Source organism: Xanthomonas sp. fls2-241-TYG-148 (assembly GCF_030208815.1).
GTDB classification, from domain to species: Bacteria; Pseudomonadota; Gammaproteobacteria; order Xanthomonadales; family Xanthomonadaceae; genus Xanthomonas; species Xanthomonas campestris.
On the sequence record NZ_JARVTE010000016.1, the window covers coordinates 1 to 114,900 of the forward strand.

General features: G+C 65.5%; 92 protein-coding genes, 2 other RNA genes and 1 pseudogene. 57 read left to right on the forward strand and 38 right to left on the reverse strand.

Going from position 1 to position 114,900, the window contains the following annotated elements:
- The first annotated feature begins 88 nt into the window (after window positions 1-88).
- The 4 genes from QRM60_RS15900 to QRM60_RS15915 all read left to right on the forward strand — a co-directional run bounded on the left by QRM60_RS15900 (window position 89) and on the right by QRM60_RS15915 (window position 2,712).
- Complete coding sequence (locus tag QRM60_RS15900) at window positions 89-361, forward strand: hypothetical protein (RefSeq protein ID WP_115556842.1); 273 nt, start codon at window positions 89-91, stop codon at window positions 359-361.
- On the forward strand, window positions 358-756 hold the full coding sequence (locus QRM60_RS15905) for a SymE family type I addiction module toxin (protein ID WP_285446585.1): 399 nt from the start codon (window positions 358-360) through the stop codon (window positions 754-756). The genes QRM60_RS15900 and QRM60_RS15905 overlap by 4 nt, the downstream gene beginning before the upstream one ends.
- Before the next feature lie 357 nt (window positions 757-1,113).
- Window positions 1,114-1,521: a hypothetical protein gene (locus QRM60_RS15910; protein WP_115556841.1), complete on the forward strand. Its 408-nt coding sequence runs from the start codon at window positions 1,114-1,116 to the stop codon at window positions 1,519-1,521.
- A 36-nt stretch (window positions 1,522-1,557) separates the two neighbouring features.
- A complete protein-coding gene (locus QRM60_RS15915) occupies window positions 1,558-2,712 on the forward strand; it encodes an XVIPCD domain-containing protein (protein WP_285446586.1) in 1,155 nt (384 codons plus the stop codon).
- A gap of 659 nt (window positions 2,713-3,371) precedes the next feature.
- On the opposite strand, the gene QRM60_RS15920 is transcribed toward QRM60_RS15915, so the two are convergent.
- On the reverse strand, window positions 3,372-3,500 hold the full coding sequence (locus tag QRM60_RS15920; RefSeq protein WP_257791037.1) for a hypothetical protein: 129 nt from the start codon (window positions 3,498-3,500) through the stop codon (window positions 3,372-3,374).
- Between the two features lie 477 nt (window positions 3,501-3,977).
- Here QRM60_RS15920 and QRM60_RS15925 point away from each other — a divergent pair, with 477 nt between their 5' ends.
- Both QRM60_RS15925 and QRM60_RS15930 read left to right on the forward strand, forming a co-directional pair.
- Window positions 3,978-4,751, forward strand: a complete 774-nt coding sequence (locus QRM60_RS15925; protein ID WP_285446587.1) for a DJ-1/PfpI family protein — start codon at window positions 3,978-3,980, stop codon at window positions 4,749-4,751.
- A gap of 140 nt (window positions 4,752-4,891) precedes the next feature.
- Window positions 4,892-5,386: a hypothetical protein gene (locus QRM60_RS15930; RefSeq protein WP_238595518.1), complete on the forward strand. Its 495-nt coding sequence runs from the start codon at window positions 4,892-4,894 to the stop codon at window positions 5,384-5,386.
- 140 nt (window positions 5,387-5,526) lie between these two features.
- Here the strand turns inward: QRM60_RS15930 and QRM60_RS15935 are convergent, their stop codons facing one another.
- A complete protein-coding gene (locus QRM60_RS15935) occupies window positions 5,527-7,113 on the reverse strand; it encodes an SDR family oxidoreductase (protein ID WP_285446588.1) in 1,587 nt (528 codons plus the stop codon).
- A 372-nt stretch (window positions 7,114-7,485) separates the two neighbouring features.
- Here QRM60_RS15935 and QRM60_RS15940 point away from each other — a divergent pair, with 372 nt between their 5' ends.
- The 5 genes from QRM60_RS15940 to QRM60_RS15960 all read left to right on the forward strand — a co-directional run bounded on the left by QRM60_RS15940 (window position 7,486) and on the right by QRM60_RS15960 (window position 11,706).
- Window positions 7,486-8,130 (forward strand): hypothetical protein, encoded by a 645-nt coding sequence (locus QRM60_RS15940; RefSeq protein ID WP_042597192.1) that lies wholly within the window; start codon window positions 7,486-7,488, stop codon window positions 8,128-8,130.
- A gap of 3 nt (window positions 8,131-8,133) precedes the next feature.
- Window positions 8,134-9,120 (forward strand): XVIPCD domain-containing protein, encoded by a 987-nt coding sequence (locus QRM60_RS15945; RefSeq protein WP_285446589.1) that lies wholly within the window; start codon window positions 8,134-8,136, stop codon window positions 9,118-9,120.
- Between the two features lie 196 nt (window positions 9,121-9,316).
- Window positions 9,317-10,096 carry an SPFH domain-containing protein gene (locus tag QRM60_RS15950; RefSeq protein ID WP_285446621.1) on the forward strand — a complete coding sequence of 260 codons (780 nt, stop codon included), beginning with the start codon at window positions 9,317-9,319 and terminating at the stop codon, window positions 10,094-10,096.
- Window positions 10,097-10,248: 152 nt separating this feature from the next.
- Window positions 10,249-11,220: a glutathione S-transferase family protein gene (locus QRM60_RS15955; RefSeq protein WP_285446590.1), complete on the forward strand. Its 972-nt coding sequence runs from the start codon at window positions 10,249-10,251 to the stop codon at window positions 11,218-11,220.
- A 93-nt stretch (window positions 11,221-11,313) separates the two neighbouring features.
- Window positions 11,314-11,706, forward strand: a complete 393-nt coding sequence (locus QRM60_RS15960; RefSeq protein WP_012437278.1) for a VOC family protein — start codon at window positions 11,314-11,316, stop codon at window positions 11,704-11,706.
- 163 nt (window positions 11,707-11,869) lie between these two features.
- On the opposite strand, the gene QRM60_RS15965 is transcribed toward QRM60_RS15960, so the two are convergent.
- The 10 genes from QRM60_RS15965 to QRM60_RS16010 form a co-directional block, all read right to left on the reverse strand.
- Window positions 11,870-12,331, reverse strand: a complete 462-nt coding sequence (locus tag QRM60_RS15965; protein WP_019237241.1) for a DUF4126 family protein — start codon at window positions 12,329-12,331, stop codon at window positions 11,870-11,872.
- Window positions 12,332-12,611: 280 nt separating this feature from the next.
- A complete protein-coding gene (locus QRM60_RS15970; protein ID WP_237343573.1) occupies window positions 12,612-13,487 on the reverse strand; it encodes a CPBP family intramembrane glutamic endopeptidase in 876 nt (291 codons plus the stop codon).
- Window positions 13,488-13,565: 78 nt separating this feature from the next.
- On the reverse strand, window positions 13,566-14,051 hold the full coding sequence (locus QRM60_RS15975; protein WP_042597187.1) for a helix-turn-helix domain-containing protein: 486 nt from the start codon (window positions 14,049-14,051) through the stop codon (window positions 13,566-13,568).
- Window positions 14,052-14,394: 343 nt separating this feature from the next.
- A complete protein-coding gene (locus QRM60_RS15980; protein ID WP_285446591.1) occupies window positions 14,395-15,705 on the reverse strand; it encodes a M1 family aminopeptidase in 1,311 nt (436 codons plus the stop codon).
- 41 nt (window positions 15,706-15,746) lie between these two features.
- On the reverse strand, window positions 15,747-16,727 hold the full coding sequence (locus QRM60_RS15985; RefSeq protein ID WP_285446592.1) for an alpha/beta hydrolase-fold protein: 981 nt from the start codon (window positions 16,725-16,727) through the stop codon (window positions 15,747-15,749).
- 108 nt (window positions 16,728-16,835) lie between these two features.
- Window positions 16,836-17,762, reverse strand: coding sequence for a fatty acid desaturase family protein (locus QRM60_RS15990; protein ID WP_285446593.1), 927 nt, complete (start codon window positions 17,760-17,762; stop codon window positions 16,836-16,838).
- A complete protein-coding gene (locus QRM60_RS15995) occupies window positions 17,759-18,913 on the reverse strand; it encodes a hypothetical protein (protein WP_103701668.1) in 1,155 nt (384 codons plus the stop codon). The genes QRM60_RS15990 and QRM60_RS15995 overlap by 4 nt, the downstream gene beginning before the upstream one ends.
- Window positions 18,904-19,647, reverse strand: coding sequence for a hypothetical protein (locus QRM60_RS16000; RefSeq protein ID WP_285446594.1), 744 nt, complete (start codon window positions 19,645-19,647; stop codon window positions 18,904-18,906). Before QRM60_RS16000 ends, QRM60_RS15995 begins: the two co-directional genes overlap by 10 nt.
- Window positions 19,648-19,649: 2 nt before the next feature.
- Window positions 19,650-20,663, reverse strand: coding sequence for a glycosyltransferase family 2 protein (locus QRM60_RS16005; RefSeq protein WP_285446595.1), 1,014 nt, complete (start codon window positions 20,661-20,663; stop codon window positions 19,650-19,652).
- A gap of 231 nt (window positions 20,664-20,894) precedes the next feature.
- Window positions 20,895-21,521, reverse strand: a complete 627-nt coding sequence (locus QRM60_RS16010) for a YiiX/YebB-like N1pC/P60 family cysteine hydrolase (RefSeq protein WP_115556828.1) — start codon at window positions 21,519-21,521, stop codon at window positions 20,895-20,897.
- 307 nt (window positions 21,522-21,828) lie between these two features.
- On the opposite strand from QRM60_RS16010, the gene QRM60_RS16015 reads away from it, so the two are divergent.
- Both QRM60_RS16015 and QRM60_RS16020 read left to right on the forward strand, forming a co-directional pair.
- Window positions 21,829-22,155 (forward strand): DUF3817 domain-containing protein, encoded by a 327-nt coding sequence (locus tag QRM60_RS16015; protein WP_161962812.1) that lies wholly within the window; start codon window positions 21,829-21,831, stop codon window positions 22,153-22,155.
- Entirely contained in the window at window positions 22,155-22,292 is a 138-nt protein-coding gene (locus QRM60_RS16020) for a hypothetical protein (RefSeq protein WP_016944768.1), read from the forward strand. Before QRM60_RS16015 ends, QRM60_RS16020 begins: the two co-directional genes overlap by 1 nt.
- Window positions 22,293-22,407: 115 nt before the next feature.
- Here QRM60_RS16020 and QRM60_RS16025 read toward each other — a convergent pair whose 3' ends face one another.
- Window positions 22,408-24,732, reverse strand: coding sequence for a S9 family peptidase (locus QRM60_RS16025; protein ID WP_285446596.1), 2,325 nt, complete (start codon window positions 24,730-24,732; stop codon window positions 22,408-22,410).
- A 159-nt stretch (window positions 24,733-24,891) separates the two neighbouring features.
- Window positions 24,892-25,983 carry a DUF1615 domain-containing protein gene (locus QRM60_RS16030; RefSeq protein WP_285446597.1) on the reverse strand — a complete coding sequence of 364 codons (1,092 nt, stop codon included), beginning with the start codon at window positions 25,981-25,983 and terminating at the stop codon, window positions 24,892-24,894.
- A gap of 490 nt (window positions 25,984-26,473) precedes the next feature.
- On the opposite strand from QRM60_RS16030, the gene QRM60_RS16035 reads away from it, so the two are divergent.
- The 3 genes from QRM60_RS16035 (at window position 26,474) to QRM60_RS16045 (ending at window position 30,520) form a co-directional block, all read left to right on the forward strand.
- Window positions 26,474-28,354 (forward strand): GGDEF domain-containing protein, encoded by a 1,881-nt coding sequence (locus QRM60_RS16035; RefSeq protein WP_285446598.1) that lies wholly within the window; start codon window positions 26,474-26,476, stop codon window positions 28,352-28,354.
- Between the two features lie 128 nt (window positions 28,355-28,482).
- The gene (locus tag QRM60_RS16040) at window positions 28,483-28,929 is read left to right on the forward strand and encodes an Rrf2 family transcriptional regulator (protein WP_285446599.1); all 447 of its coding nucleotides are present in this window, start codon (window positions 28,483-28,485) and stop codon (window positions 28,927-28,929) included.
- A gap of 691 nt (window positions 28,930-29,620) precedes the next feature.
- Window positions 29,621-30,520, forward strand: coding sequence for an NAD(P)/FAD-dependent oxidoreductase (locus QRM60_RS16045; RefSeq protein WP_274347603.1), 900 nt, complete (start codon window positions 29,621-29,623; stop codon window positions 30,518-30,520).
- Between the two features lie 356 nt (window positions 30,521-30,876).
- Here the strand turns inward: QRM60_RS16045 and QRM60_RS16050 are convergent, their stop codons facing one another.
- Window positions 30,877-31,425, reverse strand: a complete 549-nt coding sequence (locus QRM60_RS16050) for a hypothetical protein (protein ID WP_273674260.1) — start codon at window positions 31,423-31,425, stop codon at window positions 30,877-30,879.
- A gap of 426 nt (window positions 31,426-31,851) precedes the next feature.
- Here QRM60_RS16050 and QRM60_RS16055 point away from each other — a divergent pair, with 426 nt between their 5' ends.
- Entirely contained in the window at window positions 31,852-32,079 is a 228-nt protein-coding gene (locus QRM60_RS16055; RefSeq protein ID WP_225042761.1) for a hypothetical protein, read from the forward strand.
- 189 nt (window positions 32,080-32,268) lie between these two features.
- On the opposite strand, the gene QRM60_RS16060 is transcribed toward QRM60_RS16055, so the two are convergent.
- Window positions 32,269-32,763 (reverse strand): hypothetical protein, encoded by a 495-nt coding sequence (locus QRM60_RS16060; RefSeq protein WP_228957098.1) that lies wholly within the window; start codon window positions 32,761-32,763, stop codon window positions 32,269-32,271.
- A gap of 196 nt (window positions 32,764-32,959) precedes the next feature.
- On the opposite strand from QRM60_RS16060, the gene QRM60_RS16065 reads away from it, so the two are divergent.
- Complete coding sequence (locus QRM60_RS16065) at window positions 32,960-33,250, forward strand: hypothetical protein (RefSeq protein WP_115571928.1); 291 nt, start codon at window positions 32,960-32,962, stop codon at window positions 33,248-33,250.
- A gap of 22 nt (window positions 33,251-33,272) precedes the next feature.
- Here QRM60_RS16065 and QRM60_RS16070 read toward each other — a convergent pair whose 3' ends face one another.
- Window positions 33,273-34,187 (reverse strand): MnmC family methyltransferase, encoded by a 915-nt coding sequence (locus tag QRM60_RS16070; RefSeq protein WP_343237656.1) that lies wholly within the window; start codon window positions 34,185-34,187, stop codon window positions 33,273-33,275.
- A gap of 337 nt (window positions 34,188-34,524) precedes the next feature.
- On the opposite strand from QRM60_RS16070, the gene QRM60_RS16075 reads away from it, so the two are divergent.
- A complete protein-coding gene (locus QRM60_RS16075; protein ID WP_012437301.1) occupies window positions 34,525-35,400 on the forward strand; it encodes a DMT family transporter in 876 nt (291 codons plus the stop codon).
- Between the two features lie 132 nt (window positions 35,401-35,532).
- Here the strand turns inward: QRM60_RS16075 and QRM60_RS16080 are convergent, their stop codons facing one another.
- Window positions 35,533-36,303, reverse strand: coding sequence for a transporter substrate-binding domain-containing protein (locus QRM60_RS16080; protein WP_285446601.1), 771 nt, complete (start codon window positions 36,301-36,303; stop codon window positions 35,533-35,535).
- A gap of 172 nt (window positions 36,304-36,475) precedes the next feature.
- Here QRM60_RS16080 and QRM60_RS16085 point away from each other — a divergent pair, with 172 nt between their 5' ends.
- A complete protein-coding gene (locus tag QRM60_RS16085) occupies window positions 36,476-36,700 on the forward strand; it encodes a hypothetical protein (protein WP_103701635.1) in 225 nt (74 codons plus the stop codon).
- 500 nt (window positions 36,701-37,200) lie between these two features.
- Here QRM60_RS16085 and QRM60_RS16090 read toward each other — a convergent pair whose 3' ends face one another.
- Window positions 37,201-38,973 carry an expansin EXLX1 family cellulose-binding protein gene (locus tag QRM60_RS16090; protein WP_285446602.1) on the reverse strand — a complete coding sequence of 591 codons (1,773 nt, stop codon included), beginning with the start codon at window positions 38,971-38,973 and terminating at the stop codon, window positions 37,201-37,203.
- A 733-nt stretch (window positions 38,974-39,706) separates the two neighbouring features.
- Here QRM60_RS16090 and cycA point away from each other — a divergent pair.
- The gene (gene cycA, locus QRM60_RS16095) at window positions 39,707-41,086 is read left to right on the forward strand and encodes a D-serine/D-alanine/glycine transporter (protein ID WP_042597162.1); all 1,380 of its coding nucleotides are present in this window, start codon (window positions 39,707-39,709) and stop codon (window positions 41,084-41,086) included.
- Between the two features lie 140 nt (window positions 41,087-41,226).
- Window positions 41,227-42,144, forward strand: a complete 918-nt coding sequence (locus QRM60_RS16100) for a CorA family divalent cation transporter (protein ID WP_042597432.1) — start codon at window positions 41,227-41,229, stop codon at window positions 42,142-42,144.
- A gap of 79 nt (window positions 42,145-42,223) precedes the next feature.
- Here QRM60_RS16100 and QRM60_RS16105 read toward each other — a convergent pair whose 3' ends face one another.
- The 4 genes from QRM60_RS16105 to QRM60_RS16120 all read right to left on the reverse strand — a co-directional run bounded on the left by QRM60_RS16105 (window position 42,224) and on the right by QRM60_RS16120 (window position 46,806).
- The gene (locus QRM60_RS16105) at window positions 42,224-42,886 is read right to left on the reverse strand and encodes a hypothetical protein (protein WP_042597161.1); all 663 of its coding nucleotides are present in this window, start codon (window positions 42,884-42,886) and stop codon (window positions 42,224-42,226) included.
- 151 nt (window positions 42,887-43,037) lie between these two features.
- Window positions 43,038-43,733, reverse strand: a complete 696-nt coding sequence (locus QRM60_RS16110; RefSeq protein WP_012437307.1) for an AIM24 family protein — start codon at window positions 43,731-43,733, stop codon at window positions 43,038-43,040.
- 355 nt (window positions 43,734-44,088) lie between these two features.
- A complete protein-coding gene (treA, locus tag QRM60_RS16115; RefSeq protein ID WP_285446603.1) occupies window positions 44,089-45,762 on the reverse strand; it encodes an alpha,alpha-trehalase TreA in 1,674 nt (557 codons plus the stop codon).
- A gap of 252 nt (window positions 45,763-46,014) precedes the next feature.
- A complete protein-coding gene (locus QRM60_RS16120; protein ID WP_115529784.1) occupies window positions 46,015-46,806 on the reverse strand; it encodes a DUF72 domain-containing protein in 792 nt (263 codons plus the stop codon).
- 85 nt (window positions 46,807-46,891) lie between these two features.
- Here QRM60_RS16120 and QRM60_RS16125 point away from each other — a divergent pair, with 85 nt between their 5' ends.
- A complete protein-coding gene (locus QRM60_RS16125) occupies window positions 46,892-47,644 on the forward strand; it encodes a DNA-formamidopyrimidine glycosylase family protein (RefSeq protein WP_115529785.1) in 753 nt (250 codons plus the stop codon).
- A gap of 150 nt (window positions 47,645-47,794) precedes the next feature.
- Window positions 47,795-48,808 carry a hypothetical protein gene (locus QRM60_RS16130; RefSeq protein WP_285446604.1) on the forward strand — a complete coding sequence of 338 codons (1,014 nt, stop codon included), beginning with the start codon at window positions 47,795-47,797 and terminating at the stop codon, window positions 48,806-48,808.
- Window positions 48,809-49,647: 839 nt separating this feature from the next.
- Here the strand turns inward: QRM60_RS16130 and QRM60_RS16135 are convergent.
- From QRM60_RS16135 to QRM60_RS16145, 3 genes are all read right to left on the reverse strand, one after another.
- Window positions 49,648-50,595: a GAF domain-containing protein gene (locus QRM60_RS16135; protein ID WP_285446605.1), complete on the reverse strand. Its 948-nt coding sequence runs from the start codon at window positions 50,593-50,595 to the stop codon at window positions 49,648-49,650.
- A gap of 305 nt (window positions 50,596-50,900) precedes the next feature.
- Window positions 50,901-53,780 (reverse strand): pitrilysin family protein, encoded by a 2,880-nt coding sequence (locus QRM60_RS16140; protein WP_285446606.1) that lies wholly within the window; start codon window positions 53,778-53,780, stop codon window positions 50,901-50,903.
- Between the two features lie 192 nt (window positions 53,781-53,972).
- Window positions 53,973-54,047, reverse strand: a non-coding RNA gene (locus QRM60_RS16145) — sX9 sRNA.
- Window positions 54,048-54,080: 33 nt separating this feature from the next.
- Between QRM60_RS16145 and QRM60_RS16150 the strand changes: the two are divergent.
- Window positions 54,081-56,743 (forward strand): annotated as a pseudogene (locus QRM60_RS16150) (PAS domain S-box protein).
- A 757-nt stretch (window positions 56,744-57,500) separates the two neighbouring features.
- On the opposite strand, the gene QRM60_RS16155 reads toward QRM60_RS16150, so the two are convergent.
- Window positions 57,501-59,627 (reverse strand): methyl-accepting chemotaxis protein, encoded by a 2,127-nt coding sequence (locus QRM60_RS16155; RefSeq protein WP_193553086.1) that lies wholly within the window; start codon window positions 59,625-59,627, stop codon window positions 57,501-57,503.
- 675 nt (window positions 59,628-60,302) lie between these two features.
- Window positions 60,303-61,769: a glycoside hydrolase family 5 protein gene (locus QRM60_RS16160; RefSeq protein WP_042597150.1), complete on the reverse strand. Its 1,467-nt coding sequence runs from the start codon at window positions 61,767-61,769 to the stop codon at window positions 60,303-60,305.
- Between the two features lie 212 nt (window positions 61,770-61,981).
- Here QRM60_RS16160 and QRM60_RS16165 point away from each other — a divergent pair, with 212 nt between their 5' ends.
- Window positions 61,982-63,469: a SulP family inorganic anion transporter gene (locus QRM60_RS16165; protein ID WP_285446607.1), complete on the forward strand. Its 1,488-nt coding sequence runs from the start codon at window positions 61,982-61,984 to the stop codon at window positions 63,467-63,469.
- A gap of 238 nt (window positions 63,470-63,707) precedes the next feature.
- Window positions 63,708-64,688 carry a GGDEF domain-containing protein gene (locus QRM60_RS16170; RefSeq protein ID WP_161960752.1) on the forward strand — a complete coding sequence of 327 codons (981 nt, stop codon included), beginning with the start codon at window positions 63,708-63,710 and terminating at the stop codon, window positions 64,686-64,688.
- A 35-nt stretch (window positions 64,689-64,723) separates the two neighbouring features.
- Here QRM60_RS16170 and QRM60_RS16175 read toward each other — a convergent pair whose 3' ends face one another.
- On the reverse strand, window positions 64,724-66,928 hold the full coding sequence (locus QRM60_RS16175) for a TonB-dependent siderophore receptor (RefSeq protein WP_285446608.1): 2,205 nt from the start codon (window positions 66,926-66,928) through the stop codon (window positions 64,724-64,726).
- A gap of 248 nt (window positions 66,929-67,176) precedes the next feature.
- Between QRM60_RS16175 and QRM60_RS16180 the strand changes: the two genes are divergently transcribed.
- From QRM60_RS16180 to hemC, 7 genes are all read left to right on the forward strand, one after another.
- Window positions 67,177-68,826: a M28 family metallopeptidase gene (locus QRM60_RS16180; RefSeq protein WP_115529793.1), complete on the forward strand. Its 1,650-nt coding sequence runs from the start codon at window positions 67,177-67,179 to the stop codon at window positions 68,824-68,826.
- A 692-nt stretch (window positions 68,827-69,518) separates the two neighbouring features.
- Complete coding sequence (locus QRM60_RS16185; protein ID WP_285446609.1) at window positions 69,519-71,357, forward strand: SLC13 family permease; 1,839 nt, start codon at window positions 69,519-69,521, stop codon at window positions 71,355-71,357.
- A gap of 317 nt (window positions 71,358-71,674) precedes the next feature.
- On the forward strand, window positions 71,675-73,612 hold the full coding sequence (mdoH, locus tag QRM60_RS16190) for a glucans biosynthesis glucosyltransferase MdoH (protein WP_012437319.1): 1,938 nt from the start codon (window positions 71,675-71,677) through the stop codon (window positions 73,610-73,612).
- A gap of 133 nt (window positions 73,613-73,745) precedes the next feature.
- A complete protein-coding gene (locus QRM60_RS16195) occupies window positions 73,746-74,414 on the forward strand; it encodes an alpha/beta hydrolase (protein ID WP_014509047.1) in 669 nt (222 codons plus the stop codon).
- A gap of 3 nt (window positions 74,415-74,417) precedes the next feature.
- Window positions 74,418-75,473 (forward strand): sensor histidine kinase, encoded by a 1,056-nt coding sequence (locus QRM60_RS16200; protein ID WP_011038605.1) that lies wholly within the window; start codon window positions 74,418-74,420, stop codon window positions 75,471-75,473.
- A gap of 30 nt (window positions 75,474-75,503) precedes the next feature.
- Entirely contained in the window at window positions 75,504-76,244 is a 741-nt protein-coding gene (locus tag QRM60_RS16205) for a LytTR family DNA-binding domain-containing protein (RefSeq protein WP_161962805.1), read from the forward strand.
- Window positions 76,245-76,274: 30 nt separating this feature from the next.
- Entirely contained in the window at window positions 76,275-77,189 is a 915-nt protein-coding gene (gene hemC / locus QRM60_RS16210; RefSeq protein ID WP_115556801.1) for a hydroxymethylbilane synthase, read from the forward strand.
- A gap of 557 nt (window positions 77,190-77,746) precedes the next feature.
- Here the strand turns inward: hemC and QRM60_RS16215 are convergent.
- The gene (locus tag QRM60_RS16215) at window positions 77,747-78,547 is read right to left on the reverse strand and encodes a DUF481 domain-containing protein (RefSeq protein WP_012437324.1); all 801 of its coding nucleotides are present in this window, start codon (window positions 78,545-78,547) and stop codon (window positions 77,747-77,749) included.
- 214 nt (window positions 78,548-78,761) lie between these two features.
- Between QRM60_RS16215 and QRM60_RS16220 the strand changes: the two genes are divergently transcribed.
- Complete coding sequence (locus QRM60_RS16220) at window positions 78,762-79,727, forward strand: YafY family protein (RefSeq protein WP_011038601.1); 966 nt, start codon at window positions 78,762-78,764, stop codon at window positions 79,725-79,727.
- Between the two features lie 4 nt (window positions 79,728-79,731).
- Here QRM60_RS16220 and QRM60_RS16225 read toward each other — a convergent pair.
- A non-coding RNA gene (locus QRM60_RS16225) (sX9 sRNA) lies at window positions 79,732-79,805 on the reverse strand.
- Window positions 79,806-79,925: 120 nt separating this feature from the next.
- Window positions 79,926-80,495: a lipocalin family protein gene (locus QRM60_RS16230; RefSeq protein ID WP_115556800.1), complete on the reverse strand. Its 570-nt coding sequence runs from the start codon at window positions 80,493-80,495 to the stop codon at window positions 79,926-79,928.
- 679 nt (window positions 80,496-81,174) lie between these two features.
- Between QRM60_RS16230 and QRM60_RS16235 the strand changes: the two genes are divergently transcribed.
- Entirely contained in the window at window positions 81,175-81,486 is a 312-nt protein-coding gene (locus QRM60_RS16235; protein WP_011038599.1) for a membrane protein, read from the forward strand.
- Between the two features lie 68 nt (window positions 81,487-81,554).
- Complete coding sequence (locus tag QRM60_RS16240) at window positions 81,555-83,648, forward strand: prolyl oligopeptidase family serine peptidase (protein WP_285446610.1); 2,094 nt, start codon at window positions 81,555-81,557, stop codon at window positions 83,646-83,648.
- Between the two features lie 590 nt (window positions 83,649-84,238).
- Here QRM60_RS16240 and QRM60_RS16245 read toward each other — a convergent pair.
- Window positions 84,239-85,423, reverse strand: a complete 1,185-nt coding sequence (locus QRM60_RS16245; RefSeq protein ID WP_285446611.1) for a pyridoxal phosphate-dependent aminotransferase — start codon at window positions 85,421-85,423, stop codon at window positions 84,239-84,241.
- Window positions 85,424-85,532: 109 nt separating this feature from the next.
- Here QRM60_RS16245 and QRM60_RS16250 point away from each other — a divergent pair, with 109 nt between their 5' ends.
- The 9 genes from QRM60_RS16250 (at window position 85,533) to hslU (ending at window position 94,715) form a co-directional block, all read left to right on the forward strand.
- Window positions 85,533-87,647, forward strand: coding sequence for a S9 family peptidase (locus QRM60_RS16250; RefSeq protein WP_285446612.1), 2,115 nt, complete (start codon window positions 85,533-85,535; stop codon window positions 87,645-87,647).
- A gap of 776 nt (window positions 87,648-88,423) precedes the next feature.
- Window positions 88,424-88,828, forward strand: coding sequence for a YbaN family protein (locus tag QRM60_RS16255; RefSeq protein WP_115556797.1), 405 nt, complete (start codon window positions 88,424-88,426; stop codon window positions 88,826-88,828).
- Between the two features lie 39 nt (window positions 88,829-88,867).
- Window positions 88,868-89,125, forward strand: coding sequence for a lipoprotein (locus tag QRM60_RS16260; RefSeq protein ID WP_115556796.1), 258 nt, complete (start codon window positions 88,868-88,870; stop codon window positions 89,123-89,125).
- Window positions 89,115-89,969 carry a diaminopimelate epimerase gene (dapF, locus tag QRM60_RS16265; RefSeq protein WP_040940619.1) on the forward strand — a complete coding sequence of 285 codons (855 nt, stop codon included), beginning with the start codon at window positions 89,115-89,117 and terminating at the stop codon, window positions 89,967-89,969. The genes QRM60_RS16260 and dapF overlap by 11 nt, the downstream gene beginning before the upstream one ends.
- Window positions 89,966-90,634 carry a DUF484 family protein gene (locus QRM60_RS16270; RefSeq protein ID WP_285446613.1) on the forward strand — a complete coding sequence of 223 codons (669 nt, stop codon included), beginning with the start codon at window positions 89,966-89,968 and terminating at the stop codon, window positions 90,632-90,634. The genes dapF and QRM60_RS16270 overlap by 4 nt, the downstream gene beginning before the upstream one ends.
- Before the next feature lie 73 nt (window positions 90,635-90,707).
- Complete coding sequence (gene xerC / locus QRM60_RS16275) at window positions 90,708-91,595, forward strand: tyrosine recombinase XerC (RefSeq protein ID WP_161962802.1); 888 nt, start codon at window positions 90,708-90,710, stop codon at window positions 91,593-91,595.
- 260 nt (window positions 91,596-91,855) lie between these two features.
- The gene (locus tag QRM60_RS16280) at window positions 91,856-92,443 is read left to right on the forward strand and encodes a DUF1203 domain-containing protein (RefSeq protein WP_238595509.1); all 588 of its coding nucleotides are present in this window, start codon (window positions 91,856-91,858) and stop codon (window positions 92,441-92,443) included.
- Window positions 92,444-92,699: 256 nt separating this feature from the next.
- The gene (gene hslV, locus QRM60_RS16285) at window positions 92,700-93,251 is read left to right on the forward strand and encodes an ATP-dependent protease subunit HslV (protein ID WP_115556792.1); all 552 of its coding nucleotides are present in this window, start codon (window positions 92,700-92,702) and stop codon (window positions 93,249-93,251) included.
- A gap of 99 nt (window positions 93,252-93,350) precedes the next feature.
- Window positions 93,351-94,715, forward strand: coding sequence for an ATP-dependent protease ATPase subunit HslU (gene hslU, locus QRM60_RS16290; protein WP_115556791.1), 1,365 nt, complete (start codon window positions 93,351-93,353; stop codon window positions 94,713-94,715).
- 258 nt (window positions 94,716-94,973) lie between these two features.
- Here the strand turns inward: hslU and QRM60_RS16295 are convergent, their stop codons facing one another.
- The 5 genes from QRM60_RS16295 to QRM60_RS16315 form a co-directional block, all read right to left on the reverse strand.
- Window positions 94,974-95,273, reverse strand: a complete 300-nt coding sequence (locus QRM60_RS16295) for a hypothetical protein (RefSeq protein ID WP_115556790.1) — start codon at window positions 95,271-95,273, stop codon at window positions 94,974-94,976.
- Between the two features lie 218 nt (window positions 95,274-95,491).
- Window positions 95,492-95,947: a nucleoside deaminase gene (locus QRM60_RS16300; protein WP_011038585.1), complete on the reverse strand. Its 456-nt coding sequence runs from the start codon at window positions 95,945-95,947 to the stop codon at window positions 95,492-95,494.
- The gene (locus QRM60_RS16305) at window positions 95,944-96,444 is read right to left on the reverse strand and encodes a GNAT family N-acetyltransferase (RefSeq protein WP_285446614.1); all 501 of its coding nucleotides are present in this window, start codon (window positions 96,442-96,444) and stop codon (window positions 95,944-95,946) included. The genes QRM60_RS16300 and QRM60_RS16305 overlap by 4 nt, the downstream gene beginning before the upstream one ends.
- 25 nt (window positions 96,445-96,469) lie before the next feature.
- On the reverse strand, window positions 96,470-97,561 hold the full coding sequence (locus tag QRM60_RS16310; RefSeq protein ID WP_103700274.1) for an HlyD family secretion protein: 1,092 nt from the start codon (window positions 97,559-97,561) through the stop codon (window positions 96,470-96,472).
- The gene (locus QRM60_RS16315) at window positions 97,558-99,207 is read right to left on the reverse strand and encodes an MFS transporter (protein ID WP_285446615.1); all 1,650 of its coding nucleotides are present in this window, start codon (window positions 99,205-99,207) and stop codon (window positions 97,558-97,560) included. The genes QRM60_RS16310 and QRM60_RS16315 overlap by 4 nt, the downstream gene beginning before the upstream one ends.
- 87 nt (window positions 99,208-99,294) lie before the next feature.
- On the opposite strand from QRM60_RS16315, the gene ubiE reads away from it, so the two are divergent.
- From ubiE to QRM60_RS16370, 11 genes are all read left to right on the forward strand, one after another.
- The gene (gene ubiE / locus QRM60_RS16320; protein WP_014509029.1) at window positions 99,295-100,056 is read left to right on the forward strand and encodes a bifunctional demethylmenaquinone methyltransferase/2-methoxy-6-polyprenyl-1,4-benzoquinol methylase UbiE; all 762 of its coding nucleotides are present in this window, start codon (window positions 99,295-99,297) and stop codon (window positions 100,054-100,056) included.
- A 190-nt stretch (window positions 100,057-100,246) separates the two neighbouring features.
- A complete protein-coding gene (locus QRM60_RS16325; RefSeq protein WP_042597111.1) occupies window positions 100,247-101,137 on the forward strand; it encodes a GGDEF domain-containing protein in 891 nt (296 codons plus the stop codon).
- Between the two features lie 74 nt (window positions 101,138-101,211).
- Entirely contained in the window at window positions 101,212-103,161 is a 1,950-nt protein-coding gene (locus tag QRM60_RS16330; protein WP_193725544.1) for a M1 family metallopeptidase, read from the forward strand.
- Window positions 103,162-103,577: 416 nt separating this feature from the next.
- A complete protein-coding gene (locus QRM60_RS16335; RefSeq protein ID WP_285446616.1) occupies window positions 103,578-104,297 on the forward strand; it encodes a hypothetical protein in 720 nt (239 codons plus the stop codon).
- Between the two features lie 3 nt (window positions 104,298-104,300).
- Window positions 104,301-104,924, forward strand: coding sequence for an HAD family hydrolase (locus tag QRM60_RS16340; protein ID WP_285446617.1), 624 nt, complete (start codon window positions 104,301-104,303; stop codon window positions 104,922-104,924).
- A gap of 827 nt (window positions 104,925-105,751) precedes the next feature.
- Window positions 105,752-107,770: a methanol/ethanol family PQQ-dependent dehydrogenase gene (locus QRM60_RS16345; protein ID WP_343237657.1), complete on the forward strand. Its 2,019-nt coding sequence runs from the start codon at window positions 105,752-105,754 to the stop codon at window positions 107,768-107,770.
- Window positions 107,767-109,524, forward strand: a complete 1,758-nt coding sequence (locus tag QRM60_RS16350) for a quinoprotein dehydrogenase-associated putative ABC transporter substrate-binding protein (protein WP_343237658.1) — start codon at window positions 107,767-107,769, stop codon at window positions 109,522-109,524. The genes QRM60_RS16345 and QRM60_RS16350 overlap by 4 nt, the downstream gene beginning before the upstream one ends.
- Window positions 109,525-109,549: 25 nt before the next feature.
- Complete coding sequence (locus tag QRM60_RS16355) at window positions 109,550-110,191, forward strand: c-type cytochrome (protein WP_285446618.1); 642 nt, start codon at window positions 109,550-109,552, stop codon at window positions 110,189-110,191.
- Window positions 110,188-111,234 carry a beta-propeller fold lactonase family protein gene (locus QRM60_RS16360; RefSeq protein WP_285446619.1) on the forward strand — a complete coding sequence of 349 codons (1,047 nt, stop codon included), beginning with the start codon at window positions 110,188-110,190 and terminating at the stop codon, window positions 111,232-111,234. The genes QRM60_RS16355 and QRM60_RS16360 overlap by 4 nt, the downstream gene beginning before the upstream one ends.
- Before the next feature lie 34 nt (window positions 111,235-111,268).
- Window positions 111,269-112,375: an S-(hydroxymethyl)glutathione dehydrogenase/class III alcohol dehydrogenase gene (locus QRM60_RS16365; RefSeq protein WP_040940624.1), complete on the forward strand. Its 1,107-nt coding sequence runs from the start codon at window positions 111,269-111,271 to the stop codon at window positions 112,373-112,375.
- A gap of 10 nt (window positions 112,376-112,385) precedes the next feature.
- Window positions 112,386-114,770 carry a TonB-dependent receptor gene (locus tag QRM60_RS16370; RefSeq protein WP_285446620.1) on the forward strand — a complete coding sequence of 795 codons (2,385 nt, stop codon included), beginning with the start codon at window positions 112,386-112,388 and terminating at the stop codon, window positions 114,768-114,770.
- Window positions 114,771-114,900: the final 130 nt, after the last annotated feature.

The window sequence follows — 114,900 nt, forward strand, 5'->3', positions numbered from 1 at the left end:
ACGCCCGCCGGCTCTTAGCGGTTTCGAACCTCCCGACATCCCGTCGCCGTTGGCGCCGGTTCTTGGGTTGTTCCAGGAGGACGTTGCCATGTCTACCGCACCATCCACGCCGGCACCGGTGCCGGGTTATCTGTTGCCAGCCTCCGCTCAAGGCTTGCTGTGGGATGTGGGCGAGGTGCTGCGCCGGCTGGCTGCACGCGCAGCTATTGAGCAGGCCAGCGACGATTCCGCGCAGCAGCTGCTCAGCCAGCCCGGTGTGTTGTCGCAGGCCTTGCGCAGCCTGTCCGCCCGCATCGACGTCGCCTTGCAGCAGTGCGTTGCTGCACCTATCACCAACACTCGCCACCCGGAGGCGCCATGACACGCCGCCGCCCACCCAGCGCGTCCGCCACCGCACGGCCCACCCGCACACGTACGCGCCCCGCGCCACCCAAGCGGGTGCTATGGGTCATTGTCGAACCCGATCGCACCCAGCTGCCACCGATGCTGCCGACCGAGCCGGACACAACGCCGCAAGGCCCCGGCCGTTTGCATGCACCGCGCCGCGCCCGCCGCCCGCGCCAATGCACCGTCAGCTACACCCTCTACCCCGGCGCCCACGACCACGCCGGCGACCAGCACGTGCCCCACGTCCGCCTCAGCGGTCTATGGCTGGAACAACTGGGCTTCGCTATCGGCACAAAGCTACGGATTACTGCCAGCGAGGGGCAGGTGTTGATGGAGGTGTTGCCGCCGTTGGAGGCGCCTGCAAAATGACTTAGGACGCGTCGCTAGCATCGCCGGCCGCATTCAGGTGCATGCCTGTGCGCCACTGGTCGATCTTGCAACCGCAGACCACGTGAGGCGGATTGCTGCCGCGGCCTGATCCGAGGTTATTGACGTGGTAAATTTCAGCGACACTCTTAGCGCAGGATCAGAGAGATGGCCCTTCACCTTGGGAACTCCCATGGCCGGCAAGTTAACCAAGGACGTAATGCCCTCCCTTGGGCAGCGTTGTTACCAGTTGCGCTGCTGACACTATGCAGTTTTCATGCGGGATGTGCCCTCAGCACTCCACGCGATCAGCCAGCCGTAGCGGCTGCAAAGTCCTCCATTGAAACCAGGAGCAAAGACGTGACGGAACGCCTCAAGCAAGATGTGGATCGTTTGATCGCAACTGACTTCCAGGATGTCTCCGCCCTAAGTACTCAGCTTCAAGCTCAATTTGGACCGCGACAATTAGACGGAGAAAGAGAGCTTCGGGTAAGCGAGCAAGGCGTGCTGGCAGGTGAAAAGGTGCGGCGTGTTGAGTTCATTAATGCAACAGATGATCCATCGCGTGGGAAGTTAGTTATCGATTTCTCGCCACCTGGCCCGGATTTTATGGAGTCTCCCTGGGTAGACGCTATTCCTTATCCACCTCGTCCAGATGCGCGAGATTCCAGAGCCTATTGGGAGATGACAGTTAACGGCACCAAGGTTATCTTCGGTCTGACGGAAGACCAGTCGCACCTAAGCTATATCTCCATCAGCAAACTTTGAGATAAAGTTTGATGAATCAAGCAAAGGAAATGCGTGATGGAAAGTAATGAAGAACAAAAATCTCCACAGCCGAAACAGGTAGGTGCACCATCCAATGGCGCGCTACCGGCTTCTCCGCTGAAGGATCCAGCATTAGCGCCTTTAATTGCCTCTTCGCCTACACTCCAAGCAGGCCTTTCTCAGTTCAAGCGCGATGGCATAGGCGTTGATTGGGGCAGCGCGGGTGGAGGCACTTACCTGGATCCAGGTAAGAAAGTAGTGATTGACCAGAACGCAGCTGGCAAAGGCGAACGGATCGCCAGATCACTATCGCATGAGATTGGACACCATGGGTTCGCCGAGCCTAAAGATTATTCTTCCAAGCAAGCTTATGTGAACAACATGCTGCGTGGCGAAGCAGCTGCAACGCTCAGTAACGCACTAGTCCGACGCGAGATTCTGAATCATCAGGGGCCGGATATCGGTATTTCTGGAAGCGGCACGAGGCCACAGCAGTACGAGGCAATTGCAGATCAACAAATGGCAGGTCGCATCACACGCGATGCTGCATCGAGCCAGATTGCCCAGGTCTTCAAGACGGAACAACCTTCGGTTGCTCCAAGTAAGACGTACGAGCAATATTATGGCGATTACTACGACAAACACATCGTCCCCTGGAAGCTTAAACAGGGGCGGCCGGAGCCCGGAGTCGTTGGCGACATCACTACTTCTGATGTGAAGCAGGATGGACTTGGTCCTGAATCACACTCGGCGTCACCGAAGATCGCCTTGTTGCCCTCACAGCCAGGCCATGCGGACCACGCGCTGTACCAGCAGATCAAAAGCGGCGTGATGCAGCTAGACGCCCAACACGGCAAAGAGTGGGACGGGGCCAGCCAGCGCATGACCGCCAGCTTGCTTGCGTTGGCAAAAGAGGAAGGGCTGTCGCGGGTGGACCATGTTGCACTCAACAACCCCACGCTTCAGCTGGCCGGCGGCGAGAAGGTCTTCGTTGTACAAGGCGCGCTCGATGACCCGGCACACCAGCGGGCACATATGCCAACGATAGAAGCCGTGCAGACACCTGAGACCCAGTCGTTCGACCGCCTGCAGGCACTCAACCAGACTCAGGCCCAGGCGCGCGAGCAGCAGCAGGCATTGGAACAGTCGCAGCAAGCCGTCTCACAGGCCGGTCCGTCGATGACGCGCTGATATTTTTCAAGAAATAGGCAGAGCCAGTCGCCGTGCTAAACCTGGCGTGGTGAACACATCGACGGAGTAGAAAGTGAGTATGCGGATGATCACGGGGTTTATTTTAGCCCTGCCGTTGCTGCTTGGCACCGACGCCGTGTCGACTACTAAGGTGCGCCGGTCTGTTGCGTATCCACAAGCGCTTCAGGGCATATGGGACCTAGGCCCTCACGCTTGCAAGCTACCCATGAATCCTGAATCCTGACTCCGATACGCCGATACATATCGAGAAGACCTGGTTGCGTGGCCACGAGCACCAGCAGACGCCCATATCGATCAGGCTTGTTTCTTCTGATCCACATGCTTGGCTGGTTTCCGCTAAGTCGGATATCGCGCCAGACATCAGAACTAATGACCTTTACATTCTGAAAGGCGACCATCTGGTGATCTCTGATGGCAAATCGGTTAGCCAGTATCGTCGCTGTCAGTGAGTTGAATGACAGCACACTCAAGATGACAGACATGAACACGGGTAACGCGATCGCCAAACGATCGCGCAATCCTTGGCCAACTGCAGTCACTAAATGGGATGCAGCGAAGGAACAAACCCAGCAGTAGTGGCCAGATGCTTGTGCTTGAAATTCAGCCATCTGGCTCGCGAGTGAGTGTACTCACGCACCTCAGAACCATAGATCACGCACGCAACGGCCATCGGGCGGCAGGTCGTCAAAGCTGTCCAGACCATCGAAGTGGTCGATGGCCAAGTGCGCGACGGCGGCCGGATCGGCTAGCCTGATATTGACTGCCATGCGCCGGCTTCCGTCGGCTTCGAGGCGCAGGCCGCGCCAGCAGATCACGCAGGCGCAGGCAGGGCAGAAGTGAATCTCTAGCGTGGGGTCTTGTTTCTCGGCACGGACATAGGTTTGCGTTGGCCCGTGTAGCGTTATGCGCCCGTGTTCAACGTCGTACGCCCAGAGCGCGCCGTAGCGCCGGCACAGCGTGCAGTTGCAAGCCGTGACCGCGCCTGGATCACCGGAGAGGTGCCAGCCCGCGCTGCCGCAATGGCAGCTACCGCTGAGTGTGTCTGGTGCCACCTCGAATCCCTGTGTCCGTGCGCAATCGCCGCAATCTAGCAGGTTGGAATCCAGACGCGCGGGCCCGTCACATCGCACTTCGTCCGGGTGAATACAGTGGTTTGCGCCGTGAGACCGCTGGGCTACGCCGCTAATACGAGCTCATCCGGCAGGCGCGCCGGCCCGCACCCACTGAATCATCAAGGAGCAGCCATGTCTATTGAAGCGGATCAGACCCATGCAAGTCGTGCGCGTCGCACGCTACTACGCAATGCCCTGCTGACGGGCGCGGCGATGATGGCGCCGGGCACGGCTGCGATCGCGAAAGACGAGCGCCCGGCCAGCGGGGTGCGCGGTGATGTATCCAAAGGCACCGCCCAGTTGACGTTGGGAATGGTGGTGTTCGACGGCTTCCAGCTACTGGATGTCTTCGGTCCGCTGGATATGTTCGGCAATCTTGAGGGCAAGGTCAGAATCGTCATCCTGGGTGAGCGCGCTGGCATGGTCGCTAGCAGCGCCGGTCCTGCGGTTGCCGTTGACCATGCGTTGGACGCGGCGCCGCACATCGACATCCTGATGGTTCCGGGCGGCATGGGCACACGGCGCGAGGTGGGCAACACCGCATTCATCGCCAGCATCACGCGCCTGGCGCGTTCGGCGCCACACGTCGCCAGCATCTGCACCGGGGCGGCGCTTCTGGCGCGCACCGGTCTGCTGGATGGGCGGCGTGCCACGACCAACAAGCGCGCCTTCAACTGGGTAACGACGCAGGGGCCAAAAGTAGAGTGGGTGAAGCAAGCGCGCTGGGTGGAGGACGGTCATGTGTTCACCTCCTCCGGCGTCTCCGCGGGTACGGACATGGCGCTGGCCCTGATCGCAAAACTGTTCGGCCCCGATGCCGCCAGGCAGGCCGCCGACATCGCGGAGTACAGCTGGAATGCGGATTCCACCAATGATCCGTTTACTGCCGCGATCGACGCTGGGTGAGCGAAGGCGTGTTCGGATGCGCCGCTGGATCGAGGCAACGAACACGCCTGCCAAAGCTCGTCCGAGCTCTCTCGGTAGCGATTCAATCTATCTGCTGAAGCAGCACGCGCCCAAGTTGTGAGATGTGGTGGTCGCCGCGGATGGTTGATCTTCTTCCAGGCACGCATGCGCTGCGCACTTCTGATAAAAGCACCGTTTACCTCAGCAAGGAGCCACGCCGGATGCCATTCGCTATTTTCCGCACCTACGTTTCGATAGTGGCAGCAGTAATGGTTGCTAGCTTTGCAGGATGCGCCGTGACGGAGGCGCCGATCTCGCAGAAGCAGTTCTCCGATCATGTCGCGATGCTGCTGGCCGGCAAGGATTCGGCGGTGGTTGAGGCAGGTAAGCTCACCGACTTCCAATGGACGACGCTGTGCTTCGAGCGCGATGACAGTCTGGTGCTGAGGTTCGATCAGGGTGGGAAGAGATCAGTTCTGCAGTTACCGTACGAAGCGTTCTTCGTGGACGAGGGGCATGTGGAGCATTCTCTTGAGGGCGGCTGTGTCACGCCCTCCGATCACATCTTGATCAAAAAGAAATACCCAGGTGATCACGGGCCGATCGAGTTTCAGAAGGCAGCGCACGGCACCTGAGTCTGGCTGTATCGACTCACCTAATGCACTATTCCGGCGTTCCAGCGCGGCGAACACGTAGTTCGCCTGCTGCATGATTCAACAGCATCCGTTCTGCACCGCTGGCAGCGCCGGCCGATGCGCTCCGCCACCGACCCGCCTCACCAATCCGTCGGCGCATAGTCCTTCAAGAACTGCCCCCACACATGCTCGCCGGTGTTGAAGCCGTGGATGATCGGGTCGACGATGCGGGCGCCGCCGTCCACGATGTCCAGCGGCGGGTGGAAGCGTTCTTGCTGCACCTTGAGCGCGGCGATGTCGGCCGGATCTTCGTCAGTGACCCAGCCGGTGTCGACGCTGTTCATGTGGATGCCGTCGTTTTGATAATCGGCCGCCGAAGTGCGCGTCATCATGTTCAACGCGGCCTTGGCCATGTTGGTGTGCGGGTGACGGGTGGTCTTGAAGTTGCGGTAGAACTGGCCTTCCATCGCCGAGACGTTGACGATGTGCTTGTCGCGCTCGGGCGTGCGCAGCATCAGCGGCTTGAGGCGCGCATTGATGATGAAGGGCGCGATGGCGTTGACCAGTTGCGTCTCCAGCAATTCCACCGAGGGCACCTCGGCCAGCAGCAGGCGCCAGGAGTTGCGGCCGCGCAAGTCGACCTGCTGCAGATCCTGATCGAGACGGCCTTCGGGAAACAGGTGCTCCTGGCCCACCAGCTCGTCGTCCAGCAGCGCGACCTGCGACAGCTCGGCGGCGCGGGTGAGGCCGTCGGCGCCGTCCAGGCCGCGTCCGTGCACGGCCGGCAGCGCGGTGGCCGAGGCGTCTCGCAGCAGTTCGGGTGTACGCAGGCCTTCGTAATGGCCCACCAGCTTGCGCACCGTCTCGGGCAGGTCGTGCAGCGCGGCGGTCTCGCCGGCCATCATGTGCGCGTAGAACTGCGGCGGGCGGCGCACGGTCTGGCAGGCGTTGTTGATGATGAAATCCAGCCGCGTGCAGGTGGCCAGCAACTGGCTGCAGAACGCTTCCACGCTGGGCGTGTGGCGTAGATCCAGGCCGAACACCTGCAGGCGGTGGCCCCACTCGGCAAAGTCGGGTTCTTCCGCATAACGCGTGGCCGAATCGCGCGGGAAGCGCGTGGTGACGATGAGTTCGGCGCCGGCACGCAGCAGCTTCAATCCGGCCTGATACCCAATCTTGACCCGGCCCCCGGTGAGCAGCGCCACGCGCCCGCGCAGGTCGGCGGTTTCGGTGCGCTTGAAGAAATTCAACTCCGCGCAGGCCGGGCACATCTGGTCGTAGAAGTGATGCAGCTGGGTGAACTTCTGCTTGCACACATAGCAGTGCCGCAGTTCCGGCGATTGCTGTGGCGCCTCGGCAGCGGCAGCACCTTCGCCATTGTGTGCATCGTGCAGGCCAGCGGCGTGCGGCGGGAAATAGTTCGGCGTACTGAACACCGGTTTGCGCCGCAACGCGCGGATACCGGTCTGCTCGAGCAGGGCCTCGGCCTTGCGGACCTTTTCCTGATGGCGTTCGCGCTCGCGCTGCTTGAGCAGCTGGCGGCGCGCCTTGGGCTCGGGGTGATAGACCTTGGCCACCACCTGATGCAGCCGCACGCGGTCGGCCTCGGAGAGCGTATCGAGCACGCTGCGGTCCGCGTCGATGGCCTCCAGCACATCCAGCGCGGCGCGCAGGCGGTCGGTGAGCGGCAGGTCGTCGGCGGGCAGGGGTGAGGCGGTGGTATTCAAGGCAGATCCGGGCAGAAGCGGTATGGGGCGGGGCGGCGGGCAGCCGGGAAAGCGAGGGCGGCGGCGTGCTGCCGGCTGGCGACAAGCGATTGGCAGCAACTCGGGTATTTTCGCCGATTGTGGGGCCGTGGCGCCAATCGACGCAGGCGCAGGGGCCGAGTTGCTGCCGCGACGCATGAAACATTGGTGGCTGAGATAGGACCAGACGTTCCTGCGGCATCTGTCGGTGCTGCCGACCAGGTGTACTGGCGCCGCATGCGGGCGCCTATTCTCTCAGCGGTATGCTGATACCCCTAGAATCGGCCGTACACGGGACCGGCAACACGGCTCTTGTGGGATGGCCACACCACGTCCAGTCAGGAAGGACCTACCATGCCAGCAGTTGCGGTTCAGTATTTTGTCGGGCTCGCCCTTGTAGCGGCGATGACAGGATTGGCCGCGTGCGGCGCTGCTCCAGAGCAGTCGAAACCGGCGCCTCCGATCAGCCGCGAGGCGGCTACCAAGCGAAGCGTGGTGCCGCTAACGCGCCCCGTCGCCCTGGACAAGGCCGGCACGATTGTGGATCTGGAGTTCGATGTTCCGCCGCCTCGCCCTGGCGCATCTTCCGATCTGATGCTTGGCTTACGTGTGTGGGCGGCGGATGCAACGTCCATGTATGAGATCAAGGATTCGATCAATGGTGGAGAGTTCCTGGCGAGATTGCATCTGACGCGCGTGGATGGCGCAGCTCCAGTGCAGATTGCCATGACGCGTATCAGCAAAGACTTGAGTCATCAACTTCCCGTCGCCGAAAGTGGTGAGGTGTCTGGTACCACATCGACCAGCGTAGACAGTGCAATGCTCGAGGACGCCGGACTTCTCGATCAGAGCTCGGTGTATGGCGTGCTGAGTCTTGCCCAGGTGGAAAGGGCTGCAACCGGGAGATATCGCCTTGTTGTTGAACTCAAGGATGATCGGCCGGATTTGATTACAAAGAATGTTGAGTTGATTGTTGCTTACTTCAATAAAGGGAAATAAGTCATGGCCAAGGAAGACCCTTACCTGCTCACAATTTATCTTGCGTCCCCCGGCAACCCCCTGACAGAAGGTGGGACATCCTTCACCGGGCACATGTATCTGGGAACTTCCCACGGCAGTATCCATGAAAGCTTCGGCTTTGCACCAAGCGGAAGGCCAAGAGCCCAGGGGAGTGATTCGGACGACATCCCTGGCGAGGTGTCCGGAAAAGATGTGGAAAATTATCGGAACCCTCACTACGCAAGGACGATGGAAATCACCAAGGATCAGTACGATAGAATCCGAGAGTTTGCGGCCGACCCTGCAAAGCATGGCTTCGACATGAATTACGACACGTTCTCCAATTCATGCGTCGATTTCAGCTGGGCTGCCCTGAATCATGCTGGCCTTTATCGCCAGACCGTTCTCGGAGGCATTGAAGGCTATGAAGGCGAGCCGAAGGTGCTGCATAACGAGCCTGAAATACAAAAGCTCAAGCCGCCGTTTCCGGATAGTGAATTGAACAGGGAAGTACGAAACCCGAAGCCCGAGCGAGACCTGTGGCAACTCATCTTGTCCGATAACCAGACACACACCAATACTGGTCGCCTGGTCGCAGATGGGACGCCGATAGACCCGCTTCATCGCCAGGCCGAAGAGGCAGTCCGTCGCCTTGAGCAAGGGCTTGGCAGGGAGTACGACGAAAACAGCGCGCGCCTGGCGGCAAGTTCCGCGTCCTTGGCCAAGGAGTACGGTCTGTCGCGGGTCGATCATGTTGTGTTGAGCGAGAAAACGACGTCCGCGCGGCAGGGCGAGAAGGTGTTTGTTGTTGAGGGCGCTCTGAACGACCCAGCGCACAAGATGGCGCACATGAGAACAGGCGATGCGATTGCGCAGCCCGTCGCGCAGTCCCTGGCGCAACTGCAGTCCTTGAGTGAAACGCAGCAGCAGTCACAGCAACAGGAGCAACAGCGAGAGCAATCGATCGCGGCACAGCACCGGATGACGTGATGCCTGCTCCTGTCAGGCGTGGCGGCCGTTGTGGTTATGGAGCGGCGCGCTGATAAAAAATCTTACCTGGGGCCTGGCATTGAGTAGACCCGAGCCGAGAACCGAGATGCGATCGCCCCGATGATTGGGTAATCTTCCATGCGCACCGGGGCGGATTGGCGCCCGGGCATTCAGGGGGACATCGATGAAAAATTTCATGCTGGCCATTGGGCTGGCCGGCTCGCTCTGTGCCTGTACGGTGGTGTCACCGGATCCAGGGCAGCAGGCGGTGCTGGTGGATAAGCCGTTATTGTTTGGCAAGGGCGGCATCCGCCTGGATGACGTGCGTGATCCAGGCCGGACGTACGCATGGTTGACCACGTCGGCCACCTATGTGGATGTGACGCCACAGACCGTGCAGGTGGCCTTCGACGATTTCTCTTCCAGCGACAACATCCTGCTGGACTTCTCGACCCAGATCCAATATCGCATTACCGCACCGGCGCTGCTGCTATCCGGGTTTGGGCAGGATTGGTTCAAGAACAATGTTGCCAGCCAGTACGCGTCCATCGTGCGTGATCAGGTCAAGCGCTACGACATGACCAAGATGATGAGCGATCCAGACACTGCGCGGAAGATTGATGATTCGGTGACGGAAAACGTGCGCGCCTTGGTCAAGGAGCAGCGGCTACCGATCCAGATTCAGAACATCACGCTGGGTCGTGCACGCCCCAACCCGGATGTGCTGCAGCAGATGAACCTGACTGCCGCACAGCAGCAGCGCGTCAAAACGCTGGTCGAAGCCACCACCGCCGAGCGGCAGCGCGAGCAGGAACAAGTGGCAAAGGCTGACGCAGACAATGCCTACCGCAACCGCATGGGGCTGACACCGGAGCAGTATCTCGCCAGCCAGATTGCCGAGCTCAACGCGGAGGCCTGCCAGAAGGCGCAGGCGTGTTACATGGTGCCGTCTGGAACATCGGTGACCGCCAAGTAGCGGTCAATGTCGCAGTGCGGTCAGCGTACATTGCGCTGGTTCGCGGGCGGTGGTGGCGATGCCGGTGGCATTGCCGGCATCGGCGCCACTCACGTGCTCTCCAGGATGGCTGCGCTAGGGTCTGCGCTCGTGTTGTGTTGCAAGGAGACACCATGGGCCTGCTGGTCGAGGGCAAGTGGCAAGACCGTTGGTATGACACCGACAAGAGCGATGGTCGCTTCGAGCGCTCGCAGTCGCAGTTTCGGCATTGGGTGACAGCCGATGGGCGTGCTGGGCCGCATGGCGAAGGCGGCTTTCAGGCTGCGCCTGGGCGGTACCACCTGTACGTGTCGCTGGCCTGCCCGTGGGCGCATCGCACATTGATCTTCCGGCAGCTGAAGGGCCTGGCATCACTGATCGATGTGTCGGTGGTGCATTGGCTGATGGGCACGCAGGGCTGGACCTTCGAACATGGCCCCGGCGTGGTGGGCGATTCCATCCACCATGCCAAATATCTGTATGAGGTCTATCTCAAGGCCGATCCGCAGTACTCTGGCCGCGTGACGGTGCCGGTGCTGTGGGATCGCGAGCGCAATACGCTGGTGAGCAACGAATCCGCCGACATCATCCGCATGTTCAACAGTGCGTTCGATGCGGTGGGCGCGGCAGACGGCGACTACTATCCGGAAGCGCTGCGTGCGCAGATCGACACCATCAACCAACGCGTCTACGACACCGTTAACAACGGGGTGTACAAGGCGGGCTTTGCGACTACGCAGGCGGCGTACGAAGAAGCCGTGGTGCCGTTGTTCGACACACTGGATTGGCTGGACGCGCGCCTGAGCACGCAGCGCTATCTCTGCGGTGATCACCTTACCGAAGCAGACTGGCGCCTGTTTACCACGCTGATCCGCTTCGATGCGGTGTACGTCGGGCATTTCAAATGCAATCTGCGGCGCATTGCCGACTACCCGCAACTGTCGGGCTTCCTGCGCGAGCTCTATCAGATGCCGGGCATCGCAGAGACGGTGAATTTCCAGCACATCAAGAGCCATTACTACCAGAGCCATGCCATGATCAATCCCACCGGGATTGTGCCGATGGGGCCGGTGCTGGACCTGGATGCGCCGCACGGCCGGGGATGATGGCGGCCATGGTCGCTCGCAGTGGATGGGTGGTTTACCGTTGCGCGCGGGTTGCCCTATGCTGCGCGCCCTGCGAATACACCGGAGTGCTGCATGCTGAGTCACGTCATGGTCGGGTCCAACGACATCGCCCGCTCGAAGACCTTTTACGACACGCTGTTGGGAAGCGTGTTCGGCGCGCCGGCGGCGTTCGTCAACCAGGCTAACTCCGGGCATACGCGGCTGTTCTATCGGCACGCGGGCAGCAGCTTCTGCGTCAGCGAGCCCATCGACGACGCGCCGGCCAGCCCGGGCAACGGCACCACGGTTGGGTTCGTCTGCGACTCGCCCGAGCAGGTACGGGCATTTCATGATGCGGCGGTTGCCGCAGGTGCCACCAGTATCGAAGAGCCGCCTGGCCTGCGTGACAGCACCATGGGGCCGACCTGGCTGGCGTATGTGCGCGACCCGGATGGCAACAAACTCTGCGCCATCCATCGGCCGTAAGCCTCCATTTATTGCGGGCCGCGCGACGCGCTGATGCGGCGCGGCCCTCGAGACAGGCGTTACGCAGGCAAGACGGGGAAACGCATTCGGATCGACCGCGGTCGGCACCGGCCCCGCGCAGTCCCTCGCTAAATGCTGCCTGCCGACGTGGCCTATCGGCCACTCACTCTTCAGCAGCGCTGCGCACGATCAATGTGGCTGCACCCACCGAGATGGCATCCTCAACCGCACCGGTGCTGGTCTGCCCGTAGCGTTCGATCGCGCGCATCCGCGCATTGAAGGTGAGATAGGCCGCCGCGACCGCGGTGCCGGCACCCAGCAGGGCCGCAATGCCGCGCTGATGGCGCGGTGCCAAGGCGGCGCCGGCAATAGCACCGGTGGCGACACGGGCCATCATGCCCGCCAGCACGATGCGGTCTGGTGCGGTCTTCATCTTGTCGCCCGCCAGCTCGCCACCTGCCAGCGCCAGCATGCCCGCCGATGCCAGTGGGTTGGCGAGCAGCCGCGGAGCGCCATTGTCGCGTGGCAGGGTGCCGGTGCGTGCCGCATTGGCGACCGCGGCGAGCGGGGTCATCGAGCGCATGCCAGCGACGGCGCCCATCAAAATCGAATGAATCAGAGCCATGTGTACCTCTGCAGGTACGCATCGACGTGCTCCGCCATGGAGCCCGCAGGCGCGCATCAGGTTATTGGTGCTCAGAGCTTAGGAGGTCAGATGTGTGCGAGATGGCAAGGCAGTGCCAGGGCGATGCGACGTAGGTGACGTCAGACCAACGCGGTGTCCGCCTGGCAGCTGACGTCTATTCCGCGATGGCTGCGCCGTGCAGGCACCGCGCCATTGTCATGCGTGGCAGGCGCCACCACGCTGCATCACCTTGTGGGCGCTGCAGCGTGGCGGATGCGTATCAGGGCTGCTTCGCAAACCGGCCTGCGCGCCACGCCATTGCCAGCACGGCAAGGCCGACCGCCAGGCAGATCAGCACGCCAGGCAGCGACGCTTCCGGGCCGAACGCACCGCCGGTGAGCCATTCGGGAAATCCCGGGCGGGCCGTGCTACGCGCGATGGCCGGGCCCATGTCGGTGCCGGAGACGGCCGCACCAAACAGATAGCCCTGGGTGAAGTTCCAGGCGATATGCACGCCGATCGACATCCACACGCGTCCGGTCAAGGCATAGAACGCGCCCAGCAAAATGCCGGCTTCCAGCGCGATGCAGATCGCTGCGAACGCCGTGGCGTGCGGATTGGCGATATGGCCGAAACCGAACAGCGCGGCGGACGCGGCGAAGGCGATCCACGGGCCAAACGCACGCCAGACCAGGCGCAGGAAAATCGCGCGGAACATCAGCTCTTCGATCACGCCCGCCTGCAATGCCTTGCGCACCGCAGTCCATGCCGGCGCCATGCCCAGGGACTGGATGTCGTACAGCCCGAACACCGCCATGATGCCCATGACCGAGGCGAACATCGCCGCGCCGATCAGCAGGCCGAGAAGCACGTGCGGCACCATCGGCCGCACCGCGAGCTCGCTGGCGCGTCGCCCTTCGGCCAGGCGCACCGCAAGCACGTACACGCCCAGGCCTACCGCGATGCCCACCAGGCTGGCCAGCAACTGCAGCGGGCCGGACTCCTTGGGCAGCAGGCCGCTGACGAACCGGCCGCTCATGGGTGCCAGCGTGGCGACCACCACCAGCAACACCACCGCCCAGGCGATGGCGCGGAGCCAGCGCAGGCGTCCGGGATGCAGGAACTTGCGCTCACCCAGTTCGATCGGGCGGCTCATCTGTCTGGTCGTGGCCAAGGACTGTCCGGCAACCGATTGCGTTGATGCGTGCATGTACGACTCCATGTGGTGTGGTTGCTAGCGGGTGGTGGAGCGGGATAATGCGTTGGATGCGTCTGCAATCCGGGTGGAAAACGCACGCTGGTTCAGCGCGTCGATGGCCTCGCTGAGAATGCGGGACAGTGGGACGGACAACTCTGCATCGAGCTGCGCGGCGGCGGCATTGGTCGCGGCCCATTGCCGCTCCAGCGCGGGAATCATCTTTTTCGCCTTGGGCGTCAGCACGACGATGCGTTCGCGCGCGTCCGTGCCTGGTTTCAAGGCAACGAGACGGTGCGTGGTCATCTGGGCCACCGTCTGGCTGGCGGCCGAATGGCTGATGCCGATCTCCTGCGCGAGCACCTTGATGGGAACCGGGCCCACACGCAGCAGGGCGCGTAACACGGGGGTGTAGCGTGGCCGCCAGGTTAGCCCCGCAGCCGCGTAGACACCTTCCAGATCACCATCGAGCCGCTCGATGAGTTGCCGGACCAGGGTGCCAAGGGTAGGTGCAGGTGGGGTCATGACCGAAATGTATAAGCGCTGTTGTAATTGCGCCTGTGCCAGAAGTATTGGCATCTGCCAGCGCTAGCGGCGGGTAAGGCTTCGGCGCTGCCGCTGCATGACATTGCGGGATCGCGCGAACCGATGTGGGCGTATCGATGGATGCGCTGATCGGTTTTGGACTGCCGGCTGCGGAGAGAGCTGGCGCGTCGCGCAGCGCGCGCATCATACGCTGGCGGCACCGCACCACGTGGGTCAGCAGCGATGCAACGATCAAGACGCACTCTTACGCAGCAGCGCTACGCTGTTCCGCGCATGGCCATGCTGCGGAGCATGTGGTCTTGATGGTTTTGGCTGGCCGGGGTCAGTTAGTCGCTTCGTCGCCATACACCCACTGCGCGAACAGTGCTGAAAGATCGCGCCCGCTGGCGTGCTCCATTGCTCCCTGAAGATCGTGGCTGACGACGGTCCCGCCCACGTTCTTGCGGGTGTAACGGCGCATACCCGCCCAAAACGCCTGCTCGCCCAGCGTCTGCCGCAAGTGCGCCATGAACAGCGCGCCTTTGCTGTATTGCACGGCGCGGCGGATACGTAACGAGGGGTACTCACCTGACCAGGCCAGCGGTTTGTCGAAGCCGGCGTCGCGGGCGATGGCAAGCCGGCGGCGTGCTTCATCCAGCTCCTGCTGGTAGGCCGCCTCGCCGAAGGCGTGTTGCCTCCAGGCGGCGACCATGAATGTGGTGATGCCCTCGTTCAACCAGAAGTCTTGCCACGATGCGCAGGTGACAAGGTTTCCCCACCACTGATGCGCCATTTCGTGCGCGATGATCCATGACGAAGCGGGGTCTTCCTGCTCGTCCTGCAGTGCTTGCATGCCAATGAGCGAGAAGGTGGCCGCCTCCTGCGCCTCCTGTCCGGGCACAAGTAGCTGGGTGTAACGACCATCCGGGAGCGCTACGCCTGCTGCCTGCGCAAGAAATGCCGCAATGGAGGGTGTCTGTTGGAATGCGGCTGCCAGGTCCGCACCTTGACCTGCGCCATCGAGATAGACGAACGTCCCGGCCGTGGTTTTGGATGACTGCTGCGAGAAGGTGCCAACCGCAAAGCCGAACAGATAGGCCGAATACGGCCTGGTAGCGCGCCAGCGGTGCAGCACCAGGCCGTTCGGAAGCACCTTCTGGGGTAAGCCTGCGCCGATGCTCAACGTATCGATGCCGGCAGGCACGAACAGATCCAAGGCGAAAGACGCTTTTTGGCCGGGGCTGTCCTGCAGGCAGACCATCCAGTCGCACGCGAAGTAGCTGGTGTAGAAGCCACTGGCCGCGCGAACAACACCCTGCGCCGGCACACCGACGATCTTGAAGGTGAGCGACGCCCGGGCGCCCTTGGCAAGCGCGCTTGGCAACGCAAACGTGATGCCATCGGTGGTGCTGGTCACTGCGATCGGCTGACCATTTAGTTCTGCCGAGAGGATCTGCAGTGCATTAGGCGAGAACGTCAGCTGGGTGAGGTGTTCGGAGGTGCTGCGTAGACGAATGCGCTGCACGCCGGAAAGCGCGGTGGTGGTGAGATCCGGGCGCAGTTGCAGCTGATAGCCCTCGACCTCGAACCCTGCGCCTGGCAGTGTCGGCGCTGCCGCCATCAGCGAAGACGGTGCAAGTGCCAGCAGTGCCAACAGTGTAAGCAGGACCTTGTATCCAGTGAGTCCCCGATGTGTCACTTCTCGCTCCGATCAGCCGTCTTGATCCCGAGCAAGACCTTCAAGCCGTGGGTGGTGCCGCGTGGCCCGATGGTCAGGTGGTCCTCGTCATTGAGAACGTCCAGCGTGAGATGCAACGACGGATAGTGCCGCGCGCGCAGTGTCTGCGCCATGTTCTGTGTGTCGACGACCATGTCGTGATTCTGGTGGTAGCGCACTTGCTCGTACTCGCCAACGTATAGATAGACGAGCGCTGGCAGGTCTGTATGCGAGGCGGCAAAGGTTTTTTCCTGCGCCACCATCGCGTGCTCGCCATACCAATACGATGGACTGCCCAGGATGTAGCCGGCAAACATGTCCGGTGTGCTCAACAGGATCTGCGTGCCCAGCAGGCCACCGTACGAATGCCCGAGATACAGACGCCGCTGTTCGTCGGTTCGGTAGCGGCTGGCAACGAACGGCAGCACGCGATCGCGCAGGTAGCGGATGTAGTCGGCGCTCTTGCCATGGGTCGCAACCGGCGCCGCGCCTGGGCCATCTTCCGGTGTGGGCGTGTAATCGCGCCGCCGGCTGGGCATGGGCTCGTCGCCGACGGCGTAGGACAGGCCGACCAGGATGAAGTCCTCGATCGCCGGGCCTTCGCCATTCAAGCGCCGCGCGATCTGCTTGACCAGGGGGAACGCATAGTCGCCATCGGTGGCGTACAGCACCGGGTAGCGGCGTTGCGGATTGTCCGCATAGCCACGTGGCAGGGCGACGAAGACCTGATACGTGCGACCCGTTGCCGGGTCGGGCACGTCCCAGACCTCGCTGTCGACCATTTCATAGGGCTTGCCGCCGCCACGTTGCCCGCCCAACGGCGTGGCCTGTGCCGGCGCTGCAAGAGCCTGATTGGTGACTGCAGGTGCTGCTGCGGCGGGTGGCGCCTTGGCGGTGTTGTCGCACGCACTCAGCAACAGCACGACCAACCCGATCAATCCGATTCGATTCAAAGACATTCCCAGCCTAAAGTTGCGTGTGGTCCGTCGTGCGGACAGGGGGTGATGATTGCATGCGTGCAGATCATGAGCGGATCGCCAGCGCATGGCGTTGAGGAGGCTGCAGCGTCAACGCTGATCGTCATCAGGCGCGCCCCGGCTCACCTCCCTGAGTACGGCGCCGTAGCCATGGTAGAGATTCGCGGTGGGCAGCTGGTTTTGCGCGTGCATCCAGCGATGCAAGGCCGGCAGTTGGTAGAACGGCACGCGCACATGCTGGTGGTGTTCGATGTGGTAGTGGATGCCATGCGGGCCGCAGAAAAAGGTTTGCCAGCTGCGTGCGACGATGGTGCGCGCGCTGTGCCGCTGGTCCTCGCAGGCGGCGTAGCCGGCATGCTCGGTGATGGCGCGGATGCGGGCGAACAGCTGCAGCAGCGTCAGCGCCGGCAGCAGCCATAGGCCGAGGTACAGCAGCGGGTGGCCAAGCGCGGCGAGAACCCCGAACAGCAGCCCGTTGCTGAGCAGGATCGTGCCGGCAACCAACCCCGCGCGCTGCGGCACGGTAGGGGTGCGCGTACTGGCTGGTTGTGTGCTGCGCCTGCGCAGTGCATCGCGGATGGTGAGTACGTAGCCGATGCCGGTCACATCGCGGAGCAATCGCAGCGCCAGCTCACGGCGCGAGACAGGGTAGTCGGCAATGCCGAACATGATGGCCACCGGATCATCCGGTGACATCGGTGCCCGGTGATGTTGCAAATGCCCTTGCCGGTAGGCGAACAGCGACAGGAACAGCGGGCCGGCGGCCAGTGCCTGCGCGACCACGTCATTACGTGATTGGTGATGCGCCAGCAGGCGGTGGGCGCCCTCGTGCATCATCACCGCGAGCGCAAGCTGGGTGCGGGCAATCACCACGATCGCCAACGCATACACCGCCGGATGCGGATACAGCATGGCGGCGCCAAAGCACAGCGCGATCACGGCCCAGTCGGCGGCCAGTGCCATGCCGCTGCGCCAGGGCTGCAGACGGGCAAGCGTGATCGGCACCGTGGCGCTCATGCGTGCTGCCCGGTGGCTGTGAGTGCCACCCACGCGTGTGCAGGTGCGCCGCGTGCCAAGGCCAGGATCAGGCTGACCCACAGCTGCAGGCGCTGTGGCGCATCCAGCGTAGATGCGTCGTGCCCGGCGACGGGCGGGGTTGTGCGCAGCGCGTCGCAGGCGTGGTGGATGGCATGCGCAAAGGCGTCTGCATCGCCGGTCCACGCTACGATTTGATGCGCCAGGCCGCAGGTTGCGGCATGCGCGGCATTGCGTTGTTGCTCCGGCTGCCCGGTGACGATCAGCAGGATGGGCCGCCGGTACACCTGCGCAATCGATAGCGCGGCCATGCCGGGCGCCGAGATCAGCAGCGTGCTGGTTGCGGCGTGGTCGATCCACTGTGGGTGGTCGGCCTGCCAGCCGGGGCGCTGCGCATAGCCCTCGCCGACACACAGGCTGCCCAATCCGGCGCGTCTCAGTCCTAGCTCCAGTGCCTGCGCGAGCGCGGGGTCGCGGAAGTGCGGGTTGAGATAGACCGCGGCCATTGGCGCCGTAGTGGTGGTAGATGGGGATGCAATCGCTACCGGCGTTGGCAGCCGCACGCGTCGTCCGCTGGCCTGCGGTTGGGCTTGCGCGAAGTCGTGTTCCAGTTGCGCGGCGGCGCGGTCGATCTGCCAGCCGATGGCGCGTGAGAACAGCGCAGCCAGCACGCGCGGCAGCCGGCCTTGGAAATTGCCCTGCAGGGCGGCGCGCAAGCTGCCGCCATAGATGTGCACGATCTTGTGCCGCCAGACCGGCAGCATGCCCATCACCAGCAGCGCCGGATGGAAGGAATCGTTGAGGACCAGGTCGACCTCACGCAGTCGCCGCTGCAGTTGCAGGACATCGCGCAGCAGCCGCGCCGGATGCAGCAAATAGGCGGCCACGTTGGCATCGGTGGCGGCCGCGCGCATGTTCTGGCGCGCATCGAACTGCACCGCGTAATGCGGCGACAACACGCTCGCCTGGATGCCAAACGTATGGAGGAACTGTGCGCCGGCTGCCGAGGTGGTGATGACCTCGACCGCGGCACCCTGCGCCTGCAACGCATGCGTCAGCAGCTGTGCGCGCATCAGGTGGCCGCGTGCGTCGGCGGTGGCCAGATACAGCAGGCGCGGGCGCTTCAACGCCACAGGTAAGCCCGTACACGCAGCACCACACCGGCGGTATACATGCCGAGCGCACCACTGATGCCGAATGCACGGTCGATCCGCCGCACCTTCGCCAGCAGTGCCTGCAGCGCTGCCTGCTCATCTGCAGACACCAGCCGCTGCAGGATCCTCTGGCACTGTTGCACGTGGCGTTGCTCATCGCCGAGCACGCGCGTGAGCAGCGGCTGCAGCGCGTGGCCGTCAGGCAACACGCCGCAGTGCCGCTGCAAGACGCGCGACGCCATCTGTTCGGCGCACAGCCCGATTGCAAACGCAGGCACCAGCAGGCCCTGCCGGAATCCACCCGCATGATGTGTTGCCAGCCGATGCCACTGCGCAATCTTGCGCCGGCTCAGGGCATCGGGCTGCGCGGAGGGCCGTGCGGCACCGCGTGCGGCCAATGCGGCGGCGAACGCCTGCGCGTGCCATTGTTCTTCCTGCAGATGCTGGTCCATCAGCGGCACCAGCCACGCAGGCCGCTGCACCGGCACCTCGCGCTGCAAGGCCAGCTCGGTGGCTTCTTCGCCAACCAGATACATCCGCAACAGCAGGCACTCGCCGGCGACGCTGGCATGCAGCTGACGTAATGCGGCCGCCTTGATTCGATCGACCAGCCACGCCTGGGTGCGCGCCCAGCCACGCAGGGGCGGGGGCTGCAGCGCCAGGAGCGGCACGCCGCCAGCGGTGCCGGGGTCAGCTGGCAGCGCGCTACTCACCGCTAGGAGTGGTGGTAAGACAGTGCCTGCGCATCGGCGCGGCGGCGGCGCCAGCCCAAGCCGGCGGCCAGGCTGCCGAGCATGTCCACCGCGGAGAACGCGGCGATCAGTGCCAGCGCGGCGCCCCGGCGCAGCCCGCGGACGGGCGGCAGATCCTGCGTGTTCAAGGCGCGCGCGCTGAACCACAGGCGCGATGCCAGCACGCACAGCGGCCCGACCGGCCCGCTGCGCGCCAGCCAGTGCAGCGATGCCGGTAGATACGCCTTGACCAGGTGCGGGGTCAGGCCCAGCGTGTCCTGGCCGCGCCACCAGCGCAACTGCAATGCTTCGCGACGGGTGTCGGGCAGCTTGTGCACCGTGTGCGCACGGGGTGCGTAGTGCACCGCGATGCCGCAGGCCTGCAGATGCAGCCCCAGCACCTGGCAATGCGCGCGGTACACGCCATCCAATGGCTGGTAGGCATGCGCGGCGAAGATCTCGCGCCGGAACACCACGTTGTTCGCATAGAAATTGCGCGTGGCCTGCCGCTGCAAGGGGCTGGGGAAATACATGAAATCCAGCGTGGTCAGTGCGGTGCCCACCAGCGTGGCGGCGTAGCTGGTGCGCCCGGCAACCGCTGCCAGCTGCGGCTGTGTGCTGAAGGGCAGCAACAGTTCGGCCAACCAGTCCGCCGCCGGCAGGCAGTCGGCATCGGCAAAGATCACGTAGTCGCACAGCGCCGGATCGGTGGCGGCAAAGCCACTGTTCTTCGCCTCGTAATAGCCGGTAGTGGGCGCAATGCGGACAAAGGTCACCGGCCGCCCGGCGATGCCGCTGAGCGCGGCGCAGGCGGTCTCGCTCAGGCCGTCGTGGGTCACGATCAGCTGCGCCAGCGCCGTGAGCGGAACCGTTTGCGCGGCCAGTGCTGCCACTGCGCGCTGCAGGCTCTCCAGCACAGCGTTGTGTGCTGCGTCGCCACCGCGCAGGTTGTTGGTCTCCAGGACCAGGGCGCAGCGCGGTGCAATCGGCGTGGACATCGTACGGATCCCTGTGACGTCGTGATCTCCCGGCAGCTGCGCCGTTGGACTGATCGCAGATGCCATCAAGTGCCGAGAGTTGCGCGACTATACCGGGAAAGCACGGGTTGGGACGGCAGGCGGGTCCCGGTACCCGATAACACGGCGTTCAACGTGCAGCCTGGTGTGCAAGTGGCGGCGATGCAGAGCGTGCCGCATCAGTGCGACCGCAACGGTCGCACTGCGGTCAGCTCAATCCAGTGGCCCAAGCGCCTGTAACGCTGATGCGCGCGCCATATCGTTGGGGTTGGTGCCGGGCAGGCCTTGTGGCACGTCCATGCCCTTGCTGCGGTAAAACTCTGTCCAATACGCGGACATCTGCCCGCTCTGCGGATTCTTAAAGTTCATCGGCTGCAGCGCGAAGACCTGATGCGCGCGGAAGGCGCGCTCGATGAAGTCCGAGCAGTAGTAGCTGTTGTCGTCCTGCACGTAGGTCAGGTTATAGGGCTTGCCGAGCATGCGCCGCGCCTGTGCGATGGCATCGGGAATCGCCGCACGCTGCGCGACGTTGAGCCGGTACACGAAGATCTGCCGCTGTTTGGCACGCGCCTGCTGGATGAAGTCGGCAAGCGGTTGCTGGCGCGAGCCTTCCTCGTCGGCATGCAGCACCACGCGCGCGCGGCCGTCATGGGCCACCAGGCCCACATGATCGAAGCTCGGTGCGCCATGGGTGGCGGTGGCATCGTCGATGGCGCCGCTCAGGCCGGTGCGCGCGGCGGTGACGAACAGCAGATCACCATCGTGCAGCCGCACGGCCAGCGCCGATGTCGGCAGCAAGGCCAGCAGGAGCAGGGACAACAACAGCCGGAACGTGTGCATGTGTGGATGCTTGGCGGTGGCAGGACGTGCCGATTATGGACAACAACGCCTGTCTCGGCGCGTATGCCGAGGAAGGCGCAGCCCGGGGGCGAGGGCAGCGGCCGTTGGCCGCGTGGTGCACGCAGCGAGGCGTCTGCTCCGCTGGCGATCGGGAGTTCCAGCCGCAGCGGCTTGCAAGAAGCCTTGGCTTGCCATGGATCGCAACAACAAATCCCAAGCCTGTCCCGTGTTTTGTAGACTATGCAGGCCAGCGGGCGTCGCCGTCGCCATCGTGTCGCGGCATTGCCTTGGTCGCCTGGAGTGTTGCATGCGTTCGTCTGCTGCGTTGTCGCCGATCGGCCGGCTGTTTGCCGTGGCCGCGCTGATCGAAGGAATCACCTGGGCCGGTCTGCTGATCGGCATGTGGCTCAAATATGGCCTGCAGACCACCGAGACGGTGGTCTGGCTGTTTGGCCGCCTGCACGGCGGTGCCTTTCTGTTGTATGTGGTGGTGAGCGTGCTGGCCGCGCTGCGGCTGCGTTGGCCGTGGTGGGCCTGGGCGCTGAGCCTGCTGGCCGCACTGCCGCCACTGGTGACGGTGCCGTTGGAACTTTGGTTCCGGCGCATTGGTTTGTTGGGTGTGCGGATGCGTTGATGCGGTTCGTCAGCGAGAGAGTGCGTTTCCCCAACGAAAGCCACGGCTTCTACACCGAAGCGCATCGGCGTGAGTACTACACGCGCTTGCTGGCGTTCTTGAGCAAGCAGCTGGGTGGCAGCACTGCGGACCAGTAGCTGCGCTGGTCATCGGTGGCGCGGCGCAGACGTGAGTGCAGTACGAGCACCGGCGCCATCGCGCAACGCATGAACCATCTGCGTCGCGCGATGACACCAGCTGCGACTGGTGTGCTCAGTGCTTCGGCACTGGCTGCATCTGGTACTGCGCCGGCGGCGGAGCACCGAGCAGATACTGCACGAAGTAGTCCCAACGGCGGCGGGTGACATACGGGGTCAGGTCGCCATAGCCATGCTTGGCATTGGGCAGCATCAGCATGTCGAAGTTCTTGTTGGCCTTGATCAGCGCGTCGGCCACCAGCAGGGTCAGATACGGCGGCACGTTGTCGTCGAGCGTGCCATGCACCAGCATCAGCCGGCCTTGCAGCTTGCTTGCATGGGTCGCATTGGCCTGGTCGTCGTAATTGGAGGTGCCGTCTTTGTTGACGATGTGCTCGCCGTGGTACTTCTCGGCCCAGTCGTCTTCGTAGCCGCGGTTGTCGTGGTTGCCGCTTTCCGACCAGGCCACCTTGAACAGTTCGGGGTAGCGCAGCATCGCGCCGGTGGACGCATTGCCGCCACCGGAGTGGCCCCAGATGCCGACGCGGGTGGTGTCGAACCACGGGTAGCGCTGGCCGAGTTCCTTCACCGCAGCCACCTGGTCGGGCAGGGTGTTGTCGCCCATGTTGGCGTACCAGGTGTCGTGGAAGGTCTTGGAGCGCCAGGGTGTGCCCATGCCGTCGATGGCAATGACGATGAAGCCCAGTTCCGCCAGCGATTGATTGTCGCCATGGCCGGCGTAGAAGCCGCGCCCGCGCACCGAGCCGGTCTGCGGGCCGGGGTAGATGTAATCGATCACCGGATATTTGCGTGCCGGATCGAAGTGGGTGGGCTTGAACAGTAAGCCGTACAAGGTGGTCTTGCCGTCGCGCGCTTTCACCGTGATCGGTTCCGGCGGGACCCAGCCGGCGGCCTTCAGGCGGGTGATGTCGGCGGTGGCGACGGTGCTGAGCGTGCGCCCATCGGCTGCGTCGCGCAGCACGCTGACCGGTGGGGTGAGCGTGGTGGAATAGGTGTCGACGAAGCTCGCGCCATCGGGTGAGAGTGCAATGCTGTGATCGGCCACTTCCGGCGTCAGCAGCACTGGTGCGCCGCCGTCCAGGCTCACCTTCCACAGTTGCTGGTAGTACGGGTCCACGCCCGGCACCTTGCCCACGCCGACAAACCACGCGGTACGGCTCACCGGGTCCACGCGCAGCAACTCGGTGACATTGCCTTCGCCGCTGGTGATCGCGCGTTTGGGCTTGCCGGTCTGCAGGTCGTACAGATACAGCTGGCCCCAGTCGCTGCGTTCGGAGAACCACACCGCTTCGTTGCTGCCGGGCAGATAGGCCCAGTTCGCCGCGACCTGGCCGCTTTCGTGATAGGTCTTGGCGGTTTCGTCGAAGGCGGTACGCACCGCGCCGGTACTGGCGTCGGCAATGCGCAGCCACACCTGCTTGTGGAAGCGCGAGGTGGAGGCGAACGCCAGGGTCTTGCTGTCCGGCGCCCACTTCACGTCGTCCCACAGGCCCGGCGAGCAGCTCACGTCATCGCACAGGGTGGAGCGGTGCTGGTCCGGTGGCAGCTTCAGGCGCACCACGCTGGCGGTGGGCACGTCGATGATGACGCGCTCGATCATGGTCACGTCCTTGTCGCCGGCCAGCGGGTATTTCCACGACTGCAGTTCCGGATGCCCAAGCTTGGTGCTGACCAGATACATGTCGCCGGTCTTGCGCTGGTCCTGCTGGAAGGTGGCGATCTTGCGCGAGTCCGGCGACCACGCAACGATGGCGTTATCGCTGTGCTGCCAGCCGGCATTGTCGGTGGCGTAGCCGAAGTTTTCCACGCCATCGCGGGTCAGCTGGGTCTCCTTGCCGGTGGCCAGCTCACGCACCCACAGGTTCCAGTTGCGGATGAAGGCCTCGCGGGTCTTGTCGGGCGAAAGCACGCCCGGTTCGGCCTTGTCGCTGGTGTAGACCTTGCTGCAGGCGGCGCGCGCATCGCAGATCACGTCGGTGTCGCGGATCTCGAAACGGTAGCGGCCATCGGCGGTGAGGCGGACCTTGGGCGCGAGCGTGGCGGCCTTGAGCGGTTTGTCGCCGGTCTTGAGCAAGCTGTTGAGCGCGGTGGCCAGCCGGGCAGGCTTGAACAGTGGCGCGGTCTTGCCGGTGGCGGTGTCCAGCTGCAGCAGGCGGTCGCCCTTGGCGTCATGGTCCACATACACCACATGCGTGGGGTCCAGCCAGGTCACCTGCGTGGCGGCGTGGTCCACCAGCGGCTGCGCCAGATAGCTGACCAGGCGTTCGGCGCGCGCGTAATCGGCGGCGGTCACGCTGGGCGCCTGCGCGCTGGCCAGTGCGGGCAGCAGGGCAACGGCCAGGGCGGTGAGCAGGTGGCGCATCGGCAACGGAGTGGGCATGTGGACCTCATCAAAAGGAGCGCGCCGAGCAGAGTGGCGCAACCCGGCAATGCTACGTGCGCGGGCAGGGCCTGCGACCCTGCCATACGTCGTGCTTTGCCACGGCGCGCAGCTGCGGGCGTGGTGCCAGACGCGCCGCGTGCCGCGCAGCGGGTGCTGCTACTTGGCCATGCAGCGCTTCCAACGGTCGTTGACGCGTTGGGCAAACCAGGCGGTGGTGAGGGTGCGGGTGATCTTGGGGCTCTCCAGGGTGATGCCCGGTAGCACCGCGCGTGGCAGCGCCGCGCGGCCGTCGCGCTCGGCCAGCGCGAAGACCTGGCGATACAGCGGGCTGTCGTCGAAATCGGCGCGGTTGCCGTCTTCGAGCGCGGCGCGGATCTGGCGGTCAGTCATGCCCAGCTGGCTGGCCAGCGCCCGCGCGGCGCGTTCGGTGCCGCCGGGTGCGTCCAGGCCGGCGCCCGGGGTGAGCAGGTCGCCATCCAGTGCCAGCGCGATGCCGCTGGCCTTGCTCAGCGCAGCCTGGAACGCGGCATTGCGGCTGGCGTACCAACCGGCATTGAAGTCGGCAAAGCGGTACAGCAGCGCGTCGTAGCTGGCGGGGTAGCCCAGCAAATGCCGGGTGCCGAACCACAGCCCGCCGCGGCGGCTGAATACCTCATGCCGGATGGAGTCGTCAGGCGGGTAGGGGTAGCGGTCGGCATGCTGCTCGGCGAAGGCGATGCTCACCTGCATCGGCCCGCCGGTGCGCACCGGATTGAGCCCGCCAAACAAACGCCCACCCAGCGGCACGCTGCCGGCGAAGTCTTCGAAGATGCCGCTCAGCTCCTGCTCGGTGCGCGCAGCTGCAATGCGGGTGGCATAGCTGCGGCCATCGGGCGAGGTGATGCGCAGCGCGGCATCGACCATGAAGCCGGGCAGGTGGTGGGCGCTGGCGCGGCGGTCGATCTCCGCGCGCGAAATCTTGCCCAGGTTCGGCACTGGCGGATTGGCCTGATAGGTGGACTCCTGCTCGGTGACCGCCAGCACCGCACAGATGTGTTCGAGCGTGGTGGCGATGTCCTGCGAGGCGAGCGCCACGTAGACGTCGCTGGCCCAGCCGGCGCGGTCGCTGAGCGATGCCGGCAGGCGGCGTGCGATATCGGCCTGCACGGCCTGTGGCGAACGTTGCGGCACGCGGGGCGCCTGCGTCGCACAGGCCGACAACAGGGCGAGCACGCCAAGCGCCAACAGGCGCGGGATCGAACGGGTCACGGCGTCTCCGGGAAAGGCGGGTGGTACTGCCGGTTGGCAGTTTACGTGGCGCGGTGTTGGCGGGCTGCGGAGGGCAGATGGCGGTCGTGTGCACGGCTTGCGGATTACATGGCGTGGTTCACCGGGACAGCGCGTTTGCTATGGCCATATGGCCTGTCACACGGGCGCCGATGGCCGCGGCGATGCGCTGCGTGCGGGGACAGGTGCAGGACCGGCGCGCGCCACAGCTCGAGCGGCGCTTCGTAGAACACGCATCGTAGAGCACGCATCGCTGCCACGTTCAGCGGGCGTCATTCAAGACCCTGGCCATACGGCCGATAACGAGCTCGACCATCTGCGCGATTGCCTGGTCGGGCACTGCGCGCGACTGCAGCATCGGTTCCATCAGCTAAGACGGAGGACTGCGCCATGCCACAGCAATCAGTACCTCCTCACCAGGGCCACCTGCGTGCCACGGCCGCGATGCCATGGTGATCGCGATGCGTGTGCGATGAAGCGTCAGCGCACGGCGTGGTGGCTCCCGCATCTGTGCACTGCACTGCTGTGGGTCAGTGGCGCTGCCTGGAGCCAGCCGCAACCCTGGGCCACGACCGAAGCCATGCTGCTCGACGACCCCACCGCCGCCCTGCAGGCCACCGAACGGCAGCTGCGCCAGGCACGTGCAAGCGGGCAAGCCGATGCTACGTTCTGGGCGGCCTTGGCACAGGCGCGGGTGCTGATTTCGCTGGAAGACAGTGCACGCCGCAAACAGGCGCTGACGCAGGCACGCGACGTGCTGGGCCAGCTGCATGGCAGCGGCGCACAGGCGCGGCTGTGGCTGGACACGGTGCAGGCACTGAGCGATGTGCGTGAAAACCCCAATCGCTCCATGGTGGCGCGCCTGGAAGAGTTGCGCCGGCAGGCGCGCGCGCTGGGCCGCCGTGACCTGCTGTGCGAAATCGACGCGGTGGACATGTGGAGCATGCTCGCATCGGGCAGCAGCGATGAGGCCTGGAATGCCGCGCAGGCCAGCTACCAATGTGCGGTGCGCGAAGGATCGCTGTCGCTGGAGCTGGATGCGCTGACACAGCTCGGTTCACTGGCCAGCCGCGTGGGCGGGCGCACCGCCAAGGAAAACGAAGCCGAAGCATATCTGCTGCGCGCATTGGCGCGCCTGGGTGACCTGCCGGCACGCTTCCAGCGCAGCCTGATCGAATACGAATACGGTGCCTCGTTGGCGCTGCAGCAGCCGGACGCGGCGTTGGTGCATTTCCGCCGCGCACTGGCCTTGAGTCGCGCGCTGGGCGATCAGGCCGGCGTGGCAGCGGCACTGACCAGTGCCAGCGAAGCCTTGATCGATACCGGCGATGCCGCCGCGGCGCTGGTCACCGCCAACGAAGCGCTGCCGCTGATGCAGGCGCAGGGCAACATCGGCCGCGTCGCGGCCTGCCACGCGGTGTTGTTGAAGGCGATGACCGCGCTGAAGGACGCGCGCCTGGGCGAGGAGATCGCCGCGGCCAGGCGCGCCGATGGCCCGCGGCTGGCATCGAGCCGCCGTGTGGACCTGGCCGATGCCATTGCCGCGGCGCTGGCCTCGATGGGCCAACACGCGCAGGCCTATGCCGAACTGCAACGTGCCAATGCCTTGCGTGAGCGCAGCCAGGAAGGCCAGCGCGACACCGTGATGCTGCGGCTGCAGGCGCGCTACGAAGATGCACGCCGCAGTGCGGAAACCGCGGAATTGCGCCGCCGCAGCGAAACCGCGCAGTTGGCGCTGCAGGCGCGCGAAGCTGGTCAGCGCACTTTGTGGATCGCGCTGTGTGCGGCCTGCCTGTTGCTGATCGCCGCGCTGGTGGTGGTGGCGGTGGGCTGGCGCCATCGCCGCCAGCTCTCCACCCTGGCCATGCGCGACGAACTGACCGGCCTGCCCAACCGTCGCGCGATCCGCACCGAGGCGCAGCAGCAGATCGAGCATGCGCTGCGTACGCGCACCTCCTGCATGCTGGCCTTGATCGACCTGGACCACTTCAAGCAGATCAACGACGTGCACGGCCATGCCACCGGCGACGCGGTGCTCAAGGCGCTGGCTGCCGCGTCCCGGCGCGCCCTGCGCGAGCGCGACCAGCTCGGCCGGTTGGGCGGCGAGGAATTTCTGCTGGTGTTGCCCGGCTGCACCGCTGACGAAATCGGCAACGTGTTCGCGCGTCTGCGCAGTGCGGTCGCGGCGATTGCCATCGCGGGCCTGCCGGCAGATGCGCCGGTGCGCTTCTGCCTGGGCGCGGTGCGCGTCACCCCGGCGACCGGGCTGGACGTGCTGCTGAGTCAGGCCGACCTGGCGCTGTACGCCGCCAAGACCGCCGGCCGCGACCAATGGGCCGTGTACGGCGCGTAGCGCAAGTGCGCGCGCTGGTGGAGTGCGACAATGGCGCCGCGCTGCGGCACACTTTGCGCGCGGCGCTGCCGCTCCTCCTGCCTGCTCAGCGATGCCATTCCGTGCGAACCGATAGCCGCCTTTCCCGCATGCTGCATGTGCTGTTGCACATGGCCAGAAGTGCGCAGCCGATGACCTCCGAACAGATCGCCCGCATGCTGTCGACCAATGCGGTGGTGGTGCGGCGGACCATGGCCGGCCTGCGCGAGGCCGGTTACGTGCAATCGTCCAAGGGCCACCACGGCGGCTGGCAGTTGGCGCGCGATCTCGCCCAGGTCACATTGCTGGATGTGCACCGCGCTGTCGGTGGCCCGCATCTGTTCGCGATCGGCACCGACCAGGACCACCCGCAATGCGGTGTGGAGCGTGTGGTCAATGCCGCCATCGCCGACGCGCTCACCGCCGCCGAAACCTTGCTGTTGGAGCGCCTGGGAACGGTGACCCTGGCGGACTTGGCCAATGACTTCGATGCCTTGTGCAAGACCGCCACACCCGTGCAAGCCGCGGGAAAAGCCAAGCGCGTACGGCGCGATTGAGCGGTTCGGCAGCGCCGGTGGCCTTGTGGTGGGTGCGCTCGGTTGCTGGGATCCTCGCTTGCCAGCGATGGTTGACTGATCTGTCTGCTTGCGTGCAGCCTGATGCTGCTTCAACGCAATGAGTAGTTCATCGCTGCGCTTCGAATGAGGTGACGGGCGACGCATGCACTTGTGGTCTCTGTAAGCCTTGCTCATCGCAGTGCTACGCATTGCAGGCAATCACGCGGCAGGCTGCACGCTGTACGTGGCGCGGTGTTGGCCATGTGATCAGCGCGGTGCGCGTAATCGCCTCGCAACCTCCGCAATCTCGCAGTGCTTAGCGTTGCAGGGCATGACAGATTGACGCCGTGGATCACCAGCTCGCCGGCACGCGCGTTGAGGTTGGTCACGTGCTGCACCGCCTTGATCATCCACGAATCGCGCCCGTTGCCGGCGTCGCCCAGTACCTTGAAGCCATAGAGCTGCGTCCCCGGCTGGCTTCACTCCAGGCTGTCGCCCTGCAGTGGCCATACGATCAACACGGCACGCACAGTCGCTTCAAGTGCTGACTCCAGTCTCGACAACAGCGCAGCCGCTGAGCTCGCTGATAAGCGCATGCACAATCACATAGCCCTCCGGTAACCGCTTGAACCGCTGCCCCAATCATGTAACATCCAAAAGTACATAAAGAAGCAAAAGGCAAGGCAGCGCAATGCACTACGACGTGATCATCATCGGTGGCAGCTACGCGGGACTCTCGGCCGGCTTGCAGCTCGCGCGTGCACGCCGCCGCATTCTGGTGGTGGACAGTGGTCTGCGCCGCAATCGCTTTGCCGCAACCTCGCATGGTTTTTTGAGCCGCGACGGCGAGTCGCCTGCGCAGATTGCCGCGCACGGGCGCACGCAGGTGCGCGCGTATCCCGATGTGCACTGGGCCGATGCCGAGGTGACGCAGGTGGACGGCACCGCAGAGGCATTCCGCGTGACGCTTGGCAATGGTGGGGCCCACACGGCGCGCCGTCTCATCATTGCCACGGGTGTGGTGGACCGCCTGCCGGATATCCCGGGCCTGGCCGAACGCTGGGGCAAGCAGATCTTCGTTTGCCCGTATTGCCATGGCTACGAACTGGAGCAGGGACAAATTGGCGTGCTGGCCACTTCTGCGTTTGCGGTGCACCAGGCCGCGATGCTGCAGGATTGGGGCGCCACCCGCTTGTTCTTGAACGACGCGCTGGCCTTGGACGCCACGCAGAACGCCCAACTACAGGCACGCGGCGTGACCCTGGTGCCAGGCGCGGTGGCCCGCATCCAGGGCGACGACGCGCAGGTGGAGGTGGTGCTGCGCGATGGGCAAACCACACAATTGGACGGCCTGTTCATCACCACGCAAACCCACATCAGCCCTGTGGTGACGGCAATGGGGTGCGCCCTGGCGGACGGGCCACTGGGCAGCCATGTAGCGGTGGATGCAATGCAGGCGACTTCGGTTCCCGGGGTCTTTGCATGCGGCGACATTGCCAGCCCCGCAGCCTCGGTGACCTTCGCGGTGGCTAGCGGTGCCATGGCCGGCGTGGCTGCGCATCGCTCGCTGATCTTTGGCTTGCCGGCGTGAACTGAGCTGGCGCGGTGACCGCGAAGCGGCGAAGAGAGAACTCGCGCGCGTAATCGGTGTTATCGCCGCCATTTTGCACCGGATCCAGCTAATGAATGTTGGTCGGCGGTAACAGCCATGTACCGCGATCTATGCCGAAGCGTGCGCTCGCCCTCTGCATTTACTGACGAGTGCGCGCAGCATTGCGTCAGCCGCTGCAGTGGTTTGCGAATCGCCCGCAGCAACACCGTTGCGTCTGCGCATCGGCCGCATACAAATACGCCCGGTGCAGGGAGATCGGCAGCAAACCGTAGTGTCTGCCGATCTCCCTGCACCGGGCGCGTGGAGACGACTGCAGTGCGCAGTCGTCTCTGCTGTTACTGCTGCACTTCCTGGAACGGCACGTTATGTTCCTTGGAATACGCGCGCTGCGCCGTGTTCAGGGCCTGAATGTCGGCCACCAGGCCGTTGGCGGTGGTCTGCAGCTGCTTGCCCAGCGGTGCCAGGGTCTCGTTGGTGTAGCCATCCGGCAACGCGGCAATCTGCTCCATCGCGGCCATGGTGGCGTCGGCGCTCTTGAGGGTGGCGACCAGCTTGGCATCCAGCTCCTTGGCGTTATCGGGCACGCCCGAGGCCATCATCGTGTTGGCCTGCGTATTGGCGGCCAGGGCCTTGCGCTGGCCGGCCAGTGCAATCTTGTACTGCTCCAGCGGCTTGTGCGCGATGGCATCGGCCATCAGCGACTGCCCGCGCTCGCCCGACACCCATGGGTCGACGATTTGGACCACGCCGTTCCAGACCGAGATGTTATGCAGGAGATAGTCGCTGGAGGACATCTTGGCGGCGCCGCTGGCGAGATCGCTTCCGCCACAGGCAGACAGCAGCAGGCTGAAAGAAAGCACGACAAACGCGGTGAAAGTCTTCAAAGCAGAGTCCTTGGTACGGGTTTTCCGCGGCAGGGCCGCAGCGAACAGGAGAACACCAAGGAAGCGCCAACGGCCTGCAGCATCGCGACCGATGCGGACGATCTTCCTTGATACGAAGCAGCGCTTGGGTCCATCCCGCGATGCGGGTGCGCTACGGCATGGAGTATAGCGGCCGTCGTCAGATGCATGCGGCATTGCCCGCTCAAGCGCGATCTGCACGCGCTCAATCCTGCATCGCGTGCTGTGCGGCAGGCACCGGTATTGGCAGCGTGGATCTGTGCGTAGCGGTGCGTGCATGCGACATCGGTAAACTGGCGAACTATTCGTTGCAGTGGCACTACGTTGAAACCACCCCGTCGCCGTGCAGTTGTACCAGCACCCAACTCACGCAAGGAGCGCATCGCGGCGGTGCTGCAAGGTGCGGGCATGCTACTGGTGGCCGCAGCCTGCTGCATGCGGCTGGCGCTGCTGGTCGAGGCCGTGGTGAAGGGGCGTTATGTCAGCGTCATCCGTGGGCGGCCGACACGCATCTTCCTGCTGGAGGCGGATCCGCAGCGTTACTGGATCGCCATTGGCTGGGATGCGGCGTTGACAGGTGGCTTGCTGGTGCTGCTGCTGGTGATCGCCCGCATGTGGTGGCTGCAGCGGCGCTGATGCCGCGTTTAGCGCACTGTTGTGCAACGGTGCGTCTTGCGCATGGCAGCGCCCTACCAGCACAGCGCATTAACGCAGTGCTGTTCTGAGACGTTGCGTGCGTTGCGCATTCCTGCGCGGTATGGCGCTGCATCAAGCTCATCGCCGTGAGGGTCAAGCGCCATCACGGCCGCAGTTCGGCCGCCCCGCTCAGCGTGTGGGCTGCCCTGCCGCTGGCTTCTTCGGTTTGAGATTCGGCCAGGTGTCGTAGCCGTAGACGAAGTTCTTCTGGTCGGTGCCCTCGGTGGGGTCGCAGCGTGGCGAACTTCCGCTAGCGGCGATGCCGGGTTCCAGCTTTCCGCCCACATCGCGCACGGCCTGCGCGGCGTAGTCGCAGATCGGGCCGTCGGTTGCCACGTTCCAATCGGTGCGCGTACTTGGCTTGGCATGCTGGATCAACACGATTGGCGTGCCGTTGAATACATGCACTTGTGCAGCGTGATCGCGCCCGGTGCTGAAATAGCAGGGTGCCGGAATGCCCAGCGGCAGTCTCTCGGCATCGCGCTGGATCACGCATTGCCCATCGCGTTCGCCCAACTGCAGGACCCGGCCCGCCAGGGTGGCGGTGGTCACCGGATGGCGCGTGGTCACCGGTGACGATGCGGCGGCGGGAGTCTGTGCGTCTGCCGGCAGGCAGGCAAGCATCAAACCGAGTGCGAGGGTGCTGGCGGCAACTGGCAGGCGCATGCAACGTCCGTGTCGATGGCGCCGCAGTATGGCAGATGCGCTGGCTGCTCCTTCCTTTAGATCATCCAGCCCAGGGATGCAGCAGCCCAAGCGTTGGGCAATGCGCCTGCATTGCTAGACTCCCGGCACTGCAAACGGAGCGCACCGCGTGGAGATGGAAACCCTGAAGGCCGCGCGGCGGCCGCCGGTGTTCGGTGGGCTGTCGTTGCTGGCGGTGCCGGTGGGTGGTGGTGTCGGGATCATCGCCGCCGCCGGCTACGGCGGCTACGGCGCGGCGATTGCCGGGCTGATGGTCGCGGTCTGCGTGGCGGCCGTCATCGGGCTGGCGTGCCTGATGCTGTCGCGGCTCAACAACGAGCGCTATGTGCCGCTCGCATGGGCCGGTGCGGTGCTCAGCGTCATTCCCGGCGTGATGCTGCTGGTCCTCATCGTGCTGCGAGGTTGACGCTGATTGCATCAGGCCTGCATCACCGCCGTGGCGGCAGCACCGCCAGCACGCCATCGAGCGCCAGCTGGGTGCGAAACCCGGCCTTGCTCAGCCGCTTGCTCACTTCGTTGGGCACGTCGCGGCCGCTGGTGAGCTTGTTGGGCGCGCCGGTGTAATGGAACAGGCGCCCCCCCGGACGCAGCACGCGCGCCAGCTGGTCGTAGAACACTTGCGAATACAGCTCCCCGGCAATGCCGAAGCGTGGCGGGTCGTGCAGGATGGCATCGAATGCTGCATCGGCCAGCGTGGTGATGTGCTGCGCCACATCGCCATGGGTCAGGTGCAGGCGGCCGGCCGCTGCTGCCGCGTCCGGATCCGGCGACCAGGGGTTGAGCGTGCGCAGCCACAGCACGTCGGCGTTCTTTTCGAACGACTGCAGCTGCGCCACGCCGGCCTCCAGGCAGCAGGCCGCGAAGTAGCCGAGGCCGCCGCAGGTGTCGAGCACGGTCTTGCCGCGCGGCTCCACCAGCGCCACCTTGCGTTGCGCATCCTCGAACGGCGAGAGCTGCGCGGAGGGCAGCATCTTGATGCCATCGATCTCGAAGGTGGGTGCGCCCCAATCGGTGGGCACCAGCTTGATCAAGCTGCTGCCGAAGCGCGAGATGGGTTCGAAGTCGTCGCCATCCCAGAAATACAGCGTGCGGTCCTTGAGCTTGCCCGGATACGGGTAACCCTTGCCCCGCCACTGCCAGGTCTGCGCATCGAGCTCGGCGGTGGCCGTGGTGCGGCCCAGGTCCAGCGAGCCGGTCCAGCGTGGGTGGCCGTGGTCGCGCGCGGCAAGCAGGGCGAGGGCGTCGGAGCGGGTCAGCAGGGGGCCGGAGTAATGGGACACGATGACGGGTCTGCACCGGGCCGCGCCACACGCACGACCAGGCTGAAGGGGAGGGACCGGCATCGTACCTGAGCCATTGCGCCGTGGCATCGGGACAATGCGTGCGTGCTGGCGGCCGTTGTGCTGGCGTAGCGCTGTCGGCTTGGCCACCCTTGAGTGCGCGCGGCCGACGACCCGGTACGCAAGATGCGCTTGTGCACTGCGTGGCATGCACTTTTTCGCAGCGGCAGCGCTCCGCAAGCGGGCCGCTGGGCCAACAAACCGCCGTGTCGCTGCTATCGCGGTACTGCCGTGCCCGGATTCACCGCGCGCCAATTCCGCTTGAGCGCATCGCACCGCATACTTGGCCATGCCGGCATCGACACCGCGTCGGATGCAGCGCCACTGCGGAGTGCGGTCCATGCTGAAGGGTGTGTTGTTGGGGTTTGCGTGCTACGCGGCCTATTCGATCAGCGATGCGTTTGTGAAGCTGCTGGAAGGTACGCTGCCGGCCTATGAAGTGCTGTGCCTGGGCGCGTTGCTGATGCTGGTAGCGGTGCCGTTCCTGAAGAAGCCCGAAGACCGCTTGCGCGAGCTGGTGATGGCCAAGCAGCCGGCGCTGTGGCTGTTGCGCGCGCTGACCGGCGCCATCGGCAACCTGACCTCGGTGATCGCCTTCACTACCTTGCCGATGGCCGAAGCGTTCGCGCTGATCTTTCTGATGCCGATCTTTGTCACGGTGCTGTCGGTGGTGTTCCTCAAGGAGGAAGTGCGCTGGCGGCGCTGGTCGGCGGTGATCGTCGGCTTTATCGGTGTGCTGATCGTGCTGCGGCCGGGCTTCCGCCACCTCACCCATGGACATGTGGCCGCGATCGTGTGTGGCCTGGTCGGTGCGATTTCGGTGATCACCTTGCGCATGGCCGGGCACAGCGAAAAACGCCTCACCCTGTACGGTGCCGGCGTGATCGGCCCGCTGGTGATGGGCGCGATCTTGATGCTGCCGACCTTCGTGTGGCCCACGCTCTACCAATGGGGACTGCTGGCGGGCTACGGCCTGTTGGCGGGTCTGGCGGCGATCTGCCTGATGTACGCCACGCGCATGGCCCCGGTCAGCGTGGTGGCGCCCACCCAGTACAGCCAGATGCTGTGGGCGATCGCCTTCGGCTACCTGTTGTTCCACGACCACCTGGATTGGCCGATGGCGGTTGGCATCGCACTGATCCTGGGCGCGGGGCTGTTCACCCTGGTGCGCGAGGAGCAGGTGTCGCGTTGGTGGAGACGCACCAAGATTGTGTGAGGTGCGGCGTGTAGCGCTGCGGGAATGGGGAGTCGGGAATCGGGAATGGTAAAAGCGCTGCGCCGGACGGTCAGCGCCAGCAGTTGCCTTTGCGATTCCCCATTCCCCATTCCCGACATCACAGCGTGGTCGTCAGCGCCCCCGCCAGTGCTCGACGATGCGCGCATAGTCGCCACTGGCCTTGCTCAGGTGCAGCCATTGATCCACGTACGCCTTCCATGCCGCGTCGTCGCGCGGGAGCAGGAAGGCTTTCTCGCTGTATTGCAGGGGCTGCTCGGGTGCGACCGCGCACAGGCCGGGCAGGCGCACCTGCTGGAATGTGGCCTCGGAGGCGTCGGTAATCATCACGTCGGCGCGGCCCTGCCGGAGTTCTTCGAAGATGGTGGTGTTGTCTGCAAACAACCGCAGGTTCGCCTGCGGCAGCTGGCGCCGTGCGAACGCCTCATTGGTGCCGCCGGGCGGTTCGATCACACGCACCTCCGGGCGATTGATCTGGGCGACGCTGCGATAGCGCGCCTGATCGGCGCAGCGCACCAGCGGAATCTTGCCGTCGACATCCAGCACGCTGCTGAAACTGGCCTGGCGCTGCCGTTGCAAGGTCACCGAAATGCCGCCCACCGCCAGGTCGCAGCGATCGGCCAGCAGGTCGTGCATCAGCTGTGGCCAACTGGTACGGACGAACTGCACCCGCGCATCCAGGCTGTCTGCCAACGCCTGTGCCAGCGCGATATCGCTGCCCTCGAACTGCCCATCGGCGCGCAACAGCGAATACGGGCGGTAGTCGCCGGTGGTGCAGACGCGCAGCACGCCGGCGCGCACCACCGCATCCAGGCGCGAGGCCGGTGCTGCTGCCGTAGCGGTGCCGCACAGGAGCAGCAGCATGATCAGAAGACGTGGGCGCATGACAGCGGCCTGGAGGGCGGAGCCCCATGATAGCCACTGGCCCGCAGGCAACCACAGCGCAGCGCTGCGCACTCACCGTCAACGGCATGTCAGCGCCCACGCGCTGCGGCTCACGGCCTGCTAGCGCTGCGCACCCTAGCGTCGGGTACAGGTTCCCAGCCGGAGATGTCGCATGATCCTGTATTCGCTAAACATCGATCCGCCCGCGTCGGTTGTCTCGCAGTTTCGCTTGCACGGCACGCCGGGGCCGCAACGCGACGACGAGTTGCCGCCCTCGAACGACCCCTCGCCACGGCGCGGCGGTATCGATGATGAAGTGGGCGATCTCGACAACCCCGAGGACGATGACGATCAGGCATTGCCCGGGCGTGTTGGTGGTGGTCTGGCGGGTGGTTGATGCACGTGGAGTCGCACCGGCGGACACTACGCGAGTAGACGCCGGTGCGACGTTGTATAGAGGCCGCCCGTCACCCGCGGCCAGAGGCGGGATAAGTAACAGCATGAGCTCATTGCTGCTTACAACAGCGCCAGTTGGCGCATGCCGCTTCGCCGGTATTGCCGACGATTTACGGTGTTCCAATCGAGCCGCCAAGTGCCGGCCACACGCGCGCAACTGCGTAAGGCTGGCTCGCTGAAGCTGATAACAATGCGTCTCCGGCATTGCGTGAGTGAAGCGCTTGCATGCACAGCAAATTGCGCTGCGAGCGCCGTTGCGCGCGGGTCTTGTAGTGAAAGCGAACCGCACGCACCGGATTGATCGCAGCGAGATCAACGAGGGGCCTCAATCAAACGGCGCTCGTTGCTCTAAAAAAGCCAACGACTAAAAAAGCCAACGACTAAAAAAGCCAACGACCGTTAACAATCCAACCATCAGTGCAGGCCAACCACCTGTCCGCGCTACGGAAACTGCACATGCCCCGGTTCGAAATACGCCGGCTTGCTGCCGTCCTCCGGTAGGCGTGGCAAGGTATCGGTGAGGACCTTGCCGCGAATGTCGGTGATGCGCAGGGTTAGCGGTTGGTCGCCCAGCTGCTCGCCCAGGAAGTGGTTGTAGTCCATCTTCTGCAGGTTCTTCCAGGAGCTGCCTTGCTTCACTTCCAGCTTCACCACCGGATAGGCGTGGTTGCGCACCTGGATCGCCGCCCACCAGCGTGAGCTGCCTTCCTTGATGCGGTATTGCAGGTTGCCGGTGACCGGCGCGCGCACCACTTTCCAGCTGATCGGGATGCGCCCCTGCACCATGTCGCCGATCGCCGCGAACGCGTTGTGCGATAGATCCAGGCCGCCGGATGCGCCTTCCGGATACAGGTCGGTCACGTAGACCGTGGTGGTGCCCTTGGGGCCGGTCACCTGCAGGTACGCGCCGGCCAGGGCAGCCTTGACGCCACCGAAGTTCAGTTGCACCGGGTTGAGTGCGGTGATGAAGGCGGTGCTGGGGATGGGATCGAGCAGCAATGCGCCGCCCGAATAGCCCGAGCCGGTGTAGGTCGCCGTACCGCTGAAGGTGCTGTCCCAGCCGGTCGCCTTACTCGCATCGGCTGCGCTCGCGCGCTTGGCGGACGCGGTTGCGGGCAGGGCCGTCGACACGCCCCACGCACGGTGCAGCACCTGCAGTTTGTCGGCGCGCGGCGTGCCATCGCGGGCGAGCAGGCCGCCGTTGTTCGCATCGCCGATCTCCCAACTGCCGAGAAACGCGCTGCGCAGGCCGGTGGTATCCAGATAAGTGCTCAGCGCCTGTTGCCAGGCAGGGTCGCGCGGGTCGCCATCGCCCAGCCCGCCGCCCGTGCTGACCGGCAGCACGGCATGCGTGGCAACCAGCGTGCCGAAATCGCGCTGCCATGTGGCGGCTAGTGCATCGGGGAAATCGCGTGCTGCGAACGCCTCGGCCGCATCGCGGTCGGGCCCGGCCAGTTTGGGCATCAACACCAGGTTGGCAGCCGCAATGCGCGGCGGCACGCAAGCCAGCGGTTGCAGGTTGCTGCCAGGCGCCTTGCGCGCGGTGTCACTGCACACCGCGTTGCTGCCAACACCTTCCACGCCGATGACCCAGCGCGGCGCGTGTTGCAGCACCGCTGCCGCCGCGCGTGTGGCAACGCGGTTCCAGTCACTTGCAGGTGGATTGCCTGCCCACGTGGCGTTGCGGTACCCGCTACTACCCAGGTCGACGCCGATCACGCCGGTGTTGGCGCGGTAGCGCTGTGCGAGCATGCTCAGGCCGCGTGTCCAGGTTGCCGTGTCTGCACCCAGCTGCGGTGCCTGGTCATCGCATCCGCCATTGGCGAACGCCAACATCACCTGCATGCCACGCTGCGTGCTTGCACGGACCACCGCGTCCAGCGCCTGCAGCGCGGTGGCACCGCGCAATGTCGGCTCGCCGGCCACATCACGCGCGGCCAGTGGCTGGGCCTGCAGCGATGCGGGGCAGACCGGGATGCGGAGCGCATTGATTTGCGCGGCCTGCATCTGATCAAGTGCCTGCTGCAGCGTGGTGTCCTGCAAGCCACGCGCCACATGCGATGCGCCATCAAAGCCAGGCCAGGTCACGCCGCGTAGCTGCACTGCGTGGCCGCTGTTGTCGCGCAGCTGTCCGTGAGCGTCGACCTGGATGGCGCAGGCAACGACCGGGGCCAGTGCTACGCATGCGACCAGCCACTGAGCACGTGGATTCATGGAACTCTCCTGAGGATTGGGCCCGCGCAGGAGACCAGCTATCGCCTCGGCGGTCCGTGCGCGCAGTCAAGGAAGCGGGCAGGAGCATGCGCGGTGTGCCGAATGAAACAACGGCCTGCGACGCGCATCGCCTTTCGTCTGCGGTGGTGTCGTCGCTCTCCTGGTTGCAGGTTTCAGTGATCGTCGCCGGTGCATCGACATGGCGAGCATCGAATCGATACCAGCATCTGCGCAAGGCATCGTGTGCAACGACAGCTGCGCGTCATGCTGCTCGCCCCGTACGGGCCGCGACTGTGCGCTGCCGATCCGGACTGACACGCAAGGTGGGGCAGAAAGTTGCAGGTGCAAGTTATGTCGTCGCGCCATGGTCGTGTCGAAGCTCAGAGCGATAATGATGCAGGTCCATCGGTCGGCGCCGCATTGCGAAGCAAGCAAACAGCGTGTCATTCAGCCGCGAGCCCTCACCCGGGGCATCTTGAGTAACGCCCTTGCACGCCGCAACGCCGGCTAGCACTCACTCACCTCGCGTCATCCACTCTCGGTCATTGCCACCAACGGAGCCACGCCGCAAAACCACAGCGCCACTAGCCATGGCATAGGAAACGCACGCACCAAGCATTAGCGAATGCTGCGTTGCGTCCCTCGCGCCACACGACGCAGCTGCGCATATCGCTGGTGCGCGCCGGCGCGATCTCGTATTTTTGTCGGCTTGCTCACCGTTGGTGCCGTGCCCATGTCCGCCCCGTCCGCGCCCGATCATCTGCAACGCAGTCTGTCCAACCGCCACCTGCAACTGATCGCGATCGGCGGTGCGATCGGCACCGGCCTGTTCATGGGTTCCGGCAGAACGATCAGCCTGGCCGGGCCGTCGATCCTGTTCGTGTACCTGATCATCGGCGTGATGCTGTTCTTCGTGATGCGCGCCATGGGCGAGCTGCTGTTGTCCAACCTGGACTACAAGTCGTTCATCGACTTCTCCACCGATCTGCTCGGGTCCTGGGCGGGGTTCTTCTGCGGCTGGACGTACTGGTTCTGCTGGATCATCACCGCCATTGCCGATGTCATCGCGATTGCAGCGTACGCCCAGTTCTGGTTTCCCGAACTGGCGCCATGGGTGCCGGCGGTGCTGTGCGTGCTGCTACTGCTGGCGTTGAACCTGGTCACGGTGAAGTTGTTCGGCGAGATGGAATTCTGGTTTGCGCTGATCAAGATCATCGCCATCTGCGCGTTGATCATCACCGGTGCGGGCCTGGTGATGTGGGGCTTCCGGTCGCCCTCCGGCCACGTGGCATCGCTGAGCAATCTGTGGAACGACGGCGGCATGTTCCCGATGGGAATCGGCGGATTCTTTGCAGGGTTTCAGATCGCGGTATTCGCCTTCGTTGGCATCGAACTGGTGGGCACCACCGCTGCGGAAACTGCCGACCCGCAGCGTAATCTGCCCAAGGCGATCAACTCGATCCCGGTGCGTATCCTCATCTTCTACGTGCTGGCGCTGATCGCGATCATGGCGGTGACGCCGTGGCGGCAGGTGGTGGCCGACAAGAGCCCGTTCGTGGAGTTGTTCGTGCTCGCCGGTGTCCCGGCGGCAGCCAGCCTGATCAATTTCGTGGTGCTCACCTCGGCCACTTCCTCGGCCAATAGCGGCATCTTTTCGACCAGCCGCATGCTCTACGGCCTGGCCGAAGAACGCAACGCGCCCAGGGGTTTTGCCAAGCTGACGCGGGCGGCGGTGCCGGCGCGCGGCCTGCTGTTCTCGTGCATCTGCCTGCTGCTGGGCGCGATGCTGGTCTATCTGATTCCCGATCTGGTCACCGCATTCACGCTGGTCACCACGTTGTCGGCCGTGCTCTTCATGTTCGTGTGGTCGTTGATCCTGTGCGCCTACATCGCGTACCGGCGCAAACGCCCGGAGCAGCATGCAACCTCGGTGTTCAAGATGCCCGGTGGCGTGTTGATGTGCTACGTGTGCCTGGCGTTCTTCGCCTTCATCATCGTGTTGCTGACCTTGCAGCCCGACACACTGCATGCACTGCTGGTGAGCCCGCTGTGGTTTCTGGTGCTGGCGATCGCCTATTGGGTGAAGCGAAACCAGTTGCCCACAGCCCGCTGAGTGTGCGCCGCCGCCGCATGCGGGCGTCGCGGGCACATGCGGCAAACACGACCGCCAGCTGAGTGCGGACAGCCGCCGGCGTTGACGCGGGTGAGGCGGCACCGGATGCTCGCCAGCAGTCTTCCGCCATGGCCCGCCGCATGATCACCATCCACTCCACCTCCGCCGCCGATCACACGCAGGGATGGTGGGTGGACCTGTGCCAGCCCAGCGCGCAGGAGTTGGCCGAGGCGGCCAAGCGGGTGGGCTTTGCGCTGCCCGACCGCGCGGCGATCGGCGAGATCGAATTCAGTAGCCGGGTGCGGCACGAAGGCGATGTGCTGTTCCTCAACGTGCCGCGCTTCCAGGACGACGATGGCCCGACCGCGCCGCTGGGCTTTGCGGTCTCCCCCCACATGCTGGTCACCCAACGCGAGCAGCCGATGGGCTCGCTGGATGCAGTGGCCGCGCGGCTGGCGCACGCGCCCTGCCGGGGCGGCGACGACCTGCTGCTGCGCATCTTCGATCAACTGGTCGGCCACCTGGCCGACCGTCTGGAAGCGCTGGAAGCAGAGATCACCGAGACCACCCGCGCGGTGTTCGACACCTCCACCAAGACCAAGACCGGCGCGCTGGAACGCATGCTGCACCAAGTGGGCGACATGGGGCGCCGCCTGGGTGGGCTGCACAATGCAGGCCAGGGGCTGCTGCGGCTGGTGACGTATCTGGATGGCGCCGCCCCCGAGTGGTTTGGCGACGATGCGCCCAGGCGCATCGGGCTACTGCACAAGGACCTGACCACCTTGAGCGAATTCCAGCAGCACATGGACGACCGCATCGAGTTCCTGCTCGACAGTGTGCTCGGCATGATCAACATGGAGCAGAACAACGTCATGAAGGTGATGGCGGTGGCGTCGGTGGTTGGCATTCCGCCCACGGTGCTGGTCGGCATCTGGGGCATGAATTTCGCGCACATGCCCGAGCTCAAATGGCACGACGCGTACTACTGGGCGTTGGGCGTCATCGCGCTGAGCGTGGTGGTGCCGCTGGCCTGGTTCCGCAAGCGCGGCTGGGTGTGAGGCGCCGCCCAGGGTTGCGCGTTGCCCGTTTTCACAACGCGTTGGTGCTGGCTGGCAGCTGGTAATCGACCAGCTAGCGCTAACCAGTAGTGCCGGTTGGTTGCGCGTTTCTTGCATCGATAAATGCATGCAATGCCAATTTTTCGGCAAGGGTGAGATGCGCTGCATGATCGGCGCAGGCGCGCGCCTGCGCAAACTCATCGTTCAATGCATGCAGGATGGAAATCAATTGCGGCAGGCCGTACTTGTAGTCATGAGTCAGCCCTCCCGCAAAGTTTCGATAGATGCGCGGCAGTTTTGAAAGGTGGGTGTTCGACAGTGCGCTGAGGTCGAAAATCTTCGATGCGAATGCATCGAAGATGCCCAGGTCCTCTACAAGAGCTTTGACGTGCTGATCCCCATTGCCCGATACGTCGAAATAGTAGCTGGTGTCCCTCGCGCTATTGGCTGGCGTGAACAGACGTAGGTTTCCCCAGAGCGTGGCCGGGTTGACCGCTGGAGGAGCGAAAAGCGTCTCGCCAATGCGATTGACCTCGGGCAGGTCGACAAAGACCAACACATCGACCGAGACGATATTCTTTGGATAGCCGGCGGCGGTGATGTCGTAACCGATTCTGGCCTCGCAGGCGGCGGTCTGTTTGACGAACGCGGCCCGACTCCTGTTGTAGCTGTATCCCAGCTCACCAAGTGCGGCGTCGATCCGATGCTGAAGCTGCTTTTTGAATTCGGCTTTCGTCGTCATTGTCGTCGCTCACGCGTGTGGCGCCAGAACCGTTGCACTCGACACGGCGTTGTCGAAGCAACGTGCATCGCCGCCGATTACGGCTGGCGATAACGTGGCCGACATGGAGGTGTGTTGCCCAGCCACGCAATACGCAGCTGGGCAACGGGCATCAGCCCTTGGCCTGGAAGCTGGCTTCTTCGTACGGCTGCACCACCACCCAGCCTTCGCCGGCGAAGCGCATCTGCAAGCTCTCGCCCGAGCCGCGGCCGAACAGCGTGCCGATCGAGACATCGGTCACCAGCTCCGGGGTCAGCGTGCCGGACCAGGCCACCGTGGCGTTCGGGTCGGTGAACACCGGGCCGCTGGCGGCGGTGACCGGCAGGGTCAGTGGTTCGTAATGCGAGGTGATGGCCACGATGCCGTGGCCGCTCAGGCGCACGTTGAACAGGCCGCCGGAGAGCATGCCTGCCACTTTGCGCATCATCGTGATCTTGTGCTCGACGCCCGACTCGAACGCCAGCACGTCGTTGCCATTGACGAAGATCGCCTCGCCGTTCAAGCGCAGCAGCGTCACCAGCTTGCCGAGGTCGGCCAGATACACGCGGCCCTGGCCTTCGGCCTTCATCAGCTGCATGCCTTCACCGCTGACTGCCTTTTTCAGCAGGTTGCCCAGGCCTTGTTCCAGCAGGCCCTCGCGGGTGAACTTGACGTTGCCGGTGCGCGCGACCATGGCGCCGGCCTTGGACCACACCATGCCGTCCAGGCGCACCTCGAGCAGATGCGGGTTTTCCAGTTCGAACGGATCGGGGCTGACGTCCTTTTCCTTGGAATGGGCGAGAAATTCATTGAGCGTGCGTACGGCCATGGGTCCGTCCTGGAAGTGTAAAGAGTGCGCATGATACTCGCCGCCCGCGTACCTGGAGGCAGGCAAGGCGATGCATGCGCTGCCCGCAGGCTTCCGTGCGCGTGGCCGATTGCCTGAGGTGCAGTTCCCTTCACAGCTGCGCCGTTGTCGCATACGCCGCATGTGCTGGCCGGTGGCCAGTTGCGATGCGTGACGAAGGCCACGAGCTGCGTCGTAGGAGAGCGCGCTTGCGCGCGATGCAACGCTCTCGGTAAAGCGCCATCGCGCGCAAGCGCGCTCCTACCACCAGCCGTCGTCGATCAGGCCGCAATGCTGCCGGCGCTGATGGCGTGGCATGCGCCAACCACCGCCACGCTCAGGGCGCGGCGGGCTCGGGCTTGCGCTTGGTCTTGGCCGGCGCCTGGATGGCGCCCTGTGAGGGGTACAGGTTCAACAGCATCAACGTGACGCCATTGGTCCAGCCAAAGCCGTCCTGCAGGGCGTATTCGCCACCGCCACCGCCGGCCGCATCGGCGTCCAGGCCGTATTTTTCGACCAGCTTGTGCTCGCGCGCGAACAGCGCCTGCACCTGGGTGAGGAAGCGCTCGCCAATGGTGCGGGCCAGGCCGTCTTCGCCGTAGCGACGCAGGCCATCCACGGCCACCCATTGCAACGGCGCCCAGCCGTTGGGTTCGTCCCACTGCTGGCCGGTCTTCAACGCGGTGGTGGCCAGGCCGCCGGGGCGCAGCAGGCGGGCGCGCACGCTGGTGGCGGTGCGCTTGGCGTGATCGTCCGAGGCCAGGCCTGCGAACAGCGGGTACAGCGCTGCCGCGGTGACCTGGTTGCTCAGTGTGCGGGTCTGCCAGTCGTAGTCGGCGTAGTAGCCGGCCGCATTCCACAGGTGCGCGTCGATGGCCTGCTTGCGCTGCTGCGCGAGCGCAGCGTAGTCCTGGCTGCAGGCGGTGCCGGTGTGCGCGCAGGCCTGCGCCAGGGTGCGTTCCAGGTGATACAGCAGGCTGTTGAGATCGATCGGCACGATCGCGGTGGTGCGGATGGTGCTCAGCGTCTTGCCGTCGGCCAGCCAGCGGCTGGTGTAGTCCCAGCCACTTTCGGCACCGGCGCGCAGATCGCGGTAGACATCGGCGGCCGGGCGGTCATGTGCCTCGGCAGCGGTGCGGGTGTCGTGCAGCCAGGCTTCCGGGCGCGGGGTATCGCGCTCGTCCCAATAGCGATTGAGCACGCTGCCATCGGCCAGGCTCACCACATGGCGTGCGGCCTGGCCGGGTTGCAGATCGTCGCCGCCCTGCATCCAGTACGCGTATTCCTTCTGCAGCTGCGGCAGGTAGCGCTGGTACACCGTCTCGCCTTCCACGCCGGCCTGCAGTTCCACCATGTAGGAGAAGAACGGCGGCTGCGAGCGGCTCAGGTAGTAGGTGCGGTTGCCGTTGGGGATGTGCCCGTAGGTGTCGATCAGGTAGGCGAAGTTGTCCAGCATCTGCCGGCTCAGGGTGGTTTCGCCACTTTTCACCAGCCCCAGCATGGTGAAGTACGAATCCCAGTAATACACCTCGCGGAAGCGTCCGCCCGGCACCACATACGGGTGCGGCAACGCCAGCAGGCTGCTGTGTGCGGGCACGTTGGTCTGGCTGCGCACCAGCTTGGGCCACAGCGCGTCGATGTGCTCGCGCAGCGCGGTGTCCTGGCGGATCGCATCGGTCTGTACCGGCGGCGATTCCTCGAAGTTGGCATCCACGAACTTGCGCAGGTCAAAGCCGGCATGCTCGTGCTGCGCCAGATAATCGGCGTTGATCAGGGCCGGGTCGCGCAGCGGCAGAAAGTCGACGAAGTGCTTCTGGTCGTCGAACAGCTCGCCGCGCTGCACGGCCTGGAACAGCTCCGGATACGCCAGGTCGGGCGTGGGCGGCGTGGGCGCGGGCGCGCTGACCACCGCACCTTCCAGCGGCGTGGCCGCCAGGGCGCAGGGCGCAACGAACATGCTCAGCGACAGACCAAGCAACGAGGTGCAGCACGGGGGCGCAGCAGCGCTCATGGCATCTCCAGAACGGGCGGGGGCGTGCGGCATGGTAAACGACCGAAGTGGCGGGTGGAGCCGCAGGCGCTGTGTCGGGGGACCGGCACGCCGCACGCGGCAAACGGGGTTCAGCAACGTGATCTCGCGCAATGCCGCGTGGTGCAAGGCCACACTGCCGATTCAGGCCTATCGGCCCGTGCCAGCGCAGCTTGAGCACACGGCGGTGCGTGTCACACGTCAGGGCTGCTGCAAGATGCGCGCCACCGCGCGCTAGCGGTCGATTCCCAGCAGCTGTTGCAGCTGCAAGGCATTGGGCACGGCCAGCCCGGCAGCGGTGTTGTCGAAGATCACCCACTGCTCGCTCGCCGCATGCCCGGCCATGCCTCTGCGGACCACGGCCGCCAGGCGCTGTAAGGCCGCGGTGTCGTATCCGCTGTAATAGACCTTGGGGGTGCCGTGCCAGCGCCAATATGCCGGCGCGCCGGGCATCCCTGGCGCGTCGGGCAGCGCGGCGGCAGGCACCGGTGCCGGGTCGGCCGCACACCGCGCGATGCGGTGGCGGTGCAGCAGCGACTGCGCCTGGGCGGTGAACCAGCTGGGATGGCGCGGCTCGCATACCACTGCGCCGGCCCAGCGTCGGCGCAGGACGGCAAAGAAGCTGGCCGCCACGCGTGCATCGAACACCGCGCTGGGCGGCAACTGCAGCAGCAGGCAGCCCAGGCGCTCGCCCAGCGCGCCCGCCTGCGCCAGGAACGCGTCCAGCAATGGACCGGCCTGGTGCAGCCGCGCATCGTGGCTGATGCTGCGCGGCAGCTTGACCGAGAAACGGAAGTGCGCCGGCACGCTGTCGGCCCAACGCGCGTAAGTGGACGCACGATGCGGGCGATAGAACGAGGAGTTGATCTCCACCGCATCCAGGCGTGTGGCATAGCGATGTAGCACGCTGCTGCCAGCGCCGAACTGTGCGCGCTCGGCTGCGGGAATCGACCAGCCCGCGCAGCCGCAATACACCCGTGGCAGGGCGGTGGCAGCGGGCTGCGGGGGCGGTGCGGACGTGGACACGCCGCACTGTATGCAGGCAGGCGCGTCTGCACGATGTCTGCACTGCGCTCACGGCCGACTCACGCCGCGCTTCGATACTGATGGCATGCCTGAAGGTCCGTCCCTTGTCATCCTGCGCGAAGAAGCCGCGGCGTTTGTCGGGCGCAAGATCCTGCGCGTGCAGGGCAACAGCAAGCAGGACATCGCCCGCCTGCAACAGCAAAAAGTGCTGGCGCTGCGCAGCTGGGGCAAGCATCTGCTGATCGAATGCGCGCAGTTCAGCGTGCGCATCCACTTCCTGTTGTTCGGCAGTTACCGCATCAACGAAGACAAACCCAACGCCGTGCCGCGGCTGAGCCTGGAATTTTCCAAGGGCGAGACACTCAATTTCTACGCCTGCTCGGTGCAGTTCATCGAACGCCCGCTGGATGAGGTGTACGACTGGAGTGCGGATGTCATGAATCCGCTGTGGGATGCCGCGCAGGCACGGCGCAAGTTGCGTGCTGCTCCGCATCTGCTGGCCGCCGATGCGCTGCTGGACCAGAGCATTTTTTCCGGCGTGGGCAACATCATCAAGAACGAAGTGCTGCACCGCATCCGCGTGCATCCGGAAAGCCAGGTCGGCGCCTTGCCGGCGCGCAAGCTGGGCGAACTGGTCACGCAGGCGCGCGACTACAGTTTTGATTTCTACACCTGGAAAAAGGCCTTCGTGCTGAAGAAGCACTACCAGGTGCACACCAAAACCACTTGCCCGCGCGATGGCGCGCCGCTGCAATACCGCAAGCACCTGGGCAAGGCCGGCCGGCGGGCGTTCTTCTGCGAGGTGTGCCAGCGCCGCTACCGGCTGAAGGAAGCGTGACCGCCGTCGCAACGTGAATGGCGGCTGGCCCGATGCCGGCAGACAACGAATTCCAAACGCGCCGGTGCGCGTGGCCCGCTAGATTTGCGCGTTGCGCGGTGCCCCGAGGCGTCGACGCCCGCTTATCACCCCCTTTTGGTCTGCCGCATTGTGATGACTCGCAAGCAGGAATCGCTTATCCCGCATGTTGCCGCTGCCGCATGCACGGGCGCGATCCTGTTCTTTCTTGCCTGTCTGTTGCTGTACATGCCGCCGCCGCGCGACAGCGTGCGACACGACGACAGCTTGCAGGTGTACTTCGTGCCACGTGCGCTGCCGACCCTGCCGCAGGCTGTGCAGCCGCCCACACCGCAACAGCGTGCGCAACGCCCACGTGCCGCCACGGCCGCGGCCCGCGCCGCCCCGCCGCCCACACGCACGCCGCCGCCGCCCCGGCAGGTGGCCGCATCCACCGCGACCGCACCCGCCGAGGCGTCGATGTCCGCCCAGCTGTACACCCGCGAAGGGCGCCTGCGCATGCCGCCTGGCGCGCAGATCGATCCGCTGGCGCAGGCCGGTGCGGTGCCGCCGGGCATGGACGACGCCCGCGTGGCAGCCAAAACGCGCAGCGTGATGGAGCGGGTCAACCCGGTGCAGTACCAGGAAACGCGCTTTGCCAAGGACTGGAAGAGCGATGGCACGCTGGGCGATGTGGCGATGCAGGGACTCAATCGCGGCATGAAGAAGCTCAACGACAAGATCAACGGGCCGCAGACGCAGGTGGCCAAGGCGCGGCCGCCGGCGGAGGTGCGCTTCAACCCGGCGCTGGCCGGCAACCAGGCCGAGATGGGCAGCGCTGCCACCGGCGATGCCTACAAGGCCGCGCCGATCGCGCATGAGAGCCTGCCCGATCTCAAGGGCGAGGCCAGCCGGCGCATCCGCGATGCATTGGCGGCGCTGGAGCAACGCAGCGCGCGTTGCGAAGCAGCCACGCGCACGCCGTTGCTCAGCACGGTCCGCGGCCACCTGGCCGACCTGGAGCGCGCCGAGCATGCCTTGAACAACGGCGCCGATCCGGTCCTGGCCGCGCAGTTGCTGCCGCGGCAGGCCGACAGCGCCTACGACCTGGCGCGCCGCGCGCTGTGGTACGCGGATCGCCAACTCAAGCAGTGCGCCGCTGGCTGATCCGCGTGCACATCGCATAGGGTTCGTTGCGAAGGCTATGGTTCGCGTGACCAGTCGCGGGCATTGCGTTGAGTGCGCTGGCGGTCGCGGTTTTGTGTGGTGCGCTTGTTTCGATGCGCGTCGTTGTTGCGAATGGGGGCGCCGATGCCGCGCGTGGATTACGCAGGCGTAGCGTCTTACACCTTCCACCGCCACTGCCACCGCCAGGGACGTACTTTGCCGGCGCTGCGAAGGTCCTTGGTCATCGATACGTGCAACGCAGCAGCGCATCTCAGCTGCTTGCGGGCGCTTAAGTGTGCGCAGTTCGGCTGGACGACGGCGTGGCGGTGCAGGGTGATCGCTGCATCGGCGCATCAATGTAACTGCGCGCGGGCCGTTGAAAGTGCGGTTGCTGCTTGCCGTGGATGCGAGCAAGGACGTGCGCAAGGGACGTCCATTTTTTCTGAAGGCTAAGCGGTACCTGAGACGACGTAGATCCAGTCGGATGGACGACGGCGTGGCGGTGCAGGGTGATCGCTGCATCAGCGCATCAATGCAACTGCGCTTGCGCCGTTAAAGGTGCGGTTGCTGTCTGGTGTGAGTGCCGGGCAAGGACGTGCGCAGGGGGCGTCCAATTTTTTTAAAGTTCGCGACACCTGAGACGACGTAGTTCCAGGTCTGCAGCGGTCTGTAAATGCGGATGCGTCAGCGCTTACGCGAGCAGTGTTGTTCAAACCGATGCAGCGTTACGTCGGGCTGGAGAAAACCACCAGCATCCTCACTGGCCACCGCCACCGCCACCACCACTACCACCGCACACATCCACAACGCCGCGGATGTGTGCCTGCGGTCCTCTGGCGCTACTGCACCAATCCCTGCCGGTAGCGATCCTTCTCCGCGCTCAGCGCCACTTCGGCGCGCAGGAAGACCTGGCCAATCGGCTCGTCGGCGCGCCCGGCGTAGGCCTCGCCCACCAGCACGGTCAGGCCGTGCGCGCGCTGCTGCTCGGCGATCTCGCGCAGCCCCTGCAACTTGCGTTCGGCATCGTTGCCGCGCAGCACCGCGATGAACTCGGCGCTTTCGGTGACGCGGTCCACGCTGTCGCCGCTGGCCTGCAGAAAGCTGGCCATGGTCTGGTCGAGCTGCTGCAAGGCACGTCCGAGCAGGCGCTCGCTTTGCTGCTGGGCCAGGGCGGCCAGTTCCTGCACTTCCAGAATCACCAGGTGATAGCCGGTGTCGGCATCGGTAATGGTCGCGGTGCCTGCCGCCGCCGCAGGAGCGGCCGGCTGCAGGATGGCGTCACGTTCGCGCTGCAGTTCGCGCTGGCGTTCGTCCAGCAGGCGCATGGCGACACGGGCCAGCGCTTGCAGCCCGGTGCGCTGGGCCTCGTTGAGGGCGCGCGGTTCGGTGTCCAGCACACAGACCGTGCCCAGCGCCACGCCGTCGGAAGTCACCAGTGGCATGCCCGCGTAAAAACGCGCGCCCACCTCGCCGGTGACCACCGAAATATCGGTGAAGCGCGGGTCCTTGCTCAGGTCCGGCACTTCCATCAAGTGGTCCGGGCTGCGGATCGCGTGGTCGCACACCGCCTGGCTGCGGTCGGTCTGTTGCAGGTCCAGGCCTAAGCGGGCCTTGAACCACTGGCGGTCGCGGTCTACCAGCGACATCAGGGCAATCGGCGTCTCGCACAGCGAGGCGGCCACCTGCACGATGTCCTGGTAGGTGTCTTCGGGCAGGCTGTCGACGATGCGATAGCCATCCAACACCTGTTGGCGCGACGCTTCGTCTGCCATCGGCATGTCTTTCATTGAATGCGCCATGTCAGCAAAAGGAAGGACGCCACGCTAGCGGGCAGGCCGATAACGTGGCGTGGATATCACCCGCGCGCACGCAGGCAGTGAACGCGATCATGCACTAACGGTAACGCGCGCTGCAGTGCGCGTTGCCATGTGGCTGCAAGGCTCGGCGTTCGCACGGCTGCCGAGATCCTGCAGGCCACCGTCTGGACGCGTGCGGACGGCTCGCAGAAACCGCCGCTCACGTTGTGCCATCGGTTTCCACGGATCGGCCGCGCCTGCCTGTGAGGGCTGCACGGCCTTGCCGATCAGCGCGCTCAGCGCTTGACCGGCTTGCCGTCGGTGTCCAGCACCTGCACCTCGCCCAGCTTGAGCGCGCGCACCGGGGCTTCGATCTTCTTCAGGTCGCCCACGATCACCCAGGTCATCGCATTGGGCGCGATGATGTCCTTGATGGCGGCTTGCGCGGCCGGCTGATCGATTGCTTCCAGGCGCGGCTTGAGCGTTTGCACGTAGTTGTCCGGGCGGTCGAACTGCACGATGCCCTCAATCGCACCGAGCACCGCACCAGCGGTTTCGAAGCTGCCGGGCAGGGCGCGGATGCGCTGGTTCTTGATCTTCTCGATCTCCTCTGTGGTCAGCGGCTTGTCGCCGATGATGGCCGTGGCTTCCTTGAAGATTTCATTGGCGGATTCGGCGGTCTTGTCGGTCTGCACCGGCGCGGCAAACATGTACGGCCGCTGGCCCTGCGCATCCACCAGTTGGGTGCGTGCACCGTAGGCCCAGCGCTTGTTCTCACGCAGGTTCATGTTCAAGCGCGAGGTGAAGGTGCCGCCGAAGGCGCCATTGGCCACCGTGATTGCCAGGTTGTCCGGCGCCTTGGTCGACGGTGCCAGCAGGCCGGCCAGAATCACCGATTGCGGTGCGTCCGGGCGGTTGATCAGGTAGACGCGCGGCTTGGGCTGCGCGGCCACGTTGACCAGGTTCTTCTTCGGCAACGGTGCGGCCGGGGCCTTCCAGTCGCCGAAGGCGGCATCCAGCTGCGGGATGATCTGCGCCAGCGTGGTATCGCCGGCTACCAGGATGCGCAGGTTGTCCGGACGCAGCCACTGGCTGTGGAAGGCCTGCAGGTCCTTGGCATTGAGGCTCTTGATTGCCGCCTCGGTGCCGCTACCGGTGAGCGGTATACCGTACGGATGCTTGTCGCCGTACATGAGCGGCGGCAGCGCCCGCAGGCCCAGGCTGTTGGGCTGGGTCTTTTCTTGCGCGATCCCGGCCAGCCACTGGCCACGGATGCGCTCGATGTCCGCCGCCTTGAAGGCCGGGTTGCGCACGATGTCGGAGAACAATTGCAGCGACGGCTGCAGCTGGTCGTTGAGGGCATTCAGCGAGGCGCTGCAGCTGTCCAGATCGCAGCCCACCTCGGTGATGGCGCCCAGGCGCTGGCGGCGCTGCGCCACTTCCACCGAATCCAGCGACGCGGTGCTCTCGTTCATCAGTGCGGCGCTGAAGCTGGCGGTGCCAAGCTTCTTGCCCTGGTCGGCGGCGTAGCCGGCGTCGAACAACAGCTCCACCTGGGTGACCGGGATGGTGTGGCGTTCGGCCAGGATCACTTCCACGCCGTTCTTCAGCTTGCCGCGCTGTAGCTGCGGGAAGCTCAGGTCCGGGAAGCTGGCGGTGTCGGGCACGCCCTTGCTGCGATCGAGCTTGCTGGCGGTGACCTTGTACTTGGCCGCCGCCGGCAGCTTGGGCGCGGGCTTGCCCGGCTCGGTGCCGCGCGCGACCACTGCCTTGTCTTCGGCGGCGGGGTCGAAGTCCTTGCCGGCCGGCAATACGGTGAGCAGGTAGTCGCCCTTGCCGAACCAGGTCGATGCGGCCTGCTTGACGCTGCCGATGGTGGCGGCCTGGCCGCGCTGCAGGTCCTGCTTGTAGGCACCCGGGTCGCCACGATAGACCTGGCCCTCGGCCAGGATCACCGCCTTGCCACCAAAGCCGCCCACCTTCTCCAGCCCGCGCACGAAGCCGGCGCGGTAGGCCACCTGGGCGCGTTGCAGTTCGTCGGCAGTGGGGCCTTCGGCGAGGAACTTCTTCAGCTCTTCATCGATGATGGCCTCGACCTTGGCCGGGTCCACACCATCTTTCACGTCGGCCTGGATCTGCATCTGGCTGGCCAGCGCGAACGGCTGGATCGCCGCGGAGACGTCATCCACCAACTGGTCCTGATAGACCAGGCGCTGGTACAGCCGCGAGGTCTTGCCGCCGCCCAGCACGGTGGTGGCCAGATCCAGCTGGATCATGTCGTCGGTGCCCAGCTGCGGCGCGGCCCAGGTGCGGTAGATGCGCGGCTGCGACACATGGTCGTGCTGCACGCCGCGCTTCTGTGCGGCCAGCGGGGTCACCCACGGCTGCTGACGCGCCACCGGCTTGCCGGACGGGATGTCGCCAAAATACTGCTCGGCCTTGGCGCGGGCCTGCGCCACGGTGATGTCGCCGGCCAGCACCAGGGTGGTGTTGGCCGCGCCGTAGTTGTCGTTGAACCACTGTTTGACATCCGCAAGTGAGGCGGCGTCCAGGTCTTCCATCGAGCCGATGGTGTCGTGCTGGTACGGATGGTTGGCCGGGAACAGGTTGGACAGGATGTTCTGGTCCACGCGGCCATAGGGGCGGTTTTCGCCCTGGCGCTTTTCGTTCTGCACCACGCCACGCTGGGTATCGAGTTCTTCCTGGCCGATGGCGCCGAGCAGGTGACCCATGCGGTCCGATTCCAGCCACAGTGCGGTATCCAGTGCGGTGGTCGGCACGGTTTCGAAGTAATTGGTGCGGTCGAACCAGGTGGTGCCGTTCATGTCAGTGGTGCCGACCTTTTCCAGCGGCGCGAAGAAGCTGCCCTTGTTGTTTTCCGAGCCGGAGAACATGAGGTGCTCGAACAGATGCGCGAAGCCGGTCTTGCCGGCCGGCTCATCGCCGGAACCGATGTGGTACCAGATGCTCACTGCCACCACCGGCGCCTTGTGGTCTTCATGCACCACCACGGTCAGGCCGTTGGGCAGGGTGAAGCGGGTGTAGGCGATGTCGGGAATGGCGCTGCTGTTCGCAGTCTTGGACAGGCTGGCCGGGGCGGCCTGTGCGGCGGGCGGAACGGTACCGGCAGCAACGCCGAGCACGCCGGCGATCAACAAGGACAACGGACGCAGCATGTGACACTCCAGGGGCAGGACAATCGGCCGAGGGTAGTGGCTGCTTGGCGGCGTCGCAAATGCCGGTGGTCAGGGTAGGGCGGGCTGGCCGGATGCCTGGCAAACCTTCGGCACCGCAGCGAGCAGATGGGCGTGCCATCGGGACCATGCCGGCCACGTGGGCACAGCGGCAATGGCCACGGGACTTAGAGCGGCTAACAAAACGTAGCGAGCAGTCGTCAGGTGGGTGCGGACGGCGCGGAGTAACCGGAGTGTACGGAGGTACATGCCGATTCCGAGCACCGGCCGCGCCCGCTCAAGTTGCCCGTCGCCTTGCCGTTACCTGGGGCGACCTACCGTCATCCGACCTGTCAGCCGATTCCTTCATGACCGCCCTGTCGCCGCCCGTCCCGATCCCCGCCAACGACGCCTTGCGCGTGGACGCGGTGCGCCGGTTAGGGGTGCTGGACACCGCGGCCGAAGCCGAATTCGACGACCTCGCCTGGCTGGCCGCGCATATCAGCGGTTCGCCGATGGCGCTGATTTCCCTGCTCGATGCCGACCGCCAGTGGTTCAAGGCGCGCTGCGGCACCGATCTGGAGGGCACGCCGCGCAGCGTGTCGTTCTGCTCGTACACGGTGATGGGCACTGACCTGCTGGAAGTGCCCGATGCCATCGCCGACCCACGGTTCACGCACAACCCGTTGGTGACCGCCGCGCCGGGCATCCGCTCCTATGTGGGCGTGCCGCTGATCGGCCGCGAGGGCTATGCCTACGGCACCTTGTGCATGCTCAGCACCAGGCCGCGTGTGCTCGACGAGAACCAGAAACAGGCCTTGATCCGGCTGGCGCGTCAGGCCGTCAATCAGCTGGAGGCGCGCCGCGACCGCCTGGATGCGCAGGCGCAGCGGCAGACCTTGAGCCTGTTGCTGGAAGCCATGCCCGATGGCGTGGTGGCCTGCGGCACCGACGGCCTGCTGCGCGAATTCAATCATGCCGCGCGGCAATGGCACGGCACCGACCCGCGCGTGCTGCCACCGGCGCAATGGGCACAGCACTTCGATCTCTACGCCGCCGATGGCAGCACCGTGCTGCCGACCGACGCGATCCCGCTGGTACGCGCCTGGCGCGGCGAGCATGTGCGCAACGCCGAGCTGGTGATCCGTGCCACCGGCCAGCCGTCACGCAGCGTGCTGTGCAACGCCGACCCCATCGATGGCGACCAGGGCGTGGCCCTGGGCGCGGTGTGCGTGATGCACGACATCACCCAGCTCAAGGATGCCTCCGCCGCGCTGGCGGCCGAGCGCGCGCGCCTGCAGGCCCTGGTGGACGCCTCGCGCGATGTGGCCATCATCGTGTTCGACCCGCGCGGGCACATCGAGGTCTTCAACCCGGGGGCCGAACGCTTGCTGGGCTACAGCGCCGCCGAGGTCATGGGGCAGTGCCCGACACAATTCCATCTGCCCGAAGAACTCGCACGCCACCGCGCCACGCTGGCCGTGCCCGCACCTTCGTATGTGGCATTGGCTGCCGCCGCAGCTGGTGACCTGCTGGAGCAGGAAGTGTGGACGCTGGTGCGCAAGGACGGCAGCCACCGCCGCGTGCGCTTGAGTTTCAACGTGATCCAGGACGCGCAGCAGGGCCTGACCGGCTACCTGGCGATGGCCATCGACGTCACCGCCGAACTGCAGGCGCAGGCCGCCGCACAGCTGGCCGCCAAGCGCTTCAGTGGCGCCTTCGACACCGCGCCGCAGGGTATGGCCATCGTCTCGCTGGAAGGCCGCTGGAGTGAGATCAACTCTGCGCTCTGCACCCTGTTGGGCTACTCACGCACGCAACTGCTGGGCATGACCTTCCAGGACGTCACCCACCCGGACGATCTGGATGTGGATCTGGCCTTGCTCGGTGAGCTGCTGGACGGCAAGCGCAACAGCTACACCTTGTCCAAGCGCTATGTCAGCCGGCAGGGCGCGGTGCTATGGACGCTGCTGTCGGTGTCGCTGGTGCGCGACAGCGACGGCGCGCCGGTGCATTTCGTCTCGCAGGTGCTGGACGTCACCGAACAGCATGTCGCCGCCGAACGGCTTGCCGAAAGCGAAGCGCGGCTGCGGGCGATCAGCGACGCCACGCCCACGCTGGTCAGCCAGTTCGACGCCGCGCAGCGCTGCCTGTTCGCCAACGAGGCACACCGCAGCTGGCTGGGCGTGGATCCGGCCAGTCTGGTCGGCTGCCACATCACCCGCCTGTTGGGCGACGACCTGGGCGAGCCGGTGTACGCCGCGCTCGCTGCGGCCGCCCGCGGCGAGCGCGCCACCTTCGATTACGTGCTGCAGGCCGGTGCGAGCGCACGTGATGTGGAGATCACCCTGGTGCCGGCAACCAAGGGCACGCAGGCGCAGGTGCAAGGGTTTTTCCTGATGGCGCAGGATGTCACCGCGCACAAGACCCTGCACCGCTTGATGCACGAACGCGCCACCCGCGACGCGCTCACCGGCCTGCCCAATCGGCACGCCTGGTCGGAGGCACTGCACACCGCGGTGACGCATGCACAGCAGCAGCACACCGCGGTGGCGGTGATGTTCCTGGACCTGGATGGCTTCAAGCGGATCAACGACGTGCACGGCCATCGCGCCGGCGACGCCGTGCTGGTGGCCTTCGGCCGCTGCCTGCAGCAGGCAGTGGGTACGCGCTATCTGGTGGCACGCCTGGCTGGCGACGAATTCGTGGTGCTGCTGGACGACCTGCACGCCCCGGAGCGCGAATGCGCCGCCGTGGCCGAGCGTATCCGCAACGCCGTGGCTGCTGGCACCACCTTCGGCGAGCAATGGCTGCCGATCCAGCCCAGCATCGGCGTGGCCTGGCAACGCGGCACCACCGCCGACACCGCCAGCCTGATGCACGCCGCCGACGAAGCGATGTATGCCGCCAAGCGTGCGCGCTGCGGCGATGGAGATACACCCACTGGGCGTGACGCGGCGCGCTGAGCTTCTGTGTGCGGTTGTACCGACGATGTCTGCATGCCGTGTCTTCTTCTCTCATCGGGAGAAGGACCCGCAGAGCGGATGAAGATGCCGCGCTGGATCAATCAAATCATTGATGCGCTGCCAGCCGGTCAATGCGTTGCACGCATGAGCCGCGGCACTACAAAGCAGCTATCACTTGCGTCACTACATGGCGAAACGCAGTCGCCAGCAGCCACTTAGAAGCAAGCCGATCAACCACTTCCTTCTCCCGTCGGGAGAAGGTGCCCGCAGGGCGGATGAGGGTGCGGGCGCCAGATCAATCGAACGGCAGGTCGCATTCGCATAGAACGGCTGCATTGCAAAAAGCAGTAATCAAACACGTAAGTGCATGCGAGGCGCGGCGGTTGGCCGTTACTTCAACGCAACCGAACAGCTGCGTCCATCTCGCCTGGAGAAGATGGCAGAAGAGTGTTGCCAAGCGCGTTGATGGTACGGCCTCCGCACCAGGTATGGATTGTCAATGCTTCGTAGATAGCAGATGCAGCCGGCGAATTTGGTCTGACATTGCAAACACCAAACACCAAACACCAAACACCAAACACCAAACACCAAACACCAAACACCAAGCACCAGACACCAACGCTAAAACGCAAGCGCCGCCGAAACTCTGGCACTTCATACAAGTCTGCTATCGCCTCGGCCCCGGAAGCTCACTAAGCGCCTGCTAGCGCACTGCACACCAACATCCGCGGTGTGCAGTGCCTGCCTCATCAGAACGTCAGGCGGCCTGTACGTGCCGCTGCCGCTGCTCGGCCTGCGCCGGCACCAAGCGGAACACCGACACCGCACGCGTCAGCTCGGCGGCCTGATCTTCCAGGCTGCGCGCTGCGGCGGTGGCTTCTTCTACCAGCGCTGCGTTTTGCTGGGTCATTTCGTCCAGCTGCATCACCGTGGTGCTGACCTGCTCGATGCCAGCGCTCTGTTCGGTACTGGCGGCGGTGATCTCGGCCATGATGTCGGTCACCCGCTTCACCGAACTCACCACCTCGGTCATGGTGCTGCCGGCCTGTTTCACCAGGCCCGAGCCTTGCTCGATCTTTTCCACCGAGTCGGAAATCAGCTGCTTGATTTCCTTTGCCGCGCCAGCCGAACGCTGCGCCAACGCACGTACTTCGCTGGCCACCACCGCAAACCCGCGGCCCTGTTCGCCGGCACGTGCGGCTTCCACCGCGGCGTTCAACGCAAGGATATTGGTCTGGAAAGCGATGCCGTCGATCACCCCGATGATGTCGGAAATGCGCGCGGACGATTGCGTGATTGCCAGCATGGTGCTGACCACTTCCTGCACCACGCGGCCGCCGCTTTCGGCTACGTCACCGGTGCCCTTGACCAGTTGATTGGCCTGGCGCGCGTTGTCGGCGTTCTGGCGCACGGTGGAGGTGAGTTCCTCCATGGACGCAGCGGTTTCTTCGAGGTTGGCGGCCTGATGCTCGGTGCGCGTGGACAGGTCGGAATTGCCGCTGGCGATCTCGCCGGCCGCGGTGTTGATCATCTCGGCCGACTGCTGGATGCCTTGCACGATAGTAGTGAGCTGGATCGCGGTGCGGTTGGCCGCATTGGCCAGGCGCCCGAACGCACCTTCGTAATGCGATTCCACCCGCTGCGACAAATCGCCGTCGGCGATCGCGGCCATGATGCGGCCAACATCGTCCAGGCCGGCGTCGGCCTGCTGCATCAAACGGTTGAGCGCCTGCACCATTTCGGCGAACGCGAACTGATAGCGCGCCTGGTCGCCACGTGCGGAGAAATCACCGCGCGCGGCGGCATCGGCGAGCCGTGCGATGTCGCCATTGATCGCCGACAGATTGGTCTTCACCGTGTCCAGCGCCTCATGCAGTGCTGCGCGCTGGCCGGGCAGGCGGCGCATGTCGCGGCGCAGATCGCCGCGGCCATAGTCGCTCATCACATCCATCGCTTCGTTGATGGCGTCCAGGTGCTCAAACACCACTGTGTTCACGCCATGCGCTAGGCTGCCGTAATCGCCGGGGAAATCCTCCGGGATGCGGTGCGCGATGTTTTCGCCCTGCTGCAGGCGGATCATGGTCTGCATCTCGCCGTTGAAGCGCTGCAGCTGGGTTTGCATCTGCGCCATGCTGTGCATCAGCTGGCCGGTTTCATCGCGCGACTCGACGCGGATGTCGTTGTCGAACCGGCCCGAAGCAATCGCCTCGGCGGTGCGCGTCGCCGCACGCAGCGGTGCAGCCATGGTCGAGGCAATCAACCAGCACAGGCCGATCACCATCGCTACCAGCGCGCCGCCGATCAGCGTCAGCGTGCGGGTGAATCCCCACGCCTGTACCTGGATGTCTTCGGCGTACACGCCCATCACCAGCACCCAGTTCCAGGCCGGAAACACCTTGGCATAACTGATCTTGGGCAACTGCTCTTTCTTGCCGGGCTTGGGCGCATCGTAGTAGCTGAAGCCATCGCCGCTATCGATGGCGGTCTTGATGTCGCGGTAAACGTACTGCCCCGCGTCACTCTTGTAATCGGACATGTCCGTGCCGACCGGCCGCTTGGGATGCATCAGGATGCGCATCTGCGGGTCGACGATGAAGAAGTAATCCACGCCGTCATTGGTGCGCATATCCGCCAGCGTGGTACGCGCCGCTTCCATGGCCTGTTGCTTGCTCAGCTCGCCGGCCTTCACCTTGTCGGCGTAGTGCTGCATCACCGTCAGGCCCATTTCCACTTCGGTCTTGACGCTGAGCTTGCGTGCTTCGACCAGATCCAGGTATTGCAGGCGCGCGGCGGCAACCGCCAGCAGGATCACGCCGACGGCGAGCAGCGTGCACAACAGGACGAACTTGCGGGTGAGTGGGAGATTGGCAACATGCCGGCGCAACGAACTGACGAGATACATGAAGGATGTCCACAAAGACGCGGGAGCGTTGTCGTGGATATCGGCTGTTTCACGCGGCGATTTAATGCTATCTGCGGCCGCGCCTGCTTGTCTGCAGCCGCACGGAAACCGGTAGGAGCGCCCTCGGGCGCGATGGGCGTTATCGGCAATGCCTCATCGCGCCCGAGGGCGCTCCTACGGGGCATCGCGTGTGATTGGATTACTGCGTGATGCATCCGATCGTGCGGCGCTGTTGCCGTCACGACATGCGCGAATGCTGATTCGAACGCGCTCCGAGGTTGCAGCTTCGTAGGAGCGCCCTTGGGCGCGATGGGCGTTATCGAGGATGCCTCATCGCGCCCGAGGGCGCTCCTACAGGAAGATTGCGTGGTTTTGCGGTGTTGCTACTCGATCACCTTTGTCCCTGCGATCTTTAGCCGTCTTCGCGTGCCAGTTAACCGTGCAGACGTTGGACGACGTTCCGATGCCACAAAAAACGTAGGAGCGCCCTTGGGCGCGATGGGGCGTTATCGGCAACGCCCATCGCGCCCAAGGGCGCTCCTACGAGATCGTGGGTTAGGCGCTGCAGGTGGTCATCAACCTGCTACGCAGCGCCCCCACAATTCCACTGCATGTTGCAGAGGTAGCGGGCACGGGAGCCGTACCCGCCCAGTGCACTCAGCTCGCGGCGCAGAAGCCGAATTCGGCGGTGGCGCCGGCTGCCAGGGTGCGGTTGAAGTCCACGCCGCTGGCCCTGAGCGTGCTGCCGCTCTGCGACCAGGTCGCGTTCCAGGCGTTGTTGACTGTACCGGTGACCGGCACTGCGATCGACCAGGTGCCGCTGGCGGTGCCGGTGTTGGTGACCTGCACGCGGTTGCAATAGCCGCCGTTCCAGCTGTTGTCCACGATCACCTTGGTGCTGAAGGTGCTGGTGCCCGGGGTGGGCGTCGGCGTCGGGGTTGGCGTCGGGGTTGGCGTGGGGGTAGGCGTCGGTGTCGGTGTGGGAGTCGGCGTCGGCGTGGTATCGCCGGCGGTGCCCCACAGCGTGCGCAGCAGGGTCATCTTGTCCTGGCGCACGCTGGTCCAGTCATCGCGCAGGATGCCGCCGGTGTCGCCGCTGTTGGGATTCCACGACCAGTAGAAGCCCTGGTTGATGCCCTTGCTGCGCAGGTACTTCACCAGCGCGTCCTGCCAGGTCTTGTCGCGCGCGTCGCCTTCGCCGTACTTGCCACCGAACTCGCCCAGCAACAGCGCGTGCGTGCCGGCGAACTGGCCGAAATGGCGGTCCCAGATGGCCGGCATGTTGTTGGGGAAGTTGCTGTCGTTGAAGTACGACTGCACGAACACGTCCGGGCCGTACACGTGCGGGGCCAGCAGCAGGCGGTTGGCAGGGATGTTGAGCGGGGTGCAGGCCAGCGGTTGCAGGTTGCCGCCCCAGAAGATGCCGCCGTTGGTGGAGCACACCGGGTTGTCGGTGATGCCTTCCACCGCGATCAGCCATTTCGGCGCGACCGCCAACACCGCAGCCGAACCGCGCTCGGCAGCCTTGTTCCAATCGGTGGCGGCGTTGCCGGTGCCCCAGGTGGCGGCGCCGTGCGGTTCGTTCTTCAGATCCAGGCCGAGTACATACGGCATGTTCTTGTAGCGGTTGGCCACAAAGCGTAGGTCGGCCAGCCACTGTGCCTCGGTATAGGAGCCGGTGTACCAGAGCTCGGAAATGCCGGCGCAATCGGGGGTGTGGTGATCCAGTAGCACATACATGCCGCGCGCGTTGAATTCGGCGATCACCTTGTCGAGGATCTGCAGCGAGGTCAGGCCCTGCAGGTCGGCGTTGCGGCTGTAGTCGATGCTGGTCGGCATGGTGTCGCTGCGCAGCGTGGCCGGGCAGAACGGCAGGCGCACGGCGTTGAAGCCCAGGCCCTGCATCTGCACGATCATGTCCTTCCAGTTGCGTGCCCACAGGCCATGCATCACGTGGTTGCCGGTTTCGAAGCCGAACACGTTCACGCCCTTGAGCTGCACGACCTTGCCGCTGTCGTCGACGATCTGCCTGCTGCTGTTGATGGAATAGCTGAAGGCCGGCCCGGCGGCCAGTGCGAGGGCGGTGGCCAAAGCGAGCGTGCTTGCGGTCCTGAACATGGACATGGTGATCTCCCTAGAGAACCGGGCTCGACACCCGAGCGCGGTAAGGCGGGCATCTTGGTCTGTGCGCGCGTCGGGTGGCGTGATCGTCCCCACAGAAAACACCATTGCCGCACCGATCACATCGCGGCTGCGGGAGCGGTCGCTTTCCCGCACACTAGTGCCCCCTGCGCGCTGTCCGCAGGACTGTCGTTCTTGTCCCTGGAGTGTCCCGCATGTCCTTCCTGCGCACAGAACTGGCGCAATGGCGCGCCTCGCCTGCGCGCGAACTGATGGCTGGCGCCGTTGCCACGTTCGCCCTGATTCCCGAAGTCATCGCCTTTGCGTTCGTCGCAGGCGTAGACCCGCAGGTCGGCTTGTTCGCGTCGTTTGTGATCGGCATCGTGATCGCCTTTTGTGGCGGACGGCCGGCGATGATTTCCGCAGCCGCCGGCTCGGTGGCGCTGGTGGCTGCGCCGCTGGTGGCCACGCACGGGCTGCCGTATCTGCTCGCCGCCGGCCTGCTCGCCGGGCTGGTGCAGATCGTGTTCGGGCTGCTGCGCCTGGGCGTGCTGATGCGCTTTGTCAGCAGCTCGGTGCGGACCGGGTTCGTCAACGCGCTGGCGGTGCTGATCTTCGCCGCGCAGCTGCCGCATCTGCTCGGCGCCAACCCCACCACCTGGGTCACGCTGGGCGTGGGCCTGGCCATCATCTACGGCCTGCCGCGGTTGCGGCTGCCCGGTGTCTCGGCCATTCCGTCGCCGCTGCTGTGCATCCTGTTGCTCACGGTGGCCAGCAGCGCGCTGCACCTGCCGCTGAAGACCGTGGCCGACCTGGGCAAGCTGCCCACCGCGCTGCCGTTCCTGCAATGGCCCGGCGTGCCGTTGACGCTGGAGACCTTGCGCATCATCGCGCTGCCGGCGCTGGCCATTGCAATGGTGGGCCTGCTCGAATCGATGATGACCGCGCGCGTGGTCGATGAACTCACCGACACGCCCAGCAACAAGAACCGCGAATGCACCGGCCTGGGCCTGGCCAATGCGGCCGCCAGCCTGTTCGGCGGCATCGCCGGCTGCGGCATGATCGGGCAGACCGTGGGCAACGTGAAATACGGCGGCCGCGGCCGGCTGTCGACGCTGTTTGCCGGCGTGTTCCTGCTGATCCTGATGGTGCTGCTCAAGCCGTGGGTGTCGCAGGTGCCGGTGGTGGCGTTGGTGGCGATCATGGTGATGGTCTCGGCCGAGACCTTCGACTGGCGCTCGCTGCGCACCGTGATCACCCATCCGCGCACCTCCAGCGTGGTGATGCTGGCCACGGTGGCGGTGACCCTGGCCACCCATAACCTGGCCGCTGGCGTGGCGGTGGGCGTGCTGCTGAGCGGGGTGTTCTTCACCTTCAAGGTGTCCGGGCTGCTGCAGATCGTCCCCAGCGACGCGGCCGACGGGCTGCGCACCTACAGCGTGCGCGGGCAGGTGTTCTTCGCCTCGGCCGATGTGTTCATCGACGCCTTCGATGCCCGCGACGTGCCCGGCCAGCAGGTCATCATCGATGTGGCCCGCGCGCACTTCTGGGACATCACCGCGGTGGCGGCGCTGGACAAGGTGGTGCAGCGCCTGCGCCACCACGGTTTGCAGGTCCAGGTGCAGGGCCTGAATGCCGCCAGCCGGCGGCTGATGCAGTCCCACGCCCTGGGCGAGGATGCGCTGGAATCGGCACTGCCCTGAGCCAGGCCGCGGCCCCTGTACCCGCACGGCGTCGGGGGCCGGCAACGGCGGGATTGACCTTGCTGGCCGCGCGCTGAGCGGGGCCGGGCAGCGGACTCAAGTTCGCCCCCCAGACGCCGATGAACCGACATCTCTGATTGCGGTGATCTGTCGTGATACCAGTGCGTACCCGCCACAGGCCTGAGCCTGCCTGCCACCGGTGTTCCCGGCGGGCGGCGGTGCGTGCGGTGCCGCCACCATGACCGAAGCGCCCCTGCTGGAGCGGATGGTCGACCTGACCGCCATCCGCGACGCCGATCTGCTCGACCTCACCCTGCTGCGCACCGTGCGCGAGGTGTGTGCGGCCGAAGAATTGTCCCTGCTGCGCATCGCCCCCGATGGCCGCAGCATGGCCGAAACCCGGTTGCGTGAGGACGGCCGGCTGTCGCTGACGGTGGCCGAGATCCACGACGCTTCCACGCGCGCGCTGCTGGCGGACGTGCGCGGCCCGGGCGAGGTGGTGCAGCTGCAGCACGACGGCCGCGCGCTGTTGGTCTACCCGATGATGGAAGCGCGCGGCATCCGCACCTGCCTGCGCGTGGGCGGCACGCAGGCCCCCGGCGCTGCCGAGCAGCTCTTGCTGCAGGGCTTTGCACGCTTCTTCCAGAACTACCGCAGCCTGCTCGACGACGCCCAGCGCGACGCACTCACCGGCCTGCGCAATCGCAAGACCTTCGACGACATGATCCTGCGCCTGTTCGCCGCCAATGCGGATGGCGCGCAGGAGGACGCGGTGTGGCTGGGCATCGTGGACATCGACCATTTCAAGCGCGTCAACGACACCTTCGGGCATTTGTATGGCGACGAGGTGCTGCTGCTGGTGGCCCAGCTGATGCAGCGTTGCTTCCGCCAGGACGATCTGCTGTTCCGTTTCGGTGGCGAGGAGTTCGTGATCGTGTTGCGCGGCGTGGACCGCGACACCGCGGTGAGCCTGTTCGAGCGCTTCCGGCGCGCGGTGGCCGAGCACAGTTTCCCGCAAGTGGGCACGGTGACCTTGAGCACCGGTATCGTCGAACTCAGCGACGGCCGGCTGGTCAGCCAGATGCTGGACGAAGCCGACAAGGCCCTGTACTGGGCCAAGCAGCACGGCCGCAACCGCGCGGCGGTGTACAGCGAACTGATCGCCAGCGGGCAGATGCAGCGGGTGGACCAGCAGACCGGCAGCGTGGATCTGTTCTGAGCCTGCATGGCGCGTCGTTGACGGCACGCCATGCGCTAAAAATTCGCGCGCAGGTTGAACAGCAGCCGCCGCGGTTCGCCCCAATAGCCGGAATTGAAGAAGCCCACGTTGCGGTAATAGACCTTGTCGAACAGGTTGGTCACCGTCACGCCCACGCTCAGCTGCTCGTTGATGCGGTAGCGGCCCATCAGATCCACCAGTAGATAGCCGCCCTGGGTGACCCGCCCGCTGCGCGTGATCGGTACGCCGGCCGCGGTGAAGCGCCCGGTGGGGATGGTCTGATTCTGATACACCGCGCTCTGCCAGCTGACTCCGCCGCCCAGCGTCCAGTCGCCGAAGCGGTAAGTGGTGTTGAAGCGCGCCAGGTGCATCGGGCTGGTGGTGAACACCCGCGCGCCGCGCTGGTCGGTGCTGTAGGCGTAGGTGTAGCCGCCGGTCATGCTCCAGTCCGCGGTGATCGCGCCGGAGACTTCGAACTCGCCACCCCAGGTTTCCACGCCCGACACCGCGCGATACGCCGAGCTGCCATCGGGCAGGCTGTTGGGCGCTATTTCCGGGTCGATCTCGGCCACGTTGTCCTGTTGCATGTGGAAGCCGTTGAGCGCGGCGTAGAGCGCACCGCCAAAGAACTCGCCCTTGAAGCCGTATTCGAGATTGGCACCCACCACCGGATCCAGTTGCTGGTTGGCGCGGTCGCGCAGGTTCTGTGCCTGGAATACATCCGAATACGACACAAATGCCGAGAGGTGCCGGCTCAGATCGTAGATCGCGCCCAGGTACGGAGTGAGCGCGTTGGCGTCGTAGTCGGCGCTGCGTCCGGTGAACTGGTTGGCCGGCGAATAGTTGTCCGTGGCGGTGTTCCAGCTGGAATACCGCGCACCGCCAATCAGCTTCAACGCCTCGGTGGGATTGAGCCGCACGGCCGCGTAATAGCCGGTTTCCTGCGTGTTGGTGATGCTGCTGGGGATGCCGGCATTGGTGGTGGTCGGCTGGCCCACATCGCCATTCCAATCAAAGATGCTGGGGAAGGCTGTCAGGCTGTAAGGACGCGCGGTGATGGCGGTGCGCAGCGTGCCGAGATCGCGGTCGTAGTGGTTGGCGCCGACCACCAGTTCGTGCGCACGGCCCAACCACTGGAACGGGCCGGAGGCGTAGAGATCCAGCGCGTTCTCGCGGGTTTCCGACACGCCGTAGGTGTCGGACACGCGCAATCCCGACCCGCTGCGCGCGTCGGCGAACGAGGCACTGTTGGAGCCGGCAAACAGCAGGCTGTCGGTATCGGTGGCGCGATGGTTGTAGGCCAGCCGCCCGCTCCAGCCGCCGGCAAATTGCTGTTCCAGGGTGGCGAAGACATTGGTGCTTTCGCGCTCCCACCGGTTCCAGCGTGCCGCGGCGCTGTAGGAGCGCGGCAGCCGTGCCGGTGTGCCATCGCTGAAGAACAGCGGCGCGGCACTCCACGCACCGCCATCGGAATGCGTGGAGAGGTGGTCGATGCCCGCGCGCAGCCGCGTGCTGTCGGTGAGGTCGGCTTCGAGCACGCCGTACACGCTGGGCGAGCGGTCCTGCTGGAAGCGCACCCAGCTGTCCTTTTCGGTGTAGGCGCCCACCACGCGGCCGCGCACGCGCCCGCCGGAGGTCAGCGGGCCGGCCACGTCCAGCTCGGCGCGGCGGTAGTCCCAGGAGCCGACATTGAGGCTGGTACTGGCCTGGAACGCCGTGGTGGGGCGCTTGCGCACCATGTTGACGGTGGCCGATGGATTACCCGAGCCGGTCACCAGGCCACTGGCGCCGCGCACCACTTCGATACGCTCGTAGATCGAGGTGTCGCTGAGGATCGAATTGCCGCCCGTACCGGTGGTGTAGTTGGTCGGCACGCCATCGAACATGAAGTTGTTGATCGCAAATCCGCGCGCAGTGAACAGCGTGCGGTTGCTGTCGTAGGACTGCACGGTGACGCCGGGCGTCTGCTGCAACACCTCGGCGATGGTGATGAGGTTGAAGTCTTCGATGCGCTGGCGGGTGAACACCGTCAACGACTGCGGCGTCTCACGCAGCGTCAGCGGCAACTTGGTGGCGGTATTGGTGCCGCGCACCTGGTAGCCCTCGGTGCGGCCGGTCACCAGCACCTGGTCCAGCGTGTTTGCTGTCGGCGCGGGGGCATTGTCCTGTGCATGCGCGGCGGTGGCACCCAGCGCACCGGCGCACTGCAGCGCCAGCAACAAGCGGGAGTGGGCGCGCACGGAGCGCAGTAGGGCAACGGGCATGGACACACTCGGCAACGAAGGGGACGGCACGCGCAAGCAGCAGGCACGGCGCTGCCGCCACTGGGTCAGGCACGTTGCGCAGCGCGTAAGTGAGAATGGATATTATTAAAGTTGCGTGCGGGCGTCGAGTACGTGCGTGCTGTGCAACCCATCCAATGGCACGTGGCGTCGCCGCGCGGTGGCCTACACTCCGGGGCTGTCTTTGATCACACCGGGGTGCTGCAGTGAAGCGAGTTGGACTGGGAATGCTGGCAATGGCGGTCTCCACCGCACTGATGGCGGCAACGCCGACGTTCGATGGCGCGCGCATCTCGCGTGACGTCAAGGAGCTGGCCTCCGACGCTTACGAAGGTCGTGGCCCGGCCACTGCCGGCGAAGAAAAAACCATTGCTTACCTGAGCACGCAGTTTGCCGCGGCCGGCTTGCAACCCGGTGGCGATCTCGCCGATGGCAAGCGCCTGTGGACGCAGGCGGTGCCGCTGCGGCGCGCCGATATCGTGGGCACGCCGCGTATTGCGTTGCAGGGCGGCAGCGCGCCGCAGACCCTGACCCAAGGCAAGGAGATCGCGATCCGCGCGGCAATGGACGGCTCGTCCAAGGTCGATATCGCCAATGCGCCGCTGGTGTTCGTGGGCTATGGCGTCAAGGCGCCGGAGCGCGACTGGGACGACTTCAAGGGTGTCGACCTCAAGGGCAAGATCGCCGTGGTGCTGATCAACGACCCGGATTTCGAGACCGGCAAGGGCGCCTTCGATGGCAAGGGCATGACCTACTACGGCCGCTGGACCTACAAGTACGAAGAAGGCGCGCGCCAGGGCGCACTCGGCGTGCTGGTGGTGCATGAAACCGCGCCGGCCTCCTACGGCTGGGACACCGTGGCCAGCTCCAATACCAACACCATGTTCGACGTGGTGCGCGACAACCCGCGCGCCGCGCATCCCACGCTGGAAGGCTGGGTCCAGCGTGATCTGGCCGCGCGTCTGTTCACGCAGGCCGGCCTGGATTTCGACACCTTGAAGAAGCAGGCGCAGACCCGCGCATTCAAACCGGTCGAGCTCAAGGGGCAGCGCTTGAGTGCCAGCTACACGGTCAAGTCGGATGTGATCACCTCGCACAACGTGGTCGCGCGCCTGGAAGGCAGCACCCATCCCGACGAGACGCTGATCTACAGCGCGCACTGGGACCACATCGGCGTGGGCAAGCCCGATGCACGCGGCGACACCATCTTCAACGGCGCGCTGGACAACGCCAGCGGCACGGCCGCATTGCTGGAGCTGGCGCGCGGTTTCGCCAAGGGGCCGAAGCCGGAGCGCTCGGTGGTGTTCCTGGCGGTCACCGCCGAGGAAAAGGGCCTGCTCGGTTCGGAGTTCTACGCCTCCAAGCCGCTGTACCCGCTGGCGACCACGGTGGCGGTGATCAACATGGACGGCATGAACCCGTTCGTGCCCTCGCGTGATTTCGGTATCTACGGCACCGCCAAGCTGGAGTTGCTGGATCAACTCAAGACCGTCGCCGGGCAGTGGAAGCTGCGCTACACGCCCGATCCCAAGCCGGAGGCGGGCTATTTCTTCCGCTCCGATCATTTCTCCTTCGCCAAGCGTGGCGTGCCGGCGTTGTCGTATGCGGCCGGCCAGGATTGGGAAGTGGGCGGCGTGGCCGCAGGCAAGGCCGCATCGGACGACTACACCGCCAAGCGCTATCACCAGCAGGGCGATGAGTGGAAGCCGGACTGGACCTTCGCCGGTGCCGCACGCGATCTGGGCATCCTCTACGCCCTGGGCCAGCAGCTGGCCGATGCGCGTACCTGGCCGAACTGGAGCAGCGATTCGGAATTCCGCGCCACCCGCGACACCAGTGCCGACGCGCGCAAGTAGCGCCATGTAGCGACGCTGCTGCGTCGATATATGGAGCTGTACGCTGCCGGCGTTGTACTGCGCCGGCAGTAGCGCGCAGAGTTCGCCTGCGCGTTGCGGAGTGGCAGGCAAGATTGCGTCAGCAATGGAGCACACAGTGCGGCAATGGGAAGCCGTCCTGTGTGCATTGCCCCAGGCGTGCGTGGCATGGCGACGCACGGGCGAAGCCAGCTCCGCAATAAAACGGACGCCGCAATGTAGTTCGCGTGCTACCACCACTGCCGATTGCACGGCTGGAATTCGCTGCAATCGCGCATGCGTCCCAGGCGAGCGAGCGCATGTTCTGCAGTCTCCGAACAACAAGCGGGCTCCAAGCAACAAGCGTTGGACAAAGGCATCCAGCGCCGTGGTGTGTCGATTGCGGTGTGCAGTCTCATCGCCGCCGCCCGGCAGCATGCGCATGAGCTGGCCTGCGCGCTCAGCTATCCAGCCCAACCGCAACGTAGTGAGGGATGACGCCTCACCCACGACACCGACATCTGTCCAAGGTGCATGCGTGCAGCACACCATCGATACCGCGCAGTCGCTGGCATCGGCAAACACAAGGCAACTGCCGCAGCACGCCCACAGGCAGTTGCTCCCAAACGTGACCACGCGCATGTCGCCTTCACCGCGCTCAGGTAAGGTCGGCGCAATCGCAGGCGGTGAGTGGAATGGAACAACAGCAACTCGTGTTTCTGGTCATCCTTGTGGTGGCACTGGTGCTGTTCATCAGCGAGAAGCTGCGGGTCGACCTGGTGGCCATGCTGGCGACGCTGGCGTTGACCCTCACCGGCATCCTCACCCCGACCCAGGCCTTGTCCGGGTTTTCCAGTGAGCCGGCGATCATTGTCGCGGCGGTGTTCGTGTTGTCGGCCGGCTTGTCGGCCACCGGCATCACCGACCGTATCGGCGCGGCGATCGGGCGCGCCGCCGGCGGGCGCGAGTGGCGCGCCATCGCGGTCACCATGCCGGCCACTGCGGCCCTGGCGGCGTTTTCGCACCATCTGATGATCACCGCGATGATGTTGCCGGTAATGATGCGGCTGGCCCGCGAGCAGAAGCTGGCCGCCTCGCGGCTGTTGATGCCGATGTCGCTGGCGGCCTCGCTGGGCACCACCTTGACCCTGATCAGCGCGCCGGCCTTTCTGCTCGCCAATGCCGCGCTGGAACGCGGCGGCCACGGGCGTCTGGACCTGTTCGCCATCACCCCGATCGGCGCGGTGCTGGTCGGCGTGGGCATGCTCTACATGCTCGCCGGGCGCTGGCTGCTGCCCAAGCGGCAGGGCGAAGACGACGGCGGCGCCGACTACCTGCGCCTGGAGCGCTATTACACCGAACTGCTGGTCGACTCCGACGCGCCCTGGGTGGGCCGGCCGCTGGCCGAGTTCGAGGCCGCGTTCACCGAACGGCTGCAGGTAGTGGATTGGTTGCGCAACGGCATGCGCCGGCGTCGCAGCAGCAACGAGGGCCTGCTGCGCGCCGGCGATGTGCTGCTGGTGCGCGCCTCGCCGGACGAGATCGCCTCGGTCAAGGACGAGCCGGGTTTGTCGTTGCATGCGGTGGCCAAGTATGGCGAGCAGCCGCGCGAGGACCGCACCGACCCGCAGCGTCCGCACGAGGCACTGGGCGAAGAGCAGCTGGTGCAGGCGGTGGTGGCACCGCATTCGGAATTCGTCGGGCGCTCGGTGTCGCGCATCGATTTCCTGCACACCATGGGCGTGGTGGTGGTCGGGCTGTGGCGCAAGGAAGGCTGGCTGCATGGCGAGTTGTCCGAGCTGCAGCTGCAGGAAGGCGACCTGCTGGTGTTGTGGGGCCGTCAGCACACCTTCCAGCAACTGTCACAGCACCGCGGTTTCTTGATGCTGATGCCGTTCGACGGCCGCCGCAGCCGGCGTCGGCGCGCACCGTTGGCAGTCGCCATCATGCTGGCCGCCGTGGCGGCGGCCGCGGCCGAGTGGCTGCCACCGCATATCGCGTTCCTGCTCGGCGCGGTGGCGATGGTGCTCACCCGTTGCGTGAGCATCGAACAGGCCTACGCCGAAATCGACGTGCGCATCTACGTGATGATTGCCGGGGTGATTCCGCTCGGCATGGCGATGGATCAGACCGGCACCGCGCGCTGGCTGGCCGAGCATGTGCTCGCGCACGCCCATGGCCTGTCGCCGCTGAGCCTGCTGCTATTGATGTTTGCCGCCGCCGCGTTGCTGACGCAGGTATTGTCCGACGCCGCCACCACGGTGCTGTTGACGCCGGTGGCGCTGGCCCTGGCGCAGGGGCTGGGATTGCCGCCGATTCCGTTCGTGGTGTGCACTGCGATGGGCGCGGTGGCCTCGTTCCTCACCCCGATCGGCCACCACGGCAACTTGCTGATCCTCAATCCCGGCCAGTACCGGTTTGCCGATTTCCTGCGCGTGGGCGTGCCGCTGACGGTGCTGATCGCGTTTGCCTCCGCATGGATGGCGCGCTATCTGTGGCTGGGCGGGCCATTGCTGCCCTTCGCCTGGCCGTGACAGCCGGCGCGCCAGGCTGCAATCTGTTGGGGTAGCGTTCGGTCGCTGCGGCGTAGTCTGCCGCGCGGTCCTCGTCGGGAGGGGCGAAGACCGCAAACGGTGGCCTTCGGTTCCTTTAACGAACGATTCTTTAGGATGAGCCGCGATGTGAAGTCGCAGCCAGGAGAGCTTGTGCATTGGAGTTGTTCTACTGCGACGTGGTCGCACACCGTCGGGATCGCCCGTAACACGGTGCGCGTGGCAACGTTGCCGCGCACGCCATTGGCCATCTCGTTTCAGCCCGCAATGTCGCCGCAGATGCGCGACGGGCAGCCCTGATGGACGGCACCGTGACCCTTTCCCCTGCACCAACCGATCTACCTCCCGTCTCCAGCCTCGATGCCGGCCAGCCCACGCTGCCGCCGGAAGCGCCGCTGGCAATGCCCGAACAATCCCTGCGCGAAGGCAGCCTGCAGGTACGCCACCAGCGCACCTCGCCGATGGGCATCGGCCTGCGCCGCTTCTATCTGATCGGCGGCACGCTGACCGCCACCGCAGTGGCGGTGTGGGTGATGCTCAGCGTGCTGTGGCCCGGCGGCTTCAGCGTGCTGGAAGGCTGTTTGCTGGGCCTGTTCGTACTGCTGTTTGCCTGGATTGCGATGTCCTTCGCCAGCGCGGTGGCCGGCTTCATCACCGTGGTCGCACGCGCCGGGCGCAAGCTCGGCATCGATCCGGATGCGCCGTTGCCCAGCCTGCACACGCGCACCGCGTTGCTGATGCCCACTTACAACGAAGACCCGCGCCGCCTGTTGGCCGGCCTGCAGGCGATCTACGAATCGGTGGCCGAGACCGGGCAGCTGGAGCACTTCGATTTCTTCGTGCTCAGCGATACCACCCGCGAGCACATCGGCCGCGCCGAAGAACAGGTGTATGCCGAACTGTGTGACAGCGTCGGCGGGCATGGCCGCATCTTCTACCGCCGCCGCGCCGACAACGCCGCGCGCAAGGCCGGCAACGTGGCCGACTGGGTGCGCCGTTTTGGCGGCAACTACCCGCAGATGCTGATCCTGGACGCCGATAGCGTGATGACCGGCGACACCATCGTGCGCCTGGTCGCCGGCATGGAAGACAACCCGGACGTGGGCCTGATCCAGACCTTGCCGGCGGTGGTGAACGGGCAGACCCTGTTCGCCCGCATGCAGCAGTTCGGCGGCCGCGTGTACGGGCCGATCATCGCCTTCGGCGTGGCCTGGTGGCATGGCGCGGAAAGCAATTACTGGGGCCACAACGCCATCATCCGCACCCAGGCGTTTGCCGATCACGCCGGGCTGCCGTCGCTGCGTGGGCGCAAGCCCTTCGGCGGCCATGTGCTGAGCCATGACTTTGTCGAAGCCGCACTGATGCGGCGCGGCGGCTGGGCCATGCACATGGTGCCGTACCTGCAGGGCAGCTACGAAGAAGGCCCGCCCACGCTCACCGACCTGCTGGTCCGCGACCGCCGCTGGTGCCAGGGCAACCTGCAGCACGCCAAGGTGGTGGGTGCCAAGGGCCTGCACTGGATCAGCCGCATGCACATGATGATCGGCATCGGGCATTACTTCACCGCGCCGATGTGGGGCATGTTGATGCTGGTGGGTATCGGCATTCCGCTGGCGGGCGCCGGCATCGATCTTGCGCAGGGCCTGCCGTTCTCGCCGGCGCGCTACTGGCACGGCAGCAGCGACGGCAACGCGATCTGGATCTTCGTCTGCACCATGTTCGTGTTGCTCGCGCCCAAGCTGCTTGGCTATATCGCCTTGCTGCTCAACCCGCGCGAACGCCGCGCCTGCGGGGGTGCGATCCGCGCCGCGTTGAGCATCCTGCTGGAGACCGTGCTGGCGGCCTTGATGGCGCCGGTGGTGATGTACCTGCAATCGCGCGGCGTGTTCGAAGTGCTGGCCGGCAAGGATTCGGGCTGGGATGCGCAGGTGCGCGACGACGGCAAGCTCTCGTGGCCGGCATTGATCCGCAGCTACGGCGGCCTGAGCGTGTTCGGCCTGTTCATGGGCACGCTGGCCTACCTGGTGTCGCCGTCGCTGGCGGCGTGGATGGCGCCGGTGATTGTGGGCATGGTGGTGTCGATCCCGGTGGTGGCAGTGACCTCGCTGCGCCGCACCGGCCTGGCACTGCGCCGTGCTGGCATCTTCTGCATCCCCGAAGAACTCGACCCGCCCAAGGTGCTGGTGCGTGCGTCCGAACTGCGTCGCGCCGCCGCACTCGAACCGCCGCTGATCTGAGCGGCCCCACGGCGCGTGCCGCCGCGGCCGCGCTCGCTGGCAGGCAGCACCCGGCGCTACCGGTGGCCTTGCGCAGCGCGCTGAGCGCACAGGGACGCAGGGCATAATGCCCAGCTCTGTCACCGGAAGGTGGATGATGCTGGACGTGATTGAACGCGAGACCGGACCGAACCCGCAGTGGGCGGTGATCTGGCTGCATGGCCTGGGTGCGGACGGCAGCGACTTCGCGCCGATGGTGCCGGAACTGGTGCGCCCGCAGTGGCCGGCGCTGCGCTTCGTGTTCCCGCATGCGCCAATCCGCCCGATCACCATCAACAACGGCGTGCGCATGCGCGGCTGGTACGACATCGTCGGCATGGACTTTGCCCAGCGCGCGGACAAGGTCGGCATTGCCGAGTCGGTGGCCCAGGTCGAGGCCTTGATTGCCAATGAACAGGCGCGCGGCATTGCGCCCGAACGCATCCTGCTGGCCGGCTTCTCGCAAGGCGGCGCCGTCACCCTGGCAGTGGGCCTGCAGCGTCGCGTGCCGTTGGCCGGGTTGATCGCCATGTCCACCTATCTGCCCGATCCGGCCGCCGCTGCCAGCCAACTGCAGCCGGGTGCGCTGGCGCAACCACTGTTCATGGCGCATGGCAGCGCCGACCCGGTGGTGCCTTACCGCGCCGGCGAACAGAGTGCGCAGGCCCTGCAGGCACTGGGGTTCACGCTGGAATGGCATAGCTACCCGATGGGCCACCAGGTCTGCGTGGAAGAAATCGACGCCCTGCGCGACTGGATGCAGGCGCGCTTCACCGCCGTCTGAGCCATGGCCCACACCGCGCCGCAGATCGCCTGGATGCCGGACCTGTGCCGGCTGCCACGCTTGGGTGCGATGCTCGGCCTGGCCGAGTTGGTGGTGCTGGTGGTGACCCTGGTGCCCGAAGCCGGCGCCGCGCGTAGCCTGACGCTGTCGCGCTTCGTGTCGGCCAGCGGCCTGGCGCTGTGGCTGGCCCTGGCGGTGAGCGTGCTGCTGTGCGTGCTGCGGCCGTCCTTGTCGCGGCTGCCGCCACGGCTGGGTGGGCTGGCCGCGTTGTCGATCGCCGCAGTGGTCGCCATGCTGGGTGCTGGCATCGTGCATGGCCTGTACGCGGTGCTCGACCAGGCCCCGCTTGGCCCGCTGGTCGGGTTCTGGCGTTTTACGCTCGGCAGTGCGGCCACGGTGGTGCTGATCACCGCGCTGGCGCTGCGCTATTTCTACGTCAGCGACCGCTGGGAAGCGCAGGTGCAGGCCAACGCCCGCGCCGAAGCCGATGCGCTGCAGGCGCGCATCCGCCCGCATTTCCTGTTCAACAGCATGAACCTCATCGCCAGCCTGCTGCGGCGCGACCCGGTGGTGGCCGAACAGGCAGTGCTGGACCTGTCGGATCTGTTCCGCGCCGCGTTGGGGGCGGGCGAGGGTGTGTCCACGCTGCGCGCCGAATGCGAGCTGGCCGAGCGTTACCTGGCCATCGAATCGCTGCGCCTGGGCGATCGTCTGCAGGTGCGCTGGCACAAGCAGGAACCGCTGCCGTGGGCGTTGCCGATGCCGCGGCTGGTGCTGCAGCCGCTGGTGGAAAACGCGGTGCTGCACGGGGTGTCGCGCATGCCCGAGGGCGGCACCTTGTACCTGTCGCTGCGGCAGCGCGGCAGCCAGTTGCAGATCCGTATCGTCAATCCGGCACCGCAGCCCGGCACTCAGGCGCCGCTGGTGGTGGCGGGCGCCGGGCATGCCCAGGCCAGCATCTCGCACCGGTTGGCGTTTCAATTCGGTGCCGGGGCACGGATGGCGGCCGGCTGGTCGGAGGGCTACTATGCCTGCGAGATCACATTACCGTTGAAGTGAGGGGGAATCACTTCAGCGAGGGGGATGTCCATGACGGCCACGCAAGTGCGGGTCCTGATCGCCGATGACGAGCCACTGGCGCGCGAGCGCCTGCGCCTGCTGCTGGGCGAGCATCTGCACGTGCAGGTGGTGGGCGAGGCCGAGAACGGCGAGCAGGTCCTGCAGCTGTGCGAGCAGCAGCAACCGGACCTGGTGCTGCTGGACATCGCCATGCCCGGGGTCGACGGCCTGGAAACCGCGCGCCTGCTGCGCCAGCGCCCGCAACCGCCGGCGGTGGTGTTCTGCACCGCCTACGACCAGCACGCACTGTCGGCCTTCGATGCGGCCGCACTGGACTATCTGATGAAACCCGTGCGCCCCGAGCGCCTTGCTGCCGCGCTGCAACGCGTGGCGACCTACCTGGCCGGGCGCACCCCCCGCCTCGCGCCGGCCGCGCCGCTGCGTACCCACCTGTGTGCGCGGCTGCGCGGCAGCCTGCGGTTGATCGCGATCCAGGACATCCGCTATCTGCAGGCGGAGGAGAAGTACGTCATCGTCCACCACGCCCGCGGTGAGGACCTGATCGAAGAGTCGCTCAAATCGCTGGAAGACGAATTCGCCGAGCGCCTGGTGCGCATCCACCGCAATTGCCTGGTCGCCCGCGAGGAGCTGGTGGAGCTGCGCCGCAGCGGCGATGGCCAGGTGCATGCGGTGCTGCGCAACGTGCCGCAGACCCTGGAAGTGAGCCGCCGCTGCGTGGCCAGCTTGCGCGAACAACTGCGCCAGGTATGAGTTGGGCGTCGTGTCCGCGATAATGGCGGCATGACCACGCTGCGCATCGCCACCCGTAAGAGCCCGCTTGCCCTCTGGCAGAGCGAACACGTCGCCACCGCGCTGCGCCAGCACCACCCCGGGCTGGAGGTCGTGCTGGTGCCGATGAGCACCCGCGGCGATGAAGTGCTGGACCGCTCGCTGGCCGCCATCGGCGGCAAGGGCCTGTTCCTCAAAGAACTGGAGCTGGCGATGCTGCGCGGCGAGGCCGATTGCGCCGTGCACTCGCTCAAGGACGTGCCGATGGAGCTGGACGCGCCGTTCGTGCTGCCGGCCATCCTGGAACGCGGCGACCCGGCCGATGCGCTGGTGTCCAACCTCTACGCCACCTTGCAGGCCCTGCCGCTGGGCGCACGCGTGGGCACCTCGTCGTTGCGCCGCCAGGCGCAGCTGCGCGCCGCGCGCCCGGACCTGGAATTGATCGACCTGCGCGGCAACGTCAACACCCGCCTGGCCAAGCTCGACAACGGCGGCTACGACGCCATCGTGCTGGCCTGCGCCGGCCTGCAGCGGCTGGGCCTGGAAGCCCGCATCACCGCGCGGCTGGACGCACCGGAGTGGCTGCCCGCTCCGGCGCAAGGCGCGGTGGCGGTGGAATGCCGCGGCGACGATGCCCGCATCCACGACCTGCTGGCAGTGCTGGATGCCGGCCGCACGCGCGCCTGCGTGGAGGCCGAGCGCGCGATGAATCGTGCCCTGCACGGCAGTTGCCACGTGCCGGTGGCCGCCTTCGCGCGCTGGGAAGGCGAGGACCTGTTTCTGCAGGGCATGGTGGGCAGTGCCAGCGACGGCCGCCTGATCCACGCCGAGGCACACGGCAGCCCCGACGCCACCGAAGACCTCGGCCGCTGCGTCGCCGACGGCCTGTTCGAAAAAGGCGCCGCACAGCTGCTGGCGGAGCTGTAAGCGCTAGCCAGACCGTAGGACCGGCCTTGGCCGCGACGCGTTACCGATAACGCCGACGCTGACACCTGATCGGCAGAGCCCTCGCGGCCAAGGCCGCTCCTACGCTAGCGGTCCATGGCTGATGCATGGCCGATGACGAGACGCAGCCCTGCCTAAGACATCGGCGGCATCGCCGATCGCTTGTTCAAAGCGCGCGCTGCGCAGCTGCCGCGGAGCTGCAAGCCGCAAGCCATCTCGTAGGAGCGGCCTTGGCCGCGAACGCATTACCGATAACACCGACGCTGACACCTGATCGGCAGAGCCCTCGCGGCCAAGGCCGCTCCTACGCTAGCGGTTCATTGTTGCTGCATGGCTGATGGCGAGATGCAGAGATTTGCCTAGGACATCACGTCATCGCCGATGGCGTACCCGAGGAGCGCCACCGCAGCTGCCGCGGCGCTGCAAGCCGCCAGCCAACTAGTAGGAGCGGCCTTGGCCGCGAACGCGTTACCGATAACACCTGCACGTAATCGATAAAAACCCTCGCAGCCAATGCCGCTCCTACGAAACGCAATGGCTTACTTGAACGTGTAGACCAGGTTCACTGTGGTCAGCGTGTCGGTCTTCTTGTCGCCCTCACTGACGTCGCTGTTGTGGCGCATCTGCCAGGCGGCCTTGAGCGCGAAGTGCGAATTCATGCTGACCTGCACGCCAAAATCGTTCTGCGCGTAGGTGTTGTATTCGCCCGATTCCACCAGCAGCGTGTTGATCAGATCGGTGTTGTCGGTGACGGTGTATTTCAGGTCGAACAAACCACGACCGATCAGCCCGGTCTCGTTGCGGTCGTCGTCGCTGTTGTGCGCGCGGCGGATACCCGGGCCGATCTGCGCGTCCAGATAAAAACGATCGGCATCGATCAGGCGCGTGCCGTAACCGATACCGAAGGTGGCCAGGCGGTCGTAGGTGGCGAAGTCATCGTGTTCGTAGCGGCCGGTCGCGGTGAGCTGGCGGTGTTCGCCCAGCTGCAGCGCGCTGCCGGCGCTGCCGGTGTAGCGCTCGGCGGTGGTCTGGCGCTCGCGCGTCACGCTGCCGTCGTCGTTGGTATTGGTGTATTCCGAGCTCGAGCGCAGCGCGGTGGCATCCAGGCTGTGGATCCAGTCGCCATCGGTGTAGCGCAGGCGGATGCGCCCGTTGAGGCTGTCGGTGGTGCTGTTGCCGTGCGCGGACGCATAGCCGAGCTCGCCACTGCTGCCGCTCCAGGGGGAGGGCATCAAGGCGGCGGCCGGGTCTGCCGGCGCCGGTGCGACCGCCTGGGCCCAGACGGTGGGCGTAATCAACAACAGCGGCAACAGGGCAGACAACGGGGCACGGCGTGACATGGGCGGCACTCTTGGAGACGAAAGGGAGGGCAGAGAGGTGAAAGCGATTTCATGATAACGGACTGGGCGACCGCGTCAGGACCGGGTGAAGCCGCGCTTCATTGGCGGTTCGGGCGATCGGCGTGCCGCGCCCCCTGCGCCGGCCGGGTAGGCAGGCCTTGCGCGGGGCGTGGATGCTCACCCCGTCGCGCGAAGACTCGGACATAATCAGCGCATGGACCGCTACGAACGTATCAACGCCCTGCATCGCCTGCTCAAGTCGGCCCGCTACCCGGTCACGGTGGCGCGCCTGCAAGATGAGCTGAGCTGTTCCCGCGCCACCGTTTACCGCGACCTGGCCTTTCTGCGCGATGCGCTGATGGCCCCGGTGGAGGGCGACGGCGAATCCGGCTTCCGCTATCTGTCTGGCGAAAGCGACCGCTTCGAGCTGCCGGGCCTGTGGCTGAGTTCCGAAGAACTGCACGCCTTGCTGGCCTCGCAGCAGCTGCTGTCGCGGACCGGCGGCGGCGTGCTGTCCTCGATGCTGGCACCGCTGCAGCAGCGGATCGAAGGCCTGCTCGCCGCCCAGGCTGGCGTCTCGCAGTGGCCGGTGGACCGGGTCCGGGTGATCCCGCACCGCGGCCGCAAGCTGGACGAAGCCAGCTTCCGCAGCGTGGCTTCGGCAGTGCTGGAGCGCAAGCAGTTGAGTTTCGACTACCGCGCCCGCTCCACGGACGAATCGACCAAGCGCACGGTGTCGCCGCAGCGCATTACCCATTACCGCGACAACTGGTACCTGGATGCGTGGGACCACGGCCGCGAGGGCGTGCGCAGCTTTGCGGTGGACCGTATCAACCACGCACGCATCATCGATACCACCGCGCGCGACGTGCCCGACAGCGAACTGGATGCGCAGCTGGGCGCCAGCTACGGCATTTTTTCGGGCGCGCCCAAGGGCTGGGCCACCATCGTGTTCAGCGCCAAGGCCGCGCGCTGGGTGGCCGACGAGCACTGGCATTCCAAGCAGCAAGGGCGCTTCCTGCCCGACGGCCGTTACGAACTGAAGGTGCCGTACAGCGTCTCGCGCGAGCTGCTGATGGATGTGCTGCACTACGGCTCGGATGCGGAAATCGTCGAGCCGATGTCGCTGCGCGAGCAGGCCAAATCGCTGCTATCGCTGGCGTTGAGTAATTACGACTAAGCGCGGCTCACAAAACGTAGCGGGCAGTTGTCAGGTGGCTGCTAACGGCGCGGAAGAACCGGACCGTACGTGGGACATGCCGGTTTCGAGCGCCGGCCGCGCGCCCTGGAGGCTGCGCAGTCGTTTTGATCGCTGCTCCAAGCCCGGTGGGCAACGCCGGGGAGCGCACGCTGGCATGGCCGCGTGCGCGGGCGCCGATCAGCGCTTGTCGGGGACTTCGAAGCCCAGCCGGCCTACCTGTTCTGGCAGCTGCGGCACGCGCTTGAGTTTGTCGGTGTAGATGGCGTAGTCGTCGCGCATCTTGTTGACCAGGGTGCGGTACTGGTCGCGGCTCATGTCCGGCTTGCGCGCGAAGATCCAGGCCAGGTCGCGGCCGGGGTAGGAGATCAGCATCCACGACCCGTCGGGTGCAATTTCCAGGATGCGCTGCTTGGCCGGAATGACCTTGTAGAACCACACCCGCCAATCGCGGTTGCCGCTGTCCGCGTCCACCGAGGCGCGTGCGTTGACTTCCTTTTCCGGCTCCTCGAAGCCTTCGCGGTAGCGATAGCGCACCGCCACCTTGCCGTCTTCCACCAGGGTGTATTCGTCGCGGCTGGCGACATGGCCGCGCTCGACCGGGTTGGGCATGCGCGCAATCACGTACCAGGTGCCCATGATCTTGGGCAGGTCGATCGGCCGCTCCGTGGTCGGTGTGTCCTTGGCCTGCGCCGTGGGCAGGCCAAGCACGAGCAGGAAAGCGAGGGCGATCGAAACGGTCAGGCGCATCGCAAAGTCACAGAGGGTCAGTTGGGTCAGCACACTACCGCATGCAGGGGGCAAGTTCGCGTCAACGGTTGCGCCTGGCGTCGACAAACGCCGCTGGACCGGCCGGGCGCGCGTGCCAGCCGCGCCAGTGGACGGCAGCCAGATGACGGAGCCGCGACAGTGGTGGCGCTGACCGCGGGCCGGTGGATGCGGCTGCGCATGCCACATCAGCCTGATCTGGCTGATCAGCCCGCGTGACCGGCGACGCGTTGGGGAGGGCTGGGGGTGGTTGATGCATGTACCGGGACAGCGCGAGTGCTGGGGTCCGCCGCCGCCTGTCTTGGATGGCCCTGCGCATTGCGGCACTTAGGTAAAACTGCGCTGCTGGCGACGCGTGGGTAACGGCCGTGGTGTGCGGTTGGTGCCGGAACCGGAAACCGCGCGAGTGCTGGTCCAACCAGGCTTGCTCGGCGTTGCGGGGCCTACGCACGGCGGAAGTCCATCAGTGGCGCAGCGGCGCGGGAACACCGCGGGCCGCCAGCCGCGGGCGTGCAGCATGCAGCGAGTAATGCCGCCGCCAACCTGCCACACGCATGGAAATAGCGGCGCTGTCACCGGTGTCGCACAGGTCGCAGCCGGTGAGATGGCCGCAGGCAATTCTGCCGGCCTGTCCTCATCCATCCCGCCACGGAGTGCCGCCATGTCGCATCGCCTTTCCCGTCGTTCCGAAACTCCCGACCCGCGCGTGCTGCGTCCGGTGCGTCAGGTCGCCCTGGCCGGGCTGGCCCTGGTGCTGGTGTGGCCGGCGGCGCGCGGCCACAGCGAGTGGATCGGCTGGTTGCCGCTGTGGCTGGTCGGCATGCCGATGCTGGCGTGGTGGAGCCTGTACCGGTTCGCCGTGCCGGCATTGCCGCGCCGGGGCGAGCGGCCAGCAAGAACGCGGCGACGGGGGCCGCAGGCGCAGCGCCGTCGCGTGGGTTCGCGCACGGCGACGCAGGTGCGCGCGGCCTGACCTTCGGCAGGGGAAGCCGCCGAACGGCTATGTTACGGTCCGGCGGCTCGCTTTCTTAGGGAACCCCCATGTCCAAATTCGCCTCGATCTGCCTGGTTGCTGGCCTGATCACTGCTGGCGCCGTCTCTGCAGAGGAAACCGCCGTGTCCAATGATCCGTATGCCTGGCTGGAAGATGTCACCGGCGCCAAGCCGCTGGACTGGGTCAAGGCGCAGAACGCCAAGACCGAGGCGCGGCTGGCGGTGACCCCGGCCTTCAAACAGATGGAATCGAGCATCCGCGAGGTGCTCGACTCGGATGCCAAGATTCCCGCCGTACAGAAGATCGGCCCTTACTACTACAACTTCTGGAAGGACAAGCAGCACGAGCGCGGCCTGTGGCGGCGCACCACACTGGACGAATACCGCAAGGCGGCGCCCAAGTGGGAAACCGTGCTGGATCTGGATGCGCTCAACAAAGCCGAGAAAGAGAACTGGGTCTGGCACGGCGCCGATTGCCTGCGCCCGGGCTACCAGCGCTGCCTGATCGCGCTGTCGCGCGGCGGTGCCGACGCGGACGTGACGCGTGAGTTCGACCTGTCCACCAAGCAGTGGGTCAAGGACGGGTTCTTCCGCCCCGAAGCCAAGGGCGGGCTGGGCTGGATCGATCAGGACACCGTCTACGTCTATACCGATTTCGGCGCCGGCGCGATGACCAGCTCCGGCTATCCGCGTATTGCCAAGCAGTGGAAGCGCGGCACGCCGCTGAGCACGGCCAAGGTGGTGTACGAGGGCAAGCCCACCGACATGTACATCATGGCGATGCACGACGACACGCCTGGATTCGAGCGTGATTTCGTCAGCCGCACGCTGGCCTTCTACAATGACGAGCTGTATTTCAAGAAGGCCGATGGCGCGCTGGTAAAGGTGGATGCGCCGAACTCCGCCAACAAGAGCGTCAAGCGCGAGTGGCTCACCCTGGAGCTGCGCGAGCCGTGGACGGTGGGCGGCAAGACCTACAAGGCCGGCTCGCTGCTGGTCACGCGCTTTGATGCCTTCATGCAGGGCAAGCGCGACTTCGATGTGCTGTTCGAGCCCACCGACACCACCTCGCTGGCCGGCATGACCTGGACGCGCTCGCACCTGGTCTTGAACGTGCTGGAAGACGTCAAGAACCGCCTGAGCGTGATCACGCCCTCGCAGGATGGCTGGAAGAAAAGTGCCTTTGTCGGTGCGCCAGCCTTCGGCACCGTGGATGTCGGCGCCGTGGACAGCGATGACAGCGATGCGTTGTGGCTGACCGTCACCGACTACCTCACGCCGACCACCTTGTCGTGGGTGGACGTAGGCACCGCGCCGCAACCGCTGAAGACCATGCCGGCGTTCTTCGATGCCGGCAAGGACAGCATCGAGCAGCACTTTGCCACCAGCAAGGATGGCACTCGCGTGCCGTACTTCCTGGTGCGGCCGAAGGATCTCAAGCTCGATGGCAGCGCGCCGACCCTGCTGTATGGCTATGGCGGTTTCGAGATCTCGATGACGCCGAATTATTCCGGCGCCCTGGGCCGTGCCTGGCTGGAGAAGGGCGGCGTTTACGTGGTGGCCAACATCCGCGGCGGTGGCGAATATGGCCCACGCTGGCACCAGGCCGCGCTCAAGCAGAACCGCCACAAGGCCTATGAAGACATGGCCGCGGTCGCCAAGGATCTGGTCGCGCGCAAGATCACCTCGACCAAGCACCTGGGCGTGCAGGGCGGCAGCAACGGCGGCCTGATGACCGGCAACATGCTGACCCAGTATCCGGAGCTGTTTGGTGCGGTGGTGGTGCAGGTGCCGCTGCTGGACATGAAGCGCTACAGCCATCTGTTGGCGGGCGCCTCGTGGATGGCCGAGTACGGCAACCCGGACACCGACGATTGGACATTCATCCAAACCTTCTCGCCGTATCACCTGTTCGATCCGAAGAAGACCTACCCGCCGGTGATCTTTCTGACCTCCACGCGCGATGACCGCGTGCATCCGGGCCACGCACGCAAGATGGCGGCCAAGATGATCGAGGCGGGCAAGGACGTGACCTATTACGAAAACATCGAAGGCGGCCACGGCGGCGCGGCCAACAATGCGCAGGCGGCGCATATGTCGGCGCTGGCCTACAGCTTTCTGTGGGAGCGTTTAGCGGATTGAAGCGCCGGCCGGAAGTGGTTATCTAAGTCGAGTTGCTTTCGTTGTGTCTTGCTCTGAAGAAAGCCCTGGGTCGATTGGCTCAGGGCTTTTTTATGCTTCCTTCTCCTGCGGGAGAAGGTGCCCGAAGGGCGGAGGAGGGTACGGCTGCACGTGGTGATTGATGCGTGTTTGATAAGCAACTGCAAAACAAAGCCCTGAGCAAAGTAGCAAGCAACAGCTTCCGCGCCTTGCGGCGCGGGTTGCTTTTGTTTCAGCAAAAGTAACCAAGACCATGTCGCGCGACGCGATCCGGTGCGATGGAGCTGCACCGGTGCCCTGCGCTGCTCGCCACGCGCGGCACGGCGCCCAAGCGCGCTACGCTCAGACAGGGCGCCTCTTCGGCCACGCGTGACTGCGGTGCTCGGCTCGCTCCGGGGCAAGCGGAGGCGCAAGCGAGTAGCCAGAGCAGAGGCGCAAAAGAAAAGAAAAAGAAAAAGCGCAGAGGCAGGAAAAACAGCAGCTACAGCTGTTTATATCGACGGCAATGCGTGTGCTGCTGCCGCTCTAAACGCGGCTGCGGAGATGAACTGTGCTCATCGCGTAGTGCGAAATCAAAGATGCCGCAACCCGCGCGCGATCCGCTCTACCGCCTGTTCAAGCCGCGGCAGGCTTTGCGTATAGGCGATGCGGACGTGCTGATTGGCGCGGTGGAAGCCGAAGTCGATGCCGGGAGTGAAGGCGACATGTTCGGTTTCCAGGAAGTGCGCGCAGAAGGCCTGCGCGTCGTTGGAGAATGCGCTGATGTCGGCGTACAGATAGAACGCGCCTTGCGGTTCGACGGCGATGTCGAAGCCCAGTGCGCGCAGTGCAGGCAACAGGTAATCGCGGCGTTGCTGGAACTCGGCGCGGCGCGCTTCGAAGATGGCGATGCTCTCGGGTGTGAAGCAGGCCAGGGCGGCGTGCTGGGCGATGGACGAGGCGCTGATGTAGAGGTTTTGCGCGAGTTTTTCCAACTCGGGCACCGCAGAGGGCGGGGCGATCAGCCAGCCCAGGCGCCAGCCGGTCATGCCGAAGTATTTGGAAAAACTGTTCAGCACGAACGCGCTGTCGTCCACTTCCAGCACGCTATGCGCGTCCAGGCCGTAGGTCAGGCCGTGGTAGATCTCATCCACCACCAGGTGGCCGCCACGCGCCTGCAAGGCCTGCGACAAGGCGGCCAGCTGCGCACGCGAGAGCACGCTGCCGGTGGGGTTGGCCGGTGAAGCCACCAGCGCGCCAACGCTGTCGGCCGTCCAACAGGCATCCACCAGCGCCGGGGTCAGTTGGTAGTCGCTATCCGGGCCCACCGGTACCAGCTGCGCGCCACCTTCGACCAGGCGCAGGAAGTGGCGGTTGCACGGATACCCCGGGTCGGCGAGCAACCAATGCTTGCTCGGGTCGACCAACAGGCTGCTGGCCAGCAGCAAAGCGCCGGAGCCGCCCGGGGTGACCAGAACGCGCTCGGGATCGACGCGGCAACCGTAACGCTGCGCGTAAAACCCGGCAATTGCCTCGCGCAACGCGGGCAGCCCGCGTGCGGCGGTGTAACGGGTGTGGCCTGCCGCCAATGCAGCCTGGCCGGCGGCCACCACGGGCGCAGCGGTGGTGAAGTCCGGCTCGCCGATTTCCAGGTGGATGACATCGTGGCCGGCCTGTTCCAGTGCGTTGGCGCGTGCCAGCAGGGCCATCACATGGAAGGGCGCGATGTCCTGGCTGCGGCGGCTATAGCCGGACACGGGCGAAAGCAGTGAGTCCATTGCGAAGATGATAGACCAGCATGACCTCGGACACATGACGCTCCCCGGCGGCCTCTTCCACACTCGCGCGCTGGGATGGCATTGCGTTCATCCAACGGACCCCAATCTGATGAAACCTGTCCTGACCTTGTTGATCGCCAGCCTGATGACCAGCTCTGTTCCTTCCGCACTTGCCGCCCTCCCGACGCCGCCGGACGTGGCCAAGCATCCGCACGTGGTCAAGGCCCCGTTCGGTGCTAGCCGTAACGATGACTACTACTGGCTGCGCGACGACAAGCGTGAGAACAAGGCCATGCTGGCGTATCTCAACGCCGAAAACGCCTACACCGATGCCTTGATGGCGCCGCTGAAACCGCTGGAAGACACGCTGTACACCGAGATTGTCGGGCGCATCAAGCAGGACGACGCCAGCGTGCCGTACCGCGAGCGCGGCTACTGGTATTACACGCGCTACGAGGCCGGCAAGGACTACCCGATCCAGGCGCGCCGCAAGGGCAGCATGGACGCACCGGAAGAAATCCTGCTCAACGTCAACACCCTGGCCGAGGGCAAGGGCTACTTCAGTGTTGGCGATGCCGAAGTCAGCCAGGACAACCGCATCCTGGCCTGGGCCGACGATGCAGTGGGCCGCCGCCAGTACACCATCCGTTTCAAGAACCTGGAGACTGGCGAGGTCTATCCGGACACCGTGGAAGGCGTCTCCGCCAACGTGGTGTGGGCCGACGACAACAAAACCCTGTTCTATGTAGAAAACGACCCGGAAACGTTGCTCACCGTGCGCGTCAAGAAGCACGTGCTCGGCACGCCGGCCAAGGACGATGTGCTGGTCTACGAGGAAAAAGACGACAGCTTCTACATGGGCATCTCCCGCACCCGTGACGACAAGTACATCGTCATCGGCGTGGAGAGCACGGTGTCCTCGGAAACCCGCTACGCGCCGGCCGACAAGCCCGAGACCTTCACCGTGCTGGCCAAGCGCGAGCGCGACGTCGAATACCAGCCGGAGCATTTCGATGGCCGCTGGGTGATCCGCACCAATGCCGATGGCGCCAAGAACTTCAAGCTGGTCACCGCACCCACCAATGCGACCACGCGCAAGCAGTGGACCGACTGGGTGGCGCACGACCCGAACGTGTATATCGAAAGCTACGAACTGTTCGACGGCTTCACCGCCATCGAAGAACGGTCCGGTGGCCTGGAGCGCGTCCGCCTGCTCAAGCGCGATGGCAGCCACGAGTACGTCAAGACCGACGAGTCGGCGTATTCGATGGGGTTGTCGGTCAACTCCGAGCCAGATACCGCGTGGTTGCGCTACACCTACACCTCGCTGACCACACCGGCCACCACCTACGAACTCAATACCCAGACCGGCGAGCGCAAGCTGCTCAAGCAGCAGCCGGTGATCGGTTACGAGGCCGGCAACTACGTGACCGAACGCGTCTGGGTGACCGCGCGCGACGGCGTCAAGCTGCCGGTGTCGCTGGTCTACAAGAAAGGCTTCAAGAAAGACGGCACTGCCGCGTTGTTCCAGTACGCGTACGGCAGCTACGGCATGTCGATGGACCCGGCCTTCAACCTGCCGGCGGTGAGCCTGCTGGATCGTGGCGTGGTGTATGCCATCGCGCACATCCGTGGCGGCCAGGAAATGGGCCGGCAGTGGTATGACGACGGCAAGCTGCTGCACAAGCAGAACACCTTCAACGACTTCGTCGACATCACCCGCGGTCTGGTGGCACAGGGCTATGCCGCCAAGGACCGCGTTGCGGCTTCCGGCGGCAGCGCAGGCGGCTTGCTGATGGGCGCGGTGGCCAACATGGCCCCGCAGGACTACCGGGTGATGGTGGCGCAGGTGCCGTTCGTGGACGTGGTCACCACCATGCTCGATGCCAGCATTCCGCTGACCACCAACGAATACGATGAATGGGGCAACCCGGAAACCAAGGATTACTACGATTACATGCTGTCGTATTCCCCGTACGACAACGTGCGCAAGCAGGCCTACCCGGCGATGTTCGTCGGAACCGGCCTGTGGGATTCGCAGGTGCAGTACTGGGAACCGGCCAAGTGGGTCGCCAAGCTCCGCGACGACAACACCGGCACCTACCCGATCGTCTTCCGCACCAACATGGAAGCCGGCCACGGCGGCAAATCCGGCCGCTTCCGCCGCTACCGCGAACTGGCCGAATCGTATGCCTTCGTGCTGGACCAGCTGGGCGTCAAGTAGTTGAGGGGCGGGGATTGGGGAGTCGGGATTTGGGATTCGTAAGAGCAGATTGCGAGGGTTTTTAGCGATTAGCTATTTGCCTGGATGTCAGGGGGCGGTGGATGCGGGAGGCTGGCGTTGCCTCCACTTGCCACTTCCCACTTCACGTCGTCCTTCTTTGCGTTCCCTTGTCGCTTCCGCTTCCTGCTTCGCTTCCCGCCGTCCCACCTAGCGTTTTTCCTCACCGGTTTTCTTTTTTGTCTCCTGCTCCTGCTCCTGCTCCTGCTCCCGCTCTCGCTTTTGCTGATGCTCTCGCTCCACCAACGTCGCCTTAAAGCGAGCCGAGCACCGCAGCCGCGCGGGGCCGAAGAGGCGCCCTTGTCTGAGCGCAGCGAGTTTGGGCGCCGTGCCCCGCGTGGTGAGGAGCGCAGGGCACCGGTGCGGCTTCACCGCACCGGATCGCGTCGGCGACAGCGGTTTTGGTTCCTTTTGCCAAGACAAAAGGAACTCGCGCCGCAGGCGCGAAAGCTCTGCGCTTGCTCCTGGCTTCGCGCCACCCTGATCAACCATCAGAAGCAAGTCCAAACATCGACCGCCACCGCGATCAACCCACCCCTTCGTGCGCTCTCCGGGCAAAGCATCCGGCTGAAAGAACGCCGCCGCAAAAGCGAAGCGAGCCTGAGCGCACACACATGGCACGCGCGCCAACACAAAGCCGCTCCCAAGCGCACCCCACACCCACCTGCAACAAAAACCATCCCCCCACCAACCCCCACCACTGGCCGTATCATTCCCCCATGACGCGACCGAACCGATTCCGCTGGGCGTGGTGGCTGCTGGCTTATGCCAGCCTGGCGACTGGCATTGTCGGCATCTTCGTCCCCGGCCTGCCCACTACCGTATTCGTGCTGATCTCCGCCTGGGCCGCCTCGCGCGGCTCCGAACGCCTGCACCGCTGGCTGCTGGCGCACCCGCGCTTTGGCCCGGCGATCGTCGAATGGCAGACCTATCGCGCGGTGAGCCGCAAGGCCAAATGGATGGCGACCCTGACCATGACCGTCTGCGCGGCCATCATGCTGTGGTGCGTGCCGGTGCTGTGGGTCAAATGCCTGTCGATCGGCAGCATGGCGGTGGTGGCCATCTGGCTGTGGCTGCGCCCGGAGCCGCCGCCGCGCGCACTGCAAACGCCTGCCTCGCACTGAGCGCACGGCAGTCAGGGTGTTCTGGCTATACTTCGGTGCATGAGCCTTATGTCCCGACCGTCTGTTCGTCTCGCACTGGTGGGTGCGACCCTCGTCCTGCTCGCCGCCTGCGGCAACAAGGGCCCGCTGGTGATGCCGCAGAAGCCGGTGCCGGTAGAGGCCCAGCCCGTGCTGCAGCCGCCGGATGCACCGCAACCGTTGGACGAATCGCAGACGCCTGCGCCCGCGCCGACCGACAGCACCACCCAGCCCGCGCCGACCACGGATCAGCCCGCCAGCAGCGGCAATGAGCGCTGACGTCCACACTGGGCGCTTGCGTTTCACCAAGATGCATGGCGCCGGCAACGATTTCGTGGTGCTGGATCTACGCGATGGCACACCGCCGCCCGATGCCAGCCTGGCCGCGCGGTTGGCGGATCGTCATTTCGGTGTGGGCTGCGACCAGATCCTGACCATCGAAGCGCCACGTAGCGCCGAGGCGGTGGCCGCCTACCGCATCTGGAATTCCGACGGATCGCACTCGCAGCAGTGCGGCAATGGCGCGCGCTGTGTGGCCGCGTGGCTGGTGCGCGAGGGCACCGCGCAGGGCGATGTCTTCACCATCGACAGCCCCTTCACCGCGCACCGCGTCGAGCGATTGGATGCGGGCACATATTCGGTGGCGATGGGCGTGCCGCAGTTCGAGCCTACGCAGATTCCGCTGGCCGGCTTCGCCCATGCACGCGACGAATACGCGCTGCCCGTGCACGGAGAAACCGTGCGCTTTGGCGCGGTGTCGATGGGCAACCCGCACGCGGTGGTGGAAGTTGGCCGGGTCGATGCGGCGCCGGTGGAGCGAGTGGGTGCGTTGCTGCAACAGAACGCGGCGTTTCCCGAATCGGTCAATGTCGGGTTTGCACAGGTGGTCGACCCGGCGCACGTGCGGTTGCGCGTGTACGAGCGCGGCGTTGGCGAAACGCTCGCCTGCGGCAGCGGTGCGTGCGCGGCGGCGGTGGTGCTGATGCATCGGGGCCGGGTCGAGCGCGATGTGCGGGTGTCCTTGCCGGGTGGCGAATTGCGGATCCGCTGGGCCGGCGAGCAGGCGCAGGTGGTGATGTCCGGGCCGGCCGTGTTCGTCTTCGATGGAGAGTGGAACCAATGAGCGAGACCGACAAACTCGGCGCGCATGACGTCGCCAACTGGCTGCGCCGCCATCCGACCTTTCTCAAGCAGTTCCCGGATCTGGCGTTGAGCCTGCTGGTGCCGCGCGACGACGGCCCTACCGCCTCCCTGGCCACGTACCAGCTGGAAGTGCTGCGCGACAAGAACCGTGAATTGTCGCGGCGCCTGCACGAACTGGGCAGCAATGCGCAGGTCAACGAGCGGCTGGCGGTGCGCACGCATCAACTGACGCTCGCGCTGATGCGCCAAGCCACCCCGGCCGACACGCTCAAGGCGATGGCCGCGTCGTTGGCGGAAGATTTCAATGGCGAACTGGTGCGGCTGGTGTTGCTGCAACCGGTCGCCGGGCTGGAGGCAGACTGGTTGCAGGTGATGGCGGCCGATGACGCGCGCCTGGCGCCATTTCGCGATTGCCTCACCGATGGCGAGCCGATCTGCGGCCGCCTGCAAGCCGAAAAACACGCCCTGTTGTACGGCGCGCACGCCGGCGAGGTGCAATCCACCGCGTTGCTGCCGTTGCCGGGCATCGGCCTGATCGCGGCGGGCAGCAGCGACGCCAATCGGTTCTACCCGGGCATGGGCACGTTGTTCCTGCGCATGATGGGCGAATCCCTGGTGGTGGCACTGCAGCGCTTCGATGCCTGAGACAGCGCCGCCGGTTGCGGATGCGCGGGGTTCCTCGCCGAAAGCGACGACCGGGCCCGGCGCAGATGCAACGTTGTCTGCGGTAGAGCCCTTCCTGGCGCATCTGCAGATCGAACGTCAGGTCTCGGCACATACGCTAGACGCCTACCGGCGCGATCTTTCCGCGCTGATCGGTTGGGCAAGTGCGCAGGGCAGCGACGATGTCGCGCAGCTCGACAGCGCGCAGCTGCGGCAATTTGTCACTGCCGAACACCGGCGCGGGTTGTCGCCGAAGAGCCTGCAGCGTCGTCTGTCGGCTTGCCGGAGTTATTACGCGTGGTTGCTCAAGCATGGCCGCATCGCGACCAGCCCTGCGGCTGCGTTGCGTGCGCCCAAGGCGCCGCGCAAATTGCCGCAGGTGCTGGATGCCGATGAAGCTGTGCGGCTTGTAGAAGTGCCGACCGACGCGCCGCTGGGCCTGCGCGACCGCGCCTTGCTGGAATTGTTCTATTCCTCCGGGTTGCGTCTGAGCGAGCTGTGCGCCTTGCGCTGGCGCGATCTGGATCTGGACAGCGGCCTGGTCACGGTGCTTGGCAAGGGCGGCAAGCAACGCCTGGTACCCGTGGGGTCGCATGCGGTGACGGCCTTGCGCGCCTGGCAGCGCGACAGTGGCGGCAGCGCGCAAACGCATGTCTTCCCGGGGCGTGCGGGCGGTGCGATCTCGCAACGCGCGGTGCAGATCCGCATCAAGCAACTGGCGGTACGCCAGGGCATGTTCAAGCACGTGCATCCGCACATGCTGCGCCACAGTTTTGCCAGCCACATCCTGGAGTCCTCCGGCGACCTGCGCGGTGTGCAGGAGTTGCTGGGGCATTCGGATATCGCCACCACGCAGATCTATACCCATCTGGATTTCCAGCATCTGGCCAAGGTCTACGACGCTGCGCATCCGCGGGCGAAACGCAAAAAGGCTGCCGAGTAATTGGGACGCAGCATAAGAAGTTGCCGATTGCGGTCTGCACCCACAGGCGCTGGTGCGCGTCGCTGACCGCGCTTCGCATGCATCGCCGCTGCTGAGCTTCGCTCCTGCCGGGAGAGGGGGAATGCCATCTCCCAGATGACGGACCAGCAACGCGCTGGCACACCTGGAGATGGCCGTCAGCAGCGTGTGGCGGGTGATTGATGCACTGTCAGTACAGGCGCCCTCACCCCACGTCATGTCCCGGTGGGAGAGCGGCATGCGTGCACGCAGACGCTGCCGTGTCCGAAGACGGCGAGCAGGGCCGGCATGCGTGGGTCACGCTGCGCTTCCAGCTCTGGAAGACCGCCATGACCTCGTTTCGTTTGACAGGACTCGATCCGGCCTTGTTCGCCTATTTACATGTGCTCGACGACGCTGCGCTGGCCAACCACCAAGCCGTGCGCGTGATCGCCGATGCCGATGATGGATTCCCGTGTCGTGTCAGCCTGCAGGACGCGCGCGCAGGCGAACAGTTGCTGCTGTTGCCGTATCTGCATCAGGCTGCCGATTCGCCGTACCGCGCGAGCGGGCCAATCTTTGTGCGTACCACAGTGGCGTGTGCGCAGCTGGAACCAGATGCAGTGCCGGCTGCGATCCGATCGCGGCTGATCTCGCTACGCGCTTACGATCATCGTCATCATCTGACGGCCGCCGAGGTGTGTGCAGGCGAAGACGTCGCAGCGTGGCTGCACGCGTGTCTGGACGACGCGCAGATCGCCTACGTGCATCTGCATCATGCGCGTCAGGGCTGTTACGGATGTCGCGCTGATCGCACTGCGGTCGATGCGCCTGCTGGAATCTTCGGCTAGGCGTTTGCATGTTGCTTGAGCGCGGGCCTGGGCAACGGATCGGTCAACGCCAGGCCCGGCACTTGCTGCACAAGCCGCTGCCGGGCGTGTGCAAATAACGCCCAATACGTGGTGGTCCAAGCAAGCGCTGTACGCGGCATGCAGTGGCGCTGCTGTCTCAAACGTGAGCAGGTTCAAGCGCGCTGCGCCGATGCGCGGCAGCGCGCTTGAACCCGGCAGGGGCGTCCCCACCTCTTTGGAAACCCCCGGAGGACCCATGGATCCCAGCCAGAACCCCAACGTCGTTCACGCCACCACCATCATTTCGGTCCGACGTGGCGGGCATGTCGCCGTCGCCGGCGATGGTCAGGTCACCCTCGGCCATACGGTCATGAAAGGCAATGCGCGCAAGGTGCGCCGGCTCGGCCGCGACGGCCAGGTACTGGCCGGTTTTGCCGGTGCAGCCGCCGATGCGTTCACCCTGTTTGAACTGTTCGAAGCCAAGCTGGACAAGCACGGCCAGCTGACCCGCGCCGCCGTGGAGCTGGCCAAGGATTGGCGCACCGAGCGCCGCCTGGGCAAGCTCGAAGCATTGCTGGCCGTGGCCGACAAGGAAACCTCGCTGATCATCAGCGGAACCGGCGATGTGATCGAGCCGGAAGACGGCATCATCGCGATCGGCTCCGGCGGCTCGTACGCCCTGTCTGCCGCACGCGCGTTGCTGGCGCACACCGAGCTGGACGCCAGGACCATTGCCACCGAGGCGATCAACATCGCCGGCGATATCTGCATTTATACCAATCGCAATGTGGTGGTTGAAGAGCTGTGAATCGGGAGTGGGGAATCGTGAATCGCAACAGCGGTTCCTTCCCTATTTCACCGGTGCCGCCTTTTGCGTTTCCCCTTTTCCCATTCCCGATTCCCGACCATGACCGATACCCATAGCACCATGACTCCGCGCGAAATCGTGCAGGAGCTCGACCGCCATATCGTCGGCCAGCACGATGCCAAGCGTGCGGTGGCCATTGCGCTGCGCAATCGCTGGCGGCGCATGCAGTTGCCGGAAGAATTGCGCAACGAAGTGATGCCCAAGAACATCCTGATGATCGGCCCCACCGGCGTGGGCAAGACCGAGATCGCGCGGCGTCTGGCGACGCTGGCCAATGCGCCGTTCGTCAAGGTGGAAGCCACGCGTTTCACCGAAGTGGGCTACGTGGGCAAGGATGTGGAGCAGATTATTCGTGACCTGGCCGATACCTCGGTCAAGTTGTACCGCGAGCAGGCCAAGGTGCGCGTGCGCAACCAGGCCGAAGAACGCGCCGAAGATCGCATCCTGGATGCCTTGTTGCCGAGACGCTCGGCCGGCATCGGCTTCGACCCGGAGGCGGCGCGTCACGAGCCGTCGGCGCAGGACAACGAAACCCGCATCAAGTTCCGCCGCATGTTGCGTAACGGCGAACTGGACGAGCGCGAGATCGAACTGGAAGTGGCGGTCAACGCCAGCATGGACATCATGACCCCGCCGGGCATGGAAGAAATGGGCCAGCAGCTGCGGCAGATGTTCTCCAACCTGGGTGGCGGCAAGTCGCAGAAGCGCAAGCTCACCATCAAGGCCGCGCGCCCGCTGTTGATCGAAGAAGAAGCCGGCAAGCTGGTCAACGAAGACGACATCCGCACCGCTGCGATCGAGGCCTGCGAGCAGCACGGCATCGTGTTCATCGACGAGATCGACAAGGTGGCCAAGCGCGGCGAAGCCGGTTCGTCCGGTGGCGATGTCAGCCGCGAGGGCGTGCAGCGCGATCTGCTGCCGTTGGTGGAAGGCTCCAACGTCTCAACCAAGTACGGCACGGTCAAGACCGACCACATCCTGTTCATTGCCTCGGGCGCGTTCCATCTGGCCAAGCCCAGCGATCTGATTCCGGAATTGCAGGGCCGCTTCCCGATCCGCGTGGAACTTACCGCGCTGACCAAGGCCGATTTCGTGCGCATCCTCACCGAGCCCAAGGCGGCGTTGATCAAGCAGTACGAAGCCTTGCTGCAGACCGAGGGCGTGGCCTTGACCTTCGGTGCCGATGCGGTGGACCGCCTGGCCGAGATTGCCGCGCAGGTGAACGATCGGCAGGAAAACATCGGTGCGCGGCGTCTGCATACGGTGCTGGAGCGCTTGCTCGATGTGCTGAGCTACGAGGCGCCCGACCGCGATGGCCAGAGCGTCACCGTGGACGCGGCCTACGTGGATGCGCAGTTGGGCGAGCTGGTCCAGGATCCGGATCTGAGCCGTTACATCCTGTGACCCTGTGCGGCCTGTTTGCGGTAACGCATGCAGACCGGCAGTTGTAAGAAGACCCGCCGATGGCGGGTCTTTTTTTGCGGCGATCACGTCTTTAAAACGCCACGCAAAGCCGCAGGAATCGCCCAGACGCGATCGCTGTATCAGCGGCATCGCTCGCGCATTTCACTGCGGCTCACCGCGCGCGCACATTAATCTGCTCACGGCCGGCTCCAGCGCAGCGCCGTTCGCTGCCGTCAGTCGGCTCTCGCGGTGAAACAATCAGCGCAGGCTGTCTCTATAGCGCTGGATCAGCAATGCGCCCAGCTGCACATGCGCGTGCAGTGCGCGGTCGGAAGCCACGTGCGGCAGGGTGTTCTCACCCTGGCGCGCGGTCTGCGCGGCCGCGTCGCTCTCTGTCAGGTCACTTGCTTCCAATGCCGGCAAGGCGTCTTTCGCCAGCGGCACGCCGTGCGCCCGCCCGCCGTCCACCGCGGCCAGATGCCGCATTGCCGGCGCCCGCTCCAACGCAAACGGCTGCGCCGCAGCGCCATTCGCCACCACTACATCCACTGCTGCCATCGACGCCTTCCCCCTGTGTGAAGCGCGAGCGTAGCGCTGGGCATGTCAACGCGCGTTGACAGGCCGGGGCAGGGCATTGGCGAGCTTCACCTGCTGCGAAGATCCTGACCGGCCAGACGTTTTTACACAGGAGTTGCTGGCCGCCTGGCACATCCAGTTACGGCGCAAACGCACCATGGCGCTGCAACGACAAACGCCAGCGCCACCACAGCACGTCCTCAGTCTTCGCCAATATCCTCGTTCCACACATCCGGATTGGCGGCGATGTAACCACCGAGCAGGTCCATGCACTCCTGGCTGTGCAGGTCGATCACGTTGACACCATGCTCGCGCAGCCAGTCGATGCCGCCCTGGAAGGTGACCGATTCGCCCACCACCACGGTGCCGATATTGAACTGCCGCACCAGCCCGCTGCAGTACCAGCACGGCGCCAGCGTGGTGACCATGATGGTGTCCTGGTAGCGGCGTTGGCGGCCGGCCTTGCGGAATGCATCGGTCTCGCCGTGCACGGAAGGGTCGTTCTCCTGCACGCGGCGGTTATGGCCGCAGCCAAGCAAACGTCCGTCGCTGTGGTACAACGCGGCCCCGATCGGGATGCCGCCCTCGGCCAGGCCCTGGCGGGCTTCGGCGATGGCGGTGTCGAGCAGCGCGCGGTAGTCGGGTGTGGTGATCATGCAAGCTCCTGAGTGGCTGCGTCGGCGCGACGCAGCATGTCGATATGCGGAATGCCGTCTTCGAGATACGGCGCAGAGGTGGGCGCAAAACCATGCGCGGCGTAGACGTGCTGCAGGTGCGTTTGCGCACCCAGTTGCACGGCACGGCCGGGCCACTGTGCCTGCACCAGGCTCAGGCCTTCGCGCAGCAAGACGTGGGCCAGCCCATGGCCGCGGTGTGCGGCAGCGATGACGACGCGGCCGATGCTGGGTTCGGGATAGCTCAGCCCGGGCGGCAGCACGCGCAGGTATGCGGCCAGCGCGCCGTCATCCGTGGTGCCGAGCAGGTGCAGCACTTCGGCGTGGGTGTCCTTGCCGTCCAGCTCCGGGTACGCGCAGTGCTGCTCGACCACGAACACATCGGTGCGTAGCCGCAGCACTGCGTAGAGCTGGGGCGTGTCCAGCTCGGCAAAGCGCAGTGCGCGCCAGTGCACAGGAAAGGGGGCCAAAACAGTCATCGCCGCATCATAACGGCTGCGTTGCTTACTCGGCGCGCTGGGCGGTGTCGATGGCCACCACCACCGACATGCCCGGACGCAGCCGCGCGGCCTGCGGCTGGCCGGGATCGACGCTGATGCGCAGCGGAATGCGCTGGGCAATCTTGACGAAGTTGCCGGTGGCGTTGTCTGCGGGTAACACGCTGAATTCGGAGCCGGCCGCTGGCGAGATCTCCTGCACGCGGCCCTGCAGGCGCGCATTGGCCAGCGCATCCACGGTGAAGCTGGCGCGCTGGCCCACACGCACGTTGGCCATTTGGGTTTCCTTGAAGTTGGCCACCACCCACAAGGTGTCCGGCACCAAGGCCATCAACTGCGTGCCGTTGGTGACATAGGCGCCCTGGCGCACGCCGAGCTGACCCAGCTGGCCGTCGCGCGGCGCCAGGATGCGCGTGTTGTCCAGGTTGATCTGCGCCAGCTGCACGGCTGCCTGCGCATTGGCCACCGCCGCTTCCAGCGCTGCACGATTGACGGTGACACTGCGCGCGTTCTCTTCGGCGGCCTGCACTGCGGCGCGCGCCTGTGCCACGCCGGCGTCGGCCTGCGCGCGCGCGGCAAATGCGGTGTCGCGGTCCTGCTCGGACACCAGTTTCTGGTTGGCCAGTTGCTGCGCGCGTGCATACGCCGAGCGCGTGCGATCGCGCTGGGCCTGGTTGCTGCTCAGGGTGGCGCGTTGCTCGGCGATAGTGGCCTCGGCGCTGTGGCGCTGCTGTTCCCAGTTGGCCAAGTTGGCCTGCGCGGTCTGCAGTTGCGCCTTGGCCTGTTCCAGCTGCTGCGCATAGATGCGGTCGTCGATCTTTGCCAGCAGCTGGCCGCGCCGCACATGCGCGAAATCCTGCACCGGCACCTGCGTGACATAGCCACTGACCTGTGGCGCGATCACCGTGACCTGGCCATGCACCATCGCGTTTTCGGTGCGCTCCACCGCGCTGGTGAACGGCGGCAGCCGCCACGCATACAGCACCAACGCCACGCCGATCAGCGCAAGCCCGCCGAACCCGAGCACGCCATACAGACGGCGGCGACGGCGGCGCCGTCTCTGTTCGGCGGTTGGAGCGGTGTCGGCAGGTGTATTCATGGGCGTGCAGTCGGAATAGAAGGAGAGGGGGCAACCGGCGGCCGCAGATAACGGCGCCACACCAGCACGGAGAGAATCCACAACCCGGTGGCAATGGCAATGCAGCCGATCAACAGGAACACATCGTTATAGGCCAGTACGTTGGCTTCGCGGGTGGCCACCGTGCCCAGTGCACGCAGGCCTTGCGCCTGGCGCAGCGCTGGGTCGCCGATCGAACGCCCGTACACGCTGGCATAGGCCTGCACGCGCGCGGCCACCTGTGGGTCGGTGAGTACCAGGTGCTCGACCAATTGGCTGGAGTGATATTTCTCGCGCACCACCTGCAGCGTGCCCAGCAGCGCGCTGCCGAGCAGGCCGCCCATGTTCTGCGCCATGCCGAACAACACGATGAAACTGATCAGGTTGCGCGGCTGGGTGACCACGCGGCCGATGCCGGCCACCATCGCCGGGCCCACGAAGAACGTGCTGCCGAATGCGAGCAGAAACTGGCTGACATACATCTGTTCCGGCCGGGTCAGGCTGGTGGCGCGCGCATCCATGAAGCAGCCGATGCAGATCGCCGCCACTGCGATGATCAGGTGTTCGGCAATGCGCGCCGGATTGATCAGCAAGGCGCTGGCCACCACGCCCACCACCGCGCCCAGCAACATCAGCGCGAACAAGGTCTGCAATTGCGCATTTGCCAACCCCAGCGTCTGGAAGAAGCCGATCGCGCCGGTGCTCTGTTCGGACAGCACCAGGCGGATCAACAGGATTGCCAGGCCCAGGCGCAGCATGTCGGCACTGGCCAGCCAGCGCGTGTTGATCATCGGATTGCGGCGGTTGTGTTCGATCCATGCGGCCGCGCACAGCAGCACGATGGAGGCGGCCAGCACCACGCCCAGCCACGGCGTGCTGGTCCACCACAGCAGCCGGCCCAGCGAGAGCACCGCAGCCAACCCCGCCGCGCCGGCAGCGAACAGGCTGAAGGTGAGGAAGTCCAGCGGCTCGAACACGCGGTACCGGTCGCTCGGCGGCAGCTTGAGCGCCAGCACGCAAGCCAGCGCAAACACCGCGAGGCCGAATTCGAACAGGTACAGCCCCTGCCATTCGCCAAATTCCAGCAGGTCGGTGGAAAACACCCGCGCCAGCGGCAGTGCCAGCTGGGTGAGCCCCAGCCCGGTCACCACCGCCTTGAGCCGGTATTTGGCCGGGAACGCCTGGATCACGTAGTACAGCCCCAGCGAGCTGAGCGCCGCACCCACCAGCCCGTGGGCAGCGCGCACGGTGATGGCCGAACTCAGGCTGTGCACGAACAGGTGCGCGAAGGCGATCACCGCATACAGCGCCAGGAAGATCTCGGTGAACCGACGCAGCCCGAACTGCTGGCGGAACTTCACCAGCAGCAGATTGGCCGACATGTTGGTCATGACGTAGGCGGCCGGCAGCCAGGCCATTTCGGTGGCGTACGCCCCCAGCGTGCCTTGCAGATAGGGCAGGTTGGCGGTGACCAGCGCATTGCTCAGCCCACCGGTCAGCGCCACCACTACGCCGACCAGGCCGTACTGGATGCGTCGCCGGGTCGGGTGCAGCGGCGTGGAGGCCGACCCAGGCAGGGTGGGCTTCTCATGGGGCTGCCAGTCGCGCTGAACATACTTGTCGCGCACCAAGTGCTCGCTGGGGCCGTCGCAGGAAGAGCCGCGATTGTGGTCCCGTTGCGGTCATGGTGGCGTCAGCAGTGCGATAATCCGCCCATGAGCGAATCTCCCTATACCTCCGGCACCACCCATTTCGGCTTTCGCGATGTCGCTGCCAAGGACAAGCAGAAGCTGGTCGGCGAAGTGTTCACCTCGGTCGCGCGCAACTACGACCTGATGAACGATCTGATGAGCCTGGGCATCCACCGTGCGTGGAAGCGTTACTTCGTGGCCACCGCGCAGGTGAAGCCGGGTGACCGCGTGCTGGACCTGGCTGGCGGCACCGGCGACATCGCCGTGCTGCTCAAGGAGCGCGTGGGCAATGAAGGCGCGGTGGTGCTGGGCGATATCAACGCCGGCATGCTCTCGGTGGGCCGCGACCGCCTGACCAACCGCGGCCTGGTGGCCGGCTTCGACTACGTGCAATGCAATGCCGAAGCGCTGCCGTTCCCGGATCAGAGCTTCGACCTGGTGACGATTTCCTTCGGCTTGCGCAACGTCACCGACAAGGATGCCGCGCTGCGCGAGATGTACCGCGTGTTGAAGGTGGGTGGGCAGGCACGCGTGCTCGAATTTTCCGAAGTCACCGCCGACTGGTTCAAGCCGATCTACGACTTCCATTCGTTCAAGATCCTGCCCAAGCTGGGCCAGCTGTTCGCGCGCGATGCCGACAGTTACCAGTACCTGGCCGAGAGCATCCGCAAGCACCCGCCGCAGGATTCGCTCAAGGGCATGATGGGCGAAGCCGGCTTCGCGCGGTGCCACTACAAGAATCTCACCGGTGGCATCGTGGCCATCCACTCCGGCTACAAGATCTGATGCACCGACCGGCGCGTGCCAGCGCGCCGGTGTCGCTCCACTGCACTCCTCGCTGCATGCACGCTTGGGTTCGCTTGCGCGCGTGAATCGACGCAGTTGCGCGCGCTCACCGACGGAATTTTGAGACACCCGTCGCGTTGGCTCCACAAACCGTCGGCGACACTAGGCGTTCTTTTTGCCGGAGACATGGATGCGCTTGTACGCCGGGCTGTCGCGCCTGTTTCCCCGCTCCTTCAGCGCCAAGCTGTTGGCGGTGACGTTCGTCGGCATCCATCTGCCTCTGTTGTTGCTGATCGCTTGGCTGGCCGCGCAAAGCGAGCTGGACGGGCGGCCGCTGTGGTCGGTGGTGATCGTGGCCTTGCTGGCCACGCTGGCTGGCACTGCATTGACGCTCTCGGCGCTGTATCGCTTGCTGGCGCCGCTGCGCATCGCCGCCGATGCGCTGGATGCGTACTACGCCGATCAACGCTTGCCCACGCTGCCCGAGCACGGCGATGACGAACTGGGCCGCCTGTTGCGCGGCATCAACCGCAGCCTGCGCGGCATCGACGCGGGCATGCGCGATCTCAAGCGGCACGCGCTGTTCGACCCGCTTACCGAAGCCCTGAATCGCCGCGGTTGCGAGCAGGCCATGCGCGATTCGGTGACCGCCGCGCAACGCGAAGGCTGGCCGTTCGTGCTGTTCGTGCTGGACATGGACAACCTCAAGCCGATCAACGACCGCTTCGGCCACCTGGCCGGCGACCGCGTGCTGGTGCGCCTGGTCGAATCGGCCTACGGCTGGCTGGGTGCGCAGGACTGGATCGGCCGCTGGGGCGGCGACGAATTCCTGATCGGCGTGCATGCCTCCGAAGACGAAGCCACGCTCAAGCTCAATCAGTGGCTGTCGATGCTGGAGCGCGAAGATGCCGAAGAGGCGCCGCTGCACGTGAGCGCCGGCAGTGCGGTGTGCGAGGTGGGGATCGACGCCACCGAGCTGTATCGGCGTGCGGATGCGGCGATGTACCGCGCCAAGTTCTCCGGTGGCCGGCGGCTGGTGCGCGACGGCCACGACGCCCCGCGCAGCCATCCGGTGGTGTGATCGGCCCGCTGCGGCACGGGCAGCGGCCGGGCGAGGGCGCTAAAATGACCAATTCCTTTGCTGTGGTGCCGTCGATGCGCTTCCCGTTCCTGTCGCTGTCCCTGGCCGTGTCCATTGCATTGGCCGGCTGTTCCAACGAATCCACGCCGCCGGCGTCCACTGCCGCCGCCCCGGCCGCCACCGCCAAGGCTCCCGTGAAAGCAGACGCCCGCAACCACGACGAAAGCTCCTACGCCCAGCCGCAGCTGGTGGTCATCAAGGACCTGGCGCTGGACCTGAAGCTGGATTTCGACGCCAAGCAGATCGGCGGCACCGCCACCTACACGCTGGACTGGAAGGACAAGGCCGCCAAGCAGCTGGTGCTGGATACGCGCGAGCTCAGCATCGCCCAGGTGCAGGCCGACGATGGCAAGGGCACGCTGTCGCCACTGCAGTTCGCGCTGGCGCCGGCCGACAAGACCTTCGGCAGCAAGCTCACCATCGAAACCCCCAACCAGCCGGCCAAGGTCGTCATCACCTACCACACCGCGCCCACCGCATCGGGCCTGCAGTGGTTGGAGCCGGCGATGACCGAAGGCAAGCAACTGCCTTTCATGTTCAGCCAGTCGCAGGCAATCCATGCGCGCAGCTGGGTGCCGCTGCAGGACACCCCGAGCGTGCGCTTCACCTATAGCGCGCACGTGACCTCGCGCCCGGACGTGATGGTGCTGATGAGCGCCGACAACGACCCCAAGGCCGCACGCGACGGTGACTACAGCTTCAAGATGCCCGAGCCGATTCCCTCGTATCTGCTGGCGATCGCTGCCGGCGACGTGGTGTTCAAGCCGATCTCCACGCGCTCGGGCGTGTGGGCCGAGCCGAGCATGGCCGACAAGGCCGCCAAGGAATTCGAAGACACCGAGAAGATGATCGGTGCCGCCGAAAAACTCTACGGCCCGTATCGCTGGGGCCGTTACGACATGCTGGTGCTGCCGCCGTCGTTCCCGTTCGGTGGCATGGAGAACCCGCGCCTGACCTTCGCCACGCCGACGGTGATCGTGGGCGACAAGTCGCTGGTGTCGCTGGTGGCGCACGAGCTGGCGCATAGCTGGTCGGGCAACCTGGTGACCAATGCGAGCTGGAAGGACATCTGGCTCAACGAGGGGTTCACCACCTACGTGCAGGGCCGCATTACCGAAGCGCTGTACGGCAACGAGATGGCCGAGATGGAGCGCGAGATCGACCAGGGCGACCTGCTGGCCGAAGTGAAGGGCATGGCGCCTGCCGACCAGGCCCTGGCGCTGCCGCCGCTGGCCGAGCGCGACCCGGATGAAGCGCTGAGCCAGGTGGCCTACGTCAAGGGCGCGTGGTTCCTGCAGTTCCTGGAACAGCGCTTCGGGCGCGAGGTGTTCGACCCGTTCCTGCGTGGCTGGTTCGATGACCATGCGTTCCAGAGTGCAACCACCGACCAGTTCGTCGACTATCTCAACAAGAACCTGCTGGCCAAGCATCCCAACACGGTGAGCGCCGCCGAAGTGGACGCCTGGTTGAAGCAGCCGGGCATCCCGGCATTTGCGGCCAAGGCGCGCTCGCGCAGTTTCTCGATCGTGGACACCGCGCGCATCGCCTGGAGCGGCAGCGGCACCTTGCCGAGCAAGCAGGTCACCGGCGAGTGGGGCACGCAGGAATGGGTGCATTTCCTCAGCGGCATGGGCGCTACCTTGAAGCCGGAACAGCTCAAGCAGCTGGACGATGCTTACCACTTCACCGGCACGCCCAACGGCGAGATCGCAATGCGCTGGTATCCGCTGGCGATCCGCAGCGGCTACACCGATGCACGCCCGGCCGCGGGCGAGTTCATCGAACGCGTGGGCCGTCGCAAGCTGGTGCTGCCGATCTATGCCGAGCTGCTGAAGACCCCGGACGGCATCGCCTTCGCCGAGCAGGCCTTCGAAAAGGCCAAGCCGAGCTATCACCCGATCACCACCGCCTCGGTGGCCGAGATGATCGCCAAGGCCAAGGCTGCGCCGCCAGCGCAGCCGTAATGGTCAAGTCCAAGGCCGCGCGACCAGCGCAGCCGTAATGGCCGGGGAGGGCGATGCCTACGCCCTCCCGTTGTTTCATCGGTCTCGCGCGTGCGCAATCGCCATCGTAGGAGCGCGCTCGCGCGCGATGAGGCATTCCCGGTAAAGCCCGTCGCGCACAAGTGCGCTCCTACGAAAAGCGTGGGCTCTTGCGCAGGCAATACCGCACCCTCAAACGCTCCACGCTCCGTAGGAGCGCGCTTGCGCGCGATGAGGCGTTCCCGGTAAAGCCCGATCGCGCACAAGTGCGCTCCTACGGTGCTTGGTCGCCCCGTGTGATCGCGGGTGCTGCCGTCACCGCGATACGCCCATGCCCTTGATCAATTCCATCGGGGCAGGCTGGTATCGTTGCCATTGAATTTGCCCTGGAGTCGACGATGAAATATCTGTTGAGTGCGGCCCTGTGCGTCGCGGCGCTGAGTGGCTGCACCGATCGCGAGGCGCAACGCCAGGCGCAGGCGGCCGCGCAGGCGCAGGCCAAGGCACACGAGGCCGATGCATTGGCCAAGCAGTACGACGCAGCGGTGCAGGCACAGAACTGGGACATGGCGCGCGCGCATGGCGCGGCCCTGCTGGAAGGCTACGCCGGCACGCCGGCCGCCACCCGCGTGGAAGCCGGCTATGCCGAGATCAAGGCCAAGGGCGAGCAGGCGCGCGAGCTGCGCCGCATGCAGGCGCTGTGGCAGTACTCGCAGGTGCCGGCCAAGGGCGGCACGCAGCGCTCGGCGATGATCGATGCCAAGGAGCGCGTGGACGTGGATGGCAGCGGCCCCAAGCCGGTGAGCCTGGTGTTTCGCGACCATCCACAGTGGAAGCGCCATAGCTATCTCGTGCTCAAGGCCGGCGACTTCAATTGCTACCGCGGCTGCAAGGTACAGGTGTCGGTGGACGGTGGCGCGGCGCGCCCGATGGCCGCACATCGCCCCGACACCGACGAGGCGATCGCCATGTTTATCGACGACGACAAAGCATTATGGAAACTGGTGCGCAGCGCCAAGCGCATCAGCATCGCGTTTCCGGTCAAGGCCGGCGGCACGCGCACAGCCGAGTTCGAGGTGGGGGGGCTGGATACCACCCAACTGCCGGGCTGGAAGTAGCGCATGGATGGCACCGTTCCGGCAGGGGCTGCACCGGCCTTGCGCAGCTGCCGGCATTGGGTGTTCGACATGGACGGCACCCTGACCGAAGCTGTGCACGACTTCGCGCTGATCCGCAAAGAACTGCAGATTCCGCCCGAGGCGGACATCCTGCATCACCTTGCCGCGTTGCCTGCGGCGCAGTCGCAGGCCAAGCATGCTTGGCTGCTGGAGCACGAACGCGCGCTGGCCGAAGGCGCGCGTGCTGCGCCGGGCGCGGTGGCGCTGGTGCGTGCGCTGCAGGCAAGCGGCTGCCGGCTGGGCCTGCTGACGCGCAATGCCCGCGCGCTGGCGCAGGTGACCTTGCAGGCGATCGGGCTGGGCGATGCCTTTGCCTGGGACGACATCGTCGGCCGCGACGAGGCCGCACCCAAGCCCGCCCCGGACGGGTTGCAGTACTTCGAGCGCCGCTGGGCGGTGGAAGGCAGCGCGCTGGTGATGGTGGGCGACCACTGCAATGACCTGGCCTGCGGCCGCGCGGTGGGTGCCTGCACCGTCCTGGTCAACACGCCGGGCGACCCGTGGCCGGGCCTGGCCGATTGGCGCCTGCGCGACTGCGCGCAGCTGCTGGCGCAGTGGCAGGGTTAGCCCCCCGTCTTGCTGGTCGGGCGCGGCAGCTGATGCTGATTCGACGCCTGGACGTCCCGGCTTCGCTGACTAATTCCTAGGGCGACTTTCGGCAAAGAGCTCGTTAGAGATAGATCGTTGCAGTGTCTTCGCCGGCCGTGTCCGGCAGCCGCATGCCCGGGCGATGGCGCAGGAACTGCAGGCCGGCTCGGCGAACAGGCGGCGAAGGTCGTCGATCGACACACTGGCCGGCAATGCGCTGGCGTCGGTCGGCAACGCACCGACCACCCATGTCGCCAGCGGCTGGCGTTGCCCGGCCAGGCTGTCCGTGATGCACCTAGGGCGAAGCACGCCTCGCCGCCGCACCGCTGGCATCGATGTAGCTGTCCGGCGGGGAGGCGCACCTGGCCGACGTTTGGGCGATTGGTTGCTGGACATCGGCGACGCGCCTGGATGTGATCCCGCGCCCGAATGGCAGGCCCACACCATGTAGTGCTGCCAATCCTGCTACGGGCGAGCTCAGTGATCGAAGAAGATGGCAGAAATGGCCGGCACCACGCCCAGCCATAACAGCCAACAGCAAGCCTTCTATAACGAACTGCTCCATCCGTGTCACAGCACGCACGGCGCAAACTGTGCCATATCCGTGACACCTGCGATGGACCAGCCCGCGTCACCAACGTGAAAGCCGCGTCAGCGCGACGTGGTGCAGCGCACCAGTGCGCTGGCATGGGCTTTGCTCTATCTCCCTCGACGTTTCCGACGTCTGCGATGCGATCGGCCGCTGTCACGCCGGCGCCTCGGGATGCTTCAACCAACGGGTTGTTCAATCGAGAGGGGTAGACGCAATGCACCAATCTTCCTGTCGCAGCGCGCGTGGCGGCGTGTTGCTCATGCTTGCACTGAGCGCTGTGCTGGCCGGCTGCAAGAAAGACACGCCGGCCGAACCTGCCGCTCCTGCGCAAACGGCGGCGCCTGCCGCAGCGGCGCCGGCGGCCGCAGTGGTCGATACCGATGGCGAATTCGCCACCAACGCCAGCAACCCGGATAACTGGGGCGGTGTCGGTCGCGACTTTGCCTTGACCCGCCACAGCCCGTTGGCGGAGATCAATCGCGACAACGTCAAGAACCTCAAGATGTCGTGGGAAATGAAGACCGACGCCACGCGCGGCCACGAAGGCCAGCCGCTGGTGATCGGCAGCATCATGTACATGGTCAGCGCGTATCCGAACAACGTGTACGCGATCGACCTGGCATCGCAGGACGACGGCGGCAAGGTGTTGTGGAAATACACCCCGCAGCAGGACGAACGCTCGGTGGCAGTGGCGTGCTGCGACACGGTCAACCGCGGCGCATCGTATGCCGATGGCAAGCTGGTATTCGGCAGCCTGAGTGGCGATGTGATCGCGCTCGATGCCAAGACCGGCAAGGAAGTGTGGAAGCAGAAACTCGGCCACCCCGACAAGGGCGAAACCATCACCATGGCGCCGATCATTGCCGACGGCAAAGTGATCGCCGGCATCAGCGGCAACGAGTTCGGCGTGCTTGGGCGCGTGGCCGCCTACAACCTGGCCGATGGTAAGCAGGCGTGGTCCTGCGATGCCGCTGGCACCGACAAATCCATCTGCCTGGGCGCCGATTTCAACAAGGCCAACCCGCAACATGGGCAGCTCGGCGATCTGGGCGTGAAGACCTTTCCCAACGACGAATGGAAGCGCGGCGGCGGTGCGGCCTGGGGCTGGTACAGCTACGACCCGAAGCTGAAGTTGCTCTACTACGGCACCGGCAACCCGGGGCTGTGGAGCCCTTCGTACCGCTGCGGCAAGACCTCGCACGAGGAATGCAACAACGGCGAGCATGACAACAAGTGGTCGATGACCTTGTTCGCACGCAAGATCGACACCGGCGAAGCGGTGTGGGGCTATCAGAAAACCCCGTTCGACCAGTGGGATTACGACGGTATCAACGAGCCGATCCTGGTCGACCTGACCATCGACGGCAAGGAAGTTCCCTCGGTGGTGCAATTCGATCGCAACGGCTTTGCCTACGTGCTCGATCGCCGCGACGGCACGCTGCTGCGCGCGCACAAGTTCGTGCCGGCCAACTGGGCCGAACGCATCGACATGAAGACCGGCCGCCCGGTGAAGGTGGCTGCGCATTCGCCACTGGAACGCGGCAAGAAAGTGCAGGCGTTCCCGTCGGCAATGGGCGGCAAGGACCAGCAGCCGTGCTCGGTGGATCCGGCCAATTCGGCGGTGTTCTTCTGCGGCACCAACAACTGGCACATGGAGCTTGAGCCGCAGGAACGCGGTAACACCATGATGGGCCTGCCGTATGTGTTCGCCAACGTGATGATGAAGCCCAACGAGCCCGGCGCACTGGGTATCGTCAAGGCGTTCGACGTGGTGGAAGGCAAGTCCAAGTGGGAGATCAAGGAGAAGTTCCCGGTGTGGAGCGGCACCCTGGTCACCGATGGCGGGCTGGTGTTCTACGGCACGCTGGATGGCTGGTTCCGCGCAGTGGACAAGGACACCGGCAAGAAGCTGTGGGAGATGAAGTTGCCCTCCGGCATCATCGGCAACCCGATCGCCTACAAGGCCAATGGTCACCAGTACGTGGCGGTGTTCTCCGGCATCGGCGGCTGGATTGGGTTGCCGGTGGCGGCAGGTCTGGATCCGGCGGATCCGTACGGCGCGTTGGGTGCTGCGGGGCTGGCGTTTGGCGCCGGTTTCGACAAGATCCCGCTCGGCGGCATGGTGCATACCTTCCGCATCGATGGTGCAGGCAAGACCGTGACCGCCAGTGCGACCGCCACGGCGGCCGCAGGTGGCGGCACCGCCAACGCAGCAGCGAAGACCGCACGATGATGCATCTGCAAGGCGTTCGGCACGCACACCGGCAGGTCACTGCCGGCGTGCGTGGCCTCACCCGGCACCTGTGCATGGTGCTGGTGGGGTGCAGCCTCGGACTCGTCGCCGCAGGTTGCACACGCGAGCCGTCCTCACCGACGGCTCGCGCTTCTCATTCCGATGCTGCGCCGGCCACGCCCACTGCGTCGCCGGCGCCAGCGTCCACGCCGCCGCCGCCCGCCGCCGATCCGTCGGTGCTGCGCGTATGCGCGGACCCGGGCAACATGCCGTTGTCCAACAAGGCTGGCGAAGGCTTCCAGAACAAGATTGCGCAGGTCGTGGCCGAGGCCATGGGCCGCCGGCTGGAATACGAATGGCGCACCTATTACCAGCGCGGTCTGGCACGCAGCACCATCAATGCCGGCCGCTGCGATGTGTTGATGGACCTCAACAGCGATTTCGAAATGGGCCTGACCACACGGCCGCTGTATCGCTCGCCCTATGTGCTGGTCACGCGCAAGGGCCTGGACCTGGTGCCCACCTCGCTCGACGACCCGGCCCTGAAAAAACTGCGGCTGGGCGTGTTCCAGAGTTCGCCCGCCCGTCAGGCCTTGTACGAACATGGCGTGTCGGGCGAGGTGCAATACCTGTTCTACGACTCGGCTACCGCGCCGGAAGAACATCCCGGCAAGCTGGTCGAGCGCGTTGCCGCCGGTGAGCTGGATGCGGCCGAATCCTGGGGACCGGTGGCTGGGTACTACGCCGCACGCAACAACCTTGGCATGGTGCCGCTCAACACCATCGACGATGCGGTGCTGGAGTATTCGATGGCCTGGGCCGTGGCGCGCAAGAACGCGGCACTGCGCGATGCGCTGAACACGGCCCTGCAGCAGAGCGCCGGCAAGATCGATGAAATTCTGCGCAGCTATCACGTGCCGCTGGTGCGCTGTGCGGACTGCATCGTGGCTGGCGATCTGGCATCGCATGGGCCGTATGTCACACCCACGTCCGCACCGAAGAGCACCAATGCCGCGACGTCCTCGCAGGAGCTGGCCCAACTGCAGCTACGCATTGCCGATGGCGCAGACCCGAACCAGGAACTGGCCCACGCGCTGGATGCCGGCGATGCGCTGCGTGCAGCGTGGTTGCTACGCCATGGCGCCGATGCCAACCAGCCCAACCTGCTGGGCGAGCCGCCGTTGCACCAGGCCATCCGCAATCAGGAACCGGACCTGGTTGGCCTGCTGATCGACGCCGGCGCACGCCTGGACGCGCGTGATGGCAACGGCTGGACCGCCTTGATGAAGGCCGCCTGGGGCAACGATGCGGACAGCGTGCAACGGCTACTCGCCCGCCGCGCGCCACTGGACACCGTGTCCAGCGATGGCTGGAACGCGCTGGAGCTGGCGGTGTCGTACGCCGACGTCGGAGTGGTGGAGGCCTTGCTGAAAGCCGGCGCCAAGGCACGTGGCGCCAACCGCACCGGATTTACGCCGGTGATGTTTGCAGTACCGCGCGAGGACCCGGCCATTCTGGATGCATTGCTGAAGCACGGCGCCGATGCACGTGGCGCCAACCAGGCCGGCGTCACCGCCTTGATGCTGGCGGCTGCCTCCGGCCGCGAAGCGACGGCCAAGCGCTTGCTGGCCGCCGGTGCCGACCCGGCTGCGCGCAATCGCGACGGTAAGACCGCTGCGACCTTGGCGCAGGAGCGCGGCGATGCGGCATTGGCCGCGCTGCTGGCACCTGGCAAGCGCAGCACCACCCAATAAGTGCGTCATCCACCGCGTGCAAGGGGTGCGCGGTGTTCCCTCCGATTGTCAGAAAGGTTCGTTCATGCGCAAGGTTACTGCCCGTCGTTTCGATCGTTCCCTGCGCGCACCGCTGTGCGCGTTGTTGATCAGTGTGCTGCTGGCCGCCTGCGGCAAGGACGCACCGCCAGCACCCGCCGCCGACACGCCGCCTGCGGCCGGCATACCGGCGCCGGCTGCCGATGTCGCAGCGCCCGCACCGGGCACGCCGGCCGCTGCACCAGCTGCCGGGCCTGCGCCGGACCCGGCCACGCCGCCCGCGCCGCCCGCCGCAGTGGTGCCGATCCCGAAGGGGCCCGAGGTCAAGGTCACGCCCGAGCTCATTGCCGAAGGCAAGAAGATCTATTTCTCCGCCGGCTGCAACGCCTGCCATGGCGGCACCGGCGGCGGTGGCATGTGCCCGCCGCTGACCAACGACATCTGGGTGTACGGCAGCGATGACGACACCTTGCGTGCACTGATCAGCGAGGGCACCGCGGCGATGATCACCCACGGCAAGACCCGCATCGGCCATGAAAAGGTGGTGGGGCAGATGCCGCCGTTCGCACCGGTGCTCAAGCCGGGTGATACCGAAAAACTGCTGGCCTTCATCCACTCCATCAACAAGACCGCGGGCAAGGCGCAATGACGGCAGCGGCCGCGCGGCACCGTTGGGGAATCAGCGCAGGCGTGTTGTGCGCGCTGCTGGCGTTGGCGGGTTGCCAACGCGACAGCGCAGCGCCCGCGGCCATGCCTGCCGCTGCAGCCAGCACCAGCGCGCCGCCCAAGGCGACTGCGCCGGTGCTGGCCTTCGTGCCCAACCAACGCAGCGGCACGGTGTCGGTGATCGACACCGCCAGCGATACGGTGGTGCGTACGCTCAGTGCGCAAGGGGCGCTCGGCAAACGGCTGCAGCAGGTATTGCCCGGCCCGCAAGGGCAGCTGTATCTGATCGATGCCGAGCATCACCGCCTGATCGAACTGGACACCACGCAGGACCGTGTGCTGCGCAGCGTGGAGATCGGCGAGAACGCCGAGGGCATCGCGCTGTCGCCGGACGGCACGCAATTCGCCATCTGCGTGGAAGGCCAGAACCAGGTGATGCTGATCGATGTTGGCCAGTTCAAGGTGCAGCAGGTGATCGCCACGCGCGGCCAGGCACCGGAGCACTGCGCCTACACGCCGGACGGGAAGTGGGTGCTCACCAGCAATGAGGGCTCCAACGACATGGACATGATCGACCTCGCCACGCACAGTTCGCGCGGCGTGGTCGCCACCAGTGGCCACCCCCGTGGCATGGCCTTTGCGCCCGATGGCCACAGCGTGTACATCGCGCAGGAAACCGCCAACGTGGTGGATGTGATCGACCTGCAGACACGCACGCGCCGGGCCAGCATTCCGGCCGGCGTGCGCACCGCCGGGGTGACCTTGTCGGCCGATGGCACGCGCCTGTATGCCTCCAATGGCGGCGCTGGCAGCGTGAGTGTGCTCGACACCCGCACCGGTGCCGGCATTGCCGAAATCGCGGTCGGCCTGCGCCCATGGAATCCGGCGCTGACCCCGGCTGGTGACAAGCTGTACGTGGCCAACGGCCGCTCCAACTCGGTGAGCGTGATCGACACCGCCACGTTGCGTGAGATCAAACAGATCCCTGTCGGCGAATTGCCGTGGGGCGTGGTGATCGCGCGCTGAGCGGCAGCATGCCGATGCGCGCCCGGGAGGCTGGATGAAGACACGCGCCGCGGTGGCCTGGGGCCCGCACCAGCCGCTGAGCATCGAAGAAGTGGACCTGCAGCCGCCACGTCCGGGCGAGGTGCTGGTGCGCCTGGTGGCCACCGGCATCTGCCACGGCGATGCGCATGCGTTGGCGCATGCCCCGGCCAGTAGTTTTCCGGCGATCCTGGGCCAGGAAGGCAGCGGGGTTGTCGAGGAAGTGGGTATCGGCGTGACCAGCGTGCGCGTGGGCGACCACGTGATTCCGCTGTACATGCCCGAATGCGGCGTCTGCAAGTTCTGCCGCTCCGGCCGCACCAATCTGTGCCAGGCGATTCGCAGCAGCCAGGAGCGTGGGCTGATGCCCGATGGCAGCAGCCGCTTCTCGCTGGATGGCCGGCCGATCCTGCATCACATGGGCACCAGCACGTTTTCCGAATACACGGTGCTGCCGGAGATCGCGGTGGCGCGGATCCATCCGGATGCGCCGCTGGATCAGGTCTGCCTGCTCGGCTGCACGGTCACCACCGGCGTGGGCGCGGTGCTCAACAGCATCCACGTGCGCCCTGGCGATTGCGTGGCGGTATTCGGCCTGGGCGGCATCGGTTTGTCGGTGATCCAGGGCGCGGTGCTGGCGCAGGCCGGGCGCATCATCGTGGTGGATATCGACCCAGGCAAATTCGCCTTGGCACGCGCGCTGGGCGCTACCGACTGCCTGGACCCACGCGACTACGGCGCGCCGATCCAGCAGGTGATTGTGGATCTTACCGACGGCGGCGCGGACCACAGTTTCGAATGTATTGGCGATGTCGGTGCAATGCGCGCGGCGCTGGAGTGCTGCCACAAGGGCTGGGGCGAGAGCGTCATCCTCGGCGTCGCCGATGGTGCGCAGGAAATCAGCACGCGGCCGTTTCAGCTGGTCACCGGGCGGGTGTGGCGCGGCAGCGCCTTTGGCGGGGTCAAGGGCCGCAGCGAACTGCCCGGTTATGTGGAGCGGTATCTGCGTGGCGATCTGCAGCTTGCACCGCTGATCACGCGCACGCTGGCATTGGACGACATCAATCAGGCGCTGGCGGATCTGCGTGCGGCGCGCGGCATCAAATCGATCGTGCTTTATTGAGGAGACCAGCATGGCAGCAGGCAAGTGCAGGGCAACGAAAATGCAGCGGAAGACGTTGGCGGGTGCATGCGCGATAGCGCTGCTGGCGGGGCCGGGGATGGGCATCGCGGCCGAGGCGCCGCAGGTGACCTGGCTGGATCGCATCGAAGTGACCGCCACACCGATCCCCGGCACCACCATTGATGCCGCGCAGCTGCCCTACATGGTGCAATCGGCCAACCGCGCCGAACTCTCGCGCGGGCGCAGCAACAACCTGGGCGATCTGCTGCAGCGGCGTTTCGTCGGCGTGGATGGCAATGACGTGCAGGGCAGTGCGTTCCAGAACGATCTCACCTTCCACGGCTTCCGCGCCTCCGCGTTGCCGGGTGCCTCGCAGGGCGTGTCGGTGTATCTGGATGGCGTGCGCTTCAATGAACCCTTCGCCGACATCGTCAGCTGGGACATGCTGCCCGAAGCGGCGATCAATGCGGTCACACTCATGCCCGGTTCCAATCCGTTGTTTGGCCCCAACACGCTCGGCGGTGCGGTGGTGCTCACCACCGCCTCGGGGCTGACCGCGCCCGGCGCACAAGGCGAGCTCAGCATCGGCAGCGGCGCGCGCAAGCGTCTGGATGCCAGCTACGGCATTGCCGGCAACGACGGCTGGCATGGATTTGTTGCGGTCACCGGCTTCGATGAAAACGGCTGGCGCGATGCGTCCGAAGGCCGGCTGGGAACGGTGTTCAGCAAGGTCGGCAAGCAGGGCGAGCAGACCGACTGGAGCCTGTCGGTGCTGCAGGGGCGCAGCCGCCTGATCGGCAACGGCTTGCTGCCGGACACAAGCTACACCGACGACGGCCGCAGGCCGGGCCTGTACCGTGCCGACCGCCGCGCGGTCTATACCTCGCCCGACCTCACCCGCAACCGCAATACCTTGTTCACCGCGCAGCTGGATCACCGCTTCGATGCGGACACCGCGCTGCATGCATTGGCCTACTCGCGGGTGGGCCGGCGTGACACCGTCAATGGCGACATCGGCGAAGACTACGAGGAGTTCGTCGAAGAGTGCGCCTCCGGCTATGCCGCCGACGGCACTGCGCTGGATGCCGATTGCGACGTCGCGCGCGCCGATGCCGATACCTTGCCCACCGGCGCGCTCAACACCACCCAGATGCGCCAGGAAGCGCAGGGCGTGGCGGTGAATGTGAGCAAGCAATGGGGCGCCCATGCGCTCAGCACCGGTGCCACCTTCGATCGCGGCCATGTGCGTTACCAGCAATTCGCCCGCGAGGGCTGGGTGCAGCCAGACCGCTCGGTTGCCGCTGATCAGGATGCCGAACGCGCGTTCTTCTCCGGCGTACGCGGCAGCACCAAGACGCTGGGCGTGTTCGTTGCCGACACCTGGGCGCTGGATGCAGCCACCCATCTCACCGCCGCGGTGCGCTGGAATCACGTCACCGTGGACAACATTCTCTCCACCGCCGAGGACGGCGACCGCCCGCGCGAGCGCTTCGTGTATGCCAAGGCCAATCCATCGCTGGGCCTTACCCATCGCGTGCATGAGGGGCTCACCGTGTATGGCTCGGTCGCGCAGAACAGCCGCGCACCCACCGCCATCGAGCTGGGTTGCGCGGACCCTACCCAACCGTGCCGTCTGCCAACCGGGCTGCAGGCCGACCCGCGGCTGGAGCAGATCATCTCGCGCACCTACGAGCTGGGTGCGCGCTGGGCGCCTTCGCAAGAAAGCAATGTCACCTTGTCGGTGTACCGTGCCGACAACCGCGACGACATCCTGTTCCTGCGCGCACCGGACACCCAACTGGGTTATTTCGACAACGTGGGGCGCACCCGCTATCAGGGCGCCGATGCGGCAATGCGGTTTCAGGCGGGCGCCTGGCAGTGGTCGGCCGGCTACAGCTATCTGGATGCGACCTACCGCAGCGACGGCGAGCTGCTCTCCGGCGAACGCGTGATTACCTTGCGCCCGGGGTTGCGCATTGCCGCACTGCCGCGGCACAACCTCAAGCTCGGGGTTGAATGGCAGGGCGATGCACTGACGCTGGGTGCGGGGTTACGCGCGGTGTCCGGGCGCGTGGCCAGCGGTAACGAAGACGGCCAGGTCGATAACGCCGAAGACGGCGAGCCCGCACCTGAACGTATCGACATCGGCACCGCCGGTTATGCCTTGGTGGATCTGCAGGCGCGCTGGCAACTCAGCGAACGGCTCTCGCTGTTTGCGCGGATCGACAATGTGTTCGACCGCCAGTACGCCACGTATGCCGCAGTGGCTGAAGACGTGTTCCCCGAGGGTGAACTGGCGCGCCCGCAAGATGCGCCAGTAGAAACCGGGCCGGCCCGGTTTCTCGCACCCGGTGTACCGCGGCAGTATCTGATCGGGGTGCGTTGGGCGTTGTGAGTTTGGGGCGGGGATTTGGGATTGGAGATTAGAGATTCATAAGGCGTCAGCACCAGCCGCGCTCGGCGGTGTCTGAGAACCTGTTCACGATCTTCTGAGTAATAGTGCCAAGAAGGCCAAATGGATGAAC

Coding starts and splice junctions, on each gene's coding strand:
- QRM60_RS16310 (WP_103700274.1), bottom strand. CDS start 97,561: ATGAATACACCTGCCGACACCGCTCCAACCGCCGAACAGAGACGGCGC.
- QRM60_RS16010 (WP_115556828.1), bottom strand. CDS start 21,521: ATGCACACGTTCCGGCTGTTGTTGTCCCTGCTCCTGCTGGCCTTGCTG.
- QRM60_RS16220 (WP_011038601.1), top strand. CDS start 78,762: ATGGACCGCTACGAACGTATCAACGCCCTGCATCGCCTGCTCAAGTCG.
- QRM60_RS15945 (WP_285446589.1), top strand. CDS start 8,134: ATGGCCAAGGAAGACCCTTACCTGCTCACAATTTATCTTGCGTCCCCC.
- mdoH (WP_012437319.1), top strand. CDS start 71,675: ATGGACGGCACCGTGACCCTTTCCCCTGCACCAACCGATCTACCTCCC.
- QRM60_RS16235 (WP_011038599.1), top strand. CDS start 81,175: ATGTCGCATCGCCTTTCCCGTCGTTCCGAAACTCCCGACCCGCGCGTG.
- QRM60_RS16125 (WP_115529785.1), top strand. CDS start 46,892: ATGCCTGAAGGTCCGTCCCTTGTCATCCTGCGCGAAGAAGCCGCGGCG.
- QRM60_RS16080 (WP_285446601.1), bottom strand. CDS start 36,303: ATGCGCCCACGTCTTCTGATCATGCTGCTGCTCCTGTGCGGCACCGCT.
- QRM60_RS15930 (WP_238595518.1), top strand. CDS start 4,892: ATGGTTGATCTTCTTCCAGGCACGCATGCGCTGCGCACTTCTGATAAA.
- QRM60_RS16135 (WP_285446605.1), bottom strand. CDS start 50,595: ATGAAAGACATGCCGATGGCAGACGAAGCGTCGCGCCAACAGGTGTTG.
- QRM60_RS16160 (WP_042597150.1), bottom strand. CDS start 61,769: ATGTCCATGTTCAGGACCGCAAGCACGCTCGCTTTGGCCACCGCCCTC.
- QRM60_RS16110 (WP_012437307.1), bottom strand. CDS start 43,733: ATGGCCGTACGCACGCTCAATGAATTTCTCGCCCATTCCAAGGAAAAG.
- QRM60_RS16205 (WP_161962805.1), top strand. CDS start 75,504: ATGACGGCCACGCAAGTGCGGGTCCTGATCGCCGATGACGAGCCACTG.
- QRM60_RS16170 (WP_161960752.1), top strand. CDS start 63,708: ATGACCGAAGCGCCCCTGCTGGAGCGGATGGTCGACCTGACCGCCATC.
- QRM60_RS16015 (WP_161962812.1), top strand. CDS start 21,829: ATGCGTTCGTCTGCTGCGTTGTCGCCGATCGGCCGGCTGTTTGCCGTG.
- QRM60_RS15955 (WP_285446590.1), top strand. CDS start 10,249: ATGGGCCTGCTGGTCGAGGGCAAGTGGCAAGACCGTTGGTATGACACC.
- QRM60_RS15940 (WP_042597192.1), top strand. CDS start 7,486: ATGCCAGCAGTTGCGGTTCAGTATTTTGTCGGGCTCGCCCTTGTAGCG.
- QRM60_RS16040 (WP_285446599.1), top strand. CDS start 28,483: ATGCTGCATGTGCTGTTGCACATGGCCAGAAGTGCGCAGCCGATGACC.
- QRM60_RS15920 (WP_257791037.1), bottom strand. CDS start 3,500: ATGGCAGTCAATATCAGGCTAGCCGATCCGGCCGCCGTCGCGCACTTG.
- QRM60_RS16345 (WP_343237657.1), top strand. CDS start 105,752: ATGCACCAATCTTCCTGTCGCAGCGCGCGTGGCGGCGTGTTGCTCATG.
- QRM60_RS15925 (WP_285446587.1), top strand. CDS start 3,978: ATGTCTATTGAAGCGGATCAGACCCATGCAAGTCGTGCGCGTCGCACG.
- QRM60_RS16370 (WP_285446620.1), top strand. CDS start 112,386: ATGGCAGCAGGCAAGTGCAGGGCAACGAAAATGCAGCGGAAGACGTTG.
- QRM60_RS16035 (WP_285446598.1), top strand. CDS start 26,474: ATGAAGCGTCAGCGCACGGCGTGGTGGCTCCCGCATCTGTGCACTGCA.
- QRM60_RS16165 (WP_285446607.1), top strand. CDS start 61,982: ATGTCCTTCCTGCGCACAGAACTGGCGCAATGGCGCGCCTCGCCTGCG.
- QRM60_RS16335 (WP_285446616.1), top strand. CDS start 103,578: ATGAAATATCTGTTGAGTGCGGCCCTGTGCGTCGCGGCGCTGAGTGGC.
- QRM60_RS16270 (WP_285446613.1), top strand. CDS start 89,966: ATGAGCGAGACCGACAAACTCGGCGCGCATGACGTCGCCAACTGGCTG.
- QRM60_RS16215 (WP_012437324.1), bottom strand. CDS start 78,547: ATGTCACGCCGTGCCCCGTTGTCTGCCCTGTTGCCGCTGTTGTTGATT.
- hslV (WP_115556792.1), top strand. CDS start 92,700: ATGGATCCCAGCCAGAACCCCAACGTCGTTCACGCCACCACCATCATT.
- QRM60_RS16325 (WP_042597111.1), top strand. CDS start 100,247: ATGCGCTTGTACGCCGGGCTGTCGCGCCTGTTTCCCCGCTCCTTCAGC.
- QRM60_RS16305 (WP_285446614.1), bottom strand. CDS start 96,444: ATGACTGTTTTGGCCCCCTTTCCTGTGCACTGGCGCGCACTGCGCTTT.
- QRM60_RS15960 (WP_012437278.1), top strand. CDS start 11,314: ATGCTGAGTCACGTCATGGTCGGGTCCAACGACATCGCCCGCTCGAAG.
- QRM60_RS15975 (WP_042597187.1), bottom strand. CDS start 14,051: ATGACCCCACCTGCACCTACCCTTGGCACCCTGGTCCGGCAACTCATC.
- QRM60_RS16365 (WP_040940624.1), top strand. CDS start 111,269: ATGAAGACACGCGCCGCGGTGGCCTGGGGCCCGCACCAGCCGCTGAGC.
- QRM60_RS16260 (WP_115556796.1), top strand. CDS start 88,868: ATGAGCCTTATGTCCCGACCGTCTGTTCGTCTCGCACTGGTGGGTGCG.
- QRM60_RS15915 (WP_285446586.1), top strand. CDS start 1,558: ATGGAAAGTAATGAAGAACAAAAATCTCCACAGCCGAAACAGGTAGGT.
- QRM60_RS16140 (WP_285446606.1), bottom strand. CDS start 53,780: ATGCTGCGTCCGTTGTCCTTGTTGATCGCCGGCGTGCTCGGCGTTGCT.
- hslU (WP_115556791.1), top strand. CDS start 93,351: ATGACCGATACCCATAGCACCATGACTCCGCGCGAAATCGTGCAGGAG.
- QRM60_RS15950 (WP_285446621.1), top strand. CDS start 9,317: ATGCTGGCCATTGGGCTGGCCGGCTCGCTCTGTGCCTGTACGGTGGTG.
- QRM60_RS16065 (WP_115571928.1), top strand. CDS start 32,960: ATGGAAACCCTGAAGGCCGCGCGGCGGCCGCCGGTGTTCGGTGGGCTG.
- QRM60_RS16340 (WP_285446617.1), top strand. CDS start 104,301: ATGGATGGCACCGTTCCGGCAGGGGCTGCACCGGCCTTGCGCAGCTGC.
- QRM60_RS16255 (WP_115556797.1), top strand. CDS start 88,424: ATGACGCGACCGAACCGATTCCGCTGGGCGTGGTGGCTGCTGGCTTAT.
- treA (WP_285446603.1), bottom strand. CDS start 45,762: ATGAGCGCTGCTGCGCCCCCGTGCTGCACCTCGTTGCTTGGTCTGTCG.
- QRM60_RS16195 (WP_014509047.1), top strand. CDS start 73,746: ATGATGCTGGACGTGATTGAACGCGAGACCGGACCGAACCCGCAGTGG.
- QRM60_RS16075 (WP_012437301.1), top strand. CDS start 34,525: ATGCTGAAGGGTGTGTTGTTGGGGTTTGCGTGCTACGCGGCCTATTCG.
- QRM60_RS16360 (WP_285446619.1), top strand. CDS start 110,188: ATGACGGCAGCGGCCGCGCGGCACCGTTGGGGAATCAGCGCAGGCGTG.
- QRM60_RS15970 (WP_237343573.1), bottom strand. CDS start 13,487: ATGAGCCGCCCGATCGAACTGGGTGAGCGCAAGTTCCTGCATCCCGGA.
- QRM60_RS15985 (WP_285446592.1), bottom strand. CDS start 16,727: ATGTCTTTGAATCGAATCGGATTGATCGGGTTGGTCGTGCTGTTGCTG.
- hemC (WP_115556801.1), top strand. CDS start 76,275: ATGACCACGCTGCGCATCGCCACCCGTAAGAGCCCGCTTGCCCTCTGG.
- cycA (WP_042597162.1), top strand. CDS start 39,707: ATGTCCGCCCCGTCCGCGCCCGATCATCTGCAACGCAGTCTGTCCAAC.
- QRM60_RS15990 (WP_285446593.1), bottom strand. CDS start 17,762: ATGAGCGCCACGGTGCCGATCACGCTTGCCCGTCTGCAGCCCTGGCGC.
- QRM60_RS16350 (WP_343237658.1), top strand. CDS start 107,767: ATGATGCATCTGCAAGGCGTTCGGCACGCACACCGGCAGGTCACTGCC.
- QRM60_RS16330 (WP_193725544.1), top strand. CDS start 101,212: ATGCGCTTCCCGTTCCTGTCGCTGTCCCTGGCCGTGTCCATTGCATTG.
- QRM60_RS16025 (WP_285446596.1), bottom strand. CDS start 24,732: ATGCCCACTCCGTTGCCGATGCGCCACCTGCTCACCGCCCTGGCCGTT.
- QRM60_RS16240 (WP_285446610.1), top strand. CDS start 81,555: ATGTCCAAATTCGCCTCGATCTGCCTGGTTGCTGGCCTGATCACTGCT.
- QRM60_RS16295 (WP_115556790.1), bottom strand. CDS start 95,273: ATGGCAGCAGTGGATGTAGTGGTGGCGAATGGCGCTGCGGCGCAGCCG.
- QRM60_RS15905 (WP_285446585.1), top strand. CDS start 358: ATGACACGCCGCCGCCCACCCAGCGCGTCCGCCACCGCACGGCCCACC.
- QRM60_RS16070 (WP_343237656.1), bottom strand. CDS start 34,187: ATGCCGGTCCCTCCCCTTCAGCCTGGTCGTGCGTGTGGCGCGGCCCGG.
- ubiE (WP_014509029.1), top strand. CDS start 99,295: ATGAGCGAATCTCCCTATACCTCCGGCACCACCCATTTCGGCTTTCGC.
- QRM60_RS16300 (WP_011038585.1), bottom strand. CDS start 95,947: ATGATCACCACACCCGACTACCGCGCGCTGCTCGACACCGCCATCGCC.
- QRM60_RS16105 (WP_042597161.1), bottom strand. CDS start 42,886: ATGACGACGAAAGCCGAATTCAAAAAGCAGCTTCAGCATCGGATCGAC.
- QRM60_RS16245 (WP_285446611.1), bottom strand. CDS start 85,423: ATGGACTCACTGCTTTCGCCCGTGTCCGGCTATAGCCGCCGCAGCCAG.
- QRM60_RS16200 (WP_011038605.1), top strand. CDS start 74,418: ATGGCCCACACCGCGCCGCAGATCGCCTGGATGCCGGACCTGTGCCGG.
- QRM60_RS16185 (WP_285446609.1), top strand. CDS start 69,519: ATGGAACAACAGCAACTCGTGTTTCTGGTCATCCTTGTGGTGGCACTG.
- QRM60_RS16250 (WP_285446612.1), top strand. CDS start 85,533: ATGAAACCTGTCCTGACCTTGTTGATCGCCAGCCTGATGACCAGCTCT.
- QRM60_RS16100 (WP_042597432.1), top strand. CDS start 41,227: ATGATCACCATCCACTCCACCTCCGCCGCCGATCACACGCAGGGATGG.
- QRM60_RS16055 (WP_225042761.1), top strand. CDS start 31,852: ATGCTACTGGTGGCCGCAGCCTGCTGCATGCGGCTGGCGCTGCTGGTC.
- QRM60_RS16020 (WP_016944768.1), top strand. CDS start 22,155: ATGCGGTTCGTCAGCGAGAGAGTGCGTTTCCCCAACGAAAGCCACGGC.
- QRM60_RS16230 (WP_115556800.1), bottom strand. CDS start 80,495: ATGCGCCTGACCGTTTCGATCGCCCTCGCTTTCCTGCTCGTGCTTGGC.
- QRM60_RS16060 (WP_228957098.1), bottom strand. CDS start 32,763: ATGCTTGCCTGCCTGCCGGCAGACGCACAGACTCCCGCCGCCGCATCG.
- dapF (WP_040940619.1), top strand. CDS start 89,115: ATGAGCGCTGACGTCCACACTGGGCGCTTGCGTTTCACCAAGATGCAT.
- QRM60_RS15965 (WP_019237241.1), bottom strand. CDS start 12,331: ATGGCTCTGATTCATTCGATTTTGATGGGCGCCGTCGCTGGCATGCGC.
- QRM60_RS16090 (WP_285446602.1), bottom strand. CDS start 38,973: ATGAATCCACGTGCTCAGTGGCTGGTCGCATGCGTAGCACTGGCCCCG.
- QRM60_RS15900 (WP_115556842.1), top strand. CDS start 89: ATGTCTACCGCACCATCCACGCCGGCACCGGTGCCGGGTTATCTGTTG.
- QRM60_RS16085 (WP_103701635.1), top strand. CDS start 36,476: ATGATCCTGTATTCGCTAAACATCGATCCGCCCGCGTCGGTTGTCTCG.
- QRM60_RS16005 (WP_285446595.1), bottom strand. CDS start 20,663: ATGTCCACGCCGATTGCACCGCGCTGCGCCCTGGTCCTGGAGACCAAC.
- QRM60_RS16045 (WP_274347603.1), top strand. CDS start 29,621: ATGCACTACGACGTGATCATCATCGGTGGCAGCTACGCGGGACTCTCG.